We start from the raw sequence: 115,343 nt of genomic DNA, 5'->3' as shown, positions 1-115,343 counted from the left end.
TGTTGGCCGCGCGCCGGTCGCGAAAATGACGTGAGGATCGTCGATGAGCCATTGAACAACAGGGGCCGTGACCGTCATGTCATGAAAGCCGGCTATGGACAGGCGGCGAGGCGTGATGGCGAAGCGGACCAAAGCCCGCGACAGGCGCGAGGCGGTCGCCGGAGGTGGCCGGCCGGAAGGGGTAAAGTGTGACAAAGGATCCGACAAGCGCCTCGACTGGGCTGGTGGCGCGGCTTTATGCCGACCGCTGGACGCTGATTCTCTCGCTCGCCCTGGCGGGGCTGCTCGGCGCGGGCGGCGCGCCGCTGGCGCTGGTCGGCGGCTTCTGGGTCGCCTTTCTCCTGTTCGTCTGTCTGGGCGGGCCACGCTCCTCCCTGCCCGAGGAGCCGGAAAATTTCCTGGCCGATTCGCTTGCCGATGCGCCGGCCGCGCCCCCCTCAGCCGTGGTCCAGTTCGATCCGCTGGCCGCCGCCTTCGATGCGCTGGATATGCCGGTGCTGGTGATCTCGCGGGAGCAGCTGGTGGTGTTTCAGAATCAGGCGGCCGAAATGATCTTCGGCGTCATCCCGCCGCAGACCGATCTTGCCGCAAGGCTGCGCTCGCCCGCCATTCTCGACCTCGTGCGCGAGACCATCGCGACCGGCCGGCCGAACCAGATCGAATATGCCGAGCGCCTGCCGGCCGAGACCGTCTACACGCTGCGCGCCGCCCCTGTGATGGCCGGCCTGGCGGACCAGCCGCCGCTCTTCGTCCTGTCCTTCCGCGATGTCTCGCAGGCGCGGCGCATCGAGCGCATGCGCACCGACTTCATCGCCAATGCAAGCCATGAGCTGCGCACGCCGCTCGCCTCGTTGCGCGGCTTCATCGAGACGCTTCTCGGTCCGGCACGCAACGACCCGCAGGCCCACGCCCGCTTTCTCGGCATCATGCTGGAGCAGACCAACCGAATGAGCCGGCTGATCGACGACCTCCTGTCGCTGTCGCGGCTGGAGCTCAAAGCCCATATCGCGCCCAATCAGCTGGTGGACCTCGTGCCCCTGCTCGGCCATGTGCGCGATGCGCTGCTGCCGCTGGCCGGCGAGCTCGACGTGACGGTGGAGTTGATCCTGCCGGAGGGGCCGGTGACGGTGCGCGGCGACGGCGACGAATTGATCCAGGTGTTCCAGAACCTGATCGAGAACGGCTGCAAATACGGGCAGGACGGCAAGCGCGTCGAGGTGCGGCTAACCGGCGGCGAGGGGAAGCCGGTCGAGGTCTTTGTGCGCGACTGGGGGCCGGGCATGGCGGCCGAGCATGTGCCGCGCATCACCGAGCGCTTCTACCGTGTCAATGTCGAGGCCAGCCGGTCGAAGAAGGGCACCGGCCTGGGCCTTGCCATCGTCAAGCATATCCTCACGCGCCACCGCGCCCGGCTGATCATCCAGTCCGAGCTGGGACAGGGCACGACGTTCATCGTTCGATTTTGACAGCTGTACCACAGGGGATTCATACTGTTTTTGAAAACACAATTTTTTCAGTCATTTGGGCTGTCATAAAACTTTTATCAAACTGACATAAAAGCTGGCGTCATCGGGGTCTAGTTAACGGACGGCCGATGATTGCGGCGACCGCAAGCGTCCTTGAAGGGATGCTTCAACCAAAAGCCCTTACGGGAGATTTGACCTTATGACGTCTTTCAAGCTCACCCTTGCGACCCTCGTCGCTTCCGTTGCCTTCGTCGGCGCGGCTGCCGCGCGCGACCAGATCCAGGTTGCTGGTTCCTCGACGGTTCTTCCCTATGCCAAGATCGTTGCCGAAACCTTCGGCGAGACCTTCCCGAACTTCAAGACCCCGGTCGTTGAATCCGGCGGCACGGGCGCTGGCCTGAAGGAATTCTGCAAGGGCGTCGGCGCCGACACGATCGACATCGCCAACGCTTCGCGCAAGATCAAGGACAGCGAGCTGGAAACCTGCAAGAAGGCCGGCGTAACCGAAGTCGAAGAAGTCAAGATCGGCTATGACGGCATCGTCTTCGCTACCGACGCCAGCAATCCGGACCTCAAGCTGACGCCGAAGGACCTGTACCTCGGTCTGGCCGCTGAAGTCGTCAAGGACGGCAAGCTGGTTGCCAACCCTTACAAGAAGTGGTCGGAAATCAACCCGTCGCTGCCCGACGCCACGATCGCTGCCTATATCCCGGGCGAAAAGCACGGCACGCGCGAAGTCTTTGAAGAGAAGGTCCTGCATGCCGGCTGCGCCGACTCGGGCGCCGAGAAGGTGATCAAGGAAACCGTCAAGGACGAGAAGGATCAGGCGCGCAAGTGCATCGCGGTCCGTAAGGACGGCATGGCTGTCGACATCGACGGCGATTACAGCGAAACGCTCGCCCGCATCGCCGCCAACAAGTCCGGCATCGGCGTGTTCGGCCTGTCCTTCTATGAAAACAACGCCGACAAGCTGAAGGTCGCCACCGTCAGCGGCGTCGTTCCGTCGACCGAAACGGTTGCTTCCGGCAAGTATCCGGTTTCCCGCCCGCTGTTCTTCTACGTCAAGAAGGCTCACATCGGCGTCATCCCCGGCCTGAAGGAATATGTTGAGTTCTTCCTCGACGACCAGATGATCGGCCCCGACAGCCCGCTGGCTGCCTACGGCCTGGTTGCTGCTCCGGAAAGCGAGCGCGAATCCATGCGCAAGGCTTTCGAATCCGGCAAGACCCTCTAAGACGTCCGTCTTGAAGGCCCGCCTTGCGCGTGCCATGGATCAGGGCATCGGGGACAGTCCCCGGTGCCCGTCTTTCAATACAGCCCTGCACTTCATGGCCGCTGCAGCTCAAGAGGGGGTGTGCGGGCTTGGTCGCGGGCAAGGCCGGGGCCTCGGCGCCGGCGATATGATGGGGCTCGCCCTGTTGCGCATGCGCCTTGCCTGCCGGTTTCGACACGGCGGGGATGATGCAGCGTTGGCCTCTAAAGGCTTGCGCACGAAGCGCGACGGATAGCGACCCGGCATGGTGGCATGCCTCTCCGCGGGGCGGGGCACTGCGCCGAAATCAAGAAGATGGCGCCCGCAGCGGACGGATCCGTTGCGGGAATACGGACAGCAGCCTTCGATAACCGAACGGCGCGGGGGACCGCTTTCAAGATGAGCGCATCATTTCTCTTTCTTCTGGTTCTTTTGATAGGCTTTGGCGCCTATCTCATGGCGCGCGCACGCGCCATCGCGGCATCCCAGGGCCGCTCAGCCTCGCTTCACTCCCTTCCGGGCTATCACGGCGCCTATGTGGCGATCTGGACGATCCTGCCGGCCACGCTGGTGCTGATCGTCTGGAGCCTGGTCGGGCCGCAGATGATTGACCGCGAAGCCCGCCTTTCGCTGCCGACAGAGGTTCTGCAGCAGGGCGCTGCCCCGGTCGAGCTGGCCATGGGTCAGGTCCGGGCCGTGGCGCGGGGGCTGCCACTGCTCACCGACACCGAGCGCGCGGCGCTCGAGGCCGGCACGCTCGACGTGCGCGCGACGCTCGCGACAAAGGGCGTTGCGCTTGCCGGCGATACCCAGCCCTATATGATCAAGTCCGCGCAGAAGCTGAACGCCCTGTCGGGCACCAGCACCATCGCCATGACGGCCGTGGTCCTGGCCCTTTCGGTGGCCGGCGCTCTCTGGTCGCTGCGCTCGATCAGCCAGCGCTTCCGCGCTCGCAACCGGGTGGAGCGGGTGATCCTCGCCGCTCTGGTGGTGGCCTCGTCGATCGCCATCCTGACCACGGTCGGCATTGTCGGCTCGATGCTGTCGGAAGCGCTGCGCTTCTTCCAGTCGGTCTCGCCGACCAGCTTCTTCTTTGGAACCGTCTGGGATCCGCGCTTCGCCGCCGCCGGTTCGACCGGCAGCTCCGGCCAGTTCGGTCTCCTGCCGCTGCTGGCGGGCACGCTCTACATCGCCTTCGTGGCCATGCTGTTCGCCGTGCCGGTCGGACTGTTTGCCGCCATCTACATGTCGGAATATGCCAGCCGGCCGGTGCGCTCGATCGCCAAGCCGCTCCTGGAAATCCTCGCCGGCATCCCGACCATCGTCTACGGCTTCTTCGCGCTGGTGACGGTCGGTCCCTTCCTGCGCGACATATCGGCCGAGCTCAACGGCCTGGTGACCGGCAATTACACCAACTTCATTCAGGCGCAGAGCGTTCTGACGGCCGGGATCGTCATGGGCATCATGCTCATCCCCTTCGTCTCCTCGCTGTCCGACGACATCATCACCCAGGTGCCGCGCTCGCTGCGTGACGGCTCGCTCGGGCTCGGCGCCACGCGCTCCGAAACCATCAAGCGCGTCGTGCTGCCCGCGGCACTGCCGGGCATCGTCGGCGCGCTGCTGCTCACCGCCTCGCGCGCCGTGGGTGAAACCATGATCGTCGTGCTCGCCGCCGGTGTGGCCGCCCGCATGCAGCTCAACCCGTTCGAGCCGATGACGACCGTGACCGTCAAGATCGTCAACCAGCTGACGGGCGACCTGGAATTCACCTCGCCGCAGACGCTGGTGGCCTTCGCGCTGGGCATCACGCTCTTCACCATCACGCTCTGCCTCAACATCTACGCGCTCTACATCGTGCGCAAATACCGGGAACAGTACGAATGAGCGACGTTACCTCATCCGCTTTCCAGGCGCGCGGTGCAGCGCGCCCCCGCCGCGACATTGGCATCCGCAAACGCTATGCCGCAGAACGTCGCTTCCGGGCCTATGGCGTGACGGCGATCCTGGTCGGCGTCTTCTTCCTGGCCGTTCTCTTGTGGACCGTGATCTCCAACGGCTACACCGCATTCCAGCAGACGGTGATCACCCTGCCGATCACCTTTGCCGAAAGCGTGATCGACCCCAAGAACGAGCGCGCGCAGAACCCGGCCAAGCTGATGGCGGCCAATTATCCGCTGCTGGTGCGCGACGCCCTGATCAAGGAACTGGGCATCGACCCCAACGACCGCACCAAGGTCAAGCTCGCCACCGACATGGTCTCGGCCAGCTCCCGCACCCAGCTGCGTGACATCGTGGTCGCCAATCCGAGCGTCATCGGCACGACCATGTCGGTTGCGCTTCTGGCGGAAGGCAATATCGACTCGGCCAACAAGGGCCAGATCGACCTGACCGCCGACGAGGCAAACCGCAAGGTGAAGAACCAGCAGCTCGCCTGGATGGACCAGCTGCGCCAGAAGGGTGACCTGACCAAGGAGTTCAACACCGGTCTCTTCACCTATGGCGCATCGAGCCGCCCCGAAGCCGCCGGCATCGGCGTCGCTGCGCTCGGCTCCTTCTACATGATGCTGATCGTTCTGGTGCTGGCCCTGCCGATCGGTGTCGCCGCCTCGATCTACCTCGAGGAATTCGCGCCGAAGAACAAGTTCACCGACCTGATCGAGGTGAACATCAACAATCTCGCCGCCGTGCCCTCGATCGTCTATGGTCTGCTGGGCCTGGCCATCTTCATCAACTTCGCCGGCCTGCCGCGCTCGGCCTCGCTGGTCGGCGGCCTGGTGCTGACGCTGATGACGCTTCCCACGATCATCATCGCTACCCGTGCGGCCCTCAAGGCGGTGCCGCCCTCGATCCGTTCCGCCGCGCTGGGCCTCGGCGCGTCGAAGATGCAGACGATCTTCCACCACGTTCTGCCGCTGGCCATGCCCGGCATTCTGACCGGCACGATCATCGGCCTGGCCCATGCCCTGGGCGAGACCGCGCCGCTGCTGCTGATCGGCATGGTGGCTTTCGTGGTCGACTATCCGGGCTCGCCGCTCGAGCCCTCCACCGCGCTTCCGGTGCAGATCTACATGTGGGCCAACGAGGCGGAGCGCGCCTTCGTTGAACGCACCTCGGGCGCGATCATGGTGCTCCTGGCGTTCCTGATCGTGATGAACCTCGGCGCGATCCTGTTGCGCCGGCGCTTCGAGCGTCGCTGGTAGAAAGGATGAAGGCCATGAACATGATGACCGAAGCTGCTGTGGAAAAGGCGCTGGACCAGAAAATGACTGCTGCTCCCTACAAGATGATCGGCAAGGACGTCTCCGTCTATTACGGCGAGAAGCGCGCGCTGTTCGACGTCAACCTGAACATCCGCGAAAACACCGTGACGGCGCTCATCGGTCCGTCGGGCTGCGGGAAGTCGACCTTCCTGCGCACGCTGAACCGCATGAACGACACGATCGACCACTGCCGGGTCACCGGCAAGATCACACTGGATACCGACGATATCTATGACCCGCAGATCGACGTGGTCGAGCTGCGCGCCCGCGTCGGCATGGTCTTCCAGAAGCCGAACCCTTTCCCGAAGACGATCTGGGAAAACGTCGCCTATGGCCCGAAGATCCACGGTCTCGCCCGCAGCAAGGCCGATCTCGATGTCATCGTTGAGCAGAGCCTGCAGAAGGCCGGCCTCTTCAACGAGGTGAAGGACCGCCTGCACGAAGCCGGCACCGGCCTGTCCGGTGGCCAGCAGCAGCGCCTGTGCATCGCCCGCGCCATTGCCGTCAGCCCCGAAGTGATCCTGATGGACGAGCCCTGCTCGGCCCTCGATCCGATCGCCACGGCCAAGGTGGAGGAGCTGATTCACGAATTGCGGGCCAACTTCACCATCGTCATCGTGACCCACTCGATGCAGCAGGCCGCCCGCGTCTCGCAGCGCACCGCGATGTTCCATCTCGGCCATCTGGTCGAGGAGAACGACACCGACAAGATGTTCACCAATCCTGACGACCAGCGCACGCAGGACTACATCATGGGCCGGTTCGGCTGAGCCGAGGGTCCGTCAACTGCATCGCCCGATCATGAAGATTTAGGACCGCTTCGGTCCTAAATCTGAACCACGACGAAATCAAAATTTTAGAGCGGGATCGTAGGCGAGAGCCGAGCACAGTTTTCGCCCTCCCGCTCTAGGGGAGAAGGTATATGTCGACTCACATTGCATCCGTCTATGACGAAGACCTGAAGTACCTGGCGCGCCGCATTTCCGAAATGGGCGGCCTGGCTGAGCAGATGGTCGCGGAATCGGTCCGCGCTCTGGTCAATGCCGATCTTGGTCTCGCCCAGAAGGTCATCTCCGACGACGTCCTTCTCGACGAGGCCGAGCGCCAGATCGGCGAGAAGGCGATCGTGACGATCGCCAAGCGCCAGCCGGTGGCGAGCGACCTGCGCGAGATCATGGGCTCCATCCGGATCGCCGCCGATCTCGAACGCGTCGGCGACCTCGGCAAGAACACCGCCAAGCGCGTCATCGCCGTGACCAGCACCAGCCTTCCGCGCCAGCTGGCGCGTGGGCTCGAACATCTGGCAGAGCTGGCGCTGACCCAGCTGAAGGAAGTGCTGGATGTCTACGCTTCGCGCTCGCCGGAAAAGGCCAACAGCATCCGCGAGCGCGATGAGGAGATCGATGCGATCTACACCTCGCTGTTCCGCGAACTCCTGACCTATATGATGGAGGATCCGCGCAACATCACCTCCTGCACGCATCTTCTGTTCTGCGCCAAGAACATCGAGCGGATCGGCGATCACGCGACCAACATCGCCGAGACGATCTACTACATGGCCACCGGTTCGCAGCCGGCGGGGGAGCGTCCGAAGGACGACTCCGCCAACACCGTCGGCGCGATCAACAGCTGATATCGGAGGCGGGCGGTGCCGGTCCTCCGGCATCCGCCCGTTTTTCTCTTGAGCCTGTCGCGCAGAAGGGATCACCGTCCTTGCGCTGACGAAAGACGACAGGAAGAGGACTCAATGCGCAGGAAGCGATCCGAACGATCGCGATGCGCTTTGGTCGATGTGCAGGCGCATTGGACCGAAAAGCCGGAACCGGTTTTGCGATCCGCTCGATGCTTGAACGATAGTCCAGAGCATTGGCAGAAACAGGGGATCCATTCCTGTTTTTGTCAGAATGCTGAAAGAAGAATGGAACGATGTGCGGCCAGCCTGCCGCACTGCGTTCCGCAGCCGGGCACCCTTGGCACGGTGCACGGCAGAAGGCGCCGGCCACGAGATGTTCGGGCCGGCCAGCGATCGGATGTGCTGGGGGCACGGATCTGCGTGACCGCCAGCCAGCAAGACCAGTCTCGGAGTGACATGCCATGGTGCCCAGAATTGCCGTTGTCGAAGATGAGGAAGCGCTGAGCGTTCTGCTGCGCTACAATCTCGAGGCGGAAGGCTTTGAGGTGGACGCGATCCTGCGCGGCGACGAAGCCGAAATCCGCCTGCAGGAGCGTTTGCCCGATCTGCTCATTCTGGACTGGATGCTGCCGGGCGTCTCCGGCATCGAGCTTTGCCGCAGGCTGCGCCAGCGGCCGGAGACCGAGCGCCTGCCGATCATCATGCTGACGGCGCGCGGCGAAGAGAGCGAACGCGTGCGCGGCCTGGCGACCGGCGCTGATGATTATGTGGTCAAGCCCTTCTCCACGCCGGAGTTGATGGCGCGCGTCAAGGCAATGCTGCGACGGGCCAAGCCCGAGGTCCTCTCCACGCTGCTGAAATGCGGCGATATCGAGCTCGACCGCGAAACGCACCGCGTCCACCGCAAGAGCCGCGAGGTTCGCCTCGGCCCGACCGAATTCCGGCTGCTGGAGTTCTTCATGTCCTCGCCGGGCCGGGTGTTTTCGCGCTCGCAACTGCTCGACGGCGTCTGGGGTCACGACATCTACGTGGACGAGCGCACCGTCGACGTTCATGTCGGCCGCCTGCGCAAGGCGCTGAACTTCGCCAATATGCAGGATGTCATCCGCACCGTGCGCGGCGCCGGCTACTCGCTCGAGGGCTGAAGCGCCCGCTTCGGGCAAGGGTCGCTGTGTCTTCAGCATTTCTCTAGAGCTTCGGACCGAAAAGTGGGAACCGGTTTTCGGAAAATCCGATGCGAAAACAGAACTTTGGAGCATCAGACTGTGTATGGTTTTCAGTCCGATGCTCTCGCGCGCCATTGTCAGGCATCCATCCAAGTGGCACGCTTGGCCCTCAATCCGCCACTATAAGAAAAGCCGCCGCTCCTTTCGGAGCCGGCGGCTTTTCGTCGCATTCGATCTTTGGTCGAAGGTCCGCTTCAGCGAACCCGGCGACGTTCGGCCGAGGGCTGATAGGCGAGGCGGGCATGATAGGTGCAATAGGGCGAGCCCTCCGAGCAATCATTGCCGCAGAAGTGGAATTCGTCCTTCATCGGGTCGCCGATCGGCCACTTGCAGGTGCGGTCCGTCAGCTGGGTCAGCGCCAGCTTGCGGGTCATCGGCACGACGACATTGCCGGCCACGGGCGTCTCGACCGGCGCGCTTTCCTCGATCATGTCGGGCGTCTGGTCGTCCTTCATCAGGGCGACATCGTTTTGACGTACAAGCGGCCGCTGAGGGGCGCGCAGCGTGTCCTGCTGCGGGCGCTGCGGTGCGGCGACGGGCGGGACAGGCCGCTTCGGACGGGCGCTGGCGGCCGCAGGCGCGGCGCCGCCGGCCTTGGCGCGACCCGGAAGGGCGAGACGATGAACCTTGCCGATCACTGCATTGCGGCTGACGCCGCCCAGCTGCGCGGCGATCTGGCTGGCGCTCAGGCCTTCGGACCAGAGTTTTTTGAGCTTTTCAACACGCTCATCGGTCCAGTTCATGCTCTCGTCTCCATTTCGTGCGTCCCGGGCGGACAGAATCCGCCACCCTGGCCCGGGCCGTCTTCCGGAGCCTGAAACGCCGTAACTGTTTTGGTGACTAGGTCCGCCGCACGCGTCTAGTAATGACGCTTAACCTAGAGTCGGGCAGACTCCGTGACAAGAGTCCCCGGAATCGACCCGAATCGATTTTCCGGTTTTCCCCAACTTGCTGCCCGAGTGTGACGGATTTGCAAGATGTCTCATCAAGCGAAAAATTGAAAAAATTTCGCGCTGCGGCAGGCATTTCCGGCGGTTTTATTGACAGCGCACCCTGAAATGCCGATAGTGCGGCCGCCGCCGGAAGGCGGCATTTTCTTTTCAAATGGCCCTGGGATTGCCGGGTCGGCACCCGGGCCTGTCGAGACGACCACCGAGCTGGAGATCGCGCCATGGCCACTGCCACGCCGCTTTACGAGACCTATATGCGCGCACCCCTTCGCTTCGAGCGAGGCGAGGGTGTCTGGCTGATCGCCGAGAACGGGTCGCGCTATCTCGACTTCGCCGCTGGCGTTGCCGTCAATTCGCTTGGCCATGCGCATCCGCATCTGGTGGAAGCGCTCAAGGATCAGGCGGACAAAGTCTGGCACCTGTCGAACCTCTACGAGGTTCCGGGCCAAGAAAAGCTCGCCGGCCGGCTGACGGCCGCGACCTTCGCCGACAAGGTGTTCTTTACCAATTCCGGCGCCGAGGCGCTGGAATGCGCGATCAAGACCGCCCGGCGCTATCATTATTCCAAGGGCAATCCGGACCGCTCGACGATCATCACCTTCGAGGGAGCCTTCCATGGTCGCACGCTGGCGACCATCGCCGCCGGTGGCCAGGCGAAGTATCTCGAAGGCTTCGGCCCGAAGACGCCGGGCTTCGTCCAGGTGCCCTTCGGCGATCTGGAGGCGGTGAAGGCCGCGATCGACGAGAACACGGCCGGCGTGCTGATCGAGCCGATCCAGGGCGAAGGCGGCATCCGCGTTGCCTCGCGGGAGTTTATTCAGGGCCTGCGCGCGCTGTGCGACGAAACGGGCCTGTTGATGATCCTGGACGAGGTCCAGTGCGGCGTCGGCCGCACGGGCAAATTCTTCGCTCATGAGAACTACGGCATCACGCCGGATATCATGGCCGTGGCCAAGGGTATCGGCGGCGGCTTCCCCTTCGGCGCCTGCCTGGCGACGGCGGATGCGGCCTCCGGCATGGTGCCGGGGACGCATGGCTCGACCTATGGCGGCAATCCGCTGGCCATGGCTGTCGGCAATGCTGTGCTGGATGTCGTTCTCGGAGAGGGGTTCCTCGAGCAGGTGCGCGACACCGCGCTGGTGCTGCGCCAGGGCCTCGCCTCGCTGGCGGACCGTTTTCCCGACGTGATCGAGGAAATCCGCGGCGAGGGCCTGATGCTGGGCGTCAAGGCCCGCGTGCCGGCGGCGGAACTGCTGGGCGCCATCCGCGCCGAGAACATGCTGGCCGTTCCGGCCGGCGAGAATGTCGTGCGTATCCTGCCGCCGCTGATCACGACGGCCGAGGAGGCACGGGAAGGATTGAACCGGCTTGAAAAGGCAGCCTCCCGCCTTCAGGCTGCACAGCCGATGAGGGCAACGGCCTGATGGCCACACCGCCTATCGCCTGATCTTGCCGACGAGCGGCAGCGCCATCCCGGCCTGCCGCTCGTCCCTTTTTGACCAGCATGGGGCGCGATCCTTCGAGCCCCTAGCCCAAAGGGTGGCGGCGGACGGCGAAGGGCGGCCCTGCGTTGAACGACAGATGGAACCGCATGATGGGCAGCACACGGCATTTTCTCGATCTTTCGGCCATGGGGGCCGAAGACCTCCGGTCGATCATCGACGACGCGCGCATCCGAAAGGCGGCGACGAAACAGGGCACGGATGACAAGCCCCTGGCCGGCAAGATGCTGGCGATGATCTTCGAGAAGCCGTCCACCCGCACGCGCGTTTCCTTCGATGTCGGCATGCGCCAGCTCGGCGGCGAGACCCTGTTTCTCTCCGGTACGGAAATGCAGCTCGGCCGGGCCGAGACGATTGGCGATACCGCCCGCGTCCTGTCGCGCTATGTCGATGCGATCATGATCCGCACGACCGACCATTCCCGGCTGCTGGAGCTTGCCGAACATGCGACCGTGCCTGTCATCAACGGCCTGACGGATGCCACCCATCCCTGCCAGATCATGGCCGACATCATGACCTTCGAGGAGCACAAGGGGCCGGTGAAGGGCCGCACGATTGCCTGGACGGGCGATGGCAACAATGTGCTGCATTCCTTCGTCGAGGGCTCCGCCCGTTTCGGCTATCGCATGACCATGGCGACCCCGCTCGGCTCCGAGCCGGATGACCGCTTCCTCAACTGGGCGCGCGACAATGGCGGCAATGTCATGCTCTGCCATGAGGCGGAGCGGGCGGTCGAGGGCGCCGATTGCGTGGTGACCGATACCTGGGTGTCGATGAACCAGGAGCACCGCGCCCGAGGCCACAATGTCTTCCAGCCGTTCCAGGTCAATGCCGCGCTGATGGCGCGTGCGGCGCCCGGCGCCGTTTTCATGCATTGCCTGCCCGCCCATCGCGGCGAAGAGGTGACGGACGAGGTGATCGACGGCGCGCAGTCCGTGGTGTTCGACGAGGCGGAAAACCGGCTGCATGCGCAGAAGTCGGTGCTGGCCTGGTGCCTCGGCGCGATCTGATCGCCGGCTTTGCTCGGGTTCACGCCGGTCTGCTGTCCAAGCCTTGAAGTCCAAGCCTTGAAATCCGCGTTGCGCGCGCCGATCTAACGGGGCGAAGACGACAAGCTGTGCTGGCGGGGGATCTCGCCAGGACAGTGGGATCTCGCCAGGACAGTGCGGTGCTTTGGCGGACGGTCCGGTTTCCCCATGCTTCGGCTGGGGCACCGAACGGGCTGGACAAATGGTCCGAAACCCCAAAAATGCGCGGTAGCCCGCATCGTTGCGGGAGATGCCTGCGGGCTGTGTCCGGTATCGGCCGGGCGCATCCGTATGCTTTGTCGTCGGTCTGCTGTCCGAAGAGGAGGGCGGCCAAGAGCTGTGGCCGGGTCGACCGGCTGCGACAGGACAAGAGAGAGGTCTGCCGGTCCGCTTTGCGCCGCGCGGCTTGTCAAGGAAGAGGCTGCGTGTTCCGCGTCTTGGGCGGGGTCGGCGTGGCCCAGGATGGAAGATGATGGACACTATTCCCGGCCTCGGGCAATTCGATTTTGCCGGTGACGATCATGTCGTCCCGTTCCAGGTGGAAGGCCTCGACGTGCGCGGTCGCGCGGTGCAGCTTGGCCCGATGCTCGATGCCATTCTCGAACGCCACAACTATCCCCTGCCGGTAGCCCGTCTCGTGGCCGAAACGGTGGTGCTGACGGTGCTGCTCGGCACCTCGCTGAAGTTCGAGGGCAAGCTGATCGTCCAGACCAAGAGCGACGGGCCCGTCGATCTGGTGGTGGCTGATTTCGCCACGCCCGACCGGGTGCGCGCCTATGCCCGCTTCGACGAGGCGGCGCTGCAGGCCGCCATCGACAAGGGCGAGACGCTGCCCCAGCAATTGCTGGGCGAGGGCATCCTGGCCTTCACCATCGACCAGGGCGCGCATATGCAGCGCTACCAGGGCATCGTGCCCTTGGACGGCGCCTCGCTCGAAGAGATTGCCGGCGTCTATTTCCGCCAGTCGGAACAGATCCCGACCAAGGTGCGCCTCGGCGTGGCCGAGCTTCTCGACCGTGACGAACAGGGCAAGCCGCGCCATCGCTGGCGGGCGGGCGGCATGGTGGCGCAGTTCCTCCCCGAGGCGCCGGAGCGCATGCGCCAGCCGGATCTGTCCGGCGGCGATGGCGCACAGGAGCATGAGCTGGAGATCGACGATCTCTGGGACGAGGCGCGGGTGATGGTGGAAACCATCGATGCGGACGAACTTACCGACCCCACTGTTGGCACCGAGCGCCTGCTCTACCGGCTGTTTCATGAGCGCGGCGTGCGGGTCTATCCGCCGCAGGCCGTCTATGATCGCTGCGCCTGCTCGCGCGAGAAGATCCGCGACGTTCTGGCCAGTCTGAGCCAGGAAGAGCTGGACGAGACGGTGGAAGAGGGGGCGATCTCTGTCACCTGCGAGTTCTGCTCGACGACCTATCGCTTCGAGGCGACGGAAGTGCGCCCGCAATAAGGGCGGGCTTTTCCATCAGAGCAAGAGACCGCGCAGCTTGCGCGCGACGGACAAGACATGACGGCTCGGTCGAAAAACCGGGCCGTTTTCCGTCAGTTGAGCACGCGGCTCAGGCCCGGCGTGTCGAGCGAGAAGGCCGGGATCGCCACCTCGAAAACCTCTCCGTCGGTCGTTTCCATCGAGTAATGGCCGAACATCACGCCCGACGGCGTGTCCAGCGGACAACCCGAGGAATATTCATAGGATTCGCCTGGCTGCAGCACCGGCTGCTTGCCGATGACGCCGGGACCATTGACCTCGTCCACCTGGCCGTTGGCATCGGTGATGTTCCAGTAGCGGGTCATCAGACGCACGGCCTTGGACGAATGATTGACGATCATGATCCTGTAGCCCCAGACATAGCGACTGTCCTCGGGGTCGGACTGTTCTTCAAGGTAGTAGGGTTCGACCGTGACCTCTATCTCTCGTGTTAGCGCGCGATACATGGGCATCACCTTCAGGTTTTTCCTCATCTTACCGCAAGATGGTTTCGTTTCGCATAACAGCAAATCATGGAACAGTCGTGGAAAAACTGAGCATTTCACAGCCGGGATCGTCCCGGTTTTCCACAGTATGTCGCGCAAGTGGAGAATCGGCCTTGCTCTGAGCAGACGCTGAAAAACAAAGACTTAAAGCGCGGGCCGCCAATCCGGAGGATTGCTGCGGCTTCAGCGGGCCGGTGGTGGGCGGATCGGTGGCCATGCCGCCTGCGGCTGCGGCGACATGGCCTGAAGGCTTCTGAGGAAGCTGGGTCTCAGGCGACCGCGTCCAGCGCGCGGGCGAAATCTTCGACCAGGTCCGCGCTGTCCTCGATGCCGGCGGACAGGCGCACGGTGCCGGCCGAGATCCCGAGTTCGGCACGGGCTTCTTCCGAGAGGTTCTTGTGCGTGGTCGTGGCCGGATGGGTGATCAGGCTCTTGGAATCGCCGAGATTGTTGGAGATCTTGACCACGTCGAGCGCATCCTGCAGCGCGAAGGCCGCGGCCTTGCCGCCCTTCATTTCGAAGGCGACGAGCGTCGAGCCGCCGCTCATCTGCCGGGCGATGATGTCGGCCTGCGGATGATCCGCACGGCCCGGATAGATCACCTTGGCGACCTTGGGGTGGCCGGCCAGGAAATCGGCGACCGCGGCGGCATTGGCGGTCTGCTGGCGCACGCGCAGCGGCAGGGTCTCGATGCCCTTGAGCAGCGTCCAGGCGTTGAACGGCGACAGCGCCGGCCCGGTATGGCGGAAATAGTCGTGCAGGTTCTCGTCGATCCAGTCCTTGCTCGACAGGATCACGCCGCCCAGGCACCGGCCCTGGCCGTCGATGTGCTTGGTGGCGGAATAGACGACGACATGGGCGCCGAGTTCCAGCGGCTTCTGGAAGAGCGGCGTGGCGAAGACGTTGTCGACCACCAGCTTGGCCCCGACCGAGGTGGCCAGCGCCGCCACGGCAGCGACATCCACCACTTCCAGCGTCGGATTGGTCGGGCTTTCCAGGAAGAACACCTTGGTGTTCGGCCGCACGGCGGCCTCCCAGTTGGCGATATCCCGGCCATCGACCAGCGTGCATTCGACGCCATATTTCGGCGCCAGCGTTTCGACCACCCAGCGGCAGGAGCCAAACAGGGCGCGCGCGGCGACGATGTGGTCGCCGGCCTTCACCTGGCAGAGAATGGCGGCGGAGACGGCGGCCATGCCCGAAGCCGTGGCACGCGCATCCTCGGCGCCTTCCAGAAGGCACATGCGCTTTTCGAACATGTCGTTGGTGGGGCTGCCGTAGCGGGCATAGATGAAGCCGTCGGTCTCGCCCTTGAACCGGGCCTCGGCGGCTGCCGAGGTATCATAGACGAAACCCTGGGTGAGGAAGATGGCTTCGGAAGTCTCGCCGTGATTGGAGCGGGTGGTCCCGCCATGGACGAGTTGGGTTGCAGGACGCCAGGAGCTGCTCATGGTTTGCGTTCTCACACACAAAAAAACCGGCCGCGCAAAGCAGACCGGTTCCAACGCCCCGGTCTCTTTAGCCACTTGTTTAACGTGGCTGCAAGCCGACCGGCCAAATCACCACGGGATGAGCGAGGCTTAGACGCTTGCCGTCCTTGCGTCAATTGCCGGAGTTTGATTTTGTCTCTTTCACATCACAGGCCGGCAAGGTCGAACGGCTGAAGCGGCTTGAAGGCAAGGCCGCGCCCCGTTTTCGGCCGTCGGCTCCCGGAGTGTTCCGCCGAAAACTCGGTCACGGTGGATGCTCTCGATTTTTGTTTTCGCATCGGGCAAGCCGAAAGCCGGCTTCCATTGTCGCGCCCGATGCGCTCAGGAGACGTAACGCATGACGCGCGAAAGCGGTATTCTGGCCGACGGTGCCATTGCGGATCTGTTTGCGGCCGGCCGGCTCGTCAGCGAGGCGCCGCTGGACGAGGGCCAGATCCAGCCCGCGAGCCTCGATCTGCGCCTCGGCTCGATCGCGTTCCGCGTGCGTGCCAGCTTCATGCCCGGTCCCTCCCATCTCGTGGCGGACAAGCTCGACCGGCTGAAGCTGCACGTGATCGACCTGACCCAGGGCGCCGTGCTCGAAACCGGCTGCGTCTATATCGTGCCGCTGATGGAAAGCCTCGATTTGCCGGAAGGCCTGTCGGCCTCGGCCAATCCCAAGAGCTCGACCGGCCGGCTGGATATCTTCACCCGCGTGATCACCGATCGGGCGCAGGAGTTCGACAAGGTTCCGTCAGGCTATCGCGGCCCGCTCTATCTCGAAATCAGCCCGCGCACCTTCCCCATCATCGTTCGCCGCGGCTCGCGCCTGTCGCAGATCCGCTTCCGCCAGGGGCTCGCGCTCCTGAGCGAGGCCGAGCTGATGACGCTGCATGCCGGCGAGACGCTGGTGACAAGCGAGCGGCCGAACATCTCCGGCGGCGGCGTCGCGCTCTCCATCGATCTGCGCGGGACGGGAGAGGACGGGCTGATCGGCTATCGCGGCAAGCGCCATACGGCCGTGGTCGATGTCGACCGGAAGGGGCAGCACGGCGTCTATGATTTCTGGGAGCCGCTCTACAGCCGCGGCCGCGAAGACCTGATCCTCGACCCGAACGAATTCTATATCCTCGTCTCGCGCGAGGCCGTGCATGTGCCGCCGGATTATGCGGCCGAGATGACGCCGTTCGATCCTTTGGTGGGGGAATTCCGGGTGCATTATGCCGGCTTCTTCGATCCGGGCTTCGGTCATGCCTCGGCCGGCGGCAGCGGCAGCCGCGCCGTTCTGGAGGTGCGCAGCCATGAGGTGCCCTTCATCCTTGAGCATGGGCAGATCATCGGCCGGCTTGTCTATGAGCACATGCTCAAGCGGCCCGACAGCCTCTATGGCAGCGGCCTCGGCTCGCATTACCAGGCCCAGGGGCTGAAGCTCTCGAAGCATTTCCGCAGCGAAGGCTGACAGTCTTTTCAAGACTTGCTGTTGGTCTGACGAACATGGTGATTTCGAGAGCCGGAGCGCAGCGTCCTTAAGATACGTGAGCATCAGAAGCGCAGAAATTGCCATTTGCAGGCGGTCAACGGCGATTATTGGACAGACTGTGAGACACGGGCCGCTCTTGACAGGCGGCAGTGGATGGTAGAAACCTGCGCCCACAGGCCGGTTGCGGGTATGATGTAATGGTAGCCTGTCAGCTTCCCAAGCTGAACGCGCGGGTTCGATTCCCGCTACCCGCTCCACCTGATGATGGCAAGCTTAAGCTGCGGCATCTGTGTTTATCGCGGCGTTCCTGCAAGTTTGTGTGTCATGGTGAGCGTGTAGCGCGCGGTGCTTTCCTCTCCGCAAAGCCTCTTCTCTGTTCTTTTACGATACCGGCATCTGCGTTTGCGATGACAGAGATACCCCTCGCGCCTTGAAGCCCTTTGCGATCTTTCAGATGTGCTTCGCACGCTTCAAGTCTTTGTTTTGTCACATGTCGCCATGGCAGGGCCGATGACTGCATCTGCGCGACAGACGCCGGGCAACGGGTGCCTGTGCAAGCGGGTGCAACTATTTAGCTAGCTTTCGAAGTGTACAACTTTTTCGTTTTACACCTCTTGATGTTAGCTTTGAGAAATGCAACCTGAGATTCTAACTGACAGAATGGATCGTTGGAGGGTACCCCGTGCTTCGCTCTTTTTCGCGTGCGAGCTCTGAACGCAATGACTTGGAAGCCCAGCTGCGGGCGTTGATGCTGTTCGATGAACAGGATTACCTCGCGGCGAACCCCGATATCGGCGACGCCGTTCAGCGCGGACTTTTTCGCGACGGCTTTTCGCATTTCCGGGCGCATGGGCTGAGGGAAGGGCGCTTCCCGGGCTATCACGGCTTCGACTGGGACGACTATGTCAGGGCGAATGCCGACCTCGCCCATTTCCGCAACGAGCCCGATCCGGAGCGAGCGGCGAGAGAGCATTTCCGCACGGCCGGCTATGGCGAGGGCCGGCGGCTGAAGCCGTAACGACCTGAAGCGTCGGACTGAAATCGGGCTCAGTCAGACGTCCACATCGAGTGCATCTGCGGGAAACTGTACGCAGTCCGATGCTCCGAATTTCTGTCTTTGCATCGGATTTTTCCGAAAACCGGTTCCCGCTTTTCGGTCCGATGTTCTAGGCCGGCTGCACCGGCTTGTGCGGCGTCTTGTTCCAGCGGAAGGGCGTGCTGCGCAGCTCGATCACCGCCGTCCATGCCGCATAGGACATCAAAAGCCAGTAGAGCGGAATGAGGGCCCAGCGCCGCCCGACCGCCCGTCGTTCCCATTCCCGCATGGATCGAAGACCCAGGAGAATCTGGATCGCGTAGCAGCCGACGATGTTGAGAGCGTCCACGGTAAAGAGGCAGATCGTCAGAAGGTCCCGTCCCGCAGGGGCGTCCAGCGTCAGCAGCCAGAGGAAATAGGCCAGAAACACCAGGATCAGCGGGTGGCTCAGCGCCGCGATCAGGAGGCCGCCGATGAGGATCTGCAGGGTGATGAAGGCGGGCCAACCGAGCTGCGCGCGCAGGTGGCGCGGCCGGCGCATGCAGACGAGCCAGGTCTGCAGCCAGCCCTTGAACCAGCGGGTGCGCTGGCGGACCCAGACGGGGATGTCGGTCGGCGCATCCTCATAGGTGGGGGGTGCGATCATGCCGGTCCGCCAGCCCATTCGCGCCAGCCGCAGGCCGAGATCGGCGTCCTCCGTCACGTTGAACGGATCCCATCCGCCCGCCCGCCGCAGCGCTTCGGTGCGAAAATGGTTGGAGGTGCCGCCCAGCGGCAAGGGCAGACGGGCGGCGGCGAGCCGGGGCAGCAGCCCGCGAAACAGGGCGGCATATTCCAGCGCGAACAAGGCAGGCAGCGCGCCGGCCGCACCATTGGTGATGACGATCGGCGCCTGAAGGCAGGCAAGCTCGGCAGGCGCGTGGCGAAACTGCGCCCAGGCCGCCAGGAGCTGGAGCGGGGCCGGGCGATCCTCCGCATCATAGATGGCGACGATCGATCCGCGCGCGCCGGCAAGACCATAATTCAGCGCCTTGGGCTTGGTGCGCGGCAGGCCCGGCGGCACGCGGACAATCTCATATTGTCCGCCCAGCACCATCCGCGACAGGGCCTGCAGCGTCTCGTGATCATCCGCCTCACAGATCAGCTTGATGTCGAGGCGGCTTTTCGGCCATTCGAGCCGATCCAGCGCCGCGATCAACTGCCCCACCACCGCCTCCTCGCGATGGAGCGCGACCATCACAGAATAGATCGGCAGGTCAGCCCCCGTGGCGGCCGAGGGCGGCGGCGGGGCGATGGCGGGCAGGCGTTGGGCCGCCACAAGAGCGCTCAGCCGCAGGCCGAAGCCGGCAAGATGAATGATCGCGAGGACGAGGTGGGTTGCTATCAGCGTGATCGTCGGCAGGGCCAGACAGCCGGCGACCAGCGTTCCCGTGGCCACACCCGCCACGAAGCCCTGCTTTCCCCAGAGCACGATCCGCGCGCTGAGAAGCGGCCAGTTTTCGAACAGGTGAGAGGTCGCGGCCCGCAGCCGCCGCTCCGCCCCGGCCTCCCACACGGCCTGCCTGACGGCGCGCGGCGTCGTTACCGCCAGGAGCCGGCGCAGGCCGGGCTTGGCTTCGAGCTGCCGCCAGATCGTGTCGAGATCGGCGAGCCGGGGAACGATAACCTGCGTCGGCGCCTGTCCGGGATGGTGGAGCCGCAGGATTTCCGGGCGCAGCAGCTGGGTGTCGAGATGCGCGCCGTCATGCAGGGTGCCTGCCCGCAGCGCGGCGATGAAGGGCAGGTCCAGAGCCTTTGCCAGAGCCTGATGGTAGAGCAGCTCTTCCGCGACACCAAGTGCACAGCACTCGCTTTCCACGGAGGTGCCATGTTCGAGGGCGGCGCGCATGGCGCGGGCGATCACCGGTTTCGGCAGGCCCAAGGCCAGAAGGTCCGCCCCTTCCTGCAGAAGCGTGGCGGGAAAGCGGGGGATTTCCGCTGCAGGGACCGCATCAGCGACCGATTGTGTCCGGACGGCTGTGGCCATCGGCGGCATTGCAGGATAGAATTTTCCGTGCATGCACACTCCGTTCGCCGTCGCGGATGCATGTCGATGAAAACGGCAGGTCTGTCAGCGACATCATGCGAGCATCATCAGGGCGGGGCCATCCCGCGCATACCCGCGAGGGGTGTATGGGCAGCCCCATTCTTCCCGCGATCATACGCAGTTTCTCCGGCATGGCACGGCAAAAGTTTCAGGGACTGCTGTTTTTCGGTGTGTTGATATGTCTGTGCGTTCCGGGCTTTGCGAAGGCCGCAGAGGCTGTGCGAGCCCTGCCGATGACCTTCGACAGCCGGGAGCGCATCACCAAGCCGGATCTGTCCGGCCTCACCCGCCTGCGCTTTCTCACCACGGTCGATTTTCCGCCGTTCAACTTCATCGATCAGGATGGGCGCCTTGCCGGCTTCCACATCGATCTCGCCCGCGAGATCTGCCGGGTGCTGGCGATCGAGGCGCGCTGCCAGGTGCAGGCCCTGACCTTTGACGAATTGCTGCCGGCTCTAAGCGAGGGGCAGGGCGAGGCGGTCCTGTCGGGGGTGAAGGTTACGCCGGCGCTGCGGCGCGGCTATGGCTTTTCACGCCCCTTCATGATGCTGCCTGCCCGCTTTGCCGGCAACCGGACGCGCATGGGCGAGACTTTGACCGTGGCGGCGCTGCAGGGAAAGCCGGTTGGTGTGGTCGCCGGCACGGTGCATGAGGCCATGGCCAAGGCCTTCTTTCCGACGCTCGACCGGCGCCCCTTTCCCGACCGCGCCGCCCTGATGGCCGCCCTGAAGGACGGATCGGTCGCAGCCGTCTTCGGCGATGGCGTTCAGCTCGGCTTCTGGACCGCTTCGGCCGAGGCCGGTGGCTGCTGCGCCATGCTGCCCGGCGCCTATCTCTCCGAGGATTTCCTTGGCGAAGGCCTGACGGTGGCCCTGCGCAAGGACGACGCCGTGCTCAAGCAGGCGATCGACCATGCGCTGCTGGAGCTGTCGCGCAGCGGGCGCCTGAACGAGCTGGCGCTGCGCTATTTCCCGATGGGGCTTTACTGATCGAATGCCTTCGCGCGCAGCACGACGCAGACGCTCTGTCTGTCGTGCTTGCTTGACCTGCGCCAGGCCGCCAGGAAGAGCCCGGTCTCTCACGTCGTCTGAGACGGAGCGCGCCGGCTGCGGGCGATGGCGGCGCGATCGAGCGCGGCGCAGACCAGCCGGTCGAGGCCGAGCCGCTCGCGCAGCATGTCGAGCAGGCGCATTTCCTCCAGCCGCAGCCTGCCATCGGCCGCCGCCAGTTCGGCGCCCAGCGCATAGGCTGTTTCATGAAGCCGCGTGGGAAGCGCCTCGCGCACCACTTCCAGCGTGATGTCGAGACCTTCAGGGCCGGCCAGCAGCGTGGCGCAGTCGCGCGCGGCGCGCACCAGCCGGTGATCGGTGAAATCGTCGAAGACCGGGAGCGAGCGGACGATATGGCCGATGCGGCGCAGTTCGGGATCGGCCATGACCGCATCAGCGGCCGCGACCATCACCATGACATAGACGAGGGCATCCTGAGGGCTGGCAGAGGTGGGCATCGCATCACGGAGGGAGAAGACAAGAGCAGGGCGGCGGGTGGTGAAGGGCTTGCCGGTTTGCGGGAGCCTCCGGCATCAGGAGGGTTTCAGGGATTGGCGGCAGGCGCATCGCCGCTGTCCTCGCCGTCTGGCGCGTCCGGTGCCATGTCTGCCGGTGCCGTGTCGAGTGCATCCTGCATGCGCTTTGCCTCGTCCTTGCGCGGATCGGGTCCGAAGAAGCCGATCTGTTCTTGGCGGGCCTTTTCCATCAGCGGCGCGAGATCCGAGCCCGCCGGTACCTCGGCCCAGCCATGGCGCACCAGCCACTCGGCCGGATCGTCGCCGCCGACAGAACATTTGGCGACGATCGCCGGATCGCGCGCCAGCTGATGCTCCGGCAGCGAAAGGTCCTTGGGAAGGCTGCAGACGAAGGTGCGCGCCCGTACGAAATTGCGGAAGGCCGTGCGCGCCAGCGCACCGCAGGGCCAGCTGTCGCGCCCGGTGCCGCAGCGCCGGCGCTGTTCCTCGGGATTGATGCCGGCAAGCTGGACGCGATAGCTCGGGAACCGGATCAGCCCGGCGGACAGCACGATGGGATGGCGCAGCACCACATTGCGGGTCTCGCTCGAGGCGAGCATGTCGATATCGCCGGTTGGCGTGGGCGTGGATGCCGGGGCGGGGGCAGGTGCCGCCTGGGCCATATCGCCGGTCGCGGTGCCGTCAGGGGGCGCCAGCGGCGCGCTGGTGACCTGTGCGCTGGTCGCTGGCAGGGCGCTGCCTGGCGCGGGACCTGCGCCTTGCGCATCCTGCGCCGGTCTGTCGCTGCCCGTCTCGGCGGAGGCCGCCTCGTCCGCGGGGAGGGCAGGCACCTCCTCCTGCGTCATCGCCGCCAGCGGATCGGCATCGGCCGGCACTTCAGCCGCGTCGGGCGTTTCGAGCGACAGCGTGGAGCTGCCCGCCGCGTCGCGCGCGCGGATCGAGGCCGCGCCGCCCCACAGAATGAGGCAGGTTGCGAGAAGGCAGGCCAGGCCGCCGCCGGCGGAAATCAGCGACCGGCGCATCTTACTGGCTCGCCCACAGGATGCGCGCGATCCATTCGACCTGCGCCAGCTCGAAGGAGCGATTGGGGTGATCGGGATTGAGCGAATGCAGCTCGATGGATCGCGCGCTCTGGCGCATCAGGATCTTGGCCATGACCTCGCCCTCCGTCGTCTTGACCACCACACGGTCGCCGCGGCGCACCGGTGCGCCCGGCTCCACGATCAGGACATCGCCGTCGCGATACAGCGGTAGCATGCTGTCGCCCTGAACTTCCAGCGCATAGACGCCCTGCTTGATGCCGGCGGTGGTCGGAAAATCCACCATGTCCCAGCCCTGGCCGGCGGGAAAGCCGCTATCGTCGAAAAAGCCGCCGGCGCCGGCCTGGGCGAAACCGATCAGCGGAATGGCGGGAAGGGCGGCCGGCGGCGTGGGCGAAGGCGCCGCCCGCTCTCCACGCAGCGCCTCGACGAACTGCTCGATCGATGCCCCCGTCGCTTCGAGGATCTTCGCCACCGATTCGGTCGAGGGCCAGCGCTCGCGCCCGTCGGCCGAGCGGCGCTTGGATTTGTTGAAGGCGGTGGGATCGAGCCCTGCGCGGCGCGCCAGGCCCGAAGGCGTCAGGCGATGACGCTCAGCCAGCGCATCGATCGCGCTCCAGATCCCCTCATGTGACAGCATCGTCGTCAGGCCCCAGATCGAAAGCCGGGCGCGCAGAAGGCCGCGCGCAGCCGGAGGCAACAGCACAAGCGTGGCCTGAAAAAGGCGGACGCTTCAAGAAGAAACACGGCTTCCCCTTCGCAACCGCACAGAAAAGAAGCAGGCCTCAAAGCGGGCGCCGACCTGCGGCCATGCGCGCGCTGACGGTCAGCTCCCTCGGCTCGATCGGGCAATGTCCTCAATCGGGCAAAGTCCTCGGTCGGGCAGTGTCATCGGGACGAGCCGTATGGGATGCGGAAGAAATGCCGACAATCTAACGACATTGGCGGAATTTGGCAAGATTGAGAGGAAAATAATCCTTTTCCATGGCCTGTCTGGTGCCGATTGCGCTGCAGCGTTTGACTTGCCGACGGACGGCTCTACCCTTTGCGACAGATACCCGGCTGGTCTGGTCCGGCCTCATGTCCTACCGCCACCTATCCGCATTTGCCCGCCCCTGTCCCTGCTTGGCCTGGCAGGTTTCCAAGGCCCATCGAATTCTAAGGCCCACGGGTTTCCAGGGCCCGTCACGTTCAAAGCAAAGAGTGTCCTCCCGTGTCCCTGTCTTCGCTCCGCTCCGAATGGATCCTGCTGGTCGCGCTGGCGGCGGCCATCCTCGGTTTTTCCGTCGAACATATGCTGATGGAGGCCGGCCGCATCGCCGCGCTTGCCGGCGCCGGCGTGCTGGTCGCGGCCATCATCGCCACCTCGATCCGCGTGGCGCATCATGCCGAGATCCTCGCCGTCAAGGTCGGCGATCCCTATGGCACGATGATCCTGACGCTCTCGGCCGTGCTGGTCGAGGTGATCATCCTGGCGATCCTGATGAGCGGGGAAAGTTCGCCGACGCTGGTGCGCGACACGATCTATGCGGCGGTCATGCTGGATATCAACGGCATTCTCGGCCTCGCCGCCCTGCTCGGCGGGCTCAAGCACGGCGAGCAGCCCTATAATGACGATTCCAGCCGCACCTATTCGGTGATGATCCTCACCGCCATGGGCATTTCCATGATCGTGCCGGAATTCGTGCCTGAGGCCAAATGGCACCTCTATTCCGCCTTCACCATCATCGCCATGGTCACGCTCTATGCCGTGTTCCTGCGCATGCAGGTGGGTGCGCACAGCTATTTCTTCAGCTACAGCTATCCCAACAAGACCCGCCGCAAGCCGCCACAGGCGGCCCGTGCTGCTGGCGGGCCTGGTCCGGCAGTCGGGCAAGGCCAGGCGCCCGAGAGGCCGCTCCCGGCTGCACCATCCGCTGCAAACGCAACGGCGCCAGCCCCTGCGCACAATGCCTCGGCCGGCAGCAGCCAGCCGGCGGCGGCCGTGGAGGATGAGGAGGGCAGCCATCCCGGGGAGGAGGCCTCGGCCAGCCTGTCGATCGGCATCCTGGTCGTCGGCGTCGTGCTGATCGGCATTCTCGCGGAGGTGATGTCGGCCCTGCTCAATGAGGGCCTGCGCGACAGCGGCGCGCCGCCGGTGCTGGCCGCGCTGGTCGTCGCCACCATTTCCGCCGCACCCGAGATCATGACGGCGATGCGCGCGGCGCTCGCCAACCGCATGCAGGCCGTCGTCAACATCGCGCTCGGCGCCTCGCTCTCCACCGTCATCCTCACGGTTTCGGTGATGGAGGCGATCGCGCTGTTCACCGGCCAGCCGTTCATCATGGCGATGACGCCGGTTCAGACCGTGATGGTGACGATCACGCTGATCGTCGCTGCCATCAACCTCAATGACGGCGAGACCAATGCGATCGAGGGCATGACGCATTTCGTGCTTTTCGCCACCTTCATCATGCTGTCGGCGCTGGGCTTGTAGCGCGGCGGCGGTTCAATCCCGCTTGTCGATGAAGCGGCGGAAGGCCGAGAGCGTTTCCTCGCTGACATGATGCTCGATGCCCTCGGCATCGATGCGCGCCGTTTCCGGGCTGACGCCGAGCGCGCGCAGAAAGGCCTCGACCGTCTGGTGACGCAGCCGGCTTTCGCTGGCCATCTTCTGCCCTTCGGCCGTCAGGAATACGCCGCGATAGGGCTTGCGCGAAACCAGGCCCTCCGCCGAGAGCCGCGCCAGCATCTTGGCGACCGTCGGCTGCGACACGCCGAGGCGTGCGGCGATGTCGACCTGGCGCGCCTCGTTGCCATCCTCGATCAGGTCGGCGATCAGCTCGACATAGTCCTCCACCAGCGCCCCGCGCTGGGCCTCGCGGCTCTGGCGGAAGCCTTCCGAATGCGTGTCGGCGTCCGGCAGCGGGTCGGAGCGGGGGATGGTTCGGCGCACCAAAACCTGTCTCTTTTTAAAGTTCCTGATCCGCCTCCTTAACACGGCCGGCGCCCGGGCAGAAAGGCAGGCCGCGGCTTCTCCCCAGGCGAGGTCCCACCTCAAGGCCCGGCAGCCTTCGCACCGCCATGCCGCGCCCGTGCCTGCGCTGCGGCCATGCCGCAGCGTGCGACGCAATAAAAAGCCATGTCGATGAAATATAGCCTATTGCATAATTAGGGGGATGGCCCTAGCTTTCCGGAACGACGGTGCAACTTCAAATCACAGGCTTTCCGACGATGAGCGCATCCGATCTTTCTGAGACGACACCCGCCTCCTGGGGGCGGATGGACAAGGCATCGCGCGCCAGCCTGTCGGAAGCGCATGCCACCATCCACGTGCCCAAGGGCGGCACATGGTTTCGCCGCTTCCTCGCCTTTGTCGGCCCGGGCTACATGGTCTCCGTCGGCTATATGGACCCCGGCAACTGGGCGACCGATATCGCCGGCGGCTCCCAGTTCGGCTACACGCTGCTCTCGGTCATCCTGCTGTCCAATCTGATGGCCATCCTGTTGCAGGCGCTGGCCGCCCGGCTCGGCATCGCCACCGGCCAGGATCTCGCCCAGGCCTGTCGCGCGCATTATTCCCGGCCTGTCGGCTTCGTGCTGTGGCTGGCCTGCGAGGCGGCCATCATCGCCTGCGATCTGGCGGAAGTGATCGGCACCGCCATCGCGCTCAAGCTCCTGTTCGGCATTCCGCTCCTGGCCGGCGCTCTGATCACGGCCGCAGACGCCATTCTCGTGCTGATGCTGATGAGCCGGGGCTTTCGCTATCTCGAAGCCTTCGTCATCGCGCTCCTGACGATCATCGCCGTCTGCTTCATCGCCCAGATGGTCGCGGCCCAGCCGCCGGTTGCCGCCGTGCTGTCCGGCTTCGTGCCGTCGAGCGAGGTCGTCACCAATCCGGCCATGCTCTACATCGCCATCGGCATCATCGGCGCCACCGTCATGCCGCACAATCTCTACCTGCATTCCTCGATCGTGCAGACCCGCGCCTATGAGCGCACCGAACCTGGCCGGCGCGAAGCCATCCGCTTCGCCGTGGCCGACAGCACGATCGCCCTGATGCTGGCGCTGTTCATCAATGCCGCGATCCTGATCGTCGCCGCCGTGGCCTTCCACGACACCGGGCGCACCGATGTCGCCGAGATCGAGCAGGCGCACGAGCTTCTCTCGCCGCTGCTCGGCTTCGGCCTGGCCTCCACGCTCTTTGCCGTGGCGCTTCTCGCTTCTGGTCTCAACTCCACCGTCACGGCGACGCTGGCCGGCCAGATCGTGATGGAGGGCTTCCTCCATCTGCGCATCCCCAACTGGGCGCGCCGCCTCATCACCCGCATGCTCGCCATCGTTCCGGTCGTGGTGGTCACCTGGCTTTATGGCGAAAAGGGAACGGCCGATCTCCTGATCTTAAGTCAGGTGGTGCTGTCGATGCAGCTTCCCTTCGCCGTCATTCCGCTGGTCAGCTTCGTCACCAACCGGCGCATCATGGGCACGCTGGTTGCGCCCCGCTGGCTGGCCATCCCCGCCTGGCTGATCGCCGGCCTGATCGTGGTGCTGAACGTCAAGCTCCTGATCGACACCTTCTTCGGCACCGGCGGTCTCACTCATTAACCCTTGAGGGAAATTTCCGCCGCCGGAGGCCTGCTCGCGCGCGACTGACATATTCGTGAAAGGACGCCCGGGCGACAAGTCTGCATTGTGGCGTCCGAGCCCTTGCCATCCGGGCGGGGGCCTCCCCATATCAGGGGCAACGATCATTCGGAGGACTTGCAGTTCATGTCACGCTTTCGACGCATATTCGCACTGACGGCGGTCGCCCTCACGCTGGGCATCACGGTCGCGGATGTGGCCGAGGCACGGCGCGCCGGCGGCGGCGGTTTCGGCAGCCGCGGCACGCGCACCTATTCGGCGCCGCCGACGACGCAGACGGCGCCAACCGGCACGCAGACCATCAACCGCAGCATGACGCCGAACACCAACCCCGGCACCGCAGCCCAGCCGGGCGCGACCCGCACCAACCCGGGCATGCAGCAGACGCAGCAGGCGGCCCGCCCCGGCTTCTTCGGCGCCGGTGGCTTCGGTCGCTCCATGGTCGGCGGCCTGATCGCCGGCGGTCTTCTGGGCATGATGCTGGGCCATGGCTTCGGCGGCGGTTTCGGCTTCCTCGGCATGCTGCTGCAGATCCTGCTGATCGGCGGCGCCATCATGCTGCTGATGCGCTTCCTCGCCAATCGCCGCCAGCCGGGTTATGCCGGCAATGGCGCGCGTCCCAATACCGGGTCTTATGCAGGCGCCAATGCCCGCATGGCCGGTGGGCCCCAGGCTGCGCCGTCTGGTAACGCCGTGCCCGCTTATGGTGCGCCCTCCTATGGCGCAGGCGCGCCGGCTGCGGCGGCGACCGTTGCCGCCGGCACCGACGAAGTGGGCTTGAGCGGCGCGGATTTCGATCGCTTCGAAGCCATGCTTGCGGACGTGCAGAAGGCCTATGGCGCCGAGGATTACGCGACGCTGCGCAAGCTGACGACGCCGGAGGCCATGTCCTATCTGGCCGAGGAACTCAGCGACAACGCCACCAGCGGCGTGCGCAACGAGGTCTCCGCCGTGCGCCTGCTGCAGGGCGATCTGGCCGAAGCCTGGCGCGAGGGCGATGCGGATTATGCCACCGTCGCTATGCGCTATGAGAGCGTCGACGTGATGCGCGACCGCGACAGCGGCCGGATCATCGAAGGCGATCCGGCGCGCCCGACCGAGGCAACCGAGGTCTGGACCTTCCTGCGCAAGCGGGGCGAGCGCGACTGGCGCGTCTCCGCCATCCAGGGAACCAAGGCGGCCTGACGCTCGCTTCTTCCCTTTCATGATCCTTGCACGGCGGCCCTTATGGCCGCCGTTTTGCGTTGAGGCTGCCCGTCCCGGGCCAGTTGCCGCTCCTGTCGCCACCAGACTGTGGCGCGGGGGCGCATCCGACCCTCACGGCAGATCAGGAGGCCGTTCCTCAGCCGAGGTAAGCCACCGCACCTGTCCGCATCCTCTTCCGGACGAGCCGCGCACATCCGGGGCCGCCCACGTCGTGGCACAGTGGAAAGGCGCGATGCCGCGCTGCGTTGGATCTTTTTTACCATTTACCTTGAGACGAAACTCACCTGCGGCTGTCATGGTCTTTGCCGGCCCGCGCGGTTATATTGCACTGCAGGGCCTTTGCATGCATTTCAGGTTCCTCTCTCGAAGGTCATCCTCCATGGGCGAGATCAAACTGTCCGTCGTGGCGCCGTGCTACAATGAAGAGGCGGTGCTGCGCGACTTTCATCGCCGCATGTCCGCCGCCTGCCTGGCGGCCTGCGGCGACAGCCATGAGATCGTGCTCGTCGATGACGGCTCTTCCGACCGGACATGGCCGCTGATCGAGGAGCTGGCGGACGCTGATCCCCATATCGTCGGCGTCAGGCTGTTCCGCAACCACGGGCACCAGCTCGCCGTTACCGCCGGCCTGTCGATCGCCAAGGGCTCACGGGTGCTGCTGATCGATGCCGACCTGCAGGACCCGCCGGAGCTTCTGCCGCAGATGATGCAGATCATGGATGGCGGCGCGGATGTCGTCTATGGCCAGCGTGCCTCGCGCTCTGGCGAGACCGCCTTCAAGCTCGCGACCGCCTCGCTGTTCTACCGCATGCTCAACCGGCTCTCGGCCGTGCCGATCCCGCGCGACACCGGCGACTTCCGGCTGATGAACCGCACGGTGGTCGATATTCTGCGCGGCATGCCGGAGCAGCACCGCTTCATCCGCGGCATGGTCAGCTGGATCGGCGGGCGGCAGGTGGCCATGCCCTATGCGCGCGAGCCGCGCTTTGCCGGCACGACCAAATATCCGCTGCGCAAGATGGTGTCCTTTGCCACCGATGCGCTGACGAGCTTCTCGACCGTGCCGCTGCAGCTCGCCGTCTGGCTGGGGTTGATGTCGGCCGTCTTCGCCTTCCTAATCCTGACCTATGCCGTGGTGCAGTGGATGCTCGGCAATGTCGTTCCCGGCTGGGCCAGCTCGCTGGTGGCCATCTCCTTCTTCTCCGGCGTGCAGCTGGTGGTCATGGGCGTCTTCGGCGAATATCTCGGCCGGGTGGTGCAGGAGGTCAAGCGCCGCCCGCTCTTCACCATCGCCGCCATCCGCCAGGCCGGCGTCAGCACGCCGCTGCCGGCCGATTATTACAAGATGGGCGCCGCCGAACAGGGCGCGCTGCTCGACACCCAGCTGCGCAAGGCGTCCTGCTGATGGCCAGCAGCGCGCAGGGTCATGACCCGGGCGGTGAGAAGGGCAGGGCGCTGGCGCCCTGGCTCCAGGCCGGGCTCTTCGCCTTTGTCGGCGTGCTCAACACTGCCGTGGATGTGCTTGCCTTCGCCGGGCTCGTCTGGCTGGGGCTGGCCCCGCTTCTTGCCAATCTCCTCAGCTTCAGCCTGGGCGCGGTCAACAGCCTGGTGCTGAACAAGAGCCTGACCTTCCGCGGCACCGGCGCGCGCTACTCGCTGCGCCTGGTGGCGCGCTTTGCCGCCGTGACGGCGTTGTCGCTGGCGGTCTCGCAGGCGAGCCTCGCGGCTATGATCGCGCTCGGCCTGTCGGAGATCGCCGCCAAGCTGGTCTCGGTTGTCTTCACCTTCGCCATCGGCTTCGGCCTGAACAAGTTCGTCACCTTCCGGAGCGCAACATCCCATGGCTGAGCCCGCGCCATCCCCGCTCTTCTCTCCCGCCGTTCCGGCCAGCGCACGGGAATCGGGGCGCCATGATGCGCTGATGGCCGGCTTCTTCTTCCTCGCCGCGCTGATCTCGCTCTATCCGGTCCTGTCCGTCGCCATTCCGCCGCTGCCGGACTACCCCAACCACTATGCCCGGCTCTGGCTGATCTCCGGCGGGGCAGCCGATCCGGCCCTCTCCGGCATGTACCGGGTGGACTGGGGCGTGGCCTGGACCAATGTGCTGATCGACATGATCGCCGGCCTGATCGGCCCGGCCGTGCCGATCACCGTGCTGAGCCCGATCCTGCTCTCGATCGGCCTGTTGATGCCGGCCATCGGCATTGCCGCGCTCAATGGCGCGCTGTTCGGCGGACTGCACTGGTGGGCCGTCTTCTGCGTGATGCTGATCTGGAACTTCATCTTCCTCGCCGGCTTCCTGAATTTCGAGATCGGCCTTGGTCTGGCCCTTCTTTTTGCAGCTGGCGAGATCTGGCTGAGTTCCCGCCCGCAGCCGGTGCGGCTCCTTTATCGCGTGGCGGCGGCCGGCGTGCTGATGATCGCCCATCCCTTCGCGCTGATGTTCTTCGCCCTGCTGCAGGCAGCGCTCGCCTTCGGCCCGCGCCTCGGCCTTCTGGCCCGCCCCGGCGAATGGGCTGCCACCATTGGCCGCATGCTTGCCTTCTGCCTGCCCTGCTTCGTCCCGCTGATCGTGCTGATGCTGTTCGGCCCGGCCTTGCCGGGAACGGAAATGCCGGCCGGGCGCGGCGGCGCCGTCTGGGGCGAATGGTCGCTCTCCAATGCCGCCTCTGTGCTGCTCACCTATTTCAAGACCTATGATCCGCAGCGCGACGCGATTTATCTGACTCTGTTCGTCGCCCTTCTGGGCATCGCCTATCTGCGCCGGCGGCTGGCGGTGCATTGGGGGCTGATCCTCGTGGCCGCGCTTCTGGCGCTGGTCTCGCCCTTCATGCCCGTCGCCTATCTCGCCACCGGGGCGATGGATCTCCGCCTGCCGTCGATGATGGCGCTGGCGCTGGCGGCCGGCCTGCGTCCCGCTCTGTTTGAAAGCCGGCGGGCGCTGATGGCGATCTCGGCCTTCGCGCTGGTGGTCGTGGCCTCGCGCATGCTGCTTGTCGATCGCGTCTGGCTGGCCGGCGAGAAGAACATGCGCGCTGTCGAGGAGGCGCTGGCCAGCGTGCCGCCGGGCGCCACCGTGCTGCCGATGCAGCACACCAACGAGCGCGCGCTCGATCCCGTTGCCCCGCCCGGCCGCTTCCTCGGCCGCCACATGCCGATCCACTGGCACTTCGGCAGCCTGGCCGTGGTGCGGCAGAAAGCCTTCATCCCCACGCTGTTCACCGCCGCCGGCAAGCAGCCGATCACCGTCCTGCCGCCCTACACCGAGATTTCCGTGCCCGAAGGCATTCCGCCGACCGTCGATCTCCTGGGCAAGCCGGTCGCGAACGACTATCCCTATATGGCCGACTGGCCGCATCGTTTCGACTATATCCTCGTCGTCAACGCCGACATGCCGAATATCGACGGCCCGATGCCAAGCCTTGCGAACCTCACACTGGTGGCCGACAAGGGGTTTGCCCAGCTTTACAAGGTGGTGAAGTAGAGCGCGCGCTCATGCCTTTCCTGAAACGAACGCGGCTTCTCTTCCGATCTTCCACAATAAAAAAGGGCCCCGAAAGGCCCTTTTTCATGCGCTTTGCTGAGCAGGCTGTTCAAGCCGCCTTCTTCTCTGCCCCATAGGGGTCGAACCGTCCGTAGAAGGTCTCGCCCTTCTCGGCCATCTCCTTCAGGAGCGGGGTCGGCTGGAAGTGGTCGCCATAGCTTGCGGCCAGTTTTTCGCAGAGCGCCACGAAGGCCTTCACGCCCATGCCGTCGATATAGGAGAGCGTTCCGCCGGTGTAAGGCGCGAAGCCGAAGCCGAGGATGGAGCCGACATCGGCCTCGCGCGGATCGGTGACGATGCCCTCCTCGATCGTGCGGGCGGCTTCGAGCGCGATGGTGACGAGCAGCCGTTCCTTCAGAACGGTCACATCGACATCCCCGGGGCTCTTCTGCGGATAGAGCTCCTTCAGGCCCGGCCAGAGCGACTTCTTCGCCGGCTTGGCCGGATAATCGTAGAAGCCCTTGCCGTTCTTGCGGCCGCGCCGGTCGAGCTCGTTCACCATTTTGTCGATCAGCGTCATGTGTTCGGGCTTGACCGATGCAGCACCGAGATCGGCGATCGAGGCCTTCATGATCTTCTGGCTGAGATCGACCGCCACCTCGTCATTGAGTGAGAGCGGGCCGACCGGCATGCCGGCCATCTTGGCGGCATTCTCGATCATGGCCGCCGGCACGCCTTCGATCAGCATGTCATAGGCCTCGTTGATGTAGCGGAAGACGCAGCGGTTGACGTAGAAGCCGCGCGTATCGTTGACGACGATGGGCGTCTTCTTGATCTGGGCGACGTAATCGAGCGCAACGGCCAGGGCCTTGTCGCCGGTCTTCTCGCCAAGGATCACCTCTGTCAGCATCATCTTCTCGACAGGCGAGAAGAAATGCACGCCGATGAACTGCTCCGGCCGCTTGGAGTTTTCAGCCAGACCCGTGATCGGCAGGGTGGAGGTGTTGGAGGCGAAGATCGCGCCTTCGGGCAGCAACGCCTCGATCTTCTCGATCACATCCTTCTTGACCTGACGATCCTCGAACACCGCCTCGATCACCAGCGGCACGTCCGAAAGAGTGGCGTAATCGGCCGTCGGGGTGATGAGCGACAGCAGCTTTTCGCCGTCCTCCTTGGTCATGCGGCCCTTGCCGACGCTGTCGGCCACCAGCTTTTCCGAGACGGCCTTGCCCTTGGCGGCGGCCTCCTCGTCGCGGTCGATCAGGGTGACGGCGATGCCGGCGGCAGCCGTGACATAGGCGATGGAGGCGCCCATGAAGCCGGCGCCGACCACGCCGATCTTCGCCAGCTTCTGCTTCTCGATGCCAGCGGGCCGGCGTGCGCCCTTGCCCAGCTCCTGCATGGAGATGAACAGCGAGCGGATCATCGAGAAGGCCTCGGTGGTGCGCAGCACCTGGGTGAAATAGCGCTGCTCCACCTTCAAGGCCGTGTCGAAGGGCAATTGCAGGCCTTCATAGACGCATTTGAGGATCGCCAGCGCGCCGGGATAGTTGCCCGCCGTCTCGCGGCGCAGGATGGCGGGGGCGGCCGGCCAGAGCTGGGCCGCCGCCGGCGTCCAGATGCCGCCGCCCGGCACCTTGAAGCCGCGCTCGTCCCAGGGCGCGACGGGCTTCAGCCCGTCCTTGATCATCTGCTTGGCAGCCGGGATCAGCTGGTCGGGCTCGACCACCTGATGCACGAGGTTCATGGCCTTGGCGCGCTGGGGGGTGAGCGTCTGGCCCGTGGTCATCATCTGCAGCGCGTCCTGCGCATTGGTCAGGCGCGGCACGCGCTGGGTGCCGCCGGCGCCCGGAAAGATGCCGACCTTGACTTCCGGCAGGGCGATCTTCACCGATTTCGCGTTGGAGGCGACGCGGCCATGGCAGGCGAGCGACAGCTCGAAGGCGCCGCCCATACAGGTGCCGTTGATGGCGGAGACCCAGGGCTTGCCATTGGTCTCGACCTTGCGCCACAGCCAGGTCATCCGGCCGGCCACCTCGAACAGTTTCTGCATGGCCTGATCGGGATCGGCAGCCTGTTCGTCCTGCAGCAGCGAGAACATCCCGCGGATCATGGTCAGATCCGCGCCGCCGGAGAAGGTCGACTTGCCCGAGGTGAAGACCACGCCCTTGACGGCTTCGTCCTTGACGGTGGCGTCGACGATGGCGTCGATCTCGTTCATCACCTCCTCGGTGAAGACGTTCATCGACTTCTCAGGCATGTCCCAGGTGACGAGCGCAATGCCGTCGGCGTCGGTCTCGATGGTGAAATTCTTGTAGCTCATCCTCGAAATCCTTCCGGGTCTCAGACGCGTTCGATCACGGTGGCGGTGCCCATGCCGGCGCCGATGCAGAGCGTCACCAGCGCGGTGTTGAGATCGCGCCGCTCCAGCTCGTCCAGCACCGTGCCAAGGATCATCGCGCCGGTGGCGCCCAGTGGATGGCCCATAGCAATGGCGCCGCCATTGACGTTGATGATGTCGTGAGAAATTTCGAAGGCCTGCATGTAGCGCAGCACCACGGCGGCAAATGCCTCGTTCAGCTCGAACAGGTCGATGTCGGAGATCGACATTCCGGTCTTCTTCAGGAGCTTCTCGGTGACATCGACTGGGCCGGTCAGCATCAGCGCCGGCTCGGAGCCGATATTGGCGAAGGCGCGGATGCGGGCGCGGGGCTTCAGCCCCAGCGTTTCGCCACCGGCCTTCGAGCCGATCAGAACCGCACCCGCACCATCGACGATGCCAGAGGAATTGCCGGCGTGGTGAACGTAGTTGATGCGCTCGATCTCGGGATGGGCCTGGATGCCGACGGCCTCGAAGCCGCCCATCTCGCCCGGCATCTGGAAGGAGGCATTGAGCGAAGCGAGCGCCTGCATGTCTGTACCGGGACGCATATGCTCGTCACGGTCGAGAATGGTCAGCCCGTTCTGGTCCTTCACCGGGATCACGGACTTGGCGAAATAGCCCTTTTCCCAGGCCGCTGCCGCACGCCGCTGGCTTTCCACGGCATAGGCATCGACGTCGTCGCGGGTAAAGCCGTATTTGGTGGCGATCAGGTCGGCCGAGACGCCCTGCGGCATGAAGAAGGAGGGGAAGTTGACCGAGGGGTCCATGTACCAGGAGCCGCCGGACATGCCCATGCCGACGCGCGACATGCTTTCCACTCCGCCTGCGATGACGATCTCGTCGGCGCCTGCGGCGATCTTGCCGGCGGCCAGGTTGACCGCGTCGAGGCCGGAGGCGCAGAAGCGCGAGATCTGCATGCCCGGCGCTTTGGTCGAATAGCCGGCTTCGAAGGCAGCCGCCTTGGGGATCACCGCGCCGGCATCCATCACGGGATCGACACAGCCCATGATGATGTCGTCCACCTGGGTCGTGTCCAGCCCGTTGCGGTCGCGCAGCGCTTCCAGCGTTTTCGCCGCCAGACGCACGGAGGGCACTTCGTGCAGCGCCCCATCCTTCTTGCCGCGCCCGCGCGGGGTGCGGACGTGGTCGTAAATATAGGCTTCGGTCATGCGGTCCTCTCCCATAAGCGCGTCAGCGCCATTTTGTCCCGAGGGATCGTTACTCGAAAATCGTGCTGATGCGTGCCAGCACATCCTCGATGATGAAATCTGGCGCCCGCTCCATGAAGCGGGCGCTGCGGGCTTTGAGATCGATGGCCCGCACCTGGTTGCACAGGACGACGCCGGCGCTCCGCGTGCCCGTTCCCGAAAGCGAGACGGCAAAACCCTGGAAGCGCGCGAACTGCCCGCCTGTCGTTATCGGCGCGACGATGGGCGTTCCCAGCCGGTTGAAGCTCGCCTGGCTGACGATAAGCACATACCGGCTTCCCGCCTGTTCCCGGCCCTTGATTGGCTCGAGGTCGACATGCCAGATGTCGCCGCGCTCCATCAGAGCGCCTCGCGGCCCGCCGGGCGGTCGTTCAGCCAGTCCTCATCCTCCGGCGTGACGGCGGCATCCGCATCACATTGCGCCAGCAGTTCTTCCAGCGTGTATTTCTGCCGTTTCTGAGGGGCGGCGACGATACGCCCTTCCTCGACGGAAACCTCCAGCTTGGCATTCGCCCCAAGGCCCAGTTCTTCGAGAACGGGCTTGGGGATCGTCATCATCACGGAGCCTCCGACATTGCGCAGGGTCGACGTCGCCATGGTTGTCTCCTCGAAAGTTATATTAGAATATAACTTCCGCCCTTGTCAGGCAATTAAAAGGCCTCCGCCGAGAGCGTCATCATCGTCTCCGCGCCGGCCTCGACGCGGGCCTTGCGCAGGGAGGTTTCCGGCATCAGGCGCTCCATGAAGAAGCGGGCGGTGACCAGCTTGGCTTCGAGATAGGCTTGGCGCGGATCGCTGTTGGCCAACCCGTCCTGCGCCGCCTTGGCCATGCGCGCCCACATATAGCCGAGCACGACGAGGCCGAAGAGGTGCATGTAGTCGGTCGAGCCGGCGCCGGCATTGTCGGGCTTGGCCATGGCATTGGACATGAACCACATGGTAGCGGCCTGCAGGTCGTTCAGCCCCTTCTTCAAGGCCTTGGTGAAGGGCGCCATCGCCTCGTCATTGCGGTGGGTCTCGCAGAAGTCGCCGACCTCCTTGAACAGCGCCATGATGGCGCGCCCGCCATTCAGGCCGAGCTTGCGGCCGACGAGATCGAGCGCCTGGATGCCGTTGGCGCCCTCATAGATCATGGCGATGCGCGCATCACGCACATACTGGCTCATGCCATGCTCTTCGATGTAGCCATGGCCGCCATAGACCTGCTGCGCCATCACCGCATGCTCGAAGCCCTTGTCGGTCATCACGCCCTTGAGGATCGGCGTCATCAAGCCCAGAAGATCATCGGCCTGCTGGCGTGCGGCGGCATCCGGCGAGCGATGGGCGATGTCGGACTGCAGCGCGGTCCACAGCGTGAAGGCGCGGCCGGCCTCGTTGAAGGCGCGGATTGTCATCAGCACCCGGCGGATATCCGGATGAACGATGATTGGATCGGCGGCCTTGCCGGCCTCCTTGGCGCCCGACAGCGCCCGGCCCTGAAGCCGCTCGCGGGCATATTGGGCGGCGTTCTGATAGGCAATTTCAGCAATAGACAGGCCCTGCAGGCCGACGCCGAGCCGGGCCTCGTTCATCATCACGAACATGGCGGCGAGCCCGCGATTGGCCTCGCCGATCAGGAAGCCGGTGGCGCCGTCATAGTTCATCACGCAGGTGGCATTGCCGTGAATGCCCATCTTGTGCTCGATCGCGCCGCAGGTGACCGCATTGCGTGCCCCGAGGCTGCCATCGGCTTCCACCGCGATCTTCGGCACGATGAACAGCGAAATCCCCTTGGTGCCCTCGGGCGCGCCCTCGATGCGGGCCAGCACCAGATGGACGATGTTTTCCGCCATGTCGTGCTCGCCGGCGGAGATGAAGATCTTCTGGCCGCTGATCCTGTAGCTGCCATCGCCTTGAGGCACGGCTTTGGTACGCAAGAGGCCGAGATCGGTACCGCAATGCGGCTCGGTCAGGTTCATGGTGCCGGTCCAGCGGCCTTCCACCATCTTTGGCAGGTAGGTCTGCTTCTGCTCCGGCGTGCCATGGACGAGGATGGCGGCAATGGCGCCCTGCGTCAGGCCGGGATACATCATCAGCGCCATATTGGCGGACGACATATATTCGCCGACCGCGCTGTGCAGCGTATAGGGCAGGCCCTGGCCGCCGAATTCCTCGGGCACGGCAAGCCCCAGCCAGCCGCCGTCGCAATAGGCGGCATAGGCGTCAGTGAAGCTCTTCGGCGTCGTCACCGTGCCATCCTCGTGGCGCAGGCAGCCCTCGCGGTCGCCGTCCTGGTTGGTAGGGAAGAGCACATCTTCCGCCAGCTTCGCCGCCTCGCCGAGGATCGCCTCGAGCATGTCGGGCGTGGCATCGGCAAATCCTGGCAGGTTGTTGTAGCGCTCCAGTCCCAGCACGTCGTTGAGCACGAAGAGCGTATCGTCGGTCGGCGCCTTGTAGATGGGCATGTCCTGTTCCTCGCCTGAATAGAGCGGCCCGGCCTCCGCCTCCCGGAGCCTGCGGCTGCCCTGCCTCCTTGTCGACCGGTTCCCGCCGGCCAAGTCCTTGTCGCTTCCCGCTGCGGGCACCCTTCAAGGGCTGAGCGCAGCGCTGCCGATCCGTCGACGATACGCATATCCCGTCGCGGGATCGGCCGGTCCAGGCCGCGTTCGTCATTCTCGGTGGGGATGCTATAAAACTTTGACGTTTGCGTAAACGTCAAAGTTTGAGATACGGTCGATTTTCCGTGAAGGCCATTCCGGTGGGTCTGCGGCCTCGAGGCAGGACATGTGGGACGATGTTCACGGGTCGATCCACAAAGCGGTTGCGTGGTCGGGCCTTATCGGCGGCACAGCCCCGAGCGGTCGTCGGGTTAATGCTTCATTTACCATGTGCGGCGAAAGTTTGTGCAAGTCAGGGATTTGCCGAATCAGCGGAAGGCCTGTCGTGCCCGAGGGGGTGCGGCTTGCGGATGCCCGGGGCAAACGGGCTTGCCGATAGGCTGAGGCAAGTCTCGTGTCCGACAAAAGCCGACGAGAAGGCGCGGGACATTATGAACGGATCACGATCGCATCAGCAGACGTCGAACCAGGAGGCTGGCGCCCGATCCTCCTTCGAGACCTTGAGCCGGACCATCGAGGGGCTCGAGGCCAGGATCGAGGGGCTGATGGAGGCCGCGCGCGATCGCGCCCGCGCATCCGTGTCCGCCGAAGCCCTGTCCGCGGATGCCGCCTCGCGCGCGTCGTCGGCCCGTGATTTTTCCGCCCGCGTCCTTCCCGAACAGGCCGCACCGCCCGCCCGCGCCCAGAGCCCGCGCCGCGAGCGCCCGACAATTTCTGACCGGACAATGCCCGACCGGGTAAATCCCGAAACGGTGCCGATGCCCGAGCTGGCCGCCGCTGATCTCGGCGCGCGCGCTGGTGCCATTGCCGAAATCATCGCCCGCCAGAAGGCCCTGCTTACCCGCAGCGAGGCCGTGCGGCTGGATGCCGGATCCAACGGGCAGGCGCGTGCGGATGCGCGCATGCCGGCAGCCGAACGGCGCAACCGCGCCGAAGCGGCAGCCGTTGAGGACCAGTCCGCCGTTTACGACGCCCCGCCGCGCCGGTCCCTGCGGGAGGCTGGGCGCGCCGTGCGCCCTGCCGCCGAACCGTCCCAGTCTAGTCTTTCCCGGCCCGATCTCTCTCCGCCCGATCTGGCCGAAGCGCTTGTCGGCCTGCGTCATGAGCTCAAGCACGAGATCGCCGAGGGGGTCGCCCGCGAGATCCAGTCGCTGCGCGGCGAGATGCGCGGCCTCGTGGCCGATGCCGGACGCGACCATAACGCCGCGCGCGACATCCGCGCCGATCTGCAGAAACTGTCCGACAGCATCGCCGCGCTGAGCCGTCAGGCGCCGGCGGGCCCGGTCGCGGAGGCGCTGCGCGATGAATTCGACGCCCTGCGCCGGATGATGGACGGGCTGGCGCGCGAGGAAAGCATGCGCCGCATCGAGGGCCGCTGGTCCGGCGTCGAGGAGCGGATCGTCCAGTCCGACAGCGCGCGGGACGACGAGCTCGTGGCGCTCGCCCGCCGGCTCGACGAGCTGAAGACGCAGATCGCCGCCGCGCAGTCCGGGCCGGCGATCCACGCGCTCGAGGCCAAGCTGTCCCGGGTGCTTGACGCCGTCGACACGCTGGCCGCCCAGATCGCCCCAGCCGACCGCCGCCTGCAGGGTTATGTCGCCGATCTCGACCGCCGCCTGGAAGACATGCGCCTGCAGATGGGCCGGCTGAACAGCCTTGGCGCGCTGGAAGGTCTGGAAAACCGGCTTGGCGGGGTGATGGATGCGGTGGAAGCCATCGCCATCCAGATGCCGCCGAACGACCGGCGTCTTCATTCCGCGCTGGGCGATCTCGACGGCCGGCTTCTGGACATGCAGGCCCAGATCGAGCGCCTGTCGGCGCAGCCCGATCTCGCCACGCTGGAGCAGCGGGTGGCGGAGCTGGTCTCGGCCATCGAGACCACCGGCTTCAGGCCCGACACCCGGCTGCAGGATCAGATGCAGGCGCTGGAGCGCCGCCTGTCGCAAGTGGCCGAGGAGATCGGCGCGCTGGACAGCGCCGCTGCGCTCGCCGCCGTCGAGGGACGGCTGGTGACCCTGGCCCAGGCCGTGGACGTGCTCAGCCGGCAGATCCGGCCGGGCGATGCCGCCGTGCAGGCCCAGTTTTCCGCGCTTGACCAGCGGCTCGACGAAATCACCCGCGCCATCGTTGCCGGCGGACGCTCGGCCAGCGATGCCGCTGCCGTCTCGCGCGTGGAGGCCCGGCTAGGCGATCTCTCCCGCCAGATCGAGGCCATTCCCTCGCCGGCCGCCGAGCTGGCGGAGCGGATCGAGGATCTGGCCGCGCGCATGGATGCGCTCTCGCGCGAGGACGCCGCCGCCCGGCTGGAGGCGCGCCTCAACGCGCTGGCCGAGATGCTGCAGCGCGCAGAGGGCGAGCGCCGCGAGGGCGGCGCCAGCCAGGAGCGCGAGCTGAGCCGTCATCTGCTCGATATTTCCCGCAAGATCGACGCGCTCGAGGCCGGTGCCGGCCATGATGCCCTGGCCGACCGGCTGGACGGGCTGGCGCGCCGGATCGAGGCGCTGAACCATGCCACCGGCGAGGACGAGGCCCGCTTCGCCCGGCTCGAACAGCGCCTTGGCGGTCTTGCCGAGCGCATCGAGGCGGCGCAGGCGGCCCCTGTCGACGACGCCATGCTGCGCGGCCTGCATCAGCAGATCGCCGGCCTGTCCGATCTTCTGCGCAGCCCGCGCGACGCCGGCGGCCTGCCGGCGGAGATGGAAAGCCGCATGCATGCGCTGGAAGACTATCTGTCCACCAGCGACGAATATATCATCGAGGCCGCCCGCCAGGCGGCCGAAGCGGTGATGGACTCCTATGGTCGGGGCAATGGCGCACCGGTTGCCGGCGGCGACATGGCCGCCATCGCCGCCCTGGCCGACGATCTGAAGACGCTGGAGGATATGAGCCGCTCCAGCCAGGAGCAGACCGCCCGGACCTTCGAATCGCTGCATGAAACGCTGGTCGATATCGTCGGCAAGCTGGAACGGCTGGAGCAGCCGGCCGCTACCCTTCGCCCGCCCGAAATGCCGGCAGCCCGCGACGCGGCTGCCGCAAGCCCGCGAATCGATGCGCCCGTGTCGCGCGACAGCGGCGAGGCGCTGCCTGTGCTGGCGCTGCTGCGTGACGAGGCGGAGGCGCGCGAGAGCGAGACCGAGAGCGGACGTGCCGGCTTGATGTCCGGCCTTGCCCGCCGCTTTGCCGCGCGCAAGGCGGAGTCAACCGCCGCCCGGCCGATGCTGGACACGGCGCCTTCGCTCGATCCGGCCGACCTCATGGGCAAGGACGTCGCCAATGAGCTGCTGGAGCCCGGCTCCGGCGTGCCCGACGTCAAGACGATCCTCGCCCGCGTGCGGGCCGGCCAGCAGGCGCGCGGCCCCCAGGCGGAAGCCGAACGCGGCGAGACAACCGACTTCATCGCCGCCGCGCGCCGCGCCGCCCAACTCGCCGCCGAAGAGGTGCAGGGCCTGCCGCAGGATGCGCAGGGCCTGACGAAGGGCGGCCGTCTGGCGCGCCATCGCAAGCCGATCCTGATTGCCGTCGGCGCCATTCTCATGGCGATCCTCGCCTATCCGCTGGCCGGCGCCCTGATCGGCGGCGACAAGAGCACGCCCGTTCCCCCCGCCGTCATCGACGCGCCCAAACAGGCTGCGCCCGCCGCGCCGCAGGATGCTCCGGATGCCGCGCAAAAGGAGACGGCTCCGGCTGCGCCTTCGGATGGTGCCTCCTCGACCCTGTCTTCCCCCGAGACCCAAGCGCCCGCCGCCGCCACCCCGGATGGGACGGGCGAGGCCGGCGCCAACGCCCCGGATGCAGCCGCAGGACCCGCTCAAGCGGCCCGGGATCCGGCAGAGGGCGAGGCGACCGACAGCGCGCCGGTGACCTTCGGCCGCTCCGCGCCGGTCACGCCGGTGACGACGGTTGCGGTCACCCCGCCCGCCGCCGCTCAGGCAGATCAGCAGGCCGCCATCGAGGTGCCGGCCGAGATTGGCCCGCCGGCGCTGGCCGATGCCGCGCGCGCGGGCGACCCGCTCGCCTTCTTCCAGATCGGCGCGAATTATACGGACGGGCGCGGCGGCGTGGCGGTCGATCTCGCCAAGGCCGCGCAATGGTATCAGCGGGCCGCCGATGCCGGCTTCGCACCGGCGCAATATCGCCTGGGCAGTCTCTATGAAAAGGGCAGCGGCGTGCCGCAGGATTTTGCGAGGGCACGCACGCTCTATGAGGCGGCGGCCGAAAAGGGCAATGCCAATGCCATGCACAATCTCGCCGTGCTGATCGCCGGCGGCCGTGCCGGCACGCCGGATTTCGCCTCCGCTGCCGTCTGGTTCCAGAAGGCGGCCGAGCACGGCGTGCGCGACAGCCAGTTCAATCTCGCCATCCTCTATGCTCGCGGCAATGGCGTGCGCCAGGATCTGAAACAGTCCTGGGCGTGGTTCGACGCAGCCGCCGCGCAAGGCGATCCCGATGCGGCCCAGAAGCGCGACGACGTGGCCAAGGTGATGAAACCGGCCGACCTGGAAAGCGCTCGCGCCCAGGCCGCTGCCTTCAAGCCCGTGCCGCTGGACGCGACCGCCAACGAAGCGGTGGCGCCCGATGCCTGGCTCGGCAAGGCCCAGCCGACCGGCTCCGTCGACATGAAGAAGGCGATCCGCAACATCCAGGCGATCCTCAACAACAATGGTTTCGACGCCGGCCGCCCGGATGGCGAGATCGGCGCCAAGACCGTCTCCGCGATCAAGGCCTTCCAGACCTCGATCGGCCAGGCGCCGACCGGCCAGATCACCGACCAGCTGGTGCACGAGCTGCTCAAGCGCAACGCCCGCCAGGGATGATTGCATCGCGCCGCGTCGGCGTTGGATGCAGCGCAGGCAGCCGATCCGGCATGACGGGCGGCGGGGCGGAGCGATCTCACGCCATTTTCGTCGCTTCCATCTTGCGCGCGGCGGGCCGACGCGGCATCAGACGATGAGAGGCCTGTCCGCTCCGGCGGGCAGGCCATCTCCGGCGGCCTGCAACGGCCGGCCCTGATAAACCTAGAGCATCGGACCGAAAAGTGGGAACCGGTTTTCGGAAAAATCCGATGCAAAAACAAAAAAATTAGAGCATCGGACTGCGTGCGATTTTCAGTCTGATGCTCTAAGGCGGACGGCGCGCCCAAACGCCGGGAGATCGCCGGGCCGGCCTGTGGCAGCCGGCGGCGGTCGTCATCTGGATCGGATGCGTGGCGTGACCGTTTATCTTCCCATCGCCGAACTGTCGGTCAATATCCTGATCATCCTGGGAATGGGCGCGGCCGTCGGCTTTCTTTCGGGCATGTTCGGCGTCGGCGGCGGGTTTCTCATCACGCCGCTTCTGATCTTCTACAACATCCCGCCCGTGGTTGCGGTGGCCACCGGCGCCAACCAGGTGGTGGCCTCCTCGATCTCCGGCGCCATCACCCATTTCCGCCGGGGAACGATTGATATCAAGCTCGGCACGGTGCTCCTGTGCGGCGGTCTGGCGGGGGCGTCTGCCGGCATCTGGATCTTCGCGCTGCTGCGCCGCATCGGTCAGCTCGATCTCGTCATTTCGCTTGCCTATGTCATCCTGCTCGGCACGGTCGGCGGGCTGATGCTGGCCGAAAGCCTGCGCGCGCTGCGCCGAGCGGCGCGCAACGAGCCGATGCCGCTGCGCCGGCCCGGCCATCACAACTGGGTGCACCGGCTGCCGCTGAAGATGCGGTTCAAGAAGTCGAAGATCTATCTAAGCGTGCTGCCGGTGATCGCGCTCGGCTTCTGTATCGGCGTGCTCACCTCGGTCATGGGGGTCGGCGGCGGCTTCATCATGGTGCCGGCCATGATCTATCTCCTGCGCATTCCCACCAATGTCGTGGTCGGCACGTCGCTGTTCCAGATCATCTTTGTCTCCGCCTATACCGTCATCATCCAGGCGACGGCCAATTATACCGTCGATATCGTGCTGGCCTTCTTTCTGATGATCGCCGGCGTGGTCGGCGCGCAATATGGGGTGCGCGTGGGCCAGAAGCTGCGCGGCGAGCAATTGCGCGCGCTGCTGGCGCTCTTGGTTCTCGCGGTCGGCATCCGCCTGGCCGTGGAACTTGTCATTCCGCCGGCGGAAATCTACTCGATCGTTTCGGGAGCGGCGAGCTACTGATGCGCCACGCTCTTCTCCTCCTCGCCGCGCTCCTGCCGCCGCTCCTCTTGGCCTCGGCTGCGGCCCAGGCTCAGGCCCTTCCGCCCGTCGTGCCGATCACCGGCGGCGTGCCGTCGGGCGGCGCCGGGCCGATGATCTCGGCCGACGACACGCCGCCCCCGGAGCCGACGGAAAATCTCGACATCGGCATATCGACAGAAGAGATCGCGATCACCTCGGATTTTCGCGGCGCGGATCTGACGATCTTCGGCGCCATCGACGGCTTCAATCCCCGCCTGCTCGCCCAGGGCAAGTATGACATCGTCGTGGCGCTGGAAGGGCCGAAGGAGAATGCCACCGTCAGGCGCAAGGAGCGCGTCTTCGGCATCTGGATCAACCGTCATTCCATAACCTTCGAATCGGTGCCGCAATCCTATTCGCTGTCGAGCACCCGGCCGGTCGAGGTGATTGCGCCCGCCGACCAGATCAACAATATCGGCATTGGCGTCGATCACATGCGGCTGGAGCCGGTCGGCTTCCTTGGCGATGGCAGCAATGTCGGCGCCTTTCGCGATGCCTTCCGCCGGCTGAAGGAGGCCTCGGGCATCTACCAGCGCGATCCCGGCGGCGTGCAGTTCATCAGCGCCAGCCTGTTTCGCGCCACCGTGCGCCTGCCGGCCAATGTACCCAATGGCGTCCACATCGTGCGCGCCTATCTCTTCCGCGATGGCACGTTCGTCTCTGCCCGCGCGCTGCAGCTGCGGGTGGTCAAGACCGGCCTCGAACAGGCCATCACCCAGGCCGCGCATCAGCAACCCTTCTTCTACGGGATCTTCGCCGTGCTGCTCGCCGTCGTCACTGGCTGGATCGCCAGCGTCGTCTTCCGTCGCGACTGACCGGGCTGCGGGCCGGACGCATCAAATCGATTCCGGTTCGCATCGAGATGCAGTAAGGGAGGGCACCCGAAACCCGGCCCTATCAGGGCCAGCAGAGGAACCCGTTCATGAAGCCGATCTTCGTCCAGCTGCAATGCGCCCCCGGCAAGACCTATGAGGTGGCCGATGCGATCTACCGCAAGGAGATCGTCTCGGAAATGTATTCGACCAGCGGCGATTACGACCTCCTGATCAAGATCTATGTCGGGGAGGGGCAGGATATCGGCAAGTTCGTCAACGACAATATCGCGCTGGTGCCGGGCGTGCAGCGCTCGCTGACCACGCTGACCTTCAACGCGTTCTAGAGCATCGGACCGAAAAGTGGGAACCGGTTTTCGGAAAAATCCGATGCAAAAACAAAAAATTATAGCATCAGACTGCGTGCGGTTTTCAGTCTGATGCTCTAGCGTATTCGACTGAAAATCCTGCGCAATCCGGTGCAAAAAGCCGGAGACGCGGGCCAGTTCCGGTTTGCTGCCCGCTTTTCCCACGCTCGAAAGGGTCGCCCAAGACCATGCTGATGTTCCGCCGTCACCTCCTGCCCTGGCTCAAGGTGCTTCTGTGCCAGGGGCTGGCGCTGGCGATCGTGCTGGCCCTGTTGCCCATGCTGCCGGAGGGCTGGCGCTTCGGCCCGGGCTGGGTGCTGCTGTTCGAGGGCGCTCTGGCCGCGCTTATCGGCCTCGTGCTGCGCCTGCCGCGCATCTTCCTGCCGATCCAGCTCTTTCTGCCGCTGCTCGTGCTCTATTCCGATGCGCTGCCGGGCTGGGCCTATCTCGTGGCCTTTCTTCTCTGCCTGCTGCTCTACTGGAACAGCGCCACCGAGCAGGTGCCGCTCTACCTGACCAATGGCCGCACGGCGGCAGCCCTTGCCGCGCTCGCGCGCGAGCGCGGGGCGCGCAGCCTCGCCGATCTCGGCAGCGGGCTGGGCGATGTGGTGGTTCGCGTGGCGCGCGCCTGTCCGGACGTTGCGGTGGCCGGCATCGAGACCGCGCCGCTCGCCTTCGCCCTGTCGCGCCTGCGCGTGGCGCTTGCGCGCGCCGGCAATGCCCGCATCCATTACCGCAGCCTGTGGGACGAGGATCTCGCGGCCTATGATCTCGTCTATTGTTTCCTGTCGCCCGTGCCCATGCCCAGGCTCTACGAGAAGGCGCTCCGCGAGATGCGGCCGGGCACGCTGCTGGTCTCCAACAGCTTCATCGTGCCCGATGTCGCGCCCGAGCGGGTGATCGAGGTGGAGGACGGCCGCCGGACCCGGCTGCACGTCTATCGCATGCGGGGATAACCCCCACATGCAGGGCCAAAACCACGGGTCGCAGCGTCATGTTTCGGTCATAAGCAGTCTCTAAATCAAAGCCGGCAAGCGGCATTGGCTGCGCCGGCTGGCGCCGGGCGCACCCTGAACGAGGCGCCCGGGCGGCCGGTGCGCCGCCTGCCGCTCTGCGCGACCGTGAAGGATGAACCCGCCATGCCGATCCGCTCCCGTCTGACTGTTTCCGCCCGCTTCTCGAGCGCTTTTGTTGCCCTTAGCCTCTGTGCCGCGACGGCCCTGCCCATCACGGCCCTGTCGAGCGCGGCGCATGCCGCCGATGGCCTGGTCAGCGACAAGATGATCCTGCTGATGCGCCATGGCGTGCGCCCGCAGACCGACAGCAAGGAGCTGGCCAAGCTCTCGCCGAAGGCTTGGCCGACATGGGATGTGGCCGATGGCCAGCTGACGGCGCATGGCATCCAGGCGGTGAAAGCGCTGGCGCCGTGGCAGCGTGGCATGCTCGCCGCCAAAGGGCTGGTGCCCGCCGAAGGTTGCCCCGTGCAGGGCACGGTCTTCGGCTGGGCCAATCGCTCGGTCCAGCGCACCATCGATACCGGCAAGGTGCTGCTGACGACCATGTTTCCCGGCTGTGGCCTTGGTGTCGGCTATGCCACGATGGAAGGGCCGGATCCGCTCTACGATGCCTCCGAAACCGAACTCGGCGCAATCGATGTCGATCAGGCGAAAGAAGCGATCCTCAAGGCTGCCGGCGGCAGTTTCGACGGGCTCAAGGCCCGCGCCGCTCCGCTTCTGAAGGAGCTCGACGCCATTCTCGGCTGCGAGACCGGCGCCAAGGGCTGCCCGCTCTCGGCGCAGGACTGGCAGATCGATGTGAAGGAGGGGGAGGGCGACAAGCCGGCCAGCGTCTCGCTCAAGGGCCCGCTCGCCAAGGCCGGGACCCTGGTGCAGGTCTTCCTGCTGCAATATGCCAATGGCTTCCCGGCCGATCAGGTCGCTTTCGGCAAGGCCTCCACCGCCGCCGACATCATCCGCCTTTCCGAACTGCGCCAGCTCAAATATGACGTCGGCAACCGCGTGCCCTATCTCGCCGCCCGCGATGCCTCGAATTTCCTCAACCAGATCCTGATCGCGCTCGCCATCGATCCCACACGGGACGAGACGGCCGGCGGCCCGCCCAATGCGAAGGTGCTCCTGTTCATGGGCAGCGACACGCAGCAGGCGGAAATCGCCGCCATTCTCGGCCTGCACTGGCACATCCCGCCCTATCTCGACGACGAGACCCCGCCGACCGGCGCGCTCAGCTTCGAGCGGCTGCATGATGCTGAGGGCAAGGCCTATGTGCGCCTCGGCTTCACCGCGCCCTCGCTCGACCAGATCCGCACGGCCGGGCCGATCGATGCCGCCCATCCGCCGATCCAGGCCATCTCCGCCGTGCCGGGCTGCGAGGCCGAGACGGTGGAGGGCGCCTGCCCGCTGGAGACCTTTCTGACGCTTTCCCGCCCGAAGCTGGATATGACGGCGGTCGCGCCCTACGCCTATGAGTAAGAGCGGGTGTCGCTGGCGGTCACCTATGGGGTCCTATCATCGACACGCGGTATAAGCGCCGACGACCAGCCTGCCATCAGCCGGCGAGGCTGTCGTAGCGCACGGAATAGACCCGGTCGCGGCCGAGCAGATGGGCGGTCAGGCGGCGGCGGTCGAACAGGCCGCGCATGGTCTTGTGATCGAGATCGAGCCCGCCCGCCAGCGTGCCGAAGGCCGGCATGATCAGCCGCTGGCCATCGCTGGCGAAACAGGGCCGGCGCACCGTGCCGCCGCGGCGGGTGACGGAGGCTGAGGGGTGGAGATGGCCGGCAATCTCGCCGGGGGCCTGCCCCGCGCTCGGCTCGTGGCGGAAGGTCAGGCCATCGAGATGCAGCACGCTGGCGACCACGCCGGGCAGATCGGCCACGCCGTCGGGATCGTGGTTTCCGAGAATGAAGATGAACTCCCGCCCGCGCATCATGCCGTCGAGCTGCTCGCGGAAATGCGTCGGCATCATGGCCGCGCCGCGCCGGTCGTGGAAGGTATCGCCGAGGCTCAGCACATGCTTGGGATCGTGGCGGGCGATCACCTGTTCCAGCCGGGCAAGCTGCGCCAGCGTGTCATAGGGCGGCAGCAGGCTGCCGCGCCGGGCAAAGGCCGCGCCGCGCTCCAGATGCAGGTCGGAAACGATCAGCATCGCCTGCGCCGGCAGGAACAAGGCGCCCGAGGGATCGCAGAGCGCCTCCACGCCTTGGATGAGAATGCGTTCGAAAAGCGGGACCGGCCCGTTGAGGCCGGGAGCTTGCGGGGCGGGGCCCGCGGAGGAAAAGGGCATGCGCGTTTTCAGTCTCACCGTTCGAAAGGGTGGCGCGGCCTGGCCGGCATGCCCTGTTCCTGTCCGCCGCGCCCTCATCCCTCGGCCATCGCCTGCGTCAGCAGGTCATCCTCGGCGGCCTCCGCCAGCAGCAGGTCCTGCCCATGGCCGCCGGGCACGGCCTCGCGGCCGATTTCCAGCATGACCGGCACGGCCAGAGGCGAAACGCGATCGAGCGGCCGGTGGATGATGTGGCGCTTGATTCGTCTCAGCATATCGCCAAGCCGGCCAATATCCAAAAGCCCTGTTGCCGCATCCTCGCGCGTGGCCTGCAGCAGGATGTGGTCCGGCTCATGGCTGCGCAGCACGTCGTAGATCAGGTCGCTGGAGACCGTCATCTGTCGTCCCGTCTTCTCCCGGCCGGGATGGCGCTGCTCGATCAGGCCGGAGATGATGGCGCAATTGCGGAAGGTGCGCTTGAGGAGAAAGCTCTCGTCCAGCCAGGCCTCCAGATCGTCGCCCAGCATGTCCTCGTCGAACAGCGCCTCCAGCGAGGGCCGCTCGCGGGCAAAGGCAAGGCCCAGATCCTCCACCGCCCAGATCGCCAGGGAATAGTCTGTGGCGACGAAGCCCATGGGCCTCAAGCCCGTGCGGTCCATCCGCCGGGTCAAGAGCATGCCGAGCGTCTGATGCGCCAGCCGCCCCTCGAAGGCATAGGAGACCATGAAGAAGCGGTTGCCGCGCGGGAAGGTCTCGATCAAGAGCTCGTCTTCCGCCGGCAGCATCGACAGGTCGTTTTGCAGCGCCAGCCAGTCGCGCACCTGGTCGGGCAAGGCATGGTGCGCAGAAGGGTCGGCCAGCATGCGCCGCACCTGCGCCGCCAGATAGGTGGAGAGCGGGAACTTGCCGCCGGCGTAAGCGGGAACTTTCGGATCCAGTGCGTAGCCCTGGCTCACCAGGCATTCGCTTTCGCGGATGCCCTCGAAGCGCAGCACCTTGCCCGAGAAGAGGAAGGTGTCGCCGGGCGAGAGCATTTCGAGGAAGAACTCCTCCACCTTGCCGAGCGACATTCCGCCGCGCCCGAGCCGGCCGCGCGTGTTCTTCGAGACCAGGCGGACATTCAGCATGGGCGATTCGATGATCGTGCCGATGTTCAGCCGATATTGCTGGGCGACCGCCGGATTGGAGACGCGCCAGCGCCCGTCTTCCATCTTGCGGATGCGGGCGTAGCGCTCATAGACCCTGAGCGCATAGCCGCCTGTCGCCACGAAATCGACGATGCGCTCGAAGGTCTCCCAGTCGAGGGCGGCATAGGGCGCGGCGCTGGTGATCTCCTCGTAGAGCGCCAGCGGGTGAAAGGGCGCGGCGCAGGCCATGCCGAGCACGTGCTGGGCCAGCACGTCCAGCGACCCGCGCCCGACGGGCGGCGTGTCCTGCGCGCCGAGATAGTTGGCATCCAGCGCCGCCTGGCATTCCATCACCTCGAAGCGGTTGGCCGGCACCAGGATCGCCCGGCTCGGCTCGTCCATGCGGTGATTGGCGCGGCCGATGCGCTGGGCGAGCCGGCTCGCGCCCTTAGGCGCGCCGACATGGATGACGAGATCGACGTCGCCCCAGTCGATGCCGAGATCGAGCGTGGAGGTGGCGACGACGGCGCGCAGCCGGTTTTCCGCCATGGCCGCCTCCACCTTGCGCCGCTGGCCGACATCGAGCGAGCCGTGATGCAGGGCGATCGGCAGATTGTCGTCATTGATGGTCCACAGCGCCTGGAACAGCCGCTCGGCCTGGCTGCGGGTGTTGACGAAGAGCAGGGTTGTGCGGTGGCGCTTCAGCGCTTCATAGACCTCGGCCATGGCATATTCGGCCCGATGGCCGGCCCAGGGCACGCGCGCGTCGGTGTTCAGGATCGAGATCTCGGGCCGCGCGCCGCCCTCGATCTTCACCAGCCCGGCATGGCGCGCCGCGCCGGGCGCTTGAGCGACCAGCCAGCGCTGCAGCTCCATCGGCTCGGCCACTGTCGCCGACAGGCCGATGGCGCGCATCTCGGGCGCCAACAGGCGCAGCCGGGCAAGCCCCAGCGACAGGAGATGGCCGCGCTTGGAGGTGACCAGCGAATGCAGCTCGTCGAAGATGACAAAGCGCAAGTCCTTAAAGAAGCGCTCGGCCTCGCCATTGGCCAGAAGCAGGGCCAGCTGCTCCGGCGTGGTCAGGAGAATGTCAGGCGGATTGACCCGTTGGCGCTGGCGCTTGCCCTGCGGCGTGTCGCCGGTGCGGTTCTCGATGCGGATCGGCAGGCCCATTTCGGTGACGGGCACGGTCAGATTGCGCTCGATATCCACCGCCAGCGCCTTGAGCGGGGAAATGTAGAGCGTGTGGATGCCGGAAAAGCCGGAGCCAGGCGGAAGGCGGCCACGCCGGGTGAGCGACACCAGCGCGGGGAGGAAGCCGGCCAGCGTCTTGCCCGCGCCGGTCGGCGCGATCAGCAGCATGTCCTCGCCGGCCTCGACACGGGAGAGAAGCGCCAGCTGATGCGGCCGCGGCTGCCAGCCCTTGGCCGCAAACCAGCGCAGGAAGGGAGCGGGCAGCAGGTCCGGCCTGTCGATCGTCCTGTCCACTGCCTGTCCTTCCTCCGGCGCCCCTGCGCGCCCCATCCTGCCGGGCCGATGCGACCGCCTGCCTTCTCAACGAAAATAGGTCGTCCTCAAATGAAGTTGAAGGGCGGGCAAGGTCGAAGGGCAGGAATGGGGAGGGATGCACCGGCCGAGGCCCGGATCAGGCGAAGCGGGCCGGCGCGAAAGGGGCAGGATCGGCAAAGGGCGTCTCGCCTGTTATCAGCTCGGCCAGCAGCCGGCCGCTGGCGGGGCCCAGCGTCAGCCCGTGATGGGCATGGCCGAAGTCGCACCAGAGACCGGGCTGGCCCGGCACCGGCCCGATCAGCGGCTTCATGTCCGGCAGGCAGGGGCGCAGGCCCATCCAGGGCGCGGCCTCCACCGGGGCCCCAAGCGGCAGCAGGCCACGCGCTGCTGCCTCGCAGGCCTGAAGCTGCGCCGGATTGGCCGGGCTGTCGGCGGCGGCGAATTCGATGCCCGTCGTCAGCCGCAACCCCTGGCGCATCGGCGCCAGCACATAGCCGGCATCCTCGTCCACCACAGGGCGGCCGGGCAGGGCGCCCTCGGCCTGGGCATAGTGGCGGTGATAGCCGCGCTTGACCGCCATGGGCACGCTGAGCCCGAAGCGGGACACCAGCGCAGCCGATTGCGGCCCGAGCGCGATGACGGCTTCGCGCGCCGTCACGGGGCCTTCCCCGGTTTCGACCCCCCAGCCGGTACCGTCGGCACGCAGGCTCTCCGCCTGCCCCGTCAGGATGCGGCCGCCTTTGTCACGAAACAGCGCGGCATAGGCCGTCGTCAGCGCCAGAGGATCCTCCACCGTCAGGGGATCGCGCCAGTGAACCGCGCCGGCGATGCGTTCGGCGCCGCTGACAAAGGCCGGCTCCAGCGCGAGGAAGGCCGCACGGTCGAGAATGTCCACCGACAGGCCGTGCGAGGTCCGGAAGCCTTCGCCCTCGCGCGCCGCCGCCGCAAAGCCCTTCTCGCTCTTGTAGAGCGAGATCCAGCCGCCCGGGCGCATCAGCCCTTCAGCGCCCGCTTGCGCGCTGAGCGCCTGGTGCTCGGCAATCGAGGCCTCGATCAGCGGCAGCAGCGCCGCGGCGGAAGCCTCGAGCGGCGCCGGCGCGGAGGCGCGCCAGTAGCGCAGCAGGAAGGGGGCGATGCGGGCCAGGAATTTCGGGTCATAGCGAACATCCGAGCGCCGGTTCAGCCCATAGGCGAACAGGGCGGACAGCTTGCGCGGAAAGGCGTAGGGCACCACGGAGGAGCGTTCGATCAGCCCGGCATTGCCATAGCTGGTGCCGGTTCCCGGCTGGGCGCGGTCGATCAGCGCTATCGTGCGGCCGCGCGCCTGCAGATGAAGCGCGGCGCTGACGCCGACAATACCGCCACCGAGAACGAGACAATCGAAGCCCATGAAAAATACCCGAAGTCCTCTTGCCCGAAACCCGCCGGCTTTTCCCGGCAAGGTAAAACCAGCGGCATCCGGCCTTTTGCGCACAGATCTCCCGACCTCGACGGGCGCGGAAAAAGCCAGTGCAGCCTGTTCAAAATTTCAACGGCGTCGCGCTTGCGCCTCCACGCAGGGGCTGCGCTGACGCGGGGCGATGCCTGGGCCGGCAGGACGGCGCTTGCTGCCGTCCTATGCCGATGCCCGCCCGCGCCAAGGGCGTCATGACCTTCGGCGCGGGCAGAATCGAGGATCAATAGATGTCGAAGGGGAAATATTTGCGGGTGATCTTGGTGTAGGTGCCGTCCTTGACGATCGCATCGATCGCCGCATTGAACTTCTCCTTCAGCGGATCGCCCTGGCGCAGGCCGATGCCGACCTCGGTCACCGTGTTGGGCACGTCGCCGAGCAGCTTGCAGCAGTCCTTGCCGGCCTTGTTCAGCCAGTCGACCAGCACGAACTTGTCGGTGATCATCGCGTCGAGCCGGCCGTTCTGCAGATCCGCCGTCGCCTCGTCATTGCTGGGGTAGAGCTTCACCTCGGCGCCCGCCTTGCCGAAGTGATCCTCGGCATAATCGGCCTGGGTGGTGGAGCCCTGTGCGCCGATGGTCTTGCCCTTCATCGCCTCCGGCGTCACCGCCGTGATCTTGCTGTCCTTGGGAACGCCGATGGAGAGCGGCTGGACGTAATATTTGTTCGAGAAGTCGATCTTCTTCTTGCGTTCCTCGGTGATCGACATCGAGGCGACGATGGCGTCGAATTTCTTGGCCGTCAGCGCCGGGATCATGCCATCCCATTCCTGCTGGACGATGGTGCACTTGGCCTTCATCTCCTCGCAGAGCGCCTTGGCGATATCCACATCCAGACCCTTCAGGCTGCCGTCGGTATCGATATAGTTGAAGGGCGGATAGGCGCCCTCGGTGGCGATGCGGATCGTGTCTTCGGCTTGGGCAAGCTGGGTTGCGGCCAGAAGCACGGCCGCGGCCATCAGGATCGTTTTCACGCGCATTCCCCTTTTTTCTTCGGCCCGCTGCGGCGGGCGGCGCGGGCAGATTATCGCAGTCACGGGATGGTACAAGCATGTCCTTGCACTGCGGCAGCATGTCGCCACAGCGGCGCTCAGGCCCAGTACTTCAGGCCCCCCGCTTCAGACCCGTCTGAGGTCTGGCCATCTGGTCCACCCGCGCCTTTTCCAGGAGAAACCGCTCGGAGCGCTTGTGTGCGCCCTTGGCCGTCCAGAGGCTGGCCTGCGGATCGTAATCCAGGCTGATCAGATCGTCCGGCAGCGCGCCGACGCTGTCGCGCGCGAACCGCCGTCCGCTCTTCAGCAGGTAGTGCGGCACGATCTGGTCGAGGTGATAGGCCGGATTGCGGGCAAGTCCTTTGAGAAGCGCGCGAGCGAAGCGCTGGCTGAAGGCGCGGGCCGCGGGCGTGCCCTGGTAATAGACGGCATTGGCGAGGATCTTCTGCCAGGGCTTTGTCTTGTCCGGGCGGAAGTTGAAGGCCACGTCGCAGGTCAGCCCGGCCAGCCGCTCCCAGGGCGAGCGGCGGGCGAGCGTGTCGATGTCGAGGATCAGCAGCCGCGCGACGCCGCGATCGAGAAGCTCGCTGGCAGCGATGAATCGGGCGGCATTGTAGTAGATGTTCAACCGGCGCGGCAGGTCGAGGCCGGTCAGGCGGTCGATCGTCAGGCTCAGGGCGATGTCGGGATAGTCCCGCCGCAGGCGCGCGACCTCGGCCAGCACCTCCGGGCCAGGCTGGAAAAGATGGAGATGGACGAAGAAGCTCTGTCGCAGAAGCGCCAGAGAGCGGATGAAGGAGGCGCCATAGCGCTGGAAATAGGCCTCGTCGCCGGCCACCAGGATCACGTCCTCGCCGTGCAGGTCGTGCGGACAATCGATCTCCAGCGCGGCATTGTAGCGCGCCAGACGCTCGGCGCCGGAGCAGGGAGACAGCGAGACGGACAGCGCATCGACGGACAGGATCGCCCGCCACAGGAGCGAATGCCGCTTCTTCCGGATAGGGCCGACCTCGAAGGGGCTGGGTGTGGCGGATGTCATCGTGTCGGAACCGGAGCGGCGAATGAAGACGGGGCACAGCGAATGCCCACATGCCGCGAACCCTGTTCACGAAAATGCCCGGGTACTCGCCGCGAGGGCGACGCAGGCCGTCCTTCGAGGCGATGACATGGGAAGAGATTGCGGAGTTTTTCGGGCGCAGCTTTTCCGGCCTGTATCCCCTGTCGCACAAGTATCGAAAAGGGCGTTTTGTTGCACCGCCGCGAAAGAACCAGGAATAGATGAGGAGGGGTGGCCGTGGCGGTGCGTTGGCGTCCACGCCCCGAAAGTCAGGACCACCGAAAAAAGTGACCCTGCACGTCCGGCAAGACTCGCTGCTGCTACCGGCAGGCGGATAGATAGTGCCCAGATCAGCCTTAAGATTTCTGCTGCGACTGGATCGGATTCGGTTAGTCTAAGATTACAGTGCGATATAGCGGTCGGAGCGGTGATTGATCGCCACGAAGAGGTTGAGAACCACGGCGCCCAGCACGGAATAAAGCACGGTCTGGGGCGAGGTAACGAAGAAGGCGGCGGCCAGCACGCCCATATCGATGACCAGCTGGACGAAGCCGGCGCGAATGCCGAAGCGTTCCTGCATCCAGATGCCAAGAATGCCGACGCCGCCGAGGCTGGCGCGATGGCGGTAAAGCGCCAGCAGGCCATAGCCCAGAAGCAGGCCGCCGGTCAGCGCGCCCCAGGCCGGCTGCATGCCGGCAATGGTGAAGAAGCGCGTCTGCAGATCGGATAGGACGGCGGTAAGCCCGATGGCGACGAAGGTCTTGATGGTGAAGGCGAGGCCGAGGCGCTTCAGCGACAGGTAGAAGAACGGCAGGTTCAGCAGGAAGAAGGCCAGGCCGAAATTGATGCCGAGCGCATAATGCAGGAGGAAGGCGACGCCGGCGGTGCTGCCGGTCAGAAGCCCGGCGCTCGCCAGCATGTAGAGGCCCAGCGCCGCCACGAGGCTGCCGGTGAAAATCCCCTGAATATCTTCGATCGGCGTGTGCCGGCCGGCGCTCGAGTTCCAGAAGCCAAGCGTGCTCATCAGCTGTGCCATCGTCATGTCTCCAGGGCATGGCGCACCGGCGCGCAGACGCACGCGGCAGGCCGGAACAAGAGGATCGGAAAAGGGAATGGGGCCTGAGATCCGTCCCCATCGCCGGGCCGCCATCTCATCAACCTGTCAAGACTATCAGGCTTTTACGGCGTTTTCGCAAGCGCAATATGGAAGGAATGCTGACCTAATCGAAGATCGCAAGAATCCGTCGCTCAGGCGGTTTTCGACGCAAGAAACAGAATGCCCTGCACCTCCTGCGCGCCATCTTTGCGAATGCCCGTGCGCATGTCCTGAAGGATGGCAAAGCCCGCATCGGCCGCCGTCGCCCGAACATAGGCCTCCCGATGGGCAAACCGCAGCGAAGGCCTGAGCACCACGCCTTCGCGCGGGCCGGGCGCGGCCGGCACGGCATCGGCATCTTCCACGGAAAAGGCGAAGTGGCCGCCGGGCCGCAGCAGCGCGGACGCGAGCGTGAAGGCAGGCGCGAGATCGCCGAGATACATCAGCACATCGGCCGCCGCCGCGAGATCGGCGCGCGACGGTGCGAGGTCGTCTGCGAACAGGCCGGAATGGGCCGGCGGTTGTGTCAGGTCGGCCTGGCCCAGATGATCGTAGAGCGCCTTGGCACGCGCCTTGGCCAGCATGTTGGCGGAAAGGTCGAAGCCTTCCAGCCGCGTGGCCTCTGCGCGGATCTCCGCGCCGAACAGGCCGGTACCGCAGCCGAGATCGACCACGCAGCCGAGCGCGCCCTTCAGCTGCGCCGCCACCAGCCGGGCGAGCTTCTGCGGCACGCTGTAGCCAAGGCGCTCGACCAGGGCGGCATCGAAGCGGTCGGCATAATCGTCGAAGAGCTGGGCGACATAGGCGCTGGGCGGCTGGGCCGGCGCCGGCGCCGCGCCGAGCATGGCCCGCTTCAGCCCCGCGCCGAACACATCCTCGGGCGAGAGCGCCAGCACCCGCTCCAGCGCTGCCGCCGCCGCATCCCGCGCGCCGGCTTTTTCCGCATAATCCGCCAGCCGAAACCAGCCGGCCGCCCAGTCCGGCGCCAGCTCCAGCGCCTGGCGCATGAGATCGGCGGCACCCTCGGCATCGCCGCTCTCGGCCAGCATGGCGGCATATTCCGCGCGGCGGTCGGCCAGAAGATCGCCTGAGGTCAGCGAGGCGGCATGAAGGCTCATGGGGTCGGGCTCCGTCTTCGGGGATGCACGTTGTCAAGGATGCGGGCAGAGGCTGATAGCGCAGGCCGGCGCGGCAGGAAATCGCTTTCTGCCGGTTCTGCCGCAGCGGAGATCGCCGTGCCGCCGGAGATCGCCCCGCAATTGAAGCAGGGCCGCAGGCAAAACTTGCGCCATGGTCGAAGAAAAGCCCAACTCACGCGGCATCGCCGCGTCATGCCCGCGTCAGCCTGCGCTGTTATCCATCGACAGCCCGGGCCTTATCCCTGATCGCGGCGCGGGCAGGCTTTTGTCGTGAAAGGACGAAGAAAAACAGATGAGCGACGGTGTGAACCGGTTCCTGGGCGATTCGCCGCTGCGCGTGGTCGTGAAGCTGTTGGTGGTCTCGCTGGTCGTCGGCTTTCTGATGAAGGTCTTCGGCTGGACGCCTTTCGGCATTCTCCACACGATCGAGGACTTCCTGCGCGATCTCTGGCGCCAGGGTTTTGCCGCGCTGGGCGCCTTCGGCGATTATCTGCTTCTGGGCGGCGCGGTCGTCCTGCCCGCCTTCCTGATCATCCGCCTGTTGAGCCTTCGCCGTTGATGCCTGTTCTTCCGCCTGATGCCGACCGCCGTGCGGCCGCGCGCCGCGGCTTCCTCTCCCTGGCCGCCGTCAGCGGCCTTGCATTTCTGGCAAGCTGCGCCGGCAAGCCGGTGCCGGTCGCCCCGGGCGTCGGCCGGGACGAGACCGATGCCGTTCTCGGCGCGCTGAACCAGCTGCGCAAGGACAAGGGCCTGTCGCCGCTGTCGCGCGATCCCGCGGCCGTCGAGGCCGCGCGTTACCAAGCGGCGCGCATGGCCAAGGCCGGCAAGATGGCGCATCTGCTGTCCATCTCCGACAGCTTTCTCGACCGGATGAAGGGCGGCAGCGTCCGCCTTCCGGCCGCCGAGAACATCGCCGCCGGCCAGAAGGATGCAGCTGCCGCCTATCAGGCCTGGCTCCATTCGCCCAAGCATCTGGAGAACATGCTCGGCGCGCATTATACCGGGCTAGGCGTGGCCATGGTCGCCAATCCCGCCACGGGCAACCGTCCCTATTGGGCCATGGTCCTGTCGTCAGGCTGATTTCCTTCCATACGTGACGATGTTGCGAATCGCCTCTTGACGAAGGGGTATCGTTCGCGGAATGTTCTACCCGCCGGACGCGTGATGCCGGCTGATCGAGCATCGGGACTGCCTTCATGATCGCCGCCGCGCCGCCTTCGCCGGAGAGACAGACCGACCGGAGCAACGGGGGCGCCTTCACCGTCAGCCATCGCCTCGTCCTGTCGATCGCCGTACCCATGACGCTCGGCTTCCTGACGACGCCGCTGCTCGGCCTGGTCGATACCGGCGTCATCGGCCGGCTGGGCGAAGCACGATTGCTGGCCGGACTTGCCGTCGGCGCCATTCTGTTCGACCTGATCTTCACCACCTTCAATTTCCTGCGCTCGGCCACCACGGGGCTGGTGGCGCAGGCTTTCGGCCAGGGAAATCTGCGCGAGCAGCAGGCGATCTTCTGGCGTTCGCTCGCCATTGCGCTCGTCAGCGGCGTCGTGCTGGTCGCGCTGTCGCCACTGTTTCTCAAGGCCGGCCTCGCGGTGCTGCAGCCGGGCGATGACGTGGCCGAGGTCACCCGCGTCTATTTCTTCTACCGCATCCTCGCAGCCCCCGCGTCGCTCGCTAATTATGCGGTGCTCGGCTTTGTTCTCGGGCGCGGGCAGGGCACGCTCGGCCTTGTGCTGCAGACGCTGATCAACGGCACCAACATCGTGCTGTCGATCACGCTGGGCCTGGTTCTCGGCTGGGGCGTGGCCGGCGTAGCCTGCGCCACGGCCATCGGCGAGGCGGTCGGCGCTCTGGTGGGCGTCGCCCTGGTCATCAGGCGTTTCGACCGCGCCTATCGCCCGGCTTGGGCCGAGATCGTCGCGCGCGATCGGCTGATGGCGCTGTTCGCGCTCAATCGTGACATCATGATCCGTTCCTTCGTGCTCTTGGCCGCCTTCCTGGTGATGACGCGGCTGGGCACGGCGCAGGGCCCTGTCGTGCTGGCGGCCAATTCCCTGCTGATGACGATCTTCCTTCTCGCCGGCTATTATCTGGACGGGCTTGCCAATGCCGCCGAGCAGCTGACGGGCCGGGCCATCGGCGCGCGGTACCGGCCGGCTTTCGAGCGGGCGCTGAAGCTCACCGCGCTCTGGTCCTTCGGCCTGGCGCTGCTCACCACGCTCTTCTTCCTCCTGGTGGGGCAGGGGGTGATCGATGCGCTGACCACGGCCGAGGCCGTGCGCTTCGAGGCCTATCGCTATGTCCCCTGGGCGGCCCTGACGGCGCTCACCGGCGCGCTTGCCTTCCTGATGGACGGCGTCTTCATCGGCGCCACCTGGTCGCGCGACATGCGCAACATGATGCTGCTGGCCTTCGCTCTTTATGGGCTGGCGGCGGCGACTCTCGTGCCGGCCTTCGGCAATCACGGCCTCTGGGCCGCGCTCAACCTATTTCTGCTGGCGCGCGGGCTTCTGCTGCTTGCCCGCCTGCCAAAACGCGCCGCAGCGAGCTTCGCCGCCTGACGCGGGTATTGGTTAGAGCCCCTCGGCCGCCCAGAAGCTCGTCCTTGTGTCGCGGATATCGCGGATCGAGAAGAGCTGCTCGCGCGCGCACAGATGCGACAGATCGCTGATGATGTGGCCGGGCAGGCGGGGCCCGTGATAGACCATGCAGGAATAGAGCTGCACCAAGTCCGCGCCCGCGCGGATCTTCTCCGCCGCCGTCTCGCCGGAATTGACGCCGCCGACACCGATGATCGGCAGGGCCGGACCGACGCGCTGGCGCATCTTGGCCAGAACGATGGTGGAGCGGCGAAACAGCGGCTTGCCCGAGAGCCCGCCGGCTTCCTTCGCCTGCGCCGCGTCGGTCAGTCCGTCGCGCGACAGCGTGGTGTTGGAGACGATCAGCCCGTCGAGCGGATGGGCCAGCGCTTCGGCGGCGATGTCGTCGAGCCCTTCCTCGGTCAGGTCGGGCGCGATCTTCAGGAAGACCGGCACGCGCCGCTCGCCGGCTGCCTCGTCGCGCGCCGACAGCACCGCTTTGAGCAGCGTCGCCAGGCTTTCGCGGGCCTGCAGGTCGCGCAGGCCGGGTGTGTTGGGCGAGGAGATGTTGACGGTGAAATAGCGCGCCAGCGCGGCGAAGCGGCGGATGCCCAGAACGTAATCGCCGATCCGGTCGGCGCTGTCCTTGTTGGCGCCGATATTGACGCCGATCAGCGCATCGCGGCGGCAGTCCGAAAGCCGCGCGAAAGCGGCATCATGGCCCTCATTGTTGAAGCCGAGCCGGTTGATGACCGCCTCATCCTCCTTCAGCCGGAAGATGCGCGGCTTGTCATTGCCCGCCTGTGGGCGCGGCGTCAGCGTGCCGACCTCGGTAAAGCCGAAGCCGAGCTTGAGAATGGCTTCCGGTACCTCGGCATTCTTGTCATAGCCGGCCGCAAGACCGAGCGGATTGGGAAAGGACAGGCCGGCAATGGTCTGGCGCAGGCGCGGATCCGCGCGCACCGGCTTGGCGGGCACCAGCCCGGTCTTCAGCGCCGCGATCGACAGGCCATGGGCGGTCTCCGGATCGAAGCAGAACAGCGCGCGGCGGCCGGTGCGATCGATAAAGCGGTTCATCGGCTGGCCTCCTGGCCCGCGAGATCCTCGGGAAAGCGATGGCGACCATCCGGCCCCAGCGGCAGCGCGGCCTGCCAGCGCACGGCTGCGAGCGGCAGCGGTCCATAGAGATGCGGAAACAGCGCGCCCCCGCGCGAGGGCTCGAACACCAGCGCCTCGCCCAGGGCATCCGCATCGACCGCCACGAGAAGAAGGTCGCCCTGTCCGGCGAAATGGCGCGCCGCCGTCTCGGCCACCTGTTCAGCGGTCGAGAAGTGGATGAAGCCGTCGGAGAGATCCACCGGCGCCCCGTCGAAACGCCCCGTTGCCTCTGCCGCCTGCCACTGCGGCGCCGTCACGATCTTGTAGATCACGTCTGTCATGTCAGCCTGATTACCTCTTGCCGCCCGCGAATGAGGTCACGGAGTTTGCCCGTTCGCCTGCGGCATGCCTCAATTGTTGCGGATTGTCCATGAATTGCACGGGCAGGATGGCAACATCTGGGGAAAATCCGCGGGAGCGGTCGCTCCGTTCGACACGAGCGGGCGACAGTGTGCCGAAGCGAGACAGGCCTCAGGTCAAACAAGGAGAGCGGGATGACGCAGATGATTCGGGGACTGGCCGTCATGGTGCCGGCGCTGCTGATGGCTTTGCCGCTTCAGGCGGAAGAGCCTGCGGCGGGCCGCTACAGGATGGAGCGCGGCGAGCGCGGGCTGATCCGGCTGGATACCGCCACCGGCGAGGTCTCGCTCTGCCGTGAGAACGGCGAGACGGTCACCTGCCGCATGGCGGCCGACGAGCGCGCGGCCTTCGAGCGGGAGCTCGATGATCTGACGCGCCGGGTCGAGGCGTTGGAAAAGGCCGAGCGTCAGGCACCGCCGCCGCGTCCATCGGCAAATCTGCCGACGGATGCGGAGATTGACCGCAGCATCGGCATCATGGAAAGATGGATGCGCAGCTTTTTCGACATGGTCCAGTCGTTCGAGAACAGGTCGGGCGAGAACAGATCTGGTGAGAACAGGTCGGGCGCGCCGTCCGGGAGCGGGGAAGAGAGTGGTTCCCTGCCCGACAAGACGTGAGCACGGCCGGAACGACATCAGGCACTTTCGCGTCGTGATGCAGGCCATCGCAAGCGGCAGCGGTTTCGTCCGCTGTCGTCGGCGGGAAAACGCCGCCACGGCGTCCATCGATCCTGCAGGAGGACGATGCAGGCCTGCGCCCTTGAGGAGGCGGCGCGGCGGCCACAGCATCATCCGACCGGAGTGAATCGAGGGTCGATGAGGATGCTTCACGTAAAGAAGGNTCGATCCTGCAGGAGGACGATGCAGGCCTGCGCCCTTGAGGAGGCGGCGCGGCGGCCACAGCATCATCCGACCGGAGTGAATCGAGGGTCGATGAGGATGCTTCACGTAAAGAAGGCTTAGAGCATCGGACCGAAAAGTGGGAACCGGTTTTCGGAAAAATCCGATGCAAAAACAAAAAATTAGAGCATCGGACTGCGTGCGATTTTCAGTCTGATGCTCTAGCGCTCTAAAGGCTCGGGGAGGAGCAGGATGAGCATGACCACCATCACGGGACGCGCGGCACCGGCGCAAGCCGGACAAAGGACACAGGAACCGGCGCGAGCCGGGCAGATCGGACAGGAGCCGGCAGCGGCCGGGCAGGGAAGCGTGGCGGATGTCGGCGGCATCACCCTGATCATCGCCGATGACCACCCCCTGTTCCGCGGCGCGCTGGCCCAGGCGCTCGGCGCGGCCGGCGGTGGCGTCCTCATTCTCGAGGCAGGGGATTTCGATGCCACACGCCGCGTCGTCACGGCTCATCCCGAGGCCGATCTTCTGCTGCTCGATCTCACCATGCCCGGCGTTTCCGGCTTTTCCGGCCTGATGAGCCTGCGCATCGACCATCCGGCCCTGCCGGTCATGGTCGTCTCGGCCCATGACGACCCCGCCACCATCCAGCGCGCGCTCGATCTCGGCGCCTGCGGCTTCCTGTCGAAATCCTCAGGCATCGACGAGATCCGCGCCGGCATCGATACAGCGCTTGCGGGCGAGATCTACACCCCCGCCGGCTTCAGCCCCGGCCAGCAGCAGGATCCGGCCACCGTCCTGTTGTTGCAGCGTCTGCAATCGTTGACCCCGCAGCAGGCGCGGGTCCTCTCCATGCTGGCCGAGGGGCTGCTCAACAAGCAGATCGCCTATGAGCTCGGCGTGTCCGAGGCGACGATCAAGGCGCATGTCTCGGCCATTCTGCTCAAGCTGCATGTCGACAGCCGCACCCAGGCGGTCATCCATTACGGCCGGCTTCTCGGCGGCGCCGCCTGATCGAGGCTTGGTTTTCTTGCCTGCCTTATTCCGCCGCCTGCCGCTGCGGCGGCGCGAAGCGGGTGAGCCAGGCGCGCAGGGAAGCCGGGCGCACCGGCTTGTTGTGCAGCGTCACGCCGGCGGCTTCCACGGCGGTGCGCAGCTCCGGCGAGCGGTCGGCCGTCACCAGGAGAGCGGGCACGGGACGGGCAAGCTGCCTCTGGATGGCGGCGATGGCCTCGAGCCCCGTTCCCTCGTCCAGATGATAGTCAGCGATGACGATGTCGGGCCCTTCCTCTCGCAGCGCGGAACGACCCGACAGCCAGCCGGATGCCTCCGCCGCTGTTTCCACCCGGCAGCCCCAGCCGGAGAGCAGCGTGGCCATGCCGGCGAGAATCTGCGGTTCGTTGTCGATGCACAGCACCTTCAGCCCCAGAAGCGGCTGCAGCGGCGGCGCGGCCTCTACCGCAAGCGTCAGGGGCTCGGCAGGCTGGGCTGCGCGGGCGGCAAGCGGCATATGCACGCGAAAGCGCGTGCCGCGCCCCGGCAGGGAGTTCAGCGAAACCTCATGCGCGAGAACCCGAGCGATCCGGTCGACGATCGACAGGCCGAGGCCCAGCCCGCTCGCCGTGCGCGCGCCCTCCGTCAATCGGGTGAACTCCTTGAACACGGTGCGATATTTCGAGGCGGGAATGCCGATGCCGGAATCGAGCACCTGGATCACCGCCTCCGAGCCCCGCCGCTGCACGCCCACCAGCACCCGGCCGGAGGGCGTATATTTGATCGCGTTGGAAACGAGGTTCTGCACCAGACGGCGCAGGAGATTGGGGTCGCTGCGCACGGTCAGCGAGCTCGGCATCACCGTCAGCGTCAGGCCTTTCGCGCGGGCCTGCGGCTGGAAATCGGTCTCGATCCGCCGCAGGAATTCGCCGAGCGGCACCGGCTGCAGCCGGGGCTTCATCGCGCCTGTGTCGAGGCGGGAGAGATCCAGCACGGCGCCGAGGATCGCCTCCACCGATTCCAGCGCCGAATCGATGTTGCGCACCAGCTCGCGATCGGGCGAGGCGCCGAGCCGCTCGACCAGCGAGGAGGAATAGAGCCGGGCGGCGTTCAGCGGCTGCAGGATGTCGTGGCCCGCGGCGGCGAAGAAGCGGGTCTTGCCGATATTGGCATCCTCGGCCGATTGCCGCGCCTCCGCCAGCGCATGGTTGACGCGGGTGAGTTCCGCCGTGCGCTCGGCCACGCGGGCCTCCAGCGTTTCATTGGCCTGTTTCAGCGCGAGATCGGCCGCCACGCGGGCTGTAATGTCGCTATAGGTGGTGACGATGCCCCGGTCGGGCATGGCATTGCTGCGCAGCTCGATCATCCGCCGTCCGCCGCCTAACGTCAGGACGAAGGGCGTGTCCAGCCGCAGGAAGGCCTGGATGGTTGCCGTCTCCTCGCCGGCCGCCACATCGCCGCGCGCCGCCAGCAGGCCGACGATGTCGGCAAGCGGCATGCCGACCCGGCCGGCGCTTTCCGGCAGGTCGAGCAGCTCGCGGAAGCGGCGGTTCCACAGGCTCAGCTGGTGCGTGCTGTCGAAGACGGCGATACCCTGGTCCATCTGCGACAGTGCCGTCTGCAGCATGCCCTGATTGTGGCGCAGCGCTTCGCTGGCCTGATCGAGCAGCCAGGCGGCATCGGGCGAGGCATCGTCGGCGCGCTGGAGAACAAGCGAGAGGACCAGCCGGGCCGAGGCCGAGCCGATCGCCGAGCCGAGCAGCTGCTCGGAAAAATTAAGGAGCGCCATGTCGGCCGGCTCGCTGTCCAGAATGGTCCGGCCGCTCTGGCGCTCATGCGCCCGGAAGGAGCGCTGCGTGCGCTCCTCGCCGAGATAGCGCGCGACCGTCCCTTTCAGCTCGGCCACGGTCACCTTGGTCTTGCGGCCGCGAAAGGCGCGCTGGCTGCGCGAGCGGCGGCGGATGAAGATGCCGGCCTGCAGCCGCTCCAGGGGACGCGGCGCGCGCGAGAGCGAGAAGCCGACATAGGCGAGCCCGTTCACCAGCAGGCTGAGCGTGGTGGCATTGACGAGCGGATCGGCCTGCGGCCCGGTGAACAGCGAACCGAAGGGGAAGAGGAAGCCGAGAACGCTTTCGGCCAGCGCGGAATTGTCCGGCCCGCCAAGGCTCGGCAGGAACAGGAGATAGGCCCAGGTGAGAAAGCCCAGGCCCATGCCGGCCAGCGCGCCGCGCGCCGTGGCCTGGCGCCAGATCAGGCCGCCGAACAGCGCCGGCGCCATCTGCGAGATCGCGGCGAAGGACAAGAGCCCCAGCGAGGCGAGGCCGGCGCTCATGTCGGCGGCGCGGTAGTAGGCATAGGCCAGAAGCAGCACCACGAAGATCGCCGTGCGCCGCACCTTCAGGAGAAGGCTTGCGATATCCTCGTAATGGCTGCGCCCCATCAGCGTGCGCCGCAAGAGGATCGGCATGACGATATCGTTGGACAGCATGATCGACAGCGCCACCGAGGCGACGATAACCATGGCGGTGGCGGCGGAAAAGCCGCCGATGAAGGTGACGAGCGTGAAGAAGGGCGCGTCGCCGGCGATCGGCAACGTGAGGAGATAGAGATCCGGCACGCCGCCGCCGCCGAAATGGATGAGCCCGGCCAGCGCCACCGGCAGCACCAGGAGATTGATCGCCGCGAGATAGAGCGGAAAGAGCAGGCCGGCGGTGCGCAGCTCGCGCTCGGTCCGGTTTTCCACCACGGTGACATGAAACTGGCGCGGCAGGAGGATGATGGCGAAGGCCGAAAGCGCCACGACCAGCACCCAGCGTTTCCAGGGTGTTTCGTAAGAGAGCGCCGCCATGGCGGCGGGGGTCTGCGCTACCTTCGCCGCCAGATCCGCCGGGCCGGCAAACAGCACGAAGACGACATAGAGCCCGGCGGTGACCAGCGCCACCAGCTTGATCAGCGACTCCATCGCGATGGCGAGGATCAGCCCGTCCTGATGTTCGGTCGCATCCGTGTGACGGGTGCCGAAGATCGCGGCGAAGAAGGCGAGGAGGAGGGTGACCAGCAGCGGCAGTTCGAAAATGCCGACCGCCTGCATGGTTTCCGCCGTCGTCGCGCCCTGCGCCATCGGCGTCTCGGCCACGATGGCCGCGACCGTGCCGGAAACGGCCTTGAGCTGCATGGCGATATAGGGAATGGCGCCGATCAGCGAGATGATCGCCACCAGTGCCGCCACCGCCTGGCTCTTGCCATAGCGGGCGGCGATGAAATCGGCGATCGAGGTGATTTTCTCCGCCTTGGCCAGCGTGATGATCCGGCGGATCACTGGCAGGCCGAGGGTGAACATCAGGATCGGGCCGATATAGATGCCGAGATATTCGAACCCCCGCTCAGCCGCCAGGCCCACGCCGCCGAAATAGGTCCATGAGGTGCAGTAGATCGCCAGGCTCAGCGCATAGACCAGCGGCCGGCCATGCTCCGGCGCGCGCGCCTTGCGCGCCCTGCGGTCGCCATAGCTCGCCACCGCGAAGAGCAGCATGAGATAGGCGAAGGCAATCGCCGCGATGACCGATCCCGAAAGCATGCCCCCTCCATGGGCTTGATGGAGGAGAATGATAGCCGAAGGCCCGGGCCGAAGAAATCGCCTCCGCCTCCGCCTTAAGTCGAAGACAGCGTCGTCGATCTGTGGGAAGGCCGGGTGCGGACCGATAGCCGGTCAGAAGCCGCTTTCTTTCCTGTCGCGGAGCGATAGATTGCGCAGCATGCGCGAGCGGGGATGGCGGCCCTGCAGGGTGCAAGCAGGCTGGCGGCGTGCCGATCGCACGGAGAGGCGCGCCAGTCGAGAGCGACGGATGCCGGTCGAAAGCGACAGATGAAGGAGAGACGGGACATGTTCAACGAGTTCAAACAATTCATCGCCCGCGGCAATGTCATGGATCTTGCCGTCGGCGTCATCATTGGTGCGGCCTTCAGCAAGATCGTCGATTCCGTCGTCAATGATCTGGTCATGCCGGTGGTCGGCGCGCTGACGGGCGGGGGGTTCGATTTCTCCAACTATTTCCTGCCGCTTTCGGCCAAGGTCACCGCCTCCACGCTCGCCCAGGCGCGCGAGCAGGGCGCGGTCTTCGCCTATGGCAGCTTCATCACCGTGCTGATCAATTTCCTGATCCTCGCCTGGATCATCTTCCTGATCGTCAAGGGCGTGAACCGGCTGCGCGCCTCGGTGGAGCACGACAAGAAGACCGGCAAGGCCGACCCTGCGCCGCCGCCGGCCGATGTTCAGCTTTTGACCGAGATCCGCGACCTTCTGAAGGTCAACGCGCGCCCGCAGACCCCCTGATACCGCGCCGCTGGCTCGCCCGATCGATCACGCCCGTCGATCGATGCTTCAGCGTTTCTGGCGTGATCGCGCGCCGGGAACGCGGTAAAAGGCGTGTCAAAGCGGCGGGCCCGGAAGGCGCGCGCCGCGTGACCCAGGGAGCCTTTTGAGATGTCGGTCCTGTCCACCTTGAGCCCGCGCGCGCTGCAGGCGCCCGAAAGCGGCATCGTCGAGGTCGTCAACTATGCGCGCGGCCGAGAGGGGTTGATCCCGCTCTGGGTGGGCGAGGGCGACCAGCCGACGCCTGACTTCATCAGCGCCGCCGCCCGCGACAGCCTGACGGCGGGCGAGACCTTCTATACCTGGCAGCGCGGCATCCCGCCGCTGCGCCAGGCGATCGCCGACTACCATGCCCGCCATTTCGACGCTCGCCTCTCGGCCGACAATGTCTATGTCACCGCCTCGGGCATGCAGGCGATCAAGATCGCGATCGAGGCGCTGACAGGGCCGGGCGACGAGCTGCTCTATCTCACGCCTACCTGGCCGAACTTCGCCGCCGCCGCCGCCATCTCCGGCGGCGTGCCCTGTGCCGTGCCGCTCAGCTTTGCCGAGGGCGGCTGGCAGCTGGACATGGCGCGGCTGGTCGATGCGATCACGCCGCGCACCCGCGTGCTCTTCGTCAACACACCCGGCAATCCGACCGGCTGGACCGCGACGCGCGAGGATCTGGCCCAGCTTCTCGATCTCGCTCGCCGGCACGGGTTCTGGATCGTCGCCGACGAGATCTATGCCCGCTACGCCTATCATGCGCCGCGCGCGCCCTCCTTCCTCGACGTGATGGAGGCGGATGATCGCATCGTCTTCGTCAATTCGCTGTCGAAGAACTGGTCGATGACCGGCTGGCGCGTGGGCTGGATCGTCGCCCCCGCCGAACTCGGCCAGGTCATCGAGAACCTGATCCAATATTCCACCTCGGGTGTGGCGCAGTTCATCCAGGCGGGTGCACTGGCCGCCATAGAGACGGGCGACGCGGTGGTGAGCCGCAACCTCGCGCTGGCGCGCCGCTCGCGCGACCTCTTCCTCGACGCGCTGATCGCTACCAACCGCGTGGAAACGCGCAAGCCCGACGGGGCGATCTACGCCTTTCTCAAGATCGACGGCGTCGAGGATGCGCGCGCGGCCGCGATCGACATCGTCGACCGCACCGGCGTGGGCCTTGCGCCCGGCACGGCCTTCGGCCCGGGCGGCGGCAATTTCCTGCGTGCCTGCTTCCTGCGCGATCCCGCGCAGATGCAGGAAGCCGCCGCGCGGCTTTCCGAATACATTCTTCGCCTGTAAAGGGATCGGGATTTTTCTCCCGTGCCCGACAGGCGTGAAAAAGGGCAAGAGATGGCGGTTTGATCTTCGCCGAACGCGACGCCGGCGACCCCGCGATGATCGTCGCCAATCCGGATCTCGCGCGGCGGGAACTCGGCTGGACGCACGAGTTCAATCACCTCAAGGGCACCATCGCCCGCGCGCTTGATCGGGAGCGCCATATGATGCGCGAGAGCAGCGCGCTGTGAGGTCCGCTCAGATCGGTGCCGAGCATCGCTTCTCCCCCGCATCCGCCCCCGACACGAAGTAAGAGCATGGCCCCGGCTTGCGGCCCTGCTGCTTTTAGCTGACAGCCCGGCGTAAGTCTCTCTTGCTAGCAAGCGCGCAGTCTCCAGATTTCGAGAGCGCGTCCCATGTCCATCGCCCTGCAGAAAGCCGTCGAGCATTATCAGCGCGGAAGGCCGGCGGAGGCTTTGGCCTTGCTGCTGCCGGTCTTTGCGCAATCCGGCATGATCGATGCGCAGACCTATGTGCTGGCCGGCCAATGCTGCGTGAAGACGGGCCAAGAGATGAAGGCGGCCTTCTACTTCGAGCGCGCCGCCGCGCTGGGCGGGCCTTCTGAGGACATGCTGCGCAATCTTGCGATCAAGCTGCTGGAGGGAACGGCGGAGGTCCGCGCGGAGGCCGCGGCGCTGCGCGCTGCCGCGCTTTGTTACGGAGCCGAGCCGGCTGCGCAGGCGCATTATCGGCGCTGGCTGCGCGCCTCCCTGCTTTTGACCGAGGCGGTGATGGAGAACCAGCGCCTGCGCGACCGCATGCTTCACCGGGCCGATCCCTTGAGTTTTGCCGTTGATCATCCGCGCGACCATCTCCTGTGGAGCGGCGATGATGGCCTGAATGCGCGACAGGTCCTTGTCGACAGCGACCTTGCTCCATCCGAACCAGCCCGCGTGGCCCGGCGCGCGCTTTGCCTTGAGCGGACCGGGTCCGTGCGCCTGGCCTATCTGCTTGGGCCGCTGAGCCTTGCGCCCGATCTCCTGCGCAGCCTTCTGCCGGTTCTCCAGCACCATGATCGCCACAGGTTCTTGCTGAGCGTGATCTGCCAGACCAAGGCCGATGCCGAGGCCGTGCGCAAGCAGGGCAAGGCGGCCTGCGTCAATGTCGAACTCGTCAGTCTGGACGGGCTGGATGATGTGGCGGCGGCGGCGAGCCTGCGCGAGCGGGCTTTCGACGTGCTGGTCGATCTCAGCGGCCATGCGGCCGGCGGCCGGCCGGGCATTCTCAATGCCGGCGCTGCCGCGGTTCAGGCCCTGTGGCTGGGGGTGCCCGGACCGGCGACGGGCATGGATGTGGACTACCGCATCGCCGATCCCATCGCGCTGCCGCCCGAAGCGCAGGGCGCCTATGCGGAAAAGATCTGCCTGCTGCCGGAAGGCTTCATGGCGGTCGAGCCGGCAACGGTCTCGCCCGGGCAGACACGGCCGGTGCTGCCGGAGGGCAGCGTTCTCTTCGCCGCCTTCGCCGCGCCCGAGCGCATCACGCAGCAGACGGCCGTTCTGTGGCGCAGCCTGCTGCAACGCTGCGCGCAGGGCTTCCTGTGGCTCGACCGGGCCTCCACCTTTGCCCAGATCAATTTCCTGCGTTTCATGGATGCCGGAGGCGTGGCCGACCGGGTGATCTTCGGCGATCCGCAGCCGCGCCTGCGCGCCGCCCGCGCGGCCGCTGCCGATATCGGGCTGGACACGCTGGCTGCAAGCGGCGGTGAGGAGACCATCGACCTTCTGATGGCCGGCGTCCCTGTCGTCACTCTCAAGGGCGAAAGCTTCGCTGCCCGCTGCGGCGCGAGCCTCCTTACGGCGGCAGGTCTGCCGGTGGAACCGGCCGAAAGCGAGGATGGCTATCTCACCCTGGCGCTCGACCTGGCCGAGGATCCCGAGCGACGCAAGGCGCTGCAGCGCGCGGCCAAGGGGCATCGCCAGCCCCCGCCGCTCTTCAATCCGAAGCGCTTGACGGCGCATCTCGAACTGGCCTTCGAGGCCATGGCCCGCCAGGCGCGCGCCGGCCAAGCCCCCGCCCCCCTGCGCATCCACGCGCTGTGACGCCGTTTTCCCGTTGACCGCCCGGTCCAAGGATCAAACATGAAGACCCTCCTGTCTCTGTGCATGCCAAGCAACCGGTCTTTCGCCCGATCCTATGGCTCGATCGAAACGGCGCTGATCTTCGCCGAGAAGACCGGCTGCCGGCTGATCGTCTCGGACAATTCCAGGGATGCGCAGAAGAGCGCCTATTGGATCGGCCGCTCCGAGAACCTGCTCTATCTGGCCGATGCGCCCCTGGACGCCAACCAGAACCTGCTCAACGGCATGCGCAGAGCGGACACGCCCTTCCTGCTGATGCTGGGCGATGACGACGAGATCTTCCTGCGCGACGACCTGTCCCCCATCAGCCTCGAAGGTCTGCCGGCCGATATCGTCGGCGTGCGGCCCGAGCTTCTCCTGTGGACCTCCGCCGGCGGCGTTCGGCACAGCGAAACCTTTGAAATCCTGGCGCAGGATCCCGAGGCGCGCTTTGCCGAATACAATGCCAAGGCCATGGCCAACAACAGCCTCTATTACAGCCTGTGGCGCCGCGAGGCCTTCTGCGCGATCATCGAGGCGATCCAAACCCATCCGACCAAGGGCGGCTATATCGACTGGGCGATTGTCTTCGCCCTGGTGTCCATTGGCAGGGTCGTGCACGATCCGTCGATCCTGCTGCGCTATGATTGGGACCGCTGGTCGACCGACGAGGGCATCGATGCGGCCAATACCTCGCTCTATTCGGGCGCGTCGCTGAAGAACATCGACACCGCCATCAGCGTGCTGTTGCGATTCCTGGACATTCACTGCTTCCTGCAGCTTATCGCTCTGCCGATGTCGCCGGACGAGCGCGAGGCGGCGAGCCGCGCCAACAGCAAGCTGCACTTCTGCGCCTTCGCCATGCTGCTGCAAAGCCATGAGGGCCTGATGGCCCATCCGCTGGCCCCGGTCATCCTCGCCGTCGCGCATGTTCCCGAGCCGGAGGTGACCTTCGATGTCGCCTGCGATCTCCTGGACAATTGGGATCTCGGCAAGCCGGGACTGGGCACGCTCTACCGCGATTATCTGGAAGCCATGCGCGCGGCCTGAGCATCCGCTCGCCGTGAAAGATGGGCGGGCGCCACCGCCAGCCTCAAGACAGGTTCATTGCCTAGTTTGATAGCCGACATGAACATACAAACCGAACATGGATGCAGCCCGAACGGCCCTGGCTTCTCTGCCAGGACGGCGGCGGTCCGTTCCATCCTCAAGGAGGAGCGCCGGTGAAAGCGGTGATTCTCGCAGGCGGTCTCGGCTCTCGCATTGCCGAGGAGACGCATCTGCGTCCCAAGCCGATGATCGAGATCGGCGGCCGGCCGATTCTCTGGCACATCATGAAGATCTACTATGCCCATGGCATCCGCGACTTCATCATCTGCTGCGGCTTCAAAGGCTATGTGATCAAGGAATATTTCGCCAATTACGGCCTGCATATGTCGGACATCACCTTCGACTTTGCCGACAGCAGCATGCAGTTCCACCGCAAGAGCGCGGAGGACTGGCGGGTGACGCTGGTGGACACCGGCGAGAACTCGCTGACCGGCGGACGCCTGAAGCGGCTGGAGAAATATCTCAAGGACGAAGAAGCTTTCTGCTTCACCTATGGCGACGGCGTCAGCAATGTCGACATCAGCGGCCTGATCGCCTTCCACAAGGCGCATGGGCAGATGGCGACGGTGACCGCCGTGCGCCCGCCCGCCCGCTATGGCGCGCTGCAGCTCGATGGCGACCGGGTTCAGGGCTTCATCGAAAAACCCGAGGGGGAAGGCGGCTTCATCAATGGCGGCTTCTTCGTGCTCTCTCCGAAGGTGATCGGCCTGATCGAGGGTGATCAGACCAGCTGGGAAGGCGAACCGCTGACGCATCTGGCGTCCGAAGGCCATTTGCGCGCCTTTTTCCATGAAGGCTTCTGGCAGCCGATGGACACGCTGCGCGACAAGAATCACCTCGAAAGCCTGTGGCAGGGCGGCACGCCGCCATGGAAGGTCTGGTAACATGCAGGAAAATTTCTGGCACGGTAAGCGCGTCCTGGTCACGGGCCACACCGGCTTCAAGGGAAGCTGGCTGTCGCTCTGGCTGAAGGAACTCGGTGCGCAGGTCACGGGCCTCTCGCTCGCGCCGCAGACCGAGCCCTCGCTTCATCGTCTCCTGGGCGCGTCGACCGACGACACCGATATTCTCGACATTCGCGACCGCGACGCGGTGCTGGCCCATGTGCTGCGCAGCCGTCCCGAGATCGTCTTCCATCTGGCCGCCCAGGCCCTGGTGCGCGCCGGCTACCGCGATCCGCTCGGCACCTTCGAGGTGAACGTGCGCGGCACCGCCAATCTGCTGGATGCGCTGCGGGCGAGCGAGGACGTGCGCGCCGTCGTGGTGGTGACCACGGACAAGGTCTACAACAATCCCGAAAACGGCCTCGCCTTCATGGAGAGCGATCCGCTCGGCGGGCACGATCCTTACAGCGCCAGCAAGGCGGCGGCGGAGATCGTCGCGGCGAGCTACCGCAACTCCTATTTCGCCGGCCGCAATGTCGGCCTGGCCACCGCGCGTGCCGGCAATGTCATCGGCGGCGGCGACTGGGCGGAAGATCGCCTGATCCCCGACGCCGTGCGTGCCTGGCAGGCCGGCGCCGCCTTGCATGTGCGCCGCCCCAAGGCCATCCGCCCCTGGCAGCACGTGCTGGAGCCGCTCGGCGGCTATCTGGGTCTCGCTCGGCGCCTGTGGGAGGCCCCGGAAGGGGTCGAGGCCTTCAATTTCGGTCCCAACCACGGCGAGGCGGCGTCCGTTGGCGCGGTCCTGCGGCTGGCGGAGCGTCATTTCGGCGGCAAGGGTGCCGGGGTGGTGCTGGGCGACGGCTCCGAGGGGCCGCACGAAGCCGGCTATCTCGTGCTCGACAGCAGCAAGGCCCGCAGCGAACTCGGCTACTATCCGCGCTGGGGCCTGTCTGAAACGCTGCGCCGCACCATGGAATGGTATCGCGCCCAGCGCGAAGGCGCGGATGCGCTAAGCCTGTGCCTGGCCGATATCCGCGATTTCGTCGGAACGGCCAGTCAGTCCGAACGCGAGCGGCTGGCCGGCTGATGAGCAAGCGGTTCGAGATCGAGGCGACGCCGCTTGACGGCCTGCTCCTGTTGAAGCGCCGCCCGATCGCGGATCCGCGCGGCAGTTTCGCCCGCCTGTTCTGCGCCGAGGAACTCGCCGCTGCCGGCTGGCATGGGCCCGTTGCCCAGATCAATGAAAGCCGCACCCGGCACAGGGGCACCGTGCGTGGCCTGCACTATCAGAAGCCGCCTTTCGCCGAGATCAAGCTGGTCTCCTGCGTCGAAGGCGCCATTCTCGATGTGGCGGTCGATCTTCGACCGCAATCGCCCACTTACCTGAAGACCCATGCGGCCGAGCTTTCGGCAGGCAATGCCTGTGCGCTGATGATCCCCGAGGGATTCGCGCATGGTTTTCAGGCCCTGACCGACGATGTCAGGATGATCTACGTCCATTCCGCGCCCTATGCCGCCGAGGCCGAGGCCGGGATCGACGCCACCGATCCGACCCTGTCGATCGCCTGGCCCCTGCCGGTCGCCAACCGTTCGCCGCGCGACGAGGCCTTGCCGAGGCTATCCATTCCTGACGAGAGGTTTTCCGCATGAAGTGCCGGCATTGCGGCGCGCAGCGCATGGTGCCCTTCCTGGATCTGGGCACCGCCCCCCCGTCCAATTCCTATGTGGAGCCCGCCGAGCGCGACCAGCCGGAACTGTGGTATCCGCTTGTCGTGCGCTGCTGCCAGGCCTGCCGTCTGGTGCAGACGGAGGACTTTGCCGCGCGCGAGACCTTCTTCTCGCCGCGCTATGCCTATTTCAGCGCGATCTCCTCCTCCTGGGTCGCCCATGCCGAGCGCTATGTCGCCGCCATGCAGGAGCGTTTCGCGCTGGGCGCGCGATCGCATATCGTCGAGATCGCCGCCAATGACGGCTATCTGCTGCAGCACGCGGTCGCGCGCGGCATTCCCTGCCTGGGCGTCGAGCCGACCGCGAGCACGGCGGCTGCGGCCCGCGCCAGGGGCATAGAGATCGTCGAGGCCTTCTTCGGCGAAGCGCTCGGCGCCGAGCTGGCGGAAAAGGGCCTTGCCGCCGATCTGACCGCCGCCAACAATGTGCTGGCGCATGTGCCTGATATCAACGACTTCGTGCGCGGCTTCGCCCGCCTGCTGAAACCATCAGGCGTGGCCACCTTTGAATTCCCGCATCTGCTCAACATGGTGCGCGAGGGCCAGTTCGATACGACCTATCACGAGCATTATTCCTATCTTTCGCTGACCGCGGTCGAGCGGATCTTCCGCGAGAACGGCCTGACGGTCTTCGATGTGGAGACGACGCCGTGGCATGGCGGCAGCCTGCGTGTCTTCGCCATGCGCAGCGATGCCGCCGCCCATGCCGTTAGCCCGGCGGTTGCCGACATGCTCGCCAGCGAGGAGGCCGCCGGTCTTCTCACCGATGGCTTCTACACCGGCTTTCAGGAGACGGCCGCCGGCGTGCGCGACGGCTTTCTCTCCTTCCTGATCGACTGCCGGCGGCAGGGCCTGAAGGTGGCCGCCTATGGCGCGGCCGCCAAGGGCAACACGCTTTTGAACTTTTCGGGCGTCAAGCAGGATCTCCTGTCCTTCGTCGTGGACAAGAATCCAGCAAAACAAGGGCTGCTCCTGCCCGGCAGCCGCATTCCCATCGTTACCGAGGAGAGGCTTCGCGCGGAGAAGCCGGAAAGGGTCGTGATCCTGCCATGGAATCTTCAAAGCGAGATCATGCAGCAACTTCAATATATCACCGACTGGGGTGGGAGGTTCGTGACGGCCGTGCCGAAGCTGACGGTCCATCCCTGACGACGCCGGTGGCCGAGGCCGTGCGCAGCGAGATCATCAAGCAGGTGCTCCAGGCAGAGCCGCTGATCGTCGCGCCGCAGGCTGTCGCGGTCGCCAAGCGCTGATCGCGCGGGAGCAGAGCCGTCGCAGGCAGGGCGCCGGCTTTCGCGCCGCGCCGCCGCGTCAGCGAGCGTCCTCGGCGGTCTCGCCGAGAGCCGCCTGTTCATGGGCGATGGCGTGGCGGATCAGCTGTTCCCAGATCCTGTCGTAGAAATCCGCGTCCAGCCCGTGGCGGGCGGCATGCGTGCGGGCATTGCGACGTACCTCGTCTACCCGCTCGGGAATGTCCGCCTTCAGGCCGATCTCCCGCTTGATCTCCGCCGCGCGGCCGATATAGCCCCAACGCTCGGCAAAAAGCTGCATGAGAGCCGCGTCGAGGCGGTCGATTTCCGCGCGGATCTCCGGCATGGACCGGCATTCGGCAGGTGTTTTCATCACAGTCTCCGGGGTGGCTGTCGGCTCCCATATGCGCCGCGGCCCTGGCCTCGGCAAGCCTCGCAAAAGCCGCTCCACCTAGAATTCGGTTGAAACCCGATGAGGATATCCATGTTCCCCAGGCCGAAATTGACCGTTTGCGTTCCCTCGCGAAACCGTCAGCGCACCTTCAAGGAGACGATCCGCGCGCTGCTTCAGCGGCCGCGCGTCGACGTCCAGTTCGTTTTCGCCGACAATTCCGATGATCCTACGATCATGGACACGTTCATGGCCGACCGGCTGGCCGATCCCCGGATCGTCTATCTCTCCTCGCCGCCCGAGACCCTGTCGATGGTTCTCAACTGGGAGCGGTCGATCGAGGCGGCCGAGGGCGAATTCATCTGCATGATCGGCGATGACGACTATGTCGATGTCAAGGTCATCGACATGATCAACCGGGTTCAGGCACTCGATCCCGCGCTCGACGTGCTCGGCTGGCACCGGATGTCCTACAACTGGCCGGGCATGCCGCGCCCGCCGGCCAATGTCGCGGTGAGCCTGGAAACCAACGTCCGCAAGATCCCGCGCGAGCTGCTCTATACAGAGTTCTTCGGCTGGCGCGGCGTGCCCAATACCCCGCGCATCCCCATCGGCTTCTACCATGGCGCCGTGTCCAAGGCGCTGATGGACAGTTTCAAGGAGCGCTTCGGCAGCTATTGCGGCAACCCCGTCGTGGATTTCGACAATGTCTGCAAGGTCGTCTCCTCGGCCAAGGCGCTGTACTTCTGCGGGCGGCCCTTCTCCGTCATGGGCGCCTGCGCGGAGAGCAATTCGGCCGCGGCCTACAATACCGATATCTACAAGCAGTCCCACAAGCGCTTCATGAAGGAAGTCGGCCGCAACACCGACGAGGACGACTATCTCAAGGATACGCCCTTCCGCGCCGAGATGGGACTGATGGCCTGCATCCTGACGGTCCAGATCTGGTTCACCAAGACCTATGGCTACGAGATGTTGCCCGGCTGGGAGAAGGGCTTTGCCGAAGCCTGCTCCCGCAATTGCGAGTACATGGACACCAAGGAAAGCTACGACCATACGGTGCGGGGATACCGCCGCGCGCTGCGGCAGTGGCAGGGCGGAAAATACATTCCCTTCTTCAAGCCCGAGCCCTTTATCGATCGCTACAAGGCCCGGCTCAAGACCGGCGTCATCGACGGCAAACTCTTCCTCGAGGAGCGTCTGCCGGGTATCTCCACGCCGGAAGAACTCTATGCGTTCGTCGAGCAGATCATTGTCCCTCCGGAAGAGGTGACGATCGAGGCGCAGCCGGCGCGGGTGGCAAAATCCGCCTGATGCGCTGAGCCGCGGCCCAGGAGGCGGGCCGCTTTTTAACGGCAAAGCCCGGAGACCAGCCGGGTTGCCACTCTCATCGAGGAGGCCGATCTGACCGAGGAGGCCGAAATGACGGGCGTCTTTCCGTCGCAGCCGACATCTCTGCGCCTGATGGACGCCATCGGCGACAGCGAGAGCCGGGCCTTGTTCCTCTGCGAGGATGGTGCCGAGCTTGTCCTCGGCCAGATGCTGGCGCTCGCCGAGCATGCCGGCTTTCGCGAAACGCGCCGGCGGCTGGTCTTCTGCCTCAGCGACAATGATCCGGGCGGCCTGCTCGGCTATCTCGCGCTGATGCGCGCCGGCGCCGTTCCCGCCATGCTCGGCACGGCCTTGCCGGGCGAGCGGATCGCTGCGCTCATCAACGTCTATCGACCGGACTTTCTCTGGCTGCCGGAAAAGCGCGTCGCAGAATTTGCCGATCTCGTGCCCGTTCACGACGCCCATGGTTACTGGCTTCTGGCGGCGCAGGCCGGCGAGGGGCATGCGCTGCATCCCGACCTGGCGCTGCTGCTCGCCACATCCGGCAGCACCGGCAGCCCCAAATTTGTCCGCCTTTCCCACACCAATCTCCATGCCAATGCCGCGGCGATCGTCCGCTATCTGGCGCTGACGCCCAAGGACCGGCCGGTCACCACCCTGCCGCCGGCCTATTCCTATGGCCTGTCCGTGCTGCACAGCCATCTGCTTGCCGGCAGCACCATTGCGCTCACCGCGCGCACCTTCTTCGATCGCGGCTTCTGGGACGTTCTGCGCAGCGCCGGCGTCACCAGCCTGGCCGGCGTTCCCTATCACTACGAGATGCTGAAGAAGCTGCGCTTCGCATCGATGGACCTGCCCGCGCTCAACACGCTGACCCAGGCCGGCGGGCGGATGGATCCGGCGCTGACGCGCGAATTCGCCACGCTGTGCGCCGAGCGCGGCATGCGCTTCTTCTCCATGTATGGCCAGACCGAGGCGACCGCCCGCATGGCCTATCTTTCGCCTGACAAGGCCATCCGCAAGGCCGGCAGCATCGGCCAGCCGATCCCCGGCGGCCGCTTCCAGCTGATCGATGCGGAGGACGCGCCGGTCGAGGGCTCCGACCTGGCGGGAGAGCTGGTCTATGAGGGCCCGAATGTCTGCCTCGGCTATGCCGAAGGGGCCGCCGATCTCGCGCTTGGCGATGTCTTCGGCGGGACCCTGCGCACCGGCGATCTGGCGCAGCGCGACGCGGAGGGCGACTACACCATCGTCGGCCGGCTCAAGCGCTTCCTCAAGCTTTTTGGCTACCGCGTTAATCTGGAGGATATCGAGCGCGCTTTGATCGCCGATGGCCATGCCGTGGCCTGCGCGGGGCGCGACGATCTTCTGGAGATCTATCTGGTCGAGGGCACGCCCGAAATAGGCAAGGCCATCAAGAGCCGTCTGGTGTCTGAGATCAAGGTCGCGCCCCAGGGCATCAAGGTCCATGCCGTTGCCGCCCTGCCGCGCGGCGACAATGGCAAGATCCGCTATGGCGACCTCGACGGTCTGAGCCGGGAGACGCTTGCATGACAGCCCACGCCCTCACCGACACCAACGCCGCAGAAGACGGCGCGGCCGATCCGTCGCCGCTGGCCATCGGCCCCTGGCTCGCGGCCGATCCCTATGGGATGACGGCCGCGGAGAAGGATGCGGCGCTTTCGGCGGTGCTGCGCGCGCTGACGCAGCACCATCGCGCGGCCTGCCCCGACTATGCCCGCATTCTCGATCTTCTCGGAACGGGCGAGAACGGTATGACGCATCTGGCCGATGTGCCCTTCCTGCCGGTGCGCCTGTTCAAGGCCTTCGATCTTCTGAGCGTGCCGCGCGATGAGGTCTTCAAGACCATGACCTCCTCGGGCACCAGCGGGCAGAGCGTCTCGCGCATCTATCTCGACCGCGAGACGGCGGCGCTGCAAGGCAAGGTGCTGGCGCGGCTGATGGGGGATCTGCTCGGGCCGAAGCGCCTGCCGATGCTGGTGATCGATTCTCCGGCCGTGCTGCGCGACCGCAACGCCTTTTCTGCACGCGGAGCCGGCATTCTCGGCTTCTCGCTGTTCGGCAAGGACGTGACCTATGCGCTCGATGACGAGATGCGGCTGAACCTGCCGGCCATCGAGGCCTTTCTGGCGCGCCATGCCGGGGAGCGCATCTTCCTCTTCGGCTTCACCTTCATGATCTGGCAGCATTTCCATCGCGCGCTTGAAGCCTCCGGCATCCGGCTGCCGATCGACAATGGCATTCTGCTGCATGGCGGCGGCTGGAAGAAGCTGCAGGACGAGGCGGTGGACAATGCCGAATTCCGCGCCGCGCTGGGGCGGTCCACCGGCATTTCCCGCGTGGTCAATTATTACGGCATGGTGGAGCAGACCGGCTCGATCTTTCTCGAATGCGAGCATGGCCATCTGCATGCGCCGATTCAGGCCGAGGTGATCATCCGCGATCCGCTGACCTTCCGATGCATGGAGGTGGGGGAGACGGGGCTGATTGAGGTGCTCTCCCTGCTGCCGCGCAGCTACCCCGGCCATGCGCTCCTGACCGAGGATCTCGGCCGGATCGAGGGCGTGGACGATTGCCCGTGCGGACGCCATGGCACCTATTTTTCTGTGGCCGGACGCATCGCCAAGGCCGAGGTCAGAGGATGCAGCGATACCTATGAAGCCCGTTCCTGATCTTCCCGTCACGCTGCGCGTCGGCGGTCCCCTGCGCACGATCGAGCGCCGGCCGCTGCCGCCCTATGCGCCGGAGGTGCTGGCCTTTCTCACCGCCCTGTCGAAGCGCCTGCTGACCGCGCCGCAGACGCGGCTTCATCCCGATATCGCCGCCTTTGCCTATTGGTGCCGGCCGGCAAACCTTGCGCGGCTGCAGCGTGCCTTCGGCGCGGCGCATGCCCGCCTCGGCCGCGGCCTCGCCTTGCACATCGCTCCGGCCAATGTGCCTGTCAATTTCGCCTTTTCCTTTGCCTTCGGGCTGCTGGCGGGCAATGCCAATATCGTGCGCATTCCCGATGCCGGCCATCCGCAGGCCGAGGTGATCTGCGATGCGCTGGCCGCGCTGTTCGCCGACCCGGCGCACCGCCGCGTGGCGGCCATGAACCGGCTGATCCGCTATCCGCGCAGCGATGCGATCACGGGCAGCCTGTCGCAGATCGCCCAGGCGCGGCTCCTGTGGGGCGGGGACGAGACGGTCTCACGCCTGCGAGCGCTGCCGGTCCATCCGCGCTGCGTCGACATCGCTTTCGCCGACCGCTATTCCTTCTGCATCCTGGATGCCGATGCCGTGCTGGAGGCGAGCGATACGGTTCTCGCGTCGCTTGTCAAGGGTTTCTACGACGACGTCTTCCTGCTCGACCAGAATGCCTGCTCCTCGCCGCATCTCGTGCTCTGGCAGGGGACGGCGAAGGCGAAGGCGGCGCAGGCCCGCTTCTGGCCGGCCATGACCGCCTATCTCGAGAAGAGCTATGCGCTCGCGCCGGTCCATGCGGTCGATAAGTTCGTGCATCTGTGCGCCACCGCGATCGCCCTGCCGGAGGCGGCCGCATCGCAGCGCCACGACAATTTCGTCTACCGCGTCGTGCTCGACCGCCTGCCGGCCGACATCGAACGCCATCGCGGCCGCAACGGCTTCTTCTACGAGCATGCCACCGATGATTTGACCTGCCTCGCCGGCATCGTCGAGGAGCGCTACCAGACGGTCACCACCTTCGGCATCGACCGTGACGCGCTCGTTCAGTCCATCATCGCGCAAGGTCTGTCGGGCATAGACCGGGTGGTTCCCGTCGGCAAGGCGCTCGATATCGGGGTCATCTGGGACGGATATGATTTGATCGGCGAACTCTCGAGGATCGTCCACACGGCATAGGGCGGCCCGGGCGCCTTCTGCCTCCAGCAAGGATGTGTAAGACATGAGCAACCGCGAAACCTATGATTCCGCCTTCACCGAGACCTTCATGATCGAGGCGAAGGATCTGCCCGGCCTGAAGTATCAGGGCGTCGCGGCCTGGGACAGCGTCGGTCACATGGCCCTGATGGCGGCCTTGGAAGAGGCTTTCGGCATCGAGATGGACATTGACGACATCATCGAATTCTCCGGCTACGAGGCCGGCCAGGCGATCCTGTCCAAGTACAACGTCGCCATCGAGCCGGCCGCATGAGCGAGACGCAGGCCCATCCCGGCTTCGACATCAACGGCATTATCCGCCATCAGCGCAACCGCTATCCGGTGCTCCTGATCGACCGGGTGACGGCGGTCGATCCCGGCAAGAGCGCGCAAGCGGTCAAGTGCTTCACCTATAATGAATGGTTCTTCCCCGGCCATTTCGATGACGAGCCGAACGTGCCCGGCTTCGTGCAGATCGAATCGCTGACGCAGACCTTCATCATGACCTTCCTCTGCATGGAGGAATACAAGGGCATGAAGACCAATTTCGTCTCGATCAACAATGTCCGCTTCCGGCGCAAGATCGTGCCGGGCGACGTGCTGCGCATCGAGGCGAAGCTGACCTCGTTCAAGCGCGGCCTGGCGATCGGCTCGGTCGAAAGCTTCGTCGGCGAGGAGCCGGCCTGCAGCGGCGATTTCGTCGTGGCCGTGCCCGACATTCTCGATCGCTACAAGCCGCGGAGCTGAGGCCCCGCGCCGCCGGCCTCACCTCCGGCGCAACAGGAAAGAGCAAAATGCCATGCGCGTCGCCGACTACATCATGCAGCGTCTGGAAGAGGCGGGCATCGGCCATGTCTTCCTCGTCACCGGACGCGGCGCGCTGTTCCTGACCGATGCGCTGGCGAAGAACACGGCGCTAACGCCCATTTCCGTCCATCACGAGCAGTCGGCGGCCTTTGCCGCTGTCGCCTATGCGCATCAGCGCGAGGGCATCGGCGCCTGTCTCGTCTCCACCGGCTGCGCCTCCACCAATGCCATGACCGGTGTTCTCTGCGCCTGGCAGGACGGGGTGCCCTGCATTTTCATTTCCGGCCAGAACACGCTGAAGGAAACGACGCGCCACACCGGCCTGCCGCTGCGCACCTATGGCCAGCAGGAAGCCGACATCGTTTCGCTGGTCACGCCGATCACCAAATATGCCACGATGATCACCGCGCCGGAGCAGATCGTCGAGGCCATGGACAAGGCGCTGACGCTTGCCAATTCCGGCCGCAAGGGTCCCGTCTGGATCGACGTGCCGCTCGATCTGCAGAGCGCGCAGATCGATCCCGCTGCGATCGCGCGCGCCGAGATCGTCCTCGAGCGGCCCGCGCCGAGCGATGAGGATATCCAGGCTGTTCTCTCCGCCCTGTCGTCGGCCGAGCGCCCCGTGGTGCTGATCGGCAGCGGCGTGCGCGGCGCCGGCGCGCAAAAGGCGTTCCAGCGTTTCGTCGAGCGCCATCGCCTGCCCGTCACCTTCGCGGCTTCTGCGCCCGACACCTATGGCAGCGGCCATGATCTTTCGATCGGCTCCGTCGGCGCCATGGGCTGCTCGCGGGCGGGCAATTTCGCCGTGCAGAATGCCGATCTCGTGCTGGTGCTCGGCTGCCGCCTGACCTCGCTGACCACGGGGCCCGATTTCTGCAAGTTCGCCCGCGCGGCAAAGACCATCGTCGTCGACATCGACCCGGCCGAGCATGGCAAGGAGACGATCCGCATCGACCGGCTGGTGCATGCCGATCTCGCCATCTTCCTCGACCGCCTCGAAGCGGCCGAGCCCGCCTCCGATGCTGCGCGCCATGCCGGATGGGTCGAGACCTGCCGCCGTTGGAAGGCGCTGTTTGCCGAGGTGGAACCGGCATTCCGCCATGAAGAGAAGGTCGATCTCTACGAACTGGCCGAGCGGCTGCCAGCGCATCTGCCGCCAAGGGCGACGCTCGTTACCGATTCCGGCCTGAACGAGGTGATCCTGCCCAGCAATATGCGCTTCGGCGCGGAGATGACCTGCGTCCATCCCGCCCTTCAGGGCGCCATGGGCTTTGCCCTGCCGGCCACGATCGGGGCGAGCTTTGCCGGCGGAAGCGATGCGGTCGTGGCCGTGATCGGCGACGGCTCGATCATGATGAACCTGCAGGAGCTGGAGACGATCCGTTTCCATGCCCTGCCGGTGAAGATCATCGTCATCAACAACAATGTCTATTCCATCATCCGCCGGCGCCAGCAGGACATGTTCCGCAAGCGCGTCATCGGCACGGACCCGGAAACGGGCGTGAGCTGCCCTGATTTTTCCAAGGTGGCGGACTGCTTCGGCCTCGCCTATCTCAGGATCGACCACCGCGACGATCTCGACCAGGGTCTGGCGGCGATGATGGAGCGCGCGGGGCCGGTGCTCTGCGAGATCATGGGCCGTCCCGACCAGGAATATATCGAGCTGGGCCAGGCCCGCAGCCTGGCGGACCGCCGCTTCGTGCGCCGCCCGCTCGAAGACCAGATTCCCTTTCTCGATCGCGAGCTCTTCCTCCGGGAAATGATCGTCGAGCCGATCGACCAGTAGCAGGACTTTGCCATGGCAACGCTGACCCTTCGCAACGGCCGTGTGATCGGCGATTATCGCGCGCCCTATGTGATTGCCGAACTCAATACGAGCCATTTCGGCGACATGGACATCGCCCGGGCGATGATCGACCGGGCCAGGGAGGCCGGCTGCGATTGCGTCAAGTTCCAGTCCTGGAGCACGGAATCGCTCTATTCCGAAAGCTATTACCGACAGAACGCCATCGCCAAGCGCATCGTCCACAAGTTCTCCATGGACGAGGAGGCGCTCAAGGCGCTGTCGGTCTATTGCGCCTCCGTCGGCATCGACTTCGCCTCCACGCCCTATTCGCGCCGCGAGGCCGCCTTTCTGGTTGAAGACTGCAATGTGCCCTTCATCAAGATCGCCTCGATGGAGCTGAACAATCTGCCCTATCTGACCTATCTGGGCGAGCTGGGCGCTCCCCTGGTGCTCTCCACGGGCATGGGCACGCTGGAGGAGATCATCACCGCCGTGCGCACGGTCGAGGCGACCGGCAACCGCGATATCGTCATCCTGCATTGCACCTCGGTCTATCCGGCGCCGCCCGAGACGATCCGCCTGCAGAACATCCTCGGCCTGCGCAGCGAGTTTCCGGCCTATCCGATCGGCTATTCCGACCACAGCATCGGCATCGAGATCCCGGCGGCCTCCGTCGCGCTTGGCGCCGGCGTGATCGAAAAGCATTTCACGCTCGACAGCAGCCGCATCGGCATGGACAACCAGATGGCCACCGAGCCGGAGGAGATGGCGCGGATGATCGCCGCCTGCCACACCGTGCACAAGGCGCTGGGCGGCACCGGCCGTATTCTGGACCCTGCCGAGCGCGACCAGATCCCGAAGATGCGCCGCAGCCTGATCGCGGCCCGGCCGCTCAAGGCCGGTGACCTGATCGCCGCCGAGGATCTCGACGCCAAGCGTCCCGGCACCGGCCTTCCGCCCGGTGACATGGCCGTCCTGATCGGCAAGCGACTCACGCGCGACATCGAAGCCGATGCCGCGATTGCCGCAAGCGACGTCGAGGCACCCTGACCATGGCGATTGCTCCCCCGGAGTTCGGCGCAACGATCGAGGAGATCGTGCAGGGCCGCCTGCCGGCGACCTTGGCGCTGCAGACCCCCGATGGCACGCCGATCGGCCGGCTGGTGCCGGTCACGCGCGCCCATCTGGAGGATGCGTTCGTCATCGGCAAGCTGACCGACTGGCGCAACGCCAATATGGCCGCGTTCTTCACCCAGTTCACCGCGACGCCGGAGCGCACCCGCGCCTGGCTGGACAAGGTCGTTCTGGCCGCCACCAACCAGATGATCTTCCTGATCTATGCCGAAGACGATCAGCTGATCGGCCATTTCGGCTTCAAGGATCTGACTGAGGACGAGGTGCTTCTGGACAATGCCATGCGCGGCGAGCGCGGCGGCCATCCGAAGCTCTTGCAGATCGCCGGCGAAACCCTGATCGACTGGCTGTTTGCCGCCGCGAAGGTGCGCGTGGTCTATGGCATCGTGCTGACCACCAACGTCCCCGCCATCATGATGAACCGGGCCATGGGCTTCGGCCTGTGGGACAAATATCCACTGGCAAAGACCGAACATCAGGGCGAAACGCGCTGGGCCATGGGTGAAAAAGGCGCTGTCAGCCCCGACAATGTCTATTGCTACCGCGTCGAGATCGTCCGCGAGCGCGCCTGACCGGAGAACGGGCCGGGCCAAGGCCCGGCCGAGCCTTTCCTGTCGCGGGCTCCAGCGCCGATCCGCCGAGGCGCGCGGCGCGAAGGCTGGGCCCTTGGCTTCATCATAAATCCGGCATGATCGCGCTGAACCGCGCCTTGATGGTGCAAGGCCATGCCTTGTCTTTCCGCGTGCCGTGTCCTGCCCTGCGCTGAAACGCAAGACGGGATGGCGCCCCCTTCAGGTCCGCCATCCCGCTCATCGAATCTGCCGCGGATCCGACCTTGTCGAGGCCTGATCCGCGGCTTCAGCTCTATTCCGGGCTCAGCCCTTCAGGCACTTGAGATAGCCGCCCGGCGAGCTGGAGAGAACCAGCTTGCCGTTGACGACGGGATCCGGCTCGAAACGGTCGGTCTCTTTCAGATAGGCGTTGAGCGCGGCGAAGGGCTCGTCGCCGGGCATCCAGATCTTGGAGCGCTTGGTCGGGATCTGCTCGGGCTTGCTCTGGCCGAGCAGCGTGTCGGCGACGACGAGATATTGTCCCTCGGTCACCAGCGGACCGTAATGGCGCAATTCGTCCAGCACATGGTCGCGGCTGTGATCGCTGTCGAGAACCACCATCACCGACGCCCCCTCGGGGATCGCAGCCTTGACCTGCGCCATGACCTCCGGCGCCGTCGAAGGGCCCTGGATCAGCTCGACGCGGTGCGCCAGCGGGTGGGTCTCGATCGATTCGCGGTTATGGGCGCGGATGTCGATATCGACGCCGACCACCTTGCCCTTGCCGATCAGCTGCAGGAGCGCGGCCATCATGATGACCGAGCCGCCGCGCGCCACGCCGGTTTCGATGATGACGTCGGGCTTGGTCGCCCAGATTACCTCCTGGGTGGCCATCACATCGGCGGGCTGCTGGATGATCGGCAGGCCCAGGAACGACCAGAGATAGGCATAGTCGTACTTGTCGAGCGTGACGAGCATCTCCGTCGACTGATCCAGCGCGTCACGATCACGGCCGAGCGCGACGCACATTTCGCGCTTGTGGGCTTCGAATTCCTGACGGTCGTCCTTAACGGTCATGACGCGTGTCTTCTTTCCTTGATCGGCCGGCCATTCGCCGGCCCTCTTGATGGTGGTTCAGGCGATGGCAGCACGCAGCGGCGCAGGCGCGGCCTGCGCAGCCGCCAAGGCGAGCAGCACGTCGGCGACACGATCGATTTCCGCGTCGGTCATGTCGTGGAAGCTCGGCAGGTTGATCGCGCGGCCGGGAATGTCATAGGCATTGTGGTTTTCCGTCCGGCTCTCGAACATGTCGAGGCTCGACAGCGGATAGAAGAACACGCGCGCATCGATGTTGGCAGCCTTGAAGGCGGCCTGCATCATCTCGCGGGTCACGCCGCTGTCGGCGGCAAAGACGGCCGTCGGCATCCAGGCGCCGTTGATGCCGTTCCTCGGCTCGGGATTGAGGCTGATCGCGTTGACATGCGACAGACGCCGGCGGTAGGCGGCAAGGATCGCCTGCTTGCGCGCGGTCAGCTCCGCAATTCGCTCGATCTGCGCACAGCCGATGGCGGCCTGTATGTTCGACATCTTGTATTTGAAGCCGATTTCGTCCGGCCAGAACTGCTTGGTCTGCCCCCGCGCGCGGCCGTGATTGCTCAGCGTCAGCACACGCTCGTAAAGCGCGGGGTCGCTGGTGGCGAAAAGTCCGCCTTCGCCCGTGGTCACGGTCTTGGTGCCATGAAAGGAGAAGGTGGAGAACAGGCCCATCGACCCGGCCTGCCGGCCGGAGAGCTCGGAGCCGATGGCTTCGGCCGCATCCTCGATGACGGGCACGCCATGGCGCCGGCCGATCTCCAGGAGGCGGTCCATGTCGCAGAGATTGCCATAGAGATGGGTGGCGATGATCGCCTTGGTGCGCGGCGTGATCGCCGCCTCCACCGCGTCCGGATCGAGGCACCAGCTGTCGGAGAGCACATCGACGAAGACCGGCGTGGCGCCGAGATGGACGATGGGCGAGACGGTGGCCACCCAGTTGGTATCGGCCAGGATCACCTCGTCGCCCGTGCCGATGTCCAAGGCATAGAGGCCCATATGCATGGCGCCGGTGCAGCTCGACGTGGCGATGGCATGCGACACGCCGAGATGGGCGGCGAAGCCGGCCTCGAAGCGCTGGATATATTCGTAGCAGCGGTCGCCCCAGCCATGGGCGGCGGCATCGCCGGCATAGGCGACCTCAAGCGCTCCGATGGAGGGCTTGGTATAGAGAATGCGCGGCAGGCCGTTGGTCATGGCTGGAATCCGATCAATGCAGCTGCGCTTCGTCGCACAGAAGGGCGACGGGCACGAGGAGCGCCTTGGCGGCGTCGTAGAATTCCTGCGCCGTCTGCGCCCCGCCGAGGAACCGATCGACCATCAGCACGTCGCCCTGCAGGCCGCGGCGCCGGTCGGAGGTCGGGTTCTCGTTGAATTCCGGACGGAAGCCCGAGGCCAGACGCGGATCGAAGCCCTGGAAGGCGGCGAAATAGCCGTTGCCCTTGGCGACAAAGGCGCGGCGGTCGGTTTCCATCATGCAGTCGATCATGCAGGCGCGCAGGAAATCCTCGTTCGCCGTCCATTCATTGCCCAGTTCGCCCAGAACATGGAACTGCGCTTCGGCCACCGCGCCGGTGAGCCCGAGGCCGGCATGGAAGGGGAAATTATGCGTCGGCTTATGGCTCGCGGGCGCCTTGTAGGCCGGCATGTTGATGGCAGACATCGGCCGGTCGCAGAAGGCCATGGCATCGCTGAACAGAAGCACGCGTCCGGACCATTCATATTGCGGCACGGGCGAGGACCATCCGTCATTGACGGGCAGCGACAGCAGCGTATCCAGAAGCGACCGGCGCAGCGCCCCGTGATAGAGGCCAAAGGGCATGCGCGGCGCATTCAGGCTGCCCGACCAATAGAAGAAGGCCTTCAGCATGGCCGTCTTGTCGAACATGTTGATGTGATAATGGGCGGGGACGGCCACCGGGCCGGAAACGCCGGGAACGGCCAGCGGGTCGATCTGAAAGCTGTTCCAGCCAAGCGCATCGATTTCGGGCGAGCGGCGCTCGAGATAATGCACCATGATGGCGAGTTCGGGATCGAGCGTATCGGACGGGCGCACGAGCGTGACCCAGCGGCCGGTGGCGCGGCTGGCGGTCTGGCGCCAGAGCGCGCGCGCGGCCGGCGCCGTGTCGAGGGTTTCCAGCACCAGGCGCTTGTCGTCCGCCGCAAGCGCGGCAAGGTCTTCCGACGGCGCGGCGGCTGCGGACGAGAACAGCGCAATCACCTCCACATCCGCAGCCGGATCCTTCAGAAGCTTGGCGACGAGATGACCGAGATCGGGCGCTTCGCCTTCGACGGGAATGCAGATGGAGAGCGTGGCCATGGGTTTCTCCCGGGAGATCGGGCGCCCGAAGACGAGGGCGCCGCCTGAAATCTGACGGGCGGATGTCGCTGCCTTGGCTTTCCCCGGCACAGCGGCCGCGAACAGGGCAGGCGCGTCCATAAAGGCCGCCCGTTGTCGTTCTAGGCGGCAAAGCTTGAGCGAGGCTTTGCGCGAAAAACGCCTCTTCGTTCGAATTGTCGTTCTCGGGTTAATCGGCCGGAAGCAGGCCTCCTCTATGGTGGCTGCAACAAGGCCAGACGGTTCCCCTGCCGGTGGCTTTGCCCGGCGCCTCATGTTTTTGCGTTGCGCCGCGACCTCCCCGCTGCCGCAGGATGTCCCCCACATCCTGCGGCTTCTTTTTTTGCTGCATGCGGCAGGCCATGACCGCCAACAGTCTGTTCAAGATTTGCTGTTGGTCTGACGAAAATGGTGATTTCGAGAACTGGAGCGCAGCGTCCTTAAGGTACGTGTGCACCGGAAGCGCAGAAATTGCCATTTGCAGGCGGCCAACGGCGATTATTGGACAGACTGCAAGATGGATCCGCCGTTTCAACGCCGGCTTCGATGCGCTAAAGAGGGCGCGCCCACAGGCATGACAGGCAGCCCTGCCGGCGCCGGAGCGAAACGGAGACGCGGACGTGAGTGGCTATGGTGCCCAGGACATGGCTCTGCCCCTGCGCAGGGTTTTGATGCGCCGCCCCGGCGAAAGCCTGCGCAAGGCCGATCCGGCGGTCTGGCATTATGGGGCCCGTTTCAACGCCGAACAGGCGATCGCGGACTATGACGGGCTTGTGCGCCTGCTAATGGACCGCCATGTCGAGATCGCCTGGCTTGGCGAGCGCGATGACGGTCTGGCCGATTCGATGTTCACCGCCGATCTCTCGCTGGTCACGGCAAAGGGCGCCGTGGTGCTGCGGCCCGGCAAGCCGGCGCGGGCGGGCGAGGCGGCGCTGCACGAGGCGGCCTTTCGCGCCGCCGGCATTCCGCTGCTCGGACGCATCAAGAGCCCCGGCACGGTGGAGGGCGGTGATTGCCTGTGGCTCGATGCCGAGACGCTGGCCGTCGGGCGTGGCCTGCGCACCGACGAGGACGGCATCGCCGCGCTGTCGGAGCTTCTGGCGCCTGAGGGCATCGACGTTCTCGGCTATGACCTGCCGCTGTGGCGTGGCGCCGATGCCTGCCTGCATCTCGGCTCCGTCGCCACATTTCTCGCGCGCGATCTCGCGCTGATCTTCCCGCCGATCCTGCCGGTCTCCTTCTACCGCCTGCTGGAGGAGTGGGGCGTGTCGATGATCGAGGCGCCGGCCGAGGAGTTTCGCGACAGCGCAGGCATGAGCGTCGGCGTGCTGACGCTCGGCCCCCGCGACATCGTCATGCTCGACGGCTATCCCCGAACGCGCGCGGCGATGGAGGAGGCCGGCTGCACCGTGCATCTCCTGTCGGCCGAGGCGCTGTGCATCGGCTGCGAGGGTGGGCTGGGCGGTCTCGTCTGCCCGATCCTGCGCGAGGCCTGATTGGCGGAGTGCTCCCAGGCGACGGTCTAGACTTGCCTCGGCGCGAAAGCGCCGTTATTCCCCTTGGCCCATGTCATGGTGCCGCCCTGTTTTGCAGGAAGGAAGGCGCCTGCCGCCCGCACGGCCTATTCATCCAAAGCGCGTCGCGATCCTCCGGATCGCTTCCTGCGCTTTAAGTCTTTGTTTTTCGCATGTCGTGATCGCAAAACCGCTTCCCACTTTTGCGCGACATGCTGCAACAGGAGTGTCCCTCATGCGCTATGCGTCGATCACCGATCGTCTGGCCGATCTCGGTTCCGGCAAATGGGCGCTCCATCATCAGGCTCGGCGCATGAAGGCGGAAGGCGTGCCGGTGATCGAACTGACCATTGGCGAGCCCGATGTCGCGCCCGATCCGGCGTTGCTCGCCGAATGCCAGCGCGCGATGAATGCGGGGCGCACGCGCTATTCCAGCGGCCGGGGCGAGCCGGCCGTGCTGCAGGCGCTGGCCGCGCGCTATGCCAGACGCCAAGCGGACGTGACGGCCGAAAATGTTCTCTGCTTTCCCGGCACCCAGGCCGCGCTCTATGCGGTGATGTGCGGACTGGTGGAGGCGGGCGACGGCGTGCTGGTCGGCGATCCGCTCTATGCCACCTATGACGGCGTGATCCGCGCCACCGGCGCCCATCGCGTCACCGTCACGCTGCGGCCCGAGCACGGCTTTCGCATGCAGCCGGCCGATCTCGAAGCCGCGATCACGCCCGATTGCCGCGTCCTCCTCTTGAACTCGCCGCACAATCCGACCGGCGCGGTGCTGACATCGGACGCCATCGACGCGATCGGCGCGCTCTGCCGGCGCCACGATCTCTGGATCGTCTGCGACGAGGTCTATGAGCAGCTGATCTTCTCCGGCACCTTCGACAGCCCCTTCGACCGGCCGGAACTGGCCGAGCGCACCATCGTCGTCTCCTCCATTTCCAAGTCCCATGCCGCGCCCGGTTTTCGCAGCGGCTGGGCCGTGGGACCGAAGGAATTCTGCACGCGGCTGCTGCCCGTCTCGGAAATGATGCTGTTCGGCGTCCAGCCCTTCATCGCTGACATGACGGCCTATGCGCTGACGCATGAAATCGGCACGGCGGCCGAAATGCGCCAGCGTTACCGTGATCGCGCGCTGACGCTCGCCGAGGCGCTGAAGGGGGTGTCCGGTGTGCGGCCGATGGTGCCGGATGCCGGCATGTTCCTGCTGCTCGACGTGACCGAGACGGGGCTTTCGGGCGAGGACTTCGCCTGGGCGCTGTTGAAGGAGGAGCATGTGGCGGTGATGCCAGGCGGTTCCTTCGGCGAGAATGCGCGCGGTTTCGTGCGCATCAGCCTGACCGTACCCACCGCCGATCTGGTGGAAGCCGGCCGGCGAATCGCTGCGCTCGCCGCCCGCCTGATCGAGCGCCCGCAGGCCGCCACGGCCTGAGCCACAGGCACAACCGCGCCGATGCGGTGGCGCGGGCCATGCCGCCGCCGATCCCGAAAGACATCAAACCGCCCGGTGAATTTGACTTTGCCGGCCGCAGATGGTTTCTACGCGGCCTGAGCGGCGCCGGCGATGGAGGATCTCCCGCGCCGATGCCGGAAAGCGTTAGGGCACGGCAGCGTTTCACCGCTTCGGCGGCTTGGATCTTGAAAGCGGGAAGGGCCTTTGCGACACGGTCGGGCAGGACAGCACTGGACGAGACAGGCGCGGCGTGAGCCCGGCCGGTTTCTGGCCGCGCTGTGGATGCTGCTGGCTGTGCTCTCGATGCCCGTCGTCGCCTGTGCATCCTCCGGCGGCGAGCGCGATCTGGCGCGCGTTTCCGGCGACAGCACGGGCGCGGCCGGACGGCCCGCCGATCCCGCGGCACTGACCCGTCAGGCCCTGCGCGCCGCCCCGCCGGCCGATCTCAAATTTTCCGCCGAACGGGGCGACCCCAAAGCGGTTCCGGGCGGTCCCGATCCCGCCATCCTGCCATGCCCGTCGCGCATCGCCCGCTCGGGGATGATTGCCTGCCGGCTGGCGGCCGCGCAGGACAGCCTGCGCGAAGCCGCGGATGCCAGCGCCTATCGCTCCCGCGCGCCGCCGCGCCAGCCGGCCTGAGCGCCCGCCGACACTGTCACCCAGCCTTTCGATCCCTGTCGGCATCAGGCGCATGCGCCTGGTCCCGTCATCATCTCTCCCGCCGTCCGCGCGACCGCAGCCTCTGCGCCGCCGGCGGCCCGGACCTTTGGAACCTTCCCATGCGCACCCCCAGATGGGCGATCTTCGCCTATATCGCGATTACCCTTTTCGGGATCATCGCGGTGATCCCGAACTTCCTCACGGCCGAGCAGCAGCAGCGCTATCATGCCTTCCTGCCGGTCAAGCCCGTCACACTCGGCCTTGATCTCAAGGGCGGCTCGCATCTCGTGCTCGAGGTGGATGCCGCCGGCCTGCGCCGCGCGCGGCTGAACACGCTGCTCGACGATATCCGCAACCTGCTGCGCACCGAGCGGCTCTCGACCGCCGCCGCGCGGCTGACCGGCGACACGGTCACCGTCACGCTCGACGATCCGGCGGCGCTGGCGCGCATCCAGCCGAAGATCCAGGCGCTGGCCGCGCCCGTGGGCACGCTCGGCTTCGGCACCTCGTCCTCCGACATCGCGGTGACCACCAACGGCAACACCATCACGGTGGGGCTGACCGAGGCCGGCCTGCAGGAGCGCATGACCGCCGCCGTCGACCAGAGCCTGGAGATCATCCGCCGGCGTGTCGACCAGGTCGGCGTTGCCGAACCGCTGATCCAGCGCGTCGGCTCCGACCGCATCCTCGTGCAGCTGCCGGGCCTTCAGGACCCGACGCGCCTGCGCCAGCTGCTGGGCTCCACCGCGCAGATGAGCTTCCACATGGTCGACCAGAGCGTCGATCCCAATGCGCCGAACCCGCCGCGCGGCGTGGAGATCCTGCCGGGCGCCAATGATCAGAACAAATATGCGGTGGAAAGCCGCGTGGCGATCTCGGGCGAGCGGCTGGCCGATGCCAAGGCCGGCTTCAACCCGCAGACCAATGAGCCGATCGTCTCCTTCTCCTTCGACAGCCAGGGCGCGCGGCAATTCGCCGAAATCACCCGCGAGGCCGTCGGCAAGCCCTTCGCCATCGTGCTCGACGGCAAGGTGCTGACCGCCCCTGTCATCCGCGAACCGATTGTCGGCGGCCAGGGTCAGATCTCGGGCAACTTCACCGCCCAGGAGGCCACGGTCCTCTCCGCGCTCCTGCGTTCCGGCGCGCTGCCGGCGCCGCTCACCATCATCGAGGAGCGCTCGGTCGGCCCCAATCTCGGCTCCGACTCGATCCGCATGGGCATCTATACCGGTCTTGCCGGCTTTGCCGCCGTCTGCCTGATGATGCTGGCGCTCTACACCTCCTGGGGCGTCATCGCCAATCTCGGCCTGCTCTTGCACACGATCCTGACCGTGGCGGTTCTCGCCATGCTCGGCTCCACGCTGACGCTGCCCGGCATCGCCGGCATCATTCTCGGCATCGGCATGGCTGTGGACGCCAACATCCTGATCAATGCCCGTATCCGGGAAGAGACCGCCAACGGCGCCGGCGCGATGAAGGCGCTGGATGTCGGCTTCAACAAGGCTTACGCCACCATCGTCGACGGCAACGTCACCACCCTGGTCGGCACGCTCCTGCTCTTCCTGTTCGGCACCGGTCCTGTGCGCGGCTTCGCCGTGACCATGATGATCGGCATCGTCATCTCAATGTTCACCTCGATCACCGTGGTGCGCCTGATGATGCAGCAGATGGTCGTGCGCCGGAAGATGAAGAAGATCGAGATCCATTCGATCTTCGGCAAGGTGCCGTCCATGCGCAGCTTCTCCTTCATGCGCGGGCGCTATCTGGCCATCGGCATGTCGGCCTTCCTGTCGATCAGCTCGGTCATCCTGTTCTTCAAGCCCGGCCTGAACTACGGCATCGACTTCGTCGGCGGCATCCAGGTGGAGGCCACCTCGCAGCAGGCGCTGAACATGGCCTCGGTGCGCGAGAAGCTCGAATCGCTCAATCTCGGCGAAGTGGCGCTGCAGGACTTCGACCAGGGCAAGTCGGTGCTGATCCGCGTCCAGCGGCAGCCGGGCGGCGAGGCGGAGCAGACCGTGGCGCTCAATGCCATCAAGGATGCAGTCGCCCAGGCCATTCCCGGTGCCGCCTTCGAGCGCACGGAAGTGGTGGGCCCGACGATCTCCACCGAGCTGGCCCGCTCCGGCTTCATGGCCGTCGGCCTCGCCATGCTGGCGATCCTCTGCTACATCTGGTGGCGGTTCGAGTGGCACTTCGCCATCGGCGCGATCGTCACGCTGATCTTGGATATCACCAAGATGATCGGCTTCTTCGCGCTGACCCAGATCGACTTCAACCTGACGGCGATCGCCGCCGTGCTGACGCTGATCGGCTATTCGGTCAACGACAAGGTCGTGGTCTATGACCGCATGCGCGAGAACCTGCGCAAGTACAAGACCATGCCCTTCTCCGAACTGATCGACCTGTCGATCAACCAGGTGGTCATGCGATGCATCTTCACCTCCGTCGCCATTCTCGCCTCGCTTCTGCCGATGGCGATCTGGGGCGGCGATCCGGTGAAGCCCTTCGCCTGGCCGATGGTCTTCGGGGTGATCGTTGCCACGACCTCGTCGATCTATATTGGCGGGCCGATCCTGCTCTTCCTGTCGCGCTGGTGGAAGGACCGCGAAACCAGCCGCGTCGGCGGCGCGGAAGCGGCTACAAAGAGCTGATGCAAGCCTCTCCCGGCCTGTTTTTCTCCTTATGCTGAAGGATGGGTAAACAGGCCGGGTCCGGTTTTGCAGGTGGTGCGGCGTTGTCCGCAGGCGCCTCTTGCGTAAGCTGTCATCAAAATTTCACGGGCGATCCCACGGGGTCGCCCTTTTTTGTCCGCATCCGCTGCCTATATCCGGGTTCAGCAAGGGCACCCCATGATTCGGTACTTGCCGGAATATTTTTGCTGATTTCTTCTCAAAAAAGAAAAATTCAGCAAAATTATTCGACCAACGAAGCCGGATAATTGACATATTTTGTCGATTAACCTAGAGTTCAAACTGTCGGAGAAGCCGACACTTGCTCAATCCGCATCGTCACCTGGCGATGCCGCTCGAAAGCCAAAGGAGAGCGCCATGACTGCTTCGTACAGCCTCGCCGCCCTTGGCGGCTCCAAGTCCTTCTGTCGCAAAATGGCAATGGATATCGCGTATCTCGCCTCCTGGCGAATGTGACGCGCATCGCCTGCTCCTAGCAGGCTCATCGATGAAATTGCCTGATGTCTGATCCGGCCGGAAAGCGGCGCGGAGGGAGTATTGCCATGAGCAAGCAAGTGATCGAGTTCAACGGGGAAGCGGTCGGCGTCGTCGTCCCGGATGCCAACGCCCTGCGTTTCGTCGCCGTAAAATTTCACGTCTGGGATCTGGATGCCCATCATTTCGCCAGTGCCGAGGATGCGCGTGAAGCCGTCCGCAGGCTGGTGATGAGCAAAAGCAACCGCGCGCAGGTCCTGCCGCGGGAAACCTCCGCGCGGCCTGCCCAGGCCGAGCAGACTGCTTTTGACCGGCCCGCCGGCGATCTCGCCGCCTGACCCGCACATCGGCCTTGGCGGGCAGAGGGCCGCAAGGCCTGAATTTGTTCTACCCGAATCTCGTTTTACCCGGATGAAGCCGGTCGCGCGCAGCGGCCGGCTTTTTGCGTTGCGAACGCGAAATTTTGCGTGTTGTCGCAATCTTTGCGAATGTTCTCACGCGAAAGCTGCGACTTGGTCACAATTTTCTGGTATAGGACTGTCAAATGCGCGGGCTCGGTACCAATTTCGTCATAGAAATACGGTGTCCTGTGCTTGAGGACGCAAAGAACAGCGGTGGGAGCTCGTTTTCACCGCGACTTGCAAGCCGGATATGATGATGACCGGCTCAATTTGGTAAAGAGCAGACGATGTTGACGAAGAAGGGCAAATACGGGTTGAAGGCGCTGGTCGATCTGGCGCGTCTTGAGCCAGGCGAAACCGCGTTCATCACCGAAATCGCGGTGCGCAACAACATCCCGAAGAAGTTTCTCGACACCATCCTGCTCGAACTTCGCAATGTCGGCATTCTCAAGTCGAAGAAGGGTCCAGGCGGCGGCTATTCGCTGGCCCGCCCCGCGTCGCAGATCCGCATCGGCCATGTCATCCGCACGCTTGACGGTCCGCTTGCCCCGATCCGCTGCGCCAGCCGCACCGCCTATGAGATCTGCGACGATTGCGCCGATCCCGAAAGCTGCGAAGTCCGCCGCTCGATGACGGTGGTGCGCGATGCGGTCGCCGATATTCTCGATTCCATGTCGCTCGACGATTTCGTCAACAATCCCGAGATGGCCGGTCGCACGACGGAAACGGCGCCGGCCGTGGTCCAGCGCGCGGGTTGATCGACACGACTGCCATGCCCGGAATGGCGATGGTCGCTGCAGGTGGCAAATCGTGCCGCAGCCATAGCCTTCGCCTTCCTCTCGCCGACGTGCGCGCCTTTCCGCGCGTCCGGCCCATTGGGGCAGCACGGTGCTTTCCGGCTCCCTTGCGTCTTCCCGCTTTCTCAAAGCCAGCACCCGCTGCCTGATCCGCCGCCCTTGGTGGCAGGGCGGACGCCGTGAGCTGTCGGTCTTGTGACGATTTTGTGTCTTTCGGGACGCAGCCAATCGGCTTCTTGCTCTGTGGTCATTTCGCTTTGCGAGGCGATCGGCTAGACCGACCGCCACAAGGACGGCCTGGAGCACGGGCCGCCGCGGCGAAGCGACGATCATCCACCACCTCGTGCACCTCGTGCGCTGATGAAGCGAACAAGCTGCGCGGGATCGATCGGTTCGGCCGCGCCAGAGACGAGATCAGGGAGCAGGCAGAGATGAACGCGAAATCGAACCAGGAAGATCTGCACAGCCGCGACGCGCTGCAGGCCTCGATCGGCAGGACGATCGCCACCACGGTCAGCGCCGTTGCCGCCTTTTCCGCGTGCTTCGCCACTGATCCGGCCTTTGCCTCCAGCCTGGTCGATGCTGTCGAACTGATCGGCGAGCGGCGCGGCCGCACGATCGTCGCAGGCATCGGCAAGAGCGGCCATATCGGCCGCAAGATCGCCGCCACGCTGTCCTCGACCGGGACGTCGGCCTATTTCGTCCATCCGGCCGAGGCGAGCCACGGCGATCTCGGCATGATCACCGAAGAAGATACGCTGATTCTTCTCTCCTGGTCCGGCGAGACGGTGGAGCTGGCGTCGATCATCACCTATGCCCGCCGCTTCCAGGTGCCGATCGTTTCGATCACGGGCAATGCCGACAGCCTGCTGGCGCGCAATTCCGCCGTCGCCATCGTCCTGCCGAAGGTGCAGGAAGCCTGCCCGCACGGGCTTGCGCCGACCACCTCGACGCTTCTGCAGCTCGCCGTGGGCGACGCCCTGGCGATCGCGCTTCTGGAGCGGCGCGGCTTTTCGCCCGAGGATTTCCGTACCTTCCATCCTGGCGGCAAGCTGGGAGCGCAGCTGCAGCGGGCGATCGACCTTGCCCATACCGGCGCGGCCATGCCGATCCTACCGGTCGGCAGCCCGATGAGCCTGGCGGTGATCGAAATGTCGTCCAAGGGTTTCGGCGTCGTCGGCATTGTCGATGGCGCTCAGCGGCTGATCGGCGTGATCACCGATGGCGACCTGCGCCGCCATATGTCGGATGGCATGCTGAGCGAGCCGGTGGAAGCGGTGATGTCGCACAGCCCGCGCGTCATCCGCGGCGATATTCTCGCAAGCGCCGCGCTGAAATCGATGCAGACAGCCAAGCGCGTGACCGTGCTCTTCGTCGTGGACGAGACCGGCGCACCCGAAGGCATTCTGCACATTCACGATCTCCTGCGCGCCGGCGTGGCCTGACGTCCCTCAGCGGGGAAAATCTCTTATCAGCCTGACCGCCCGGTCTTGGCGGGCCTCGCGCGCGGCGGCGGGTCGATGAAGGCGCCTGGAGCGTTGACGGTCTGGCGATCGAGCCGCTCCGCGATCGCCCGGGCGCCGGCATCTGCGCCGGACCTGGAATAGAAGTTTCCGCGCACCTGAACGCTTGCCGCGAGCAACCGGAAAAAGGCGCGGCAGAGCGCGGGATCGGGCGCCTGCGGCTCGGCCCAGAAGGCATCGAGCGGCTTCTGGTCGGTCAGCCGCTCCATGCGGAAGATCGCCGCGCCGAGAACCTTCACCGGCAGATCGCGCTGCAGCGCATGCAGGCCGACGGTCGAATTGACGGTGACCACGCCCGCAGACCCCTCCAGCAGCCGGTCGAGCGAGCCGCCGTCGAGATAGGTCACGCGGCGGTCGATGCCGAGCCTCAGCGCCGTCGCGCCGATCAGGCCCTTCCAGTCGATCAGACCATTGTCGAGTGGATGCACCTTCACCGCCAGCCGGGCCTCGATCGGCGCGAAGCGGGCGAAGGAGGCCAGCACTTCGGCGATCGCCTCGCGCTGGTCGCGATAGGGTGAATGGGCGCGCAGCTGAAAGTCGGTCTGCAATTGCAGGGGATAGACGAAGACCGGCGCACCGGCCTGCGTCAGCTCTGCAATGGCCGCTGCCGCCGCCGCTCCACGCCGCTTCTCGCCCGCAAGGCGCATGACCCAGCCGGCATATTCGGCCAGCGGATGAAACAGCGCGTGGCGGCGATAGAAGGGATAGCCGAGATTGAGAAAGACATTCGGAAGATTGTAGAGGAGGTCATAGGCGGCCTCGGCCAGGAAGGTCTGGCTGTGGCGCCGGGTCCAGTCCGGCTCCGGCAAGCCTTCCGCCGCGGCGAGAACCTGCTCGGGATCGTCAGGGAAATGCGAGTTGGAAGACATGCCGCCGCGCTCGACCGTCAGCCAGTCCGGCCGGAGATAGCCCATCTCCACCACATAGACGCGGATGCCCAGCCGCCGCGCTGCTTGCGTGGCGACCCGGTGATAGGCCCGCTCCTCGCCGAGCAGCACGATGTCGGTCACGCGATGCGCCACCAGGAAGCGATCGAGAAAGGCCGGCCAGCCCTCCGGCCGGCCGCGATAGGCGTGGCCGCCCCTGCGCCGCCAGAACAGGCTGTCGCCGATGTTGAGATTGATCCTGACACAGCGGTGGCCGCGCTCTTCCAGCCGATCGGCGATCCCGGCGAAGATCGGCGAGGAGGGGCCCTGCAGAAACAGGAAGGTCCGCATGACCATCAGACCTGGCCGGAGGATTCTGGCGCGGGCGATGCGGGCGTCGTCGGCGGAGCCGTCTTCGAGGTCTCGGTGTTGGGTGTGCCCGGCTTGGCGCCTCCGGATTTGGCTGGCCCAGACTTGCTCGGCCCGGACTTGGCCGCCCCCGACTTGCTTGCCCCGGATTTGGGGAGCGGCGCGCCCACCGGCCCCTGCGTCTTCGCCAGCCGTTCCTTCTCCAGCCCGGCGAGCTTCAGCAGCGTGCCCATCAGGTTCCACGGCTCCTCATTGCGCGGGAAGACCGGGCCGTGTTGGGCCGTGCGCGCCTTGGCCAGGGGCACGATGAAATAATCGGTCCGCGGGTCGGGGAAGGGATCGGCGAAGGATTTCAGGAGCGGCGCATGGTCGCCGTAAAACAGCAGCCACACCGGCCGGTCGAGCTTGCCGAGCTGGTCGACGAGCTGTCCCAGCGCCTTGTCCGACTGCTGCAGGATCTCCAGATAGATGCTGACGGGATCGGTCAACCCCTCCACGCGCCCCGGCTCCCAGGGGCCATGATTGGCCATGGAGGCGACGAAAAGCAGGTCGCCATGCTCGCCGGTTTGGGCCTGCGCCTCGGCGATCACCTTGGCCGTCAATGCCGCATCCGAAACATAAGCCCCGTCCCGCTCGGGCACGTGGTCGAAGCCGTCCAGCATGGTCATCTTCTGGAAGCCCAGCAGCGGCATGGCCTTGTGGCGCAGGAAGAAGGTGCGGGCATAGGGATGGATGAAATGGGTGCGCCAGCCGGCCTTCTTCAGCTTGGTCGGCCAGACGATGTCGGAATAATTGCGCGCGCGCAGATAGGGATAGCTGGCATCGACATGGAGATGATCGGGCTCCAGCCCGCTCAGCACGGCAAATTCGGTGCGCAGCGTGTAGCCGCCCTCGAACACGGTGGACAGCCGGCCCCATTGCGCCGAGAGCTTCTGCAGCCGGTCGATATTGGGCAGCTTGATCGTGTCGACGCCGAAATGGCGCATGTCGATGAAGGATTCCGACTGCCAGACGACGATCAGCGGCGCCTTGTCGTCCTCGCCGCCGATGATGGTCTGGACCGCGGCGAAGAAGGCCTCGGAAATCTCCGCCACCACCTTCTCGCGCCGGCGCGCCAGCCAGAGGATGAAGTGGAAGATGACCGAGCAGAAGGTGCCGAAGCGCAGCGTGCTGACCTTGACGTTGGGCTGGCCCACCAGGCGCTGCACCAATGCGGCCACCGGCCGGTTCACCGGGCCGTAGAACAGCAGGATCCAGGGCACGTCCGCCAGCAGGATCGCCAGCAGGATATAGAACAGATGCGCATGGTCCGGCAGCACATTGGGCTCGAAATACATATAGAGCCCGGAGACGCCAAAGACATAGGAGAACGCCACCAGCCAGAAGACGATGTTCAGGGAGTTGGCATAGAAGATCGACTTGTATTTGAAGACATCGGCGACCATGGCGATGTCGGAAAACACCAGCGGCTCGCGGATGAACTTGTATTTCGCGCGAGAAATCCCGGTGAAGATGATGAAGAAGCTCATGGCGCCGGCGGCGGCATAGAGCGGACGCCAGGAAATGGCGAAGAAGCCGGTGAAGACCAGCGCGATGATGGGCAGGCGCGCCGCCATGTCCCGCCAGACGCGCGCCGCCTCACCGCTCGCGCGAATGATCCGCCGCTCGCGTGTTGGCATGGCGAATTTGTCGGTCATGAGAATGACCGCGGATGCAAAAGCGAAGCACAGGAACGTCAGCATGAACGGGTGATCATGCAGCTGGAACGACATCGGTGCCAAGTCTATTCCTTTTTGATCGTCAGCCGTCTGTCCATCGCCGCGCATCCCTCGCCGCACAGCCCCTGCCGGCCTGTCGTTCCGGCAGGGCAAGGGCTGTGCGCGAGCAATCCGCTGTCTTGTCAGCGCCGGAGGTCGCCGCAGACGGACGGGCAGGGCACGTTCATCGTGCGCCAAGCTCTAAAGCATTTCCGGGGCGCCCGGAAGCGGGCAAATCCGCTTCTCCCAAACCGTGTCCTTTCACCGCAACGCCGTCAGGCGGATGCCGCTTGCCTATCGCATCCCTTTCCGGCTGGCCGCTGCGATCCGCCGGCCGAACCAGGCATAGAGCAGCGGCCGCAGGCTGGAACCCAGATAACCCAGCAGGCCGAGCTCCAGCGTGAAATAGAGATTGGCGCGGCGGCGGTCGATTGCGGCCAGGATCTTGCCGGCCAGCCGGTCGGCCGGCCAGGCCGCCACCTTGCCCATCATGATCTCCGCTTCTGCTGGCCGCAGCGGCCGCTCCTGCGCCAGCTGCGGCGTCTCGGTGTCGGGTGGATAGCACAGGCCGACGGAAATGCCGTCGCCTGCAAGCTCCAGCCGCAGGGAATCGGCCAGGCCGATCAGAGCGGATTTCGAGGCGCAATAGGCGGCATAGCCGTAAAGCCCGATGAGGCCCGCGCCGGAACCGACGATCATCAGCCGCCCGCCGGTCAGCCGCAGGCCCGGCAGCGCGGCGCGGATCGTATTGGCCGTGCCGATCAGATTGACGGAGATCTGCCGGTCGAAATCTTCGGCCGGTTGCACATCGAAACGGGCCGGCGCCACCAGACCGGCGCAGGCGATGACGACCTCACACGGGCCTAACCGCGCCTCGGCGCGTTGCAGCGCCGCGGCGATAGCGTCGTTTCGTGCAATGTCCGCGGCCTCTGCCGCGACGCTGGCTTCCGGATGGTCCGTCTTCAGCCGCTGGACGGCCTCTGTGAGGGCATCGCTGCCGCGCGCGATCAGGGTCAGGCGCGCGCCGCGTGCGGCATAGGCGCTGGCAATGGCAAGGCCGATGCCGCTCGACCCGCCCGTTACCACCACATGCGCGCCGGCGGGGACGGGACCTTTAACGCCGGTCCCGGTCCATTGGGAACGGGGCGGGGCAGGCCGCTCGCTCATTGCGTGGCGAGCAGCTTCATCATCTGCTCGACATTGATCGAGGCGAGGCCGAAATTGCGGTCCGTCAGCGCCTTCAGCCGCTCGGCTGTGATCGCCACGGTCTCGCGGATCTGCGCCTCGGTATGATCGCTGGTGATGAAGAAGCGCAGCCGCGCCTGCCCCTCGGGCACGGCGGGATGGATGATCGGCAGCGCGTTGATGCCGGCGGCGAGAAGGTCGTTCGACAATTGCACCGCGCGCAGCGAATCGCCCACGAGGATCGGCACGACCGAGAAGCCACCGCTCAGGCCCGTATCAAGCCCGGCTTCCTGCGCCAGCTTCAGGAACAGCGCGCCATTGCGGCGCAGTGCGGCCGCCCGCTCGGGCTCGCGCGCCAGGATCTCGACGCTGGCGAGCGCGGCGGAGGCGAGGGTCGGCGCCAGGCCGACACTGTAGACGAAGCCGCCGGCCTGGGCCTTGAGGATGGCGATCAGCGCCGCGCTGCCGGCGATATAGCCGCCGCAGCTCGACGTGGTCTTGGACAGCGTGCCCATCCAGATATCGACCTCTTTTGCGTCCAGGCCGAAATGCTCGAAAGTGCCGCGCCCCTTCGATCCGAGAATGCCGAGCGCGTGGGCCTCGTCCACCATCAGCCAGAAGCCGTATTCGGCCTTGAGCTTCAGGATCGCCGGCAGGTTGGCGACGTCGCCATCCATCGAATAGATGCCCTCGACGATGACGAGGATGCGCCGATAATCGCCGGCCACCGTGCGCAGCACATGGTCGAGATCGGCCACGTCATTGTGCTTGAACAGCCGGCGGGTGGCGCCCGACAGCTTGATGCCGGCGAGCGCGCTGTTGTGGATGAACTCGTCATGGACGACGAGGTCCTGTGGCCCGAGCAGGCAGGAAATCGCCGCGACATTGGTGAGGTAGCCGCTGACGAAAGCAATGGCAGATTCGACGCCGTAAAAACCCGCCAGACGCTCTTCCAGCGCGGCATGAACCGGGCGCTCGCCCGCCACCAGCCGGCTGGCGGAAGCGGAAATGCCGAAATCGTCGATCGCCTTCTTCGCCTGCGCCAGAACGGCCGGATGCCGGTTCAGGCCCAGATAGTCGTAGGAGGCGAAGTTGATCAGCTTGCGGCCGTCGATCACCGTGGTGGCGCCGGCTGCCGTCTCATGCGCGCGGTAGAAGGGATTGTCGATGTGGAGCTGCTGGCTGGCGAGCTGCTGCGTCAGAACCTGCTTGTACTCAGGCATGTCCTCGAAGCGAGGCTGCTTGCGCCTGACGGTGACCGGCGCTTCCCGCTCCGAGCGCGCCATGCGGTTGCGCTCGGAGGACTGGTGCGTGTTGCGCATCCGGTCGATCAGGTTTTCCTTCAGGCTCGTGCTCATCTTCGGCGAGAATGGCCGCTGCTCGTTCTGGCTCATGCTCCCGCAGCCTCCTTTTCGGCCACGCCGCCGGCAATGTGGCGCTTGGCCAGTTCGCTCACCATCTTGTCGTCGCCCTGCGGCTCCTCGCCGGTGTCCTGGTCGCGCTTGCTCACCTTCTCGTAGAGCTTGCGGGTCACGTCGCCCACCGTCGTGGTTTCCGCAATGCCCGACAGCGGCATGTCGAAGCCGGTGTTCTGCTGGAAGCTGATGCCGAGCTCGACCGCCATCAGGCTGTCGAGGCCGATTTCCTTGAGGATCTTGTTGCGGGTGATCGTATCCTTGGCGACACGCAGGATCGCGGCGATTTCGCCGGCGACGATGTCGAACAGCAGATCCTCCGCTTCCTGCGCCGATTTGCCTTCGATCAGCGCTACCAGATCGAGCGCCGCGCCATCGCTGCTGCCGGAATACTGATCCGCCCCGCGCAGCACCACCTCGAACAGCGGCCCGCGCACGACCGGCAGGGACCGCGCCGCCGCCCAGTCGAAATCGGAGATCATCACCACGGCGGCCTCTGGCGTGCCGGGATCGCGCGCCATGTAGGCGGCGACCTCGTTCAGAGCCTGGGCAGCCTTCAGCGCGGTCTTGCCGATGCGCTTGGACAGGATCTCGTTCACCTCGGCATTCTGGGTGAGATAGCCGGCATCGGCAATCGCGCCGAAGCCGACGGCGAGCGCCGGCAGGCCTTCCGCCCGGCGGCGGCGCGCCAGCCCTTCGAGGAAGCCGTTGGCGGCCACATAATTGCCCTGGCCCGGATTGCCGACCAGCGTGGTCGCCGAGGAGAACATGAGGAAGCTTTCCAGCCTGTCCTCCCGCGTCAGACGGTCGAGCACGGCCGCGCCCTTGGCCTTGACGTCGATGACGGGCTTGTTGCGCTTGGCGTCGAGATTGGCGATCAGCGCATCATCCAGCACCATGGCGGCATGGATGACCGAAGCGATCGGCGCCTCGGCGCGCAGGCTGTCCAGAAGGGCGGCCGTGGCAGTGGCATCGGTCACGTCGCAGGCATGCACGCTCGCCTTCACGCCGCGCTTGTCCCAGCGGGCAATCGCCGCCAGCGTTTCGGCATCGGCCTGGCCGCGCCGGGTGGCAAGCGCCAGCCGCTTTGCTCCGCGATCGACCAGCCATTGCGCGGCCATCAGACCGAAGCCGCCAATGCCGCCGACGACCACATGCACGCCCTTGCCGGAAACCGCCGCCGGCCGCGCCGGCAGGCGCGCCACATGATCGCGGCCTGCCACCGGCGGACGCACGACGATCTTGCCGATATGGCCGGCATTCTGCATCAGGCGGAAAGCATGGCCGATCTCGTCATGATGGAAGGCGCGGTAGGGCAGCGGCATCAGCCTGCCGTCATCGAACAGCGCGCCGATCTCGGTGAAGATCCGCCGCGTCAGATCCGGCTGGTTGACCAGCAGCTGGTCGGCATCGATGCCGAAATAGCTGATGTTCTTGCGGAAGGGCCGGAGCCCGATCTTGCTGTCGGCATAATAGTCGCGCTTGCCGAGTTCGAGGAACCGGCCGAAGGGCTTCACCAGCCCGAGGCTTTGCTCCATGGCATCGCCGAAGAGCGAGTTCAGCACGAGATCCACGCCCTTGCCGTCGGTGGCCGCGCGCACGGCGCTGACAAAGCCCATCGAGCGGCTGTCGAACACATGATCGGCACCCAGCATCTGCAAGAAGCGGCGCTTCTCGCGCGTGCCGGCCGTGGCCACGACGGTGGCGCCGAAGAGCTTGGCGATCTGCAGCGCCGCCAGACCGACGCCGCCGGCCGCGCCGTGGATCAGGATCGTCTCGCCCGCGCGGATGCGGCCGAGCTCCACCATGGCGTAATAGGCGGTCAAGAAGGCGACCGGCACCGTCGCGGCGGCCACCGGATCGAGGCTGCGCGGCAGGCGCGCCACACCTTCGCGGGCCACCACGGCATGGGTCGAGAAGGCGGCCGAGGCGATCGCCATCACGGGATCGCCGACCGAGAGATCGGTGATTTCGCGGCCGACGGCGACGACATGGCCTGACAGTTCCATGCCGATCGTCGCGCCGGCAAAACCGTCTTCCAGCGCCTCTTCCGGCAAAAGGCCCATGGCCCACATCACGTCGCGGAAGTTCAGGCCGGTTGCGGCCACCTCGACGACGATCTCGCCCGGGCCGGGCGCGGGCACACTCGTCTCTTCCCAAGCGATGCTGCCCACCTGCGAGGGAATGCGCTGGCGAATGGTCGCGGCGACGAAATCCGTGGTCTCGCGGATCGCGGACGGCACGGGGCCGGGCACGGCGCGCAGCAGGCAAAGACCATCGCGCGGATCGACGATCCATTCGCGCTCGCCGTCGGCCAGCGACAGCACCTCAAGGCCGGCCTCCAGCGCATCGGCGCTGCCGGTGTCGATCAGATGCAGGTCGATGAGGTCATATTCATTCTGCAGAACGCGGGCAAAGGTCCACAAGCCGCTGTTGACGGCGCTGACGGGCCGGTCGCCGGCCGTCGGCGCGCCGCCGGGCAGGGCGATGACCAGCTGCGGCCGGGCGTCACCGGCGGGGTCGCTCGTGCCGAAATGGTCGCGCATGGCGCGCGCAAAGGCGCTCAGCGCCATAACGCGCACCTGCAGCACATCCGCCGCCTTGTCGCCATCGGCTGCGGGGAAGACGAAGAGGGCGCGCGGCCGGCGGCCGTGCAGCCCGTTGAGGCTCTGGGCGAACAGCGCCTGGTCGGCGGCCAGCTCGCCCTGCGCCGTCACCCTCTGCACGCCGGCGCCGGGTTTCACGGCCGCTTCCTCGCCTGCAAGGGTGATCAGCATCAGGCCCTGGGCGTCGCCGGTCTCCTCGTTGTAGATCGGCAGGGCGGCGCCCATCGCCTGAACGACCATGAGGCCGCCCGTGCGGGCTTCCCGCTCCTCCACGCTGATGGCCTTGAGGCCGAGATCTGAGAGCGTGCTCTGCCATTGCTGCGCCGTGGCCAGGCGTCCCACGGGAAACTCGGCCGTCTGGCTGCGGGCAAACCAGCTGTCGGACAGGCCGTGACAGAAATCGGCGAAGATCGAGGGCGCACTGGTGGCGCAGACGAGCGCGCCGCCCTGAAGCAGGCCGGCGCGGATCACGCCCCGCAGGGCGGTATCCTCGTCCAGAAGCGTGGCGATGGCGTCGGAGGCGCTGACGATCAGGTCGACGCTGCCGATATTGGCCAGCTGCTCGGCCTTGATCACGGCCACATGCGGCGCCTGCTCGAAGGCGAGCTCCAGATTGCGGTGGGCGTTGTCGCGCGGCTCGAACAGCGTCAGCGTCGCGCCATGGGCCTTGGCCAGCGCGGCCAGCTGCTGGCTGAAGGCGGGCGATAGCGTGCCCGCTTCGAGAATGCGCAGTCCGCGTCCTTCGCCTGCCTGTCCAAGAGCGGCGGCAAGCGCCGCGCGCACGATGTCCATGCGGTGTTCAACGGCGGTGGAGTGCACGGCCTGATGGTCGAGCGTTGCATCGCTGGCGACCGGAACGGGGAAGGTCAGGACCTCGCCATCGGCCGTCTCGGCCGCGCGCAGCCGGGCGATCCGCTCCAGCGCTTCGCCATGGACATTGTTGATGAGCACCGCCTCGACCACGCGGCCCGAGGTTTCGGCGTAGACTTCCTTGAGGATGTCGCCCACGGGTGGCAGCGAATACTCCGTCGTGATCGTCCAGGTCTCGCCGGTGTGGCGGGCGAGGCCTGCATCCTCCAGCGTGAGCAGACAGCTGGCGAGGAAGCAGCGGAAGGCGAAGTCACCCGGCAGATCGACCATATCGATCCGCGCGCCGCCGCGCGACAGCGCCAGCGCGATCTCATGCGCGGCGCGATAGATCGCGGCATTGAGCAAGAGCGTAGTGCTGTCGACATCCTCTTCGGCCATCGCCGCCGTCAGCGGCAGCGAGAGCGGCGCCCGCGCAGCCGCGCCGGACAGCGCCGGCGCGCGCGGATGGGCGACCGTCTGATAGTGATAGCTCAGATCGTCCAGCGTCTTGTGCTGGCGCAGGAAGGTGCGGCGGAAGCGGCAGTCGCTGAAGGACGCGATCAGCGCGCCGGCCTCATTGTAGAAGCGGAAGGCGGCCTTGATCGAATAGGGGCTGATGCGCTCGATCTCCGCCACCGCGCGGGCCACGGTGTCGCCCGGGCGCGACAGGCGAATGCTGCCGAAGCGCACGGGAATATAGGGCGCGCCGCCGCTCTCGCCGGTCAGCCGGCCGAACAGGGCCACCATGCCGTGGAAGGTGGCATCGACCGAGATCGGGTTCAGCGCATAGGTGACGAAGGGGTGAAGCGCCTGGGCCGGCGCCTTCAGGGTGACGTCGATCAGCCGATCGTCATAGGCAACAGCCTTGGCCAGCAGCCGGAAGGCCGGACCGTAATCCAGGCCGAACTGCCGCGCGGTCTCATAGGCGGCGGCACCTTCGACCACGGCCGTGCGCTCCATGCCGAGGAAGGAGGGACGTGCTGCGCCCTCCGGCTCGCCCGTGGGCTTGCGCAGGCGCGCCACGGCATGCACCGCCCAGTCGTCTTCCGAGAGACGCTCGCGCGAGCGGATTTCCAGATCGCCGGTTTCCGGCGAGATCACGGTCGACAGTTCCATGATCTTGCTGTCGGACAGTTCCAGCGGCCGGACGATGTCGAGATTGGTCACCTCGATCTCGGCATTGTCGTAGAACTGGCGGGCGGCCGAAAGCGCGATCTCGACGAAGCCTGAGCCGGGCAGAATCGCCTTGCCGTCGACCACATGCTCGGCGAGGTCGGGGAAGAGATGTGCGTCGACGTGGTTCTTCCAGCTGCCGCTGTTGAGATCGGCGCGCCAGCCGGCCAGCGTATAGGGGAAGCGCGCGCCCCGGCCGAAAAGATCGGTGGAATCGCTCGTGGTGGCCGGGCGCAGTTCGCTTGGCTCGAACGGCAGGACAGGCAGGCGGACAAAGGCATTGCGCTTGCCGAACACCCGCGCCGCCTCGATCGCCGCGCCATTGGCTACGGCGCGCGCCATCGAGCGCGCGACAGGATCGACATTGGGCTCGGCCGCGCCGCGCTGCAGCGTGGCGACGACGGCGGCGGGAACGCCTGCCTGCTTCACCGTTTCCTTCAGGTAGGAAGACAGGATTGGACGGGGCGAGATTTCGAGCAGCAGCGTGCAGCCGAGCGCGATGGCGGAATGCGTCGCCGCCTCGAAGCGCACCGGCTCACGCACATTCTTCCACCAGTAATCGGCATCGAGCTCGGCGCCGTCGAGCGGCGTGCCGCTGACGGTCGATATATAGGTCAGTTCCGACTTGCGCGGGGCGATGTCGGGCAGGTCGCCGAGGAACGCGCTCTTGGCCTGATCGATGATCGGGTGGTGGAAAGGATAGTTGATATCCAGCACCTGCGCCGGGATCTTGGCCTTGCGGGCGGCATCGCGGAAGGCGCCGACTTCGGCCACCGGGCCCGAGATCGTCACGGAGTTATGGGCATTGATGGCCGCCACGCAGATCTGGCTGAAGCCGTGAGCCTCGGCAAAGGCCTGCGCCGCCTCTTCGCCGAGCATCACCGCGGCCATGGTGCCCTGGCCGGCCAGCATGTCCTGATGCAGCGAGCGCTTGGCGACGATGGTGACAGCATCGACCAGCGACAGGGCGCCGGCGGCATAGGCGGCGGCGATTTCGCCGACCGAATGGCCGAAGACGGCGGCCGGCTTGATGCCCATGGCGATCAGGCTGTCGGACAGCGCCGCCTGAATGGCGAAGAGCAGTGGCTGGGCGATCTTGGTGTCGGAGAGCCTCGTCTCCAGCGCCGGATCGGTCAGCAGCTCGGTCAGGTCGAGATCGGCGTGGAACTTGAACAGCGCGCTCACCGAGGTGAAGCACTGGCGGAAATGCAGGTTCTCGCGGAAGGCATCGACGCCCATGCCGGCCCATTGCGCGCCATTGCCGGAAAAGACGAAGGCAATCTTGGCTTCGCGGCCGAGCGCTTCGCCGGCCTCGCCAATGCCCTTGCCGGCCGTCTCCAGATGATCGGCAATCGCCCGCTGGATCGCGGCGGGGTCGTCGCTGCGCACGACGAAGCGGTGGCGCATGGGCGCACGGTTGGCGCCCGAGGCGGCGACGATGGCGCGCGCCTCCTCGCGCCCGGCCTTGGCCAGGCTGGATTTGTAAGAGGAGAGCAGCGTTTCCAGCGCCGAGGCCGTATGCGCGCTCGCCATGAAGACATGACCGCTGGCGCTGGCGCGCTGGCGCTCCTCGGGCAGCGGCTCGGGATCGCTGATCACCACATGGGCATTGGCCCCGCCGAAGCCGAAGGAATTGATGCCGGCCAGGCGGGCCTTCTTGCCGCGCAGAAGCTCGATCGGGCTGGATGTGACGCGCACGTTCAGCCCGTCGAAATCGATGTTCTCGTTCGGCGTCTCGAAATGCAGCGAGGCGGGGAGATAGTTGTTCTCCAGCGCCATCATCGCCTTCAGCATGCCGAACAGGCCGGAGGCCGGCTCGGTATGGCCGATATTCGACTTGATCGAGCCGATCGGTACGGGCGCGCGCCGCTTGGCGCCGATCACGGTGCCGATCGACCAGACCTCGGCCGGGTCGCCCACCTTGGTGCCGGTGCCGTGGCCTTCCACGAAGGCCACCTGATTGGCGTCGATGCCATGGCCGTCATAGATCGAGGAGAGCAGGGCGGCCTGCGCCTCGCGCGAGGGCAGCGAGATGCCGTTGGTGCGGCCGGCCGAATTGACGCCCGAGGCGACGATGCGGGCATAGCTGCGGTCACGCTCCTGGCGCACGCGGTCGGAGCGGCGCAGCACGAAGACCACGCCGCCTTCCGCGCGCACATAGCCGACGCCGTCATTGTCATAGGCGCGGCACAGGCCCTCCGGAGAGAGCATGCGCGCCTGGGCAAAGCCGACGAAGGGAAGGGGATGGGCGAGAATGTTGACGCCGCCGACGATCGCCGTGTCGATCTCGCCATTGTTGAGCGCGCGCATGGCCTGATCCAGCGCGACGAGAGAGGACGAACAGGCCGTATCGACCGTCATTGACGGGCCGCTGAGGCCGAAGATGTGGGAAATGCGGTTGGAGACCACCGACAGCGTGTTGCCGGTCATGAAATAGGGGCCGGCCGCGGCCGGGTCCTCCACCGTCAGATTGGCATGGTCAAGGCTGGAGGCACCGACATATACGCCGACATTCTGGCCCCGCAGCGAGGCGGCGGGGATATTGGCGTCTTCCAGCGCGCGCCAGGCCAGCTGCAGCAAAACGCGCTGCTGCGGATCCATATACATGGCTTCGCGCTGCGACATGCCGAAGACGGCGGGATCGAAATCATAGATGCTATCGAGCACGCCGGCGGCGAAGGAATAGGTCTTCCCGGCATTGCCCATCACCGGATGCCAGAAGCGCGCGAGATCCCAGCGGCCCGCCGGAATCTGGGTCACGGTGCACTTGCCTTGGCGGAGCAGGCGGAAAAGCCCTTGCGGTGAATCGGCCCCGGGTGCCAGGCATGCGCGCCCAATGATATCTGCTGTCATGTCCGATGGAACACTCTAATCGTTCAGGTCAGTCTAGGCTGATCGCATTTGATCTGTCAAAAATCAATCACAACCTAGTGTATAAGCGACCTTGCTTGCTTTCATCCCCCATATTGGGGGCGCTGATGACATCCGCTTTCCAGGCTGTCTGCGTCAGGCCTGATACAGGGGTGACAGGGGTGCGACATTCGGAAATTTTCGCGAAAGTGCCCCGTCATCCTCTCATCCGGCAGCATGCCGGTGGCGCCCGTGCCGCGTGCCGGACTCGTCGCGCCCGAATGCGGACCGCCGGTGAGGGGACGCCCCGGTTGCATGCGCGCTCGACTAAATTGATCGCCCCGTCTCTTGCCCGTCCGCCGCCAGATTATCCTCTCGTCTGCCCCGGCCAAGACACTTAGCGCAACAGCCGGTAACAAAGTGACAGGCCGTCCCGTGCTGCCATGGCATCGACGAGGAATGAGCGGCGACGACTGGCGGGAAATCTGGACGAAAAAAGGGCAGAGGCAGGGGAAATGGGCCCGCGTGTTGCTGTGGGTGCCACCCTGTCCCGCCAGGCCGGGGAAGCGGGTTTTCGAGAGCAATGCGCGCAGAAGCGGTTACGACATAAGACGAAGCACGAATTGGGTTCCGACCCCAAAGCGCGGCGGGCGAATCCGAGAGATCCAAAGTATAAGAGAAAGAGTTGAAGTATCGGACCGAGGCCGATCTTCACTCCGAGGGTCGGCGGCGAATCCCGTTGCATGCACCGCCATCGGTGAAATGGCGGGCGCCAAGCACAGGCGTCGGCAAGGGCGGCCTTTGGCGTCATGGCTTCAGGCTGCGCTGTTGCTCTTCGTCCTTGTCCGCTCCTGCGAAAGAAGGGCGGCAAACTCCGCGGCCGGCATCGGGCGCGCGAAATAGAAGCCCTGCATTTCCTGACAGTGGGCGTCGCGCACCCATGCCACCTGCTCGGGCGTTTCGACACCTTCGGCGACGACCTTCACATTCATAAGTCGGGCCATGGCGACGATCATGCTGGTGACCGCCGCATTCTCCGGTAGCGTCTTGATCAGGCTGCGATCGATCTTCAGGCAATCGATCTCGACCTGGCGCAGGCGCGCGAGATTGGAATAGCCGGTGCCGAAATCGTCGAGCGACAGGCGCACGCCCGTCCGGCGGATCCGCGTCATGTTCGCCTGGATCGCCGCCGTTTCCTCCAGGATCATGGTTTCGGTCAGTTCCAGCTCGAGAAAATGCCCGGGGCTTTCACTCTCCGCCAGGACATCCTCCACCAGCGCAGCGAAGTCCGGATCGGCGAGCTGGCGCTGCGAGACGTTGACGGACACGGCGATCCTGTGGCCTGCCTTGTGCCAGCGGTTGAGCTCACGCAGCGCGCTGCTCAGCACGAACAGGCCGAGACCGCGAATGAGCCCGCTTTCCTCGCAGATCGGAATGAAGGTCGCGGGCGAGACCATGCCGCGCCGCGGATGCTTCCAGCGCAAGAGCGCCTCGGCGCCGACGATGGAGAGATCGGCCGTGGAAACGCGCGGCTGGTAATAGACCTCGAAGTGGTTTTCCTCCATCGAGACGCGCAGGTCGGCCAGCATGGTCTCGCGCGCCTCGAAGGCCAGATGCATGCTCGGCGTGAACAGCCTCAGCGCGTTGCGCCCGCTCGCCTTGGCCTCTGACATGGCGAGATCGGCATATTGCATCAGCGCCGGCTCGCTGCGTGCATGCTCCGGATAGAGCGCCACGCCGATGCTCGGCGTCAGCGTCATCGCGCGCTCGCCGAAGGGGACGGTAATCGAAAGAAGACTCAGGATCTCGTTGGCCAGCACCGGCATGGTCTGCGCGGTGCCGCTGCGCCGCGGGGCCAGGAAAAGAAATTCGTCGCCGCCGAGCCGGATGATGCTGTCGCCGCGCCGGGCAATGGCGCGCAGCCGGTCGGCGATTTCGCACAGAAGCCGGTCGCCAGAGGTATGGCCGAGCAGATCGTTGACCGTTTTGAACTGGTCGATATCGATGAAGATCACGCCGAATTCGCTGCCGCGCTTTTCGGCATGGGCAATCATCCGGCTCATGATGGCCGTCAACGCCAGCCGGTTGGGCAGGCCGGTCAGCGCGTCGACATAGGCGGCGCGACGGGCGCGCTCTTCCGCCTCGCGCAGATCGCTGACATCGGTTTCGCTGACGACCAGAGCCGGCCGGCCGGTCACGGGATCGAGGCAGGTGTTGACGGTGACCTCGTGCCAGCGCAGGCCCTGCTCCGTGTGTATCCGCGCAATGCCATTGCCGTCCCCGGTCTCTTTCGCATTCTTCAGCAGCTGCGCGTAATCGCCCGACCGGGCGAAGCGCTCGCGGAAGCAATCCGCCTTCTGGCCGAAGGCCGTGCGCGCGGCGGGATTGAGATAGAGCACATCATCCGTCTGCGCATCGACGATCGAGATCATCAGCTTCGTATGCAGAAGGACATCGGTGCTGCGCCGCATGTCCGGCGTGCGGGCATCGTTCTCCTGCGCTTCGCACAGCATGGCCATGCGCCCGTCAGCAAGGCGGTAGCCGCTCAAATGAAGCGTTAGCGGCGTTGGCCGGCCGCCTGGATAGAGCGTCCAGAGATCGCAGAAGCGCGCATCCTTCCGGCAGAAGTCCTCCCGATACTGTCGGAGCCGCCGTGCCACCGCCGACGCCATGCCGCGTCCAAGATCGCGCGCCCTGAGTTCCTCAAGGCTCTCGGCCGCCCAGACGGCCAATCCCGCCTCGTTGGCCCAGATCACACGGCAATGGTCGATGTCGTAAATCCACAGCGCCGCGGTGATCCGTTCGAGAATCGCGCTCTGGCGAACAAGGTCTGTGCCCGGGACGGCACAGGCGGAATCTGACTGCGGCGTGTCAGGCATGGGCGCCGCCCGCGGGGCTCAAGGTCTCGCACGTTTTGGCGCTGTACATTCTGGCGCGGCGGCCTTGGGCGGGCACGGCCATGGCGTTGCTGCAGCGGTCGCTTGACGCCTCTGGCGAGGACAACGCTTTCGTGGCGCTGTGTCTATCCCGGATCATGATGAAATCCTCTCGAATATGACAGGACCATACGTTTCTTGAATTAAATTTCTCTTCCGTAGCCTTTTGGAAACTGAACGATCGCACGCGGCCGTTGTACGTTTGGCGAAGATCGCTGCGGTCCTGCCTTGCGGGCCGCCCTTGATCGACACGCCTGGGATCCGGGCGGCTTCGCGCTCTTCGGTCCGATGCTCTAAGGCCTGTTGACAAACGTCAGGTTGGGGCAAGGTTTGTTGCCGAGGGTCTCCTTGTTTGACAGGAGGCTTTGATGGT

General features: G+C 65.8%; 88 protein-coding genes, 1 tRNA gene, 1 pseudogene and 1 riboswitch. Of the genes and pseudogenes, 57 read left to right on the top strand and 33 right to left on the bottom strand.

Annotated elements, in window-relative coordinates; translation table 11 throughout:
- The first annotated feature begins 188 nt into the window (after window positions 1-188).
- From phoR to phoB, 7 genes are all read left to right on the top strand, one after another.
- Complete coding sequence (gene phoR, locus BJF92_RS19925; protein WP_075636508.1) at window positions 189-1,466, top strand: phosphate regulon sensor histidine kinase PhoR; 1,278 nt, start codon at window positions 189-191, stop codon at window positions 1,464-1,466.
- 199 nt (window positions 1,467-1,665) lie between these two features.
- Entirely contained in the window at window positions 1,666-2,700 is a 1,035-nt protein-coding gene (locus tag BJF92_RS19920) for a substrate-binding domain-containing protein (protein WP_075636507.1), read from the top strand.
- Between the two features lie 417 nt (window positions 2,701-3,117).
- Window positions 3,118-4,602: a phosphate ABC transporter permease subunit PstC gene (gene pstC, locus BJF92_RS19910; RefSeq protein WP_075636505.1), complete on the top strand. Its 1,485-nt coding sequence runs from the start codon at window positions 3,118-3,120 to the stop codon at window positions 4,600-4,602.
- Window positions 4,599-5,918, top strand: a complete 1,320-nt coding sequence (gene pstA, locus BJF92_RS19905) for a phosphate ABC transporter permease PstA (RefSeq protein WP_075636504.1) — start codon at window positions 4,599-4,601, stop codon at window positions 5,916-5,918. The genes pstC and pstA overlap by 4 nt, the downstream gene beginning before the upstream one ends.
- Window positions 5,919-5,932: 14 nt before the next feature.
- Window positions 5,933-6,748 (top strand): phosphate ABC transporter ATP-binding protein PstB, encoded by an 816-nt coding sequence (gene pstB / locus BJF92_RS19900; RefSeq protein ID WP_075636503.1) that lies wholly within the window; start codon window positions 5,933-5,935, stop codon window positions 6,746-6,748.
- Window positions 6,749-6,900: 152 nt separating this feature from the next.
- Window positions 6,901-7,611 carry a phosphate signaling complex protein PhoU gene (phoU, locus tag BJF92_RS19895; protein ID WP_075636502.1) on the top strand — a complete coding sequence of 237 codons (711 nt, stop codon included), beginning with the start codon at window positions 6,901-6,903 and terminating at the stop codon, window positions 7,609-7,611.
- 461 nt (window positions 7,612-8,072) lie between these two features.
- Window positions 8,073-8,756: a phosphate regulon transcriptional regulator PhoB gene (phoB, locus tag BJF92_RS19890; RefSeq protein WP_075629515.1), complete on the top strand. Its 684-nt coding sequence runs from the start codon at window positions 8,073-8,075 to the stop codon at window positions 8,754-8,756.
- Window positions 8,757-9,031: 275 nt separating this feature from the next.
- Here the strand turns inward: phoB and BJF92_RS19885 are convergent, their stop codons facing one another.
- Window positions 9,032-9,580 carry a GcrA family cell cycle regulator gene (locus BJF92_RS19885; RefSeq protein WP_075636501.1) on the bottom strand — a complete coding sequence of 183 codons (549 nt, stop codon included), beginning with the start codon at window positions 9,578-9,580 and terminating at the stop codon, window positions 9,032-9,034.
- Window positions 9,581-10,008: 428 nt separating this feature from the next.
- Between BJF92_RS19885 and BJF92_RS19880 the strand changes: the two genes are divergently transcribed.
- From BJF92_RS19880 to BJF92_RS19870, 3 genes are all read left to right on the top strand, one after another.
- Window positions 10,009-11,211, top strand: a complete 1,203-nt coding sequence (locus tag BJF92_RS19880; protein WP_075636500.1) for an aspartate aminotransferase family protein — start codon at window positions 10,009-10,011, stop codon at window positions 11,209-11,211.
- 170 nt (window positions 11,212-11,381) lie between these two features.
- A complete protein-coding gene (argF, locus tag BJF92_RS19875; RefSeq protein WP_075636695.1) occupies window positions 11,382-12,299 on the top strand; it encodes an ornithine carbamoyltransferase in 918 nt (305 codons plus the stop codon).
- A 487-nt stretch (window positions 12,300-12,786) separates the two neighbouring features.
- Complete coding sequence (locus tag BJF92_RS19870) at window positions 12,787-13,773, top strand: Hsp33 family molecular chaperone (RefSeq protein WP_075636499.1); 987 nt, start codon at window positions 12,787-12,789, stop codon at window positions 13,771-13,773.
- Window positions 13,774-13,865: 92 nt separating this feature from the next.
- On the opposite strand, the gene apaG is transcribed toward BJF92_RS19870, so the two are convergent.
- Both apaG and BJF92_RS19860 read right to left on the bottom strand, forming a co-directional pair.
- Window positions 13,866-14,258 carry a Co2+/Mg2+ efflux protein ApaG gene (gene apaG / locus BJF92_RS19865; RefSeq protein ID WP_075636498.1) on the bottom strand — a complete coding sequence of 131 codons (393 nt, stop codon included), beginning with the start codon at window positions 14,256-14,258 and terminating at the stop codon, window positions 13,866-13,868.
- Between the two features lie 308 nt (window positions 14,259-14,566).
- Window positions 14,567-15,748, bottom strand: a complete 1,182-nt coding sequence (locus BJF92_RS19860; RefSeq protein WP_075636497.1) for an O-succinylhomoserine sulfhydrylase — start codon at window positions 15,746-15,748, stop codon at window positions 14,567-14,569.
- A 46-nt stretch (window positions 15,749-15,794) separates the two neighbouring features.
- Window positions 15,795-15,873: riboswitch (SAM riboswitch) on the bottom strand.
- A 251-nt stretch (window positions 15,874-16,124) separates the two neighbouring features.
- Here BJF92_RS19860 and BJF92_RS19855 point away from each other — a divergent pair.
- The 3 genes from BJF92_RS19855 (at window position 16,125) to BJF92_RS19845 (ending at window position 18,264) form a co-directional block, all read left to right on the top strand.
- Window positions 16,125-17,225: a 2'-deoxycytidine 5'-triphosphate deaminase gene (locus BJF92_RS19855; protein WP_075636496.1), complete on the top strand. Its 1,101-nt coding sequence runs from the start codon at window positions 16,125-16,127 to the stop codon at window positions 17,223-17,225.
- Window positions 17,226-17,429: 204 nt separating this feature from the next.
- Window positions 17,430-17,503: transfer RNA gene (locus BJF92_RS19850), tRNA-Gly, on the top strand.
- 467 nt (window positions 17,504-17,970) lie between these two features.
- Window positions 17,971-18,264, top strand: a complete 294-nt coding sequence (locus tag BJF92_RS19845) for a hypothetical protein (protein ID WP_143524115.1) — start codon at window positions 17,971-17,973, stop codon at window positions 18,262-18,264.
- 148 nt (window positions 18,265-18,412) lie between these two features.
- Here BJF92_RS19845 and BJF92_RS19840 read toward each other — a convergent pair whose 3' ends face one another.
- Window positions 18,413-20,308, bottom strand: a complete 1,896-nt coding sequence (locus tag BJF92_RS19840; protein ID WP_143524114.1) for a glycosyltransferase family 2 protein — start codon at window positions 20,306-20,308, stop codon at window positions 18,413-18,415.
- 191 nt (window positions 20,309-20,499) lie between these two features.
- Between BJF92_RS19840 and BJF92_RS19835 the strand changes: the two genes are divergently transcribed.
- Window positions 20,500-21,357 carry a transporter substrate-binding domain-containing protein gene (locus tag BJF92_RS19835; RefSeq protein WP_075636694.1) on the top strand — a complete coding sequence of 286 codons (858 nt, stop codon included), beginning with the start codon at window positions 20,500-20,502 and terminating at the stop codon, window positions 21,355-21,357.
- Window positions 21,358-21,446: 89 nt separating this feature from the next.
- On the opposite strand, the gene BJF92_RS19830 is transcribed toward BJF92_RS19835, so the two are convergent.
- The 3 genes from BJF92_RS19830 to BJF92_RS19820 all read right to left on the bottom strand — a co-directional run bounded on the left by BJF92_RS19830 (window position 21,447) and on the right by BJF92_RS19820 (window position 23,573).
- Window positions 21,447-21,875: a tellurite resistance TerB family protein gene (locus BJF92_RS19830; protein WP_075636493.1), complete on the bottom strand. Its 429-nt coding sequence runs from the start codon at window positions 21,873-21,875 to the stop codon at window positions 21,447-21,449.
- An 86-nt stretch (window positions 21,876-21,961) separates the two neighbouring features.
- A complete protein-coding gene (locus BJF92_RS19825; protein WP_075636492.1) occupies window positions 21,962-22,915 on the bottom strand; it encodes a thermonuclease family protein in 954 nt (317 codons plus the stop codon).
- Between the two features lies 1 nt (window position 22,916).
- A complete protein-coding gene (locus BJF92_RS19820) occupies window positions 22,917-23,573 on the bottom strand; it encodes a S24 family peptidase (protein ID WP_075636693.1) in 657 nt (218 codons plus the stop codon).
- 573 nt (window positions 23,574-24,146) lie between these two features.
- On the opposite strand from BJF92_RS19820, the gene BJF92_RS19815 reads away from it, so the two are divergent.
- A complete protein-coding gene (locus BJF92_RS19815) occupies window positions 24,147-25,409 on the top strand; it encodes a calcium:cation antiporter (RefSeq protein WP_245294837.1) in 1,263 nt (420 codons plus the stop codon).
- A gap of 12 nt (window positions 25,410-25,421) precedes the next feature.
- On the opposite strand, the gene mntR is transcribed toward BJF92_RS19815, so the two are convergent.
- Complete coding sequence (gene mntR, locus BJF92_RS19810) at window positions 25,422-25,871, bottom strand: manganese-binding transcriptional regulator MntR (protein WP_075636491.1); 450 nt, start codon at window positions 25,869-25,871, stop codon at window positions 25,422-25,424.
- A 275-nt stretch (window positions 25,872-26,146) separates the two neighbouring features.
- Here mntR and BJF92_RS19805 point away from each other — a divergent pair, with 275 nt between their 5' ends.
- The 5 genes from BJF92_RS19805 to BJF92_RS19785 all read left to right on the top strand — a co-directional run bounded on the left by BJF92_RS19805 (window position 26,147) and on the right by BJF92_RS19785 (window position 32,246).
- A complete protein-coding gene (locus BJF92_RS19805; RefSeq protein ID WP_075636490.1) occupies window positions 26,147-27,517 on the top strand; it encodes an Nramp family divalent metal transporter in 1,371 nt (456 codons plus the stop codon).
- Between the two features lie 165 nt (window positions 27,518-27,682).
- The gene (locus tag BJF92_RS19800; protein ID WP_075636489.1) at window positions 27,683-28,741 is read left to right on the top strand and encodes a Tim44 domain-containing protein; all 1,059 of its coding nucleotides are present in this window, start codon (window positions 27,683-27,685) and stop codon (window positions 28,739-28,741) included.
- A 400-nt stretch (window positions 28,742-29,141) separates the two neighbouring features.
- The gene (locus BJF92_RS19795; protein ID WP_075636488.1) at window positions 29,142-30,167 is read left to right on the top strand and encodes a glycosyltransferase family 2 protein; all 1,026 of its coding nucleotides are present in this window, start codon (window positions 29,142-29,144) and stop codon (window positions 30,165-30,167) included.
- Window positions 30,167-30,610, top strand: coding sequence for a GtrA family protein (locus BJF92_RS19790; RefSeq protein ID WP_075636487.1), 444 nt, complete (start codon window positions 30,167-30,169; stop codon window positions 30,608-30,610). The genes BJF92_RS19795 and BJF92_RS19790 overlap by 1 nt, the downstream gene beginning before the upstream one ends.
- Complete coding sequence (locus tag BJF92_RS19785) at window positions 30,603-32,246, top strand: hypothetical protein (protein ID WP_143524113.1); 1,644 nt, start codon at window positions 30,603-30,605, stop codon at window positions 32,244-32,246. Before BJF92_RS19790 ends, BJF92_RS19785 begins: the two co-directional genes overlap by 8 nt.
- Before the next feature lie 109 nt (window positions 32,247-32,355).
- On the opposite strand, the gene BJF92_RS19780 is transcribed toward BJF92_RS19785, so the two are convergent.
- The 5 genes from BJF92_RS19780 to BJF92_RS19760 are packed head-to-tail and all read right to left on the bottom strand — an operon-like array spanning window position 32,356 to window position 38,281.
- Window positions 32,356-34,569, bottom strand: coding sequence for an FAD-dependent oxidoreductase (locus BJF92_RS19780; RefSeq protein ID WP_075636485.1), 2,214 nt, complete (start codon window positions 34,567-34,569; stop codon window positions 32,356-32,358).
- Between the two features lie 20 nt (window positions 34,570-34,589).
- On the bottom strand, window positions 34,590-35,798 hold the full coding sequence (locus BJF92_RS19775) for an acetyl-CoA C-acetyltransferase (RefSeq protein ID WP_075636484.1): 1,209 nt from the start codon (window positions 35,796-35,798) through the stop codon (window positions 34,590-34,592).
- A 49-nt stretch (window positions 35,799-35,847) separates the two neighbouring features.
- The gene (locus BJF92_RS19770) at window positions 35,848-36,177 is read right to left on the bottom strand and encodes a type II toxin-antitoxin system ChpB family toxin (protein WP_075636483.1); all 330 of its coding nucleotides are present in this window, start codon (window positions 36,175-36,177) and stop codon (window positions 35,848-35,850) included.
- A complete protein-coding gene (locus tag BJF92_RS19765) occupies window positions 36,177-36,434 on the bottom strand; it encodes an AbrB/MazE/SpoVT family DNA-binding domain-containing protein (protein WP_075636482.1) in 258 nt (85 codons plus the stop codon). Before BJF92_RS19765 ends, BJF92_RS19770 begins: the two co-directional genes overlap by 1 nt.
- A gap of 53 nt (window positions 36,435-36,487) precedes the next feature.
- Window positions 36,488-38,281: an acyl-CoA dehydrogenase C-terminal domain-containing protein gene (locus BJF92_RS19760; protein WP_075636481.1), complete on the bottom strand. Its 1,794-nt coding sequence runs from the start codon at window positions 38,279-38,281 to the stop codon at window positions 36,488-36,490.
- Between the two features lie 584 nt (window positions 38,282-38,865).
- Here BJF92_RS19760 and BJF92_RS19755 point away from each other — a divergent pair.
- The 6 genes from BJF92_RS19755 (at window position 38,866) to BJF92_RS19730 (ending at window position 48,298) form a co-directional block, all read left to right on the top strand.
- Window positions 38,866-43,248, top strand: a complete 4,383-nt coding sequence (locus tag BJF92_RS19755; protein ID WP_075636480.1) for a peptidoglycan-binding protein — start codon at window positions 38,866-38,868, stop codon at window positions 43,246-43,248.
- Window positions 43,249-43,642: 394 nt separating this feature from the next.
- The gene (locus BJF92_RS19750) at window positions 43,643-44,569 is read left to right on the top strand and encodes a sulfite exporter TauE/SafE family protein (protein ID WP_075636691.1); all 927 of its coding nucleotides are present in this window, start codon (window positions 43,643-43,645) and stop codon (window positions 44,567-44,569) included.
- Window positions 44,569-45,444, top strand: a complete 876-nt coding sequence (locus BJF92_RS19745; protein WP_078058284.1) for a TIGR02186 family protein — start codon at window positions 44,569-44,571, stop codon at window positions 45,442-45,444. The genes BJF92_RS19750 and BJF92_RS19745 overlap by 1 nt, the downstream gene beginning before the upstream one ends.
- 107 nt (window positions 45,445-45,551) lie before the next feature.
- Window positions 45,552-45,788 (top strand): Lrp/AsnC ligand binding domain-containing protein, encoded by a 237-nt coding sequence (locus BJF92_RS19740; protein ID WP_075636479.1) that lies wholly within the window; start codon window positions 45,552-45,554, stop codon window positions 45,786-45,788.
- A gap of 209 nt (window positions 45,789-45,997) precedes the next feature.
- The gene (locus tag BJF92_RS19735; protein WP_075636478.1) at window positions 45,998-46,765 is read left to right on the top strand and encodes a class I SAM-dependent methyltransferase; all 768 of its coding nucleotides are present in this window, start codon (window positions 45,998-46,000) and stop codon (window positions 46,763-46,765) included.
- 183 nt (window positions 46,766-46,948) lie between these two features.
- Complete coding sequence (locus BJF92_RS19730) at window positions 46,949-48,298, top strand: histidine-type phosphatase (RefSeq protein WP_143524111.1); 1,350 nt, start codon at window positions 46,949-46,951, stop codon at window positions 48,296-48,298.
- Window positions 48,299-48,374: 76 nt separating this feature from the next.
- Here the strand turns inward: BJF92_RS19730 and pdeM are convergent, their stop codons facing one another.
- From pdeM to BJF92_RS19695, 7 genes are all read right to left on the bottom strand, one after another.
- On the bottom strand, window positions 48,375-49,112 hold the full coding sequence (gene pdeM / locus BJF92_RS19725; RefSeq protein WP_075636476.1) for a ligase-associated DNA damage response endonuclease PdeM: 738 nt from the start codon (window positions 49,110-49,112) through the stop codon (window positions 48,375-48,377).
- Between the two features lie 74 nt (window positions 49,113-49,186).
- The gene (locus BJF92_RS19720; protein ID WP_075636475.1) at window positions 49,187-51,742 is read right to left on the bottom strand and encodes a ligase-associated DNA damage response DEXH box helicase; all 2,556 of its coding nucleotides are present in this window, start codon (window positions 51,740-51,742) and stop codon (window positions 49,187-49,189) included.
- A gap of 121 nt (window positions 51,743-51,863) precedes the next feature.
- Window positions 51,864-53,117, bottom strand: coding sequence for an NAD(P)/FAD-dependent oxidoreductase (locus BJF92_RS19715; RefSeq protein ID WP_075636474.1), 1,254 nt, complete (start codon window positions 53,115-53,117; stop codon window positions 51,864-51,866).
- A gap of 286 nt (window positions 53,118-53,403) precedes the next feature.
- Window positions 53,404-54,159 (bottom strand): ABC transporter substrate-binding protein, encoded by a 756-nt coding sequence (locus BJF92_RS19710; RefSeq protein ID WP_075636473.1) that lies wholly within the window; start codon window positions 54,157-54,159, stop codon window positions 53,404-53,406.
- Between the two features lie 124 nt (window positions 54,160-54,283).
- Complete coding sequence (locus BJF92_RS19705; RefSeq protein ID WP_075636472.1) at window positions 54,284-55,210, bottom strand: hypothetical protein; 927 nt, start codon at window positions 55,208-55,210, stop codon at window positions 54,284-54,286.
- Window positions 55,211-55,628: 418 nt separating this feature from the next.
- Window positions 55,629-56,264: a YitT family protein gene (locus BJF92_RS19700; protein WP_075636471.1), complete on the bottom strand. Its 636-nt coding sequence runs from the start codon at window positions 56,262-56,264 to the stop codon at window positions 55,629-55,631.
- A 212-nt stretch (window positions 56,265-56,476) separates the two neighbouring features.
- Complete coding sequence (locus BJF92_RS19695; protein ID WP_075636470.1) at window positions 56,477-57,442, bottom strand: class I SAM-dependent DNA methyltransferase; 966 nt, start codon at window positions 57,440-57,442, stop codon at window positions 56,477-56,479.
- 313 nt (window positions 57,443-57,755) lie between these two features.
- On the opposite strand from BJF92_RS19695, the gene BJF92_RS19690 reads away from it, so the two are divergent.
- The 3 genes from BJF92_RS19690 to BJF92_RS19680 all read left to right on the top strand — a co-directional run bounded on the left by BJF92_RS19690 (window position 57,756) and on the right by BJF92_RS19680 (window position 60,027).
- A complete protein-coding gene (locus tag BJF92_RS19690) occupies window positions 57,756-58,022 on the top strand; it encodes a DUF6460 domain-containing protein (protein ID WP_075636469.1) in 267 nt (88 codons plus the stop codon).
- The gene (locus BJF92_RS19685) at window positions 58,022-58,543 is read left to right on the top strand and encodes a CAP domain-containing protein (RefSeq protein ID WP_075636468.1); all 522 of its coding nucleotides are present in this window, start codon (window positions 58,022-58,024) and stop codon (window positions 58,541-58,543) included. Before BJF92_RS19690 ends, BJF92_RS19685 begins: the two co-directional genes overlap by 1 nt.
- Window positions 58,544-58,659: 116 nt before the next feature.
- Complete coding sequence (locus BJF92_RS19680) at window positions 58,660-60,027, top strand: MATE family efflux transporter (protein ID WP_075636467.1); 1,368 nt, start codon at window positions 58,660-58,662, stop codon at window positions 60,025-60,027.
- A 12-nt stretch (window positions 60,028-60,039) separates the two neighbouring features.
- On the opposite strand, the gene BJF92_RS19675 is transcribed toward BJF92_RS19680, so the two are convergent.
- The gene (locus BJF92_RS19675) at window positions 60,040-61,122 is read right to left on the bottom strand and encodes a quinone-dependent dihydroorotate dehydrogenase (protein ID WP_075636466.1); all 1,083 of its coding nucleotides are present in this window, start codon (window positions 61,120-61,122) and stop codon (window positions 60,040-60,042) included.
- On the bottom strand, window positions 61,119-61,484 hold the full coding sequence (locus BJF92_RS19670; protein WP_075636465.1) for a DUF952 domain-containing protein: 366 nt from the start codon (window positions 61,482-61,484) through the stop codon (window positions 61,119-61,121). The genes BJF92_RS19675 and BJF92_RS19670 overlap by 4 nt, the downstream gene beginning before the upstream one ends.
- A gap of 213 nt (window positions 61,485-61,697) precedes the next feature.
- Between BJF92_RS19670 and BJF92_RS19665 the strand changes: the two genes are divergently transcribed.
- Together BJF92_RS19665 and BJF92_RS19660 are read left to right on the top strand one after the other, a co-directional pair.
- Entirely contained in the window at window positions 61,698-62,180 is a 483-nt protein-coding gene (locus BJF92_RS19665; protein WP_075636464.1) for a hypothetical protein, read from the top strand.
- 474 nt (window positions 62,181-62,654) lie between these two features.
- Entirely contained in the window at window positions 62,655-63,425 is a 771-nt protein-coding gene (locus BJF92_RS19660; protein WP_245294835.1) for a response regulator, read from the top strand.
- Window positions 63,426-63,450: 25 nt separating this feature from the next.
- Here the strand turns inward: BJF92_RS19660 and BJF92_RS19655 are convergent, their stop codons facing one another.
- Entirely contained in the window at window positions 63,451-66,981 is a 3,531-nt protein-coding gene (locus tag BJF92_RS19655; protein ID WP_075636463.1) for a hybrid sensor histidine kinase/response regulator, read from the bottom strand.
- Between the two features lie 306 nt (window positions 66,982-67,287).
- Between BJF92_RS19655 and mscL the strand changes: the two genes are divergently transcribed.
- The 9 genes from mscL (at window position 67,288) to BJF92_RS19615 (ending at window position 76,020) form a co-directional block, all read left to right on the top strand.
- On the top strand, window positions 67,288-67,737 hold the full coding sequence (mscL, locus tag BJF92_RS19650; protein ID WP_075636462.1) for a large conductance mechanosensitive channel protein MscL: 450 nt from the start codon (window positions 67,288-67,290) through the stop codon (window positions 67,735-67,737).
- A gap of 150 nt (window positions 67,738-67,887) precedes the next feature.
- Entirely contained in the window at window positions 67,888-69,054 is a 1,167-nt protein-coding gene (locus BJF92_RS19645) for a pyridoxal phosphate-dependent aminotransferase (protein ID WP_075636461.1), read from the top strand.
- A gap of 59 nt (window positions 69,055-69,113) precedes the next feature.
- Window positions 69,114-69,281 (top strand): hypothetical protein, encoded by a 168-nt coding sequence (locus BJF92_RS25650; RefSeq protein WP_158032254.1) that lies wholly within the window; start codon window positions 69,114-69,116, stop codon window positions 69,279-69,281.
- 165 nt (window positions 69,282-69,446) lie between these two features.
- Window positions 69,447-71,132: an O-linked N-acetylglucosamine transferase family protein gene (locus tag BJF92_RS19640; protein WP_075636460.1), complete on the top strand. Its 1,686-nt coding sequence runs from the start codon at window positions 69,447-69,449 to the stop codon at window positions 71,130-71,132.
- Between the two features lie 39 nt (window positions 71,133-71,171).
- The gene (locus BJF92_RS19635; protein ID WP_075636459.1) at window positions 71,172-72,200 is read left to right on the top strand and encodes a hypothetical protein; all 1,029 of its coding nucleotides are present in this window, start codon (window positions 71,172-71,174) and stop codon (window positions 72,198-72,200) included.
- 173 nt (window positions 72,201-72,373) lie between these two features.
- Entirely contained in the window at window positions 72,374-73,144 is a 771-nt protein-coding gene (gene rfbF / locus BJF92_RS19630; RefSeq protein ID WP_075636458.1) for a glucose-1-phosphate cytidylyltransferase, read from the top strand.
- 1 nt (window position 73,145) lies between these two features.
- Complete coding sequence (gene rfbG, locus BJF92_RS19625) at window positions 73,146-74,231, top strand: CDP-glucose 4,6-dehydratase (protein WP_075636457.1); 1,086 nt, start codon at window positions 73,146-73,148, stop codon at window positions 74,229-74,231.
- Window positions 74,231-74,794: a dTDP-4-dehydrorhamnose 3,5-epimerase family protein gene (locus BJF92_RS19620; RefSeq protein WP_075636456.1), complete on the top strand. Its 564-nt coding sequence runs from the start codon at window positions 74,231-74,233 to the stop codon at window positions 74,792-74,794. Before rfbG ends, BJF92_RS19620 begins: the two co-directional genes overlap by 1 nt.
- Complete coding sequence (locus BJF92_RS19615; protein ID WP_075636455.1) at window positions 74,791-76,020, top strand: class I SAM-dependent methyltransferase; 1,230 nt, start codon at window positions 74,791-74,793, stop codon at window positions 76,018-76,020. The genes BJF92_RS19620 and BJF92_RS19615 overlap by 4 nt, the downstream gene beginning before the upstream one ends.
- Window positions 76,021-76,182: 162 nt before the next feature.
- On the opposite strand, the gene BJF92_RS19610 is transcribed toward BJF92_RS19615, so the two are convergent.
- Entirely contained in the window at window positions 76,183-76,497 is a 315-nt protein-coding gene (locus BJF92_RS19610) for a chorismate mutase family protein (protein ID WP_075636454.1), read from the bottom strand.
- Between the two features lie 108 nt (window positions 76,498-76,605).
- Here BJF92_RS19610 and BJF92_RS19605 point away from each other — a divergent pair, with 108 nt between their 5' ends.
- From BJF92_RS19605 to BJF92_RS19565, 9 genes are all read left to right on the top strand, one after another.
- Window positions 76,606-77,826, top strand: coding sequence for a glycosyltransferase family 2 protein (locus tag BJF92_RS19605; RefSeq protein ID WP_075636453.1), 1,221 nt, complete (start codon window positions 76,606-76,608; stop codon window positions 77,824-77,826).
- A 108-nt stretch (window positions 77,827-77,934) separates the two neighbouring features.
- Window positions 77,935-79,398: an AMP-binding protein gene (locus tag BJF92_RS19600; protein WP_078058278.1), complete on the top strand. Its 1,464-nt coding sequence runs from the start codon at window positions 77,935-77,937 to the stop codon at window positions 79,396-79,398.
- Window positions 79,395-80,537 carry a LuxE/PaaK family acyltransferase gene (locus tag BJF92_RS19595; protein ID WP_075636452.1) on the top strand — a complete coding sequence of 381 codons (1,143 nt, stop codon included), beginning with the start codon at window positions 79,395-79,397 and terminating at the stop codon, window positions 80,535-80,537. The genes BJF92_RS19600 and BJF92_RS19595 overlap by 4 nt, the downstream gene beginning before the upstream one ends.
- Window positions 80,521-81,726 carry an acyl-CoA reductase gene (locus BJF92_RS19590; RefSeq protein WP_075636451.1) on the top strand — a complete coding sequence of 402 codons (1,206 nt, stop codon included), beginning with the start codon at window positions 80,521-80,523 and terminating at the stop codon, window positions 81,724-81,726. Before BJF92_RS19595 ends, BJF92_RS19590 begins: the two co-directional genes overlap by 17 nt.
- Window positions 81,727-81,769: 43 nt before the next feature.
- Complete coding sequence (locus BJF92_RS19585; RefSeq protein WP_075636450.1) at window positions 81,770-82,018, top strand: acyl carrier protein; 249 nt, start codon at window positions 81,770-81,772, stop codon at window positions 82,016-82,018.
- Window positions 82,015-82,491, top strand: coding sequence for a 3-hydroxyacyl-ACP dehydratase FabZ (gene fabZ, locus BJF92_RS19580; RefSeq protein ID WP_075636449.1), 477 nt, complete (start codon window positions 82,015-82,017; stop codon window positions 82,489-82,491). The genes BJF92_RS19585 and fabZ overlap by 4 nt, the downstream gene beginning before the upstream one ends.
- A 52-nt stretch (window positions 82,492-82,543) precedes the next feature.
- Complete coding sequence (locus BJF92_RS19575; RefSeq protein ID WP_075636448.1) at window positions 82,544-84,337, top strand: thiamine pyrophosphate-binding protein; 1,794 nt, start codon at window positions 82,544-82,546, stop codon at window positions 84,335-84,337.
- Window positions 84,338-84,349: 12 nt separating this feature from the next.
- Entirely contained in the window at window positions 84,350-85,387 is a 1,038-nt protein-coding gene (locus tag BJF92_RS19570) for an N-acetylneuraminate synthase family protein (protein WP_075636447.1), read from the top strand.
- A 2-nt stretch (window positions 85,388-85,389) separates the two neighbouring features.
- A complete protein-coding gene (locus BJF92_RS19565) occupies window positions 85,390-86,043 on the top strand; it encodes a GNAT family N-acetyltransferase (RefSeq protein WP_075636446.1) in 654 nt (217 codons plus the stop codon).
- A 303-nt stretch (window positions 86,044-86,346) separates the two neighbouring features.
- Here BJF92_RS19565 and BJF92_RS19560 read toward each other — a convergent pair whose 3' ends face one another.
- The 3 genes from BJF92_RS19560 to BJF92_RS19550 are packed head-to-tail and all read right to left on the bottom strand — an operon-like array spanning window position 86,347 to window position 89,434.
- Window positions 86,347-87,099: a cephalosporin hydroxylase family protein gene (locus BJF92_RS19560; RefSeq protein ID WP_075636445.1), complete on the bottom strand. Its 753-nt coding sequence runs from the start codon at window positions 87,097-87,099 to the stop codon at window positions 86,347-86,349.
- A gap of 57 nt (window positions 87,100-87,156) precedes the next feature.
- Complete coding sequence (locus BJF92_RS19555; RefSeq protein WP_075636444.1) at window positions 87,157-88,311, bottom strand: DegT/DnrJ/EryC1/StrS family aminotransferase; 1,155 nt, start codon at window positions 88,309-88,311, stop codon at window positions 87,157-87,159.
- Window positions 88,312-88,324: 13 nt separating this feature from the next.
- Window positions 88,325-89,434 (bottom strand): hypothetical protein, encoded by a 1,110-nt coding sequence (locus BJF92_RS19550; protein WP_143524110.1) that lies wholly within the window; start codon window positions 89,432-89,434, stop codon window positions 88,325-88,327.
- A gap of 154 nt (window positions 89,435-89,588) precedes the next feature.
- Between BJF92_RS19550 and BJF92_RS25335 the strand changes: the two genes are divergently transcribed.
- From BJF92_RS25335 to BJF92_RS19515, 8 genes are all read left to right on the top strand, one after another.
- Window positions 89,589-89,855, top strand: a complete 267-nt coding sequence (locus BJF92_RS25335) for a hypothetical protein (RefSeq protein ID WP_143524109.1) — start codon at window positions 89,589-89,591, stop codon at window positions 89,853-89,855.
- Window positions 89,856-90,072: 217 nt separating this feature from the next.
- A complete protein-coding gene (locus BJF92_RS19545) occupies window positions 90,073-90,948 on the top strand; it encodes a dimethylarginine dimethylaminohydrolase family protein (protein ID WP_075636442.1) in 876 nt (291 codons plus the stop codon).
- A gap of 253 nt (window positions 90,949-91,201) precedes the next feature.
- Window positions 91,202-92,395, top strand: coding sequence for a pyridoxal phosphate-dependent aminotransferase (locus tag BJF92_RS19540; protein WP_075636441.1), 1,194 nt, complete (start codon window positions 91,202-91,204; stop codon window positions 92,393-92,395).
- Window positions 92,396-92,620: 225 nt separating this feature from the next.
- The gene (locus BJF92_RS19535) at window positions 92,621-93,055 is read left to right on the top strand and encodes a hypothetical protein (protein ID WP_139790621.1); all 435 of its coding nucleotides are present in this window, start codon (window positions 92,621-92,623) and stop codon (window positions 93,053-93,055) included.
- Window positions 93,056-93,195: 140 nt separating this feature from the next.
- The gene (gene secD, locus BJF92_RS19530) at window positions 93,196-95,730 is read left to right on the top strand and encodes a protein translocase subunit SecD (protein ID WP_075636439.1); all 2,535 of its coding nucleotides are present in this window, start codon (window positions 93,196-93,198) and stop codon (window positions 95,728-95,730) included.
- Window positions 95,731-96,311: 581 nt separating this feature from the next.
- Window positions 96,312-96,581, top strand: a complete 270-nt coding sequence (locus tag BJF92_RS19525; RefSeq protein WP_075636438.1) for a hypothetical protein — start codon at window positions 96,312-96,314, stop codon at window positions 96,579-96,581.
- A gap of 350 nt (window positions 96,582-96,931) precedes the next feature.
- Window positions 96,932-97,402 carry an RrF2 family transcriptional regulator gene (locus tag BJF92_RS19520; RefSeq protein ID WP_075636437.1) on the top strand — a complete coding sequence of 157 codons (471 nt, stop codon included), beginning with the start codon at window positions 96,932-96,934 and terminating at the stop codon, window positions 97,400-97,402.
- A gap of 470 nt (window positions 97,403-97,872) precedes the next feature.
- Window positions 97,873-98,886 carry a KpsF/GutQ family sugar-phosphate isomerase gene (locus tag BJF92_RS19515; RefSeq protein ID WP_075636436.1) on the top strand — a complete coding sequence of 338 codons (1,014 nt, stop codon included), beginning with the start codon at window positions 97,873-97,875 and terminating at the stop codon, window positions 98,884-98,886.
- Between the two features lie 26 nt (window positions 98,887-98,912).
- On the opposite strand, the gene BJF92_RS19510 is transcribed toward BJF92_RS19515, so the two are convergent.
- The 6 genes and pseudogenes from BJF92_RS19510 to BJF92_RS19485 all read right to left on the bottom strand — a co-directional run bounded on the left by BJF92_RS19510 (window position 98,913) and on the right by BJF92_RS19485 (window position 114,913).
- Window positions 98,913-100,187 carry a capsule biosynthesis protein gene (locus BJF92_RS19510; protein ID WP_075636435.1) on the bottom strand — a complete coding sequence of 425 codons (1,275 nt, stop codon included), beginning with the start codon at window positions 100,185-100,187 and terminating at the stop codon, window positions 98,913-98,915.
- 200 nt (window positions 100,188-100,387) lie between these two features.
- Window positions 100,388-101,971, bottom strand: a pseudogene (locus tag BJF92_RS19505) (LTA synthase family protein); the annotation flags it as partial.
- Between the two features lie 279 nt (window positions 101,972-102,250).
- Window positions 102,251-103,045: an SDR family NAD(P)-dependent oxidoreductase gene (locus BJF92_RS19500; protein WP_075636434.1), complete on the bottom strand. Its 795-nt coding sequence runs from the start codon at window positions 103,043-103,045 to the stop codon at window positions 102,251-102,253.
- A 74-nt stretch (window positions 103,046-103,119) separates the two neighbouring features.
- On the bottom strand, window positions 103,120-104,535 hold the full coding sequence (locus tag BJF92_RS19495; RefSeq protein ID WP_075636433.1) for an aminotransferase class I/II-fold pyridoxal phosphate-dependent enzyme: 1,416 nt from the start codon (window positions 104,533-104,535) through the stop codon (window positions 103,120-103,122).
- Window positions 104,532-112,037 (bottom strand): type I polyketide synthase, encoded by a 7,506-nt coding sequence (locus tag BJF92_RS19490; RefSeq protein ID WP_075636432.1) that lies wholly within the window; start codon window positions 112,035-112,037, stop codon window positions 104,532-104,534. The genes BJF92_RS19495 and BJF92_RS19490 overlap by 4 nt, the downstream gene beginning before the upstream one ends.
- Window positions 112,038-112,849: 812 nt before the next feature.
- Window positions 112,850-114,913 (bottom strand): putative bifunctional diguanylate cyclase/phosphodiesterase, encoded by a 2,064-nt coding sequence (locus BJF92_RS19485; RefSeq protein ID WP_075636431.1) that lies wholly within the window; start codon window positions 114,911-114,913, stop codon window positions 112,850-112,852.
- Window positions 114,914-115,343: the final 430 nt, after the last annotated feature.

The sequence above is a fragment of the Xaviernesmea rhizosphaerae genome, from assembly GCF_001938945.1.
Lineage (GTDB): Bacteria > Pseudomonadota > Alphaproteobacteria > Rhizobiales > Rhizobiaceae > Xaviernesmea > Xaviernesmea rhizosphaerae.
This window is presented reverse-complemented; position numbering and strand designations above follow the sequence as displayed.

Coding starts and splice junctions, on each gene's coding strand:
- BJF92_RS19920 (WP_075636507.1), top strand. CDS start 1,666: ATGACGTCTTTCAAGCTCACCCTTGCGACCCTCGTCGCTTCCGTTGCC.
- pstC (WP_075636505.1), top strand. CDS start 3,118: ATGAGCGCATCATTTCTCTTTCTTCTGGTTCTTTTGATAGGCTTTGGC.
- pstA (WP_075636504.1), top strand. CDS start 4,599: ATGAGCGACGTTACCTCATCCGCTTTCCAGGCGCGCGGTGCAGCGCGC.
- pstB (WP_075636503.1), top strand. CDS start 5,933: ATGAACATGATGACCGAAGCTGCTGTGGAAAAGGCGCTGGACCAGAAA.
- phoU (WP_075636502.1), top strand. CDS start 6,901: ATGTCGACTCACATTGCATCCGTCTATGACGAAGACCTGAAGTACCTG.
- phoB (WP_075629515.1), top strand. CDS start 8,073: ATGGTGCCCAGAATTGCCGTTGTCGAAGATGAGGAAGCGCTGAGCGTT.
- BJF92_RS19885 (WP_075636501.1), bottom strand. CDS start 9,580: ATGAACTGGACCGATGAGCGTGTTGAAAAGCTCAAAAAACTCTGGTCC.
- BJF92_RS19880 (WP_075636500.1), top strand. CDS start 10,009: ATGGCCACTGCCACGCCGCTTTACGAGACCTATATGCGCGCACCCCTT.
- argF (WP_075636695.1), top strand. CDS start 11,382: ATGGGCAGCACACGGCATTTTCTCGATCTTTCGGCCATGGGGGCCGAA.
- BJF92_RS19870 (WP_075636499.1), top strand. CDS start 12,787: ATGATGGACACTATTCCCGGCCTCGGGCAATTCGATTTTGCCGGTGAC.
- apaG (WP_075636498.1), bottom strand. CDS start 14,258: ATGTATCGCGCGCTAACACGAGAGATAGAGGTCACGGTCGAACCCTAC.
- BJF92_RS19860 (WP_075636497.1), bottom strand. CDS start 15,748: ATGAGCAGCTCCTGGCGTCCTGCAACCCAACTCGTCCATGGCGGGACC.
- BJF92_RS19855 (WP_075636496.1), top strand. CDS start 16,125: ATGACGCGCGAAAGCGGTATTCTGGCCGACGGTGCCATTGCGGATCTG.
- BJF92_RS19840 (WP_143524114.1), bottom strand. CDS start 20,308: ATGGCCACAGCCGTCCGGACACAATCGGTCGCTGATGCGGTCCCTGCA.
- BJF92_RS19835 (WP_075636694.1), top strand. CDS start 20,500: ATGGCACGGCAAAAGTTTCAGGGACTGCTGTTTTTCGGTGTGTTGATA.
- BJF92_RS19830 (WP_075636493.1), bottom strand. CDS start 21,875: ATGCCCACCTCTGCCAGCCCTCAGGATGCCCTCGTCTATGTCATGGTG.
- BJF92_RS19825 (WP_075636492.1), bottom strand. CDS start 22,915: ATGCGCCGGTCGCTGATTTCCGCCGGCGGCGGCCTGGCCTGCCTTCTC.
- BJF92_RS19820 (WP_075636693.1), bottom strand. CDS start 23,573: ATGCTGTCACATGAGGGGATCTGGAGCGCGATCGATGCGCTGGCTGAG.
- BJF92_RS19805 (WP_075636490.1), top strand. CDS start 26,147: ATGAGCGCATCCGATCTTTCTGAGACGACACCCGCCTCCTGGGGGCGG.
- BJF92_RS19800 (WP_075636489.1), top strand. CDS start 27,683: ATGTCACGCTTTCGACGCATATTCGCACTGACGGCGGTCGCCCTCACG.
- BJF92_RS19795 (WP_075636488.1), top strand. CDS start 29,142: ATGGGCGAGATCAAACTGTCCGTCGTGGCGCCGTGCTACAATGAAGAG.
- BJF92_RS19790 (WP_075636487.1), top strand. CDS start 30,167: ATGGCCAGCAGCGCGCAGGGTCATGACCCGGGCGGTGAGAAGGGCAGG.
- BJF92_RS19785 (WP_143524113.1), top strand. CDS start 30,603: ATGGCTGAGCCCGCGCCATCCCCGCTCTTCTCTCCCGCCGTTCCGGCC.
- BJF92_RS19780 (WP_075636485.1), bottom strand. CDS start 34,569: ATGAGCTACAAGAATTTCACCATCGAGACCGACGCCGACGGCATTGCG.
- BJF92_RS19775 (WP_075636484.1), bottom strand. CDS start 35,798: ATGACCGAAGCCTATATTTACGACCACGTCCGCACCCCGCGCGGGCGC.
- BJF92_RS19770 (WP_075636483.1), bottom strand. CDS start 36,177: ATGGAGCGCGGCGACATCTGGCATGTCGACCTCGAGCCAATCAAGGGC.
- BJF92_RS19765 (WP_075636482.1), bottom strand. CDS start 36,434: ATGGCGACGTCGACCCTGCGCAATGTCGGAGGCTCCGTGATGATGACG.
- BJF92_RS19760 (WP_075636481.1), bottom strand. CDS start 38,281: ATGCCCATCTACAAGGCGCCGACCGACGATACGCTCTTCGTGCTCAAC.
- BJF92_RS19755 (WP_075636480.1), top strand. CDS start 38,866: ATGAACGGATCACGATCGCATCAGCAGACGTCGAACCAGGAGGCTGGC.
- BJF92_RS19745 (WP_078058284.1), top strand. CDS start 44,569: ATGCGCCACGCTCTTCTCCTCCTCGCCGCGCTCCTGCCGCCGCTCCTC.
- BJF92_RS19740 (WP_075636479.1), top strand. CDS start 45,552: ATGAAGCCGATCTTCGTCCAGCTGCAATGCGCCCCCGGCAAGACCTAT.
- BJF92_RS19735 (WP_075636478.1), top strand. CDS start 45,998: ATGCTGATGTTCCGCCGTCACCTCCTGCCCTGGCTCAAGGTGCTTCTG.
- BJF92_RS19730 (WP_143524111.1), top strand. CDS start 46,949: ATGCCGATCCGCTCCCGTCTGACTGTTTCCGCCCGCTTCTCGAGCGCT.
- pdeM (WP_075636476.1), bottom strand. CDS start 49,112: ATGCCCTTTTCCTCCGCGGGCCCCGCCCCGCAAGCTCCCGGCCTCAAC.
- BJF92_RS19720 (WP_075636475.1), bottom strand. CDS start 51,742: ATGGGGCGCGCAGGGGCGCCGGAGGAAGGACAGGCAGTGGACAGGACG.
- BJF92_RS19715 (WP_075636474.1), bottom strand. CDS start 53,117: ATGGGCTTCGATTGTCTCGTTCTCGGTGGCGGTATTGTCGGCGTCAGC.
- BJF92_RS19710 (WP_075636473.1), bottom strand. CDS start 54,159: ATGCGCGTGAAAACGATCCTGATGGCCGCGGCCGTGCTTCTGGCCGCA.
- BJF92_RS19705 (WP_075636472.1), bottom strand. CDS start 55,210: ATGACATCCGCCACACCCAGCCCCTTCGAGGTCGGCCCTATCCGGAAG.
- BJF92_RS19700 (WP_075636471.1), bottom strand. CDS start 56,264: ATGGCACAGCTGATGAGCACGCTTGGCTTCTGGAACTCGAGCGCCGGC.
- BJF92_RS19695 (WP_075636470.1), bottom strand. CDS start 57,442: ATGAGCCTTCATGCCGCCTCGCTGACCTCAGGCGATCTTCTGGCCGAC.
- BJF92_RS19690 (WP_075636469.1), top strand. CDS start 57,756: ATGAGCGACGGTGTGAACCGGTTCCTGGGCGATTCGCCGCTGCGCGTG.
- BJF92_RS19685 (WP_075636468.1), top strand. CDS start 58,022: ATGCCTGTTCTTCCGCCTGATGCCGACCGCCGTGCGGCCGCGCGCCGC.
- BJF92_RS19680 (WP_075636467.1), top strand. CDS start 58,660: ATGATCGCCGCCGCGCCGCCTTCGCCGGAGAGACAGACCGACCGGAGC.
- BJF92_RS19675 (WP_075636466.1), bottom strand. CDS start 61,122: ATGAACCGCTTTATCGATCGCACCGGCCGCCGCGCGCTGTTCTGCTTC.
- BJF92_RS19670 (WP_075636465.1), bottom strand. CDS start 61,484: ATGACAGACGTGATCTACAAGATCGTGACGGCGCCGCAGTGGCAGGCG.
- BJF92_RS19665 (WP_075636464.1), top strand. CDS start 61,698: ATGACGCAGATGATTCGGGGACTGGCCGTCATGGTGCCGGCGCTGCTG.
- BJF92_RS19660 (WP_245294835.1), top strand. CDS start 62,655: ATGAGCATGACCACCATCACGGGACGCGCGGCACCGGCGCAAGCCGGA.
- BJF92_RS19655 (WP_075636463.1), bottom strand. CDS start 66,981: ATGCTTTCGGGATCGGTCATCGCGGCGATTGCCTTCGCCTATCTCATG.
- mscL (WP_075636462.1), top strand. CDS start 67,288: ATGTTCAACGAGTTCAAACAATTCATCGCCCGCGGCAATGTCATGGAT.
- BJF92_RS19645 (WP_075636461.1), top strand. CDS start 67,888: ATGTCGGTCCTGTCCACCTTGAGCCCGCGCGCGCTGCAGGCGCCCGAA.
- BJF92_RS19640 (WP_075636460.1), top strand. CDS start 69,447: ATGTCCATCGCCCTGCAGAAAGCCGTCGAGCATTATCAGCGCGGAAGG.
- BJF92_RS19635 (WP_075636459.1), top strand. CDS start 71,172: ATGAAGACCCTCCTGTCTCTGTGCATGCCAAGCAACCGGTCTTTCGCC.
- rfbG (WP_075636457.1), top strand. CDS start 73,146: ATGCAGGAAAATTTCTGGCACGGTAAGCGCGTCCTGGTCACGGGCCAC.
- BJF92_RS19620 (WP_075636456.1), top strand. CDS start 74,231: ATGAGCAAGCGGTTCGAGATCGAGGCGACGCCGCTTGACGGCCTGCTC.
- BJF92_RS19615 (WP_075636455.1), top strand. CDS start 74,791: ATGAAGTGCCGGCATTGCGGCGCGCAGCGCATGGTGCCCTTCCTGGAT.
- BJF92_RS19605 (WP_075636453.1), top strand. CDS start 76,606: ATGTTCCCCAGGCCGAAATTGACCGTTTGCGTTCCCTCGCGAAACCGT.
- BJF92_RS19600 (WP_078058278.1), top strand. CDS start 77,935: ATGACGGGCGTCTTTCCGTCGCAGCCGACATCTCTGCGCCTGATGGAC.
- BJF92_RS19595 (WP_075636452.1), top strand. CDS start 79,395: ATGACAGCCCACGCCCTCACCGACACCAACGCCGCAGAAGACGGCGCG.
- BJF92_RS19590 (WP_075636451.1), top strand. CDS start 80,521: ATGAAGCCCGTTCCTGATCTTCCCGTCACGCTGCGCGTCGGCGGTCCC.
- BJF92_RS19585 (WP_075636450.1), top strand. CDS start 81,770: ATGAGCAACCGCGAAACCTATGATTCCGCCTTCACCGAGACCTTCATG.
- fabZ (WP_075636449.1), top strand. CDS start 82,015: ATGAGCGAGACGCAGGCCCATCCCGGCTTCGACATCAACGGCATTATC.
- BJF92_RS19575 (WP_075636448.1), top strand. CDS start 82,544: ATGCGCGTCGCCGACTACATCATGCAGCGTCTGGAAGAGGCGGGCATC.
- BJF92_RS19570 (WP_075636447.1), top strand. CDS start 84,350: ATGGCAACGCTGACCCTTCGCAACGGCCGTGTGATCGGCGATTATCGC.
- BJF92_RS19565 (WP_075636446.1), top strand. CDS start 85,390: ATGGCGATTGCTCCCCCGGAGTTCGGCGCAACGATCGAGGAGATCGTG.
- BJF92_RS19560 (WP_075636445.1), bottom strand. CDS start 87,099: ATGACCGTTAAGGACGACCGTCAGGAATTCGAAGCCCACAAGCGCGAA.
- BJF92_RS19555 (WP_075636444.1), bottom strand. CDS start 88,311: ATGACCAACGGCCTGCCGCGCATTCTCTATACCAAGCCCTCCATCGGA.
- BJF92_RS19550 (WP_143524110.1), bottom strand. CDS start 89,434: ATGGCCACGCTCTCCATCTGCATTCCCGTCGAAGGCGAAGCGCCCGAT.
- BJF92_RS19540 (WP_075636441.1), top strand. CDS start 91,202: ATGCGCTATGCGTCGATCACCGATCGTCTGGCCGATCTCGGTTCCGGC.
- secD (WP_075636439.1), top strand. CDS start 93,196: ATGCGCACCCCCAGATGGGCGATCTTCGCCTATATCGCGATTACCCTT.
- BJF92_RS19525 (WP_075636438.1), top strand. CDS start 96,312: ATGAGCAAGCAAGTGATCGAGTTCAACGGGGAAGCGGTCGGCGTCGTC.
- BJF92_RS19520 (WP_075636437.1), top strand. CDS start 96,932: ATGTTGACGAAGAAGGGCAAATACGGGTTGAAGGCGCTGGTCGATCTG.
- BJF92_RS19515 (WP_075636436.1), top strand. CDS start 97,873: ATGAACGCGAAATCGAACCAGGAAGATCTGCACAGCCGCGACGCGCTG.
- BJF92_RS19510 (WP_075636435.1), bottom strand. CDS start 100,187: ATGGTCATGCGGACCTTCCTGTTTCTGCAGGGCCCCTCCTCGCCGATC.
- BJF92_RS19495 (WP_075636433.1), bottom strand. CDS start 104,535: ATGAGCCAGAACGAGCAGCGGCCATTCTCGCCGAAGATGAGCACGAGC.
- BJF92_RS19490 (WP_075636432.1), bottom strand. CDS start 112,037: ATGACAGCAGATATCATTGGGCGCGCATGCCTGGCACCCGGGGCCGAT.
- BJF92_RS19485 (WP_075636431.1), bottom strand. CDS start 114,913: ATGCCTGACACGCCGCAGTCAGATTCCGCCTGTGCCGTCCCGGGCACA.